Raw genomic sequence first — 109,500 nt, 5'->3', positions numbered from 1 at the left:
TACGTGCCAACATTACCCCGATTTACCGCTTGCATCCGAAGGGGCGTCCACAGATGCCGTACAGGATGACCTTGAGAATGCGGCCCTTCTTCTTCCACTCGTGGCTGGCGAGCGCGAAGGCGTCGTCGAATTCCTCGAAGACGATCTGCACCACGCGCTCCAGCTCGCGCTGCTTGGCAGGCGGAAGATGATCGACATTGCTGCGCATGGCGGAGGCTACCCTGTCGGGCTTGCCGCCCGATGGCAAGCCACCCGGCGGCAAGCGGTGTGTGTGAATGCCGGCGATCACCGGGGCCAGAGGCGGCGCCACCACGGTTCCGGCGTGTCGATGATCCGCATGAAGAGGGTGAGGGCTGCGGCAAATTCCGCCTCCACCTCCTCGGCGCTGATGCCGTGGCGTAGCGCAAGCGTCGGATAGTCGATCTCCTCGAACCGCATCGCCCAGAAGATCGCGCGCTGCCGTTCGGTCATCCGACGAAGGGCACGGAAGCCCCGCCGCCGGAAGACATGGGGCGGAAGCCGCTCGGTCATGACCGCGCCTCCCCACCGGAAAGGAGGAAGTCCGCCGCCTTGCTCGCCGCACTGGCAGCCCGGAAGATGGCCTTCTCGTCGCCGCGCAACACCGCGAGCCAAGAGCCGATATAGTCGCTGTGCCGGACGGTGGGCACAATGCCGAGCGACGCGCAGGTGAACGCCGCCGACATCTCCGCGACGAGTTCCTCCTTTGCGTACGATGCCGATCCGAAGGCGCCGGACTGGTCGCGGTCCAACCGGCTGCAATGGCCGGTGAAATGCCCAAGCTCGTGCAGCGCCGTCCGGTACCAGTTCACCGGATCATGAAAGGCCGCCTGTGGCGGCACCTGCACGACATCCTGCGCCGGTGAATAATAGGCCTCGCTCCCACCGATCCGGAAATCTGCGCCGCTGGCCGCGATCACCCGATCCGCCTCGGCAATCGCCAGCACGGGGTCCGGCAGAACCGGAATGCTGGTCACCGCCTCGGACAGGCCGTCGCATTGGTCGACATTGAAGACGGTGAACCGCTTCAGAAAGGCAATGGTCCGCGCCTCGCGGTCTTCGCCCTGCGCCTTTTCGGCCTCGTCCTTCGGGGTGAAGCGATCCGCATAGCAGACCACCGTGCCCTTCTCGCCGCGCCGAACATGCCCGCCTGCCGCTTCCGCCTGCCGATAGGTCAGCCAGCGTTGGCCAGCATAGCCGCCATCGATCGCCGCCGCCCATAGGATCAGCACGTTGATCCCCGAATAGGCTCGGGCCGATACGGCGTTTCTCGGCATCGTGCAGGGGCACCGCGCCGCATCCCAGGGCTGCACCCAGGGCAAGCGGCCTTGCTCCAGCTCCGCGATGATCCGGGCGGTTACCTCACCATAGAGGCTCTGACGCTCGTTGCTCTGCATCTCCTCTGCTCCTTCCTAAAACCGCCATCGACCGGCGCCGGGGTGGCGGGGGGCGGCAGGAGCGGACCGACAGCCCCGCCGGACGCAGGCGGGGCGCACCCGAAGGGCGGGAACGGAGTGGATGACCCGGCAGCAAGGCTGCCGGGTTGCGCCGCGCCGAGGCGGGGCTACAGGGCCGTGACGCCCCCCGCCACCATGACGCCGAAGGCACTACGCCGCCGCGCCACCGGCGCGGCGACCGCCAGAGGCATGGCGCCCATGCCGACCGGGCCGCTAAGCGGACCGGCCCACGTCATGCGATCATCACGGCGAAGCCGACGAGACGCCCCGGGGCGGCTCGGCTGGAGCGGCCACGCGGAAGTAGAGCGCGGTCAGGCTGGAACAGCCTGAGACGCCACGTCATCCGCCCGCAAAATAATTTTCCCTTACATTTGGAACGGCAGCGGACGAATAGGAACGTCTAGGGACAAACTGGCGAAAAAAAGCCAATTTTCCTGCCGTTGACGACGGCGATCGTCACCCCAACTCTGTCTCCGACAAGCACAAAAGAACTCCACAAGACACAGGAGACTGACCCATGCTGCAACAGCAACCTGACCGCTTCCTCCGCCTTAATGAGGTCCTGCGCCGCACCAGCCTCTCCCGTGCGACGCTCTACCGGAAGATCCAGAAGGGGACCTTCCCCAAGCAGGTGCGTATCGCCACCCGCTGCGCCGGCTGGCGAGAATCCGCCGTCAATGAGTGGATGCACAATCCCATCTTCTACCATGTGGACGACGTTCGCTGATCGCCTGCCATATTGCTACTCGTGGCAGAGAAGCCGATTCACAGTCCGCCGCTTCCGCGCGAGGTTGCCTGCGCTCTGCGTTCGCGCCAAAAGAACTTGCAAGCGATGATTACAGAAGCCGATACCTGCCGGAAGTTGATCGTTCCTCGGTTGCAAGCAGCCGGATGGGAGGATGCGCCTTGCGCGATTCAGGAGCAGCGCACCTTCACCGATGGGCGGGTGATGTTCGTCGGCGGCACCCCGCGACGCGGACAGAAGAAGCGCGCTGACTACATCCTGCGCTATCGTCCGGATTATCCGATCGCGGTCATCGAGGCCAAGGCAGGGTATCGATCGGCGCAGGATGGGGTTCAACAGGCGCGGGACTATGCCGAAGTGCTGGGATTGCGCTTCGCCTATGCCAGCAACGGGCATGAGATCATCGAGATCGACATGGTCGCGGGCACCGAAGCGGTGCGCGCCGACTTCCCATCGCCGGACGAACTGTGGCAGCGGCTCCGGGAGAGATTGGACCTGCCTGAACCCGTAGCCGACCGAGTGCTCGAGCCCGGCTTCCCGGATGCCGAGCGACCGCTGCGTTACTATCAGGAGATTTCGGTCAACCGCTCGCTGGAGGCGATCCATGGCGGCCAGCGACGCCTTCTGCTCAACCTGTGCACGGGCGCCGGCAAGACCGCCGTTGCGTTTCAGATCTGTTGGCGGCTCTGGTCTGCCAGCTGGAACAAGCGCGGAGACCACCGGCGGCCGAAGATCCTGTTCCTCGCCGACCGCAACATTCTGGTCGACGATCCGAAGGACAAGACTTTCATCCCGTTCGGCGATGCGCGGTGGAAGCTCGGCGCGGGCGCGGTCAGCCATGGCCGCGACATATATTTTTCCACCTACCAGGCCATCGCTGCGGACGAGCGGCGCCCCGGCCTCTATCGCGAATTCGCCCGCGACTTCTTCGACCTGATCGTCATCGACGAATGCCACCGTGGCAGCGCTCGATCCGACAGTAGCTGGCGCGAGATCCTCGAATGGTTCGAGCCAGCCTATCAGCTCGGCATGACGGCCACGCCGCTGCGCGAAGAGAGCCGCGACACCTACCGCTATTTCGGCGACGCGCTCTATACCTACAGCCTGGCGCAGGGCATCGCCGACGGCTTTCTGGCCCCATACCGCGTGCACCGGATCGTCACCGATCTCGATGCCGTTGGCTGGCGGCCCAGCGCGGGGGAGCTGGACCGGTTCGGCCGCGCGGTGCCCGACGAGGAATATCAGACCCGCGATTTCGAGCGCACCGTTGCGCTTCGTGCTCGCACCGAAGCCATCGCCCGGCACCTCTCCGATTTCCTGAAGAATACCGATCGCTACGCCAAGACGATCGTCTTCTGCGTCGATCAGGATCACGCGAGCGAGATGCGTGCCGCCCTGGTGCGGCTGAACGCGGACATGGTCGCGCGCCACCCCGATTATGTCGCCCGTGTCACCGCCGACGAAGGCGACATTGGCAAAGCCATGCTCGGCCGCTTTCAGGACGTCGAAGCGGAAACGCCAGTCATCCTGACGACCTCGCAACTGCTCACCACCGGCGTAGATGCGCCGACCTGCAAAAACGTCGTCCTGGCGCGGGTCGTCGGCTCGATGGCCGAATTCAAGCAGATCATCGGCCGCGGCACCCGGATGCGGGAGGATTACGACAAGCTGTGGTTCTCGATCCTCGACTATACCGGCACCGCCACCGAGAAGTTCGCCGACCCGTCCTTTGATGGGGAGCCGAGCGCCGAAACCACGACTGAAATCGACGAAACCGGCGAGACCGTCACGTCGGAAACCGTCGAAGACGAGGCGCCGGACAATGAGGCTTCCGATCAACAGCCGAGCGGTCCCACCGACGTGCCGCCGGACGACGAAGACGACGGCCTTCCCCGAAAATTCTATGTCGATGGCGGCGAAGTCGAAGTCGTCGCGCACATGGTATACGACCTCGACGCGGACGGCAAACGCCTGACTTGCCGCAAGCTCACCGACTGGACGGGCGAGAAGGTCCGCACCCTGTTTGCCACCCCGGCTGCGTTCCGTGCGGAATGGGCGATGCCGGACAAGCGCGGCGCCGTCATCGATGCCCTGGCCGAACGCGGCATCGATCTCCACGCCCTCGCACAGGAAGCCGAGCGTCCGGAAGACGATCCGTTCGACCTGATCTGCCACCTTGCCTGGAACGCACCGCTTACCACCCGGGCCGAGCGTGCGCGTCGGGTGCGCGACACCGACCTGTTCAGCAAATATGGCGACGATGCCCGCGCAATCCTCGACGCGCTGCTCGATCGCTATGCCGGCGGCGGTGCCGAGGAACTGGTGCTGCCGCAGGCGCTGAAGGTGCAACCCGTCTCCGATTTCGGCAATCCCAGCGAAATCGCACGCCGATTTGGCGGCCCGCAGGCGATGCGGCAGGCGGTCGACGCGCTCAATCAGGCACTCTACGCGGCTTGACTTTCGCAACCTTGTCGCCAATGTAGCAACATATCGTCAAGCGCTAGGAGGGCGTCATGGGCATCACCAGCGTTACCAGCCGAGAGTTCAATCAGGACGCCGCCCGCGCCAAGAAAGCGGCCCTGAACGGCCCCGTTTTCATTACCGATCGCGGTCGTCCCGCACATGTCCTGCTGTCGATTGAGGAATATCAACGGCTGACCGGCAAGGGCCGAACGCTGGCTGACGCGCTGGCTGATTGGAACGGAGGCGATTTCGATTTCGATCCGCCCAAGATGGATTTCGTATCGCGTCCGGCTGAATTCGACTGATGTTCCTGCTCGATACCAATGCCATTTCTGCGCTGCGCCGTCCGAACCAGGGGAATCCGAATGTCCTCGCCTGGGCGACGCGGATCAATCTGGCCGATTTCTTTCTCTCCACCATCACCGTGTTCGAAATCGAGCGCGGCATCCTGCTTCTGAATCGCCGCGATCCCGCCCAGGCCGCCATGTTGCGCGTGTGGATGGACGATCGCGTGATGGCCGATTTTGCCGACCGCATCCTGCCGGTCGACATTCCCGTTGCGCGCCGTTGCGCCGCGCTGCACGTGCCAGATCCGCGGCCCGAGCGCGACGCGATGATCGCCGCCACCGCCCTTGTTCACGGCCTCACCGTCGTAACCCGTAACACCGCCGACTTCCTTGCAACCGGCGTCCCTCTCCTCAATCCTTGGGAAGACCCCGCCTGATGGCCCGCGCGCCACGTACCACGACCCCGCAGACCACCGCCCAACGCCTCGACACCATCGTGAAATCCGCGCGCAAGATCATGCGCAAGGACAAGGGGCTGAACGGCGACCTCGATCGGCTGCCGGTGCTCACCTGGGTGATGTTCCTGAAATTTCTCGACGATCTGGAGCGCGTCCACGCCGACGAAGCCGAACTGGCGGGCGCGCCGTTCCATGCGGCCATCGAGGCGCCGTATCGCTGGCGCGACTGGGCAGCGGACAAGGAAGGCATTACCGGCCCAGACCTGCTCACCTTCATCACCGCCGAGGAAGCGACCCGGCCCGATGGCTCCACCGGCCCCGGCCTGTTCGCCTATCTGCGGTCCCTGCGCGGCACCAATGGCGGACGTGATCGGCGCGACGTGATCGCGACCGTCTTCCGCGGCGTGCAGAACCGCATGGAAAGCGGCTATCTGCTGCGCGACGTGATCAATCTGATCCACGGCATCCATTTCGACAGCTCGGAGGAGATGCACACGCTCGGCCGCCTGTACGAAACGCTGCTGCGTGAAATGCGGGACGTGGCCGGCGACAGCGGCGAATTCTACACGCCGCGCGCCGTCGTACGCTTCATGGTCGAGCGGATCGACCCGAAGATCGGCGAAACCGTGCTCGATCCCGCCTGCGGCACCGGCGGGTTCCTCACCGAATCCTATGCCCATATGGCCGCCCAGGCGAACAGCGTGGAAAAGCGCCGCCAGTTGCAGGCCGGGTCGCTGCTCGGCGGCGAAGCCAAGCCACTGCCCTATTTGCTCGCGCAGATGAACCTGCTGCTCCATGGGCTGGAGGCACCGGATATCGACCCGGGCAACGCGCTGCGCTTCCGCCTGACCGAGATTGGCGAGCGTGAGCGGGTGGACGTGATCCTCTCCAACCCGCCCTTTGGCGGCGAGGAAGAGGCGGGCATCCTCGGCAACTTCCCCGCCGATCGCCGTACCTCTGAAACGGCGTTGCTGTTCCTCCAGCTCATCATGCGGCGGCTGAAGCGCAAGGGCAAAGGCCGGGCGGCAGTCGTCGTGCCGCATGGCGTGCTGTTCGGTGACGGTGTCGCCGCGCGGATCAAGGCCGATCTGCTCGAACAGTTCAACCTGCACACCGTGGTGCGCCTGCCCGAAGGCGTGTTCGCGCCCTATACCGACATCGCCTCGAACCTGCTGTTCTTCGACACCACCGGGCCGACCAGCGATATCTGGTTCTGGGAACAGCCTGCGCCGGAGGGTCGCAAGAAATACAGCAAGACCGCGCCGCTCCAATCGGCCGACCTCGCCGACCTCACCGCCTGGTGGGACGTGCGCGGCGAAGACCCGCGCGCCTGGAAGGTCAGCGCCCCGGCGCTGATCGAGCGCGACGAGGCCGGCGTGGTGCGCGCCGTCAATCTCGACCAGAAGAACCCCAACACCAAGGTGGTGGACGACCACCGAACGCCGGCCCAGATCGTGGCGGCGGCGCTGGAGAAGGAAGCGGAGGTGTTGGCGATCCTGAAAGAGCTGCGCGGCCTGGTGGCGGAGCGCGACGCGGCATGACCTGGCCGATGATGGCGCTGGGGGAGTTGTTGCAGCCGGCAGTGGATCGCGTTCCACTCCAGCTTGACGAAACATATGCGCAAGTCACCGCACGCCTGTGGGGCAAAGGGCTAACCTTGCGCGGCCGCGTACTCGGCGCCGAAATAGCCGCATCTCACCAGAACAGGGTGCGCGCCGGCCAGTTCGTGATTTCTAAAATCGACGCCCGGCATGGCGCCTTCGGAATTGTCCCACCGGATCTTGATGGCGCGGTCGTCTCCAACGACTTCCCCGTATTCGACGTGGATAATGAAACCGTGCTGACGGAGTATGTCGCATGGGTCAGCCGGACGGACTGGTTTGTTGCGCTATGTCGCGGCGCTAGCGAAGGCAGCACCAATCGCGTGCGCCTCAAGGAGGCGCGGTTCCTTGCTCAGCAGATTCCTGTTCCGCCTCGACCAGAACAGCATCGCATCGTTGAGCAGTTGAATACCGCGGCGACCGCGATCGAGGCGCGGTCGCGCGCGGCAACCGGCGTCGATGCCGAAATCGACGCGATGCTGGCTGCCGCTTTCGCCCGCGTCATCGCCGACGCGCCGCGCCGCTCAATGGCCGAGGTGGCCCCGCTGGTCCGCCGCCCCGTGCAGATTGATCCTGATGCTGTGTATCCCGAACTTGGCGTCCGTTCCTTCGGTCGTGGCCTGTTCATCAAACCGGATGTCGTCGGTGCTGAAGTGACGTGGCAGTCCCTTTACCGCATCGAAGCTGGCGACCTCGTTTTCAGTAACATCAAAGCGTGGGAGGGGGCGTTCGCTGTCGCTGGCTCCGAACACGCAGGCAAGCATGGATCGCATCGGTATCTGACGTGTGTGCCTGACCCCTCGCTCGCGACCGCTGGCTATCTGTGGTACTATTTGCAGACTGACGCCGGGCTGCGCCAAATCGGTCAAGCGTCAGTGGGGAGCGCAGACCGAAATCGCACACTCGCTACCAAGCGACTGGCGTCTATCAACCTCCCGGTCCCATCACTCGACGCGCAGCATTGGTTTGACGGCCTTCAGGCTAAGGCTCGATCGGCGCGATTGGCCCAAACTGCGGCGGCGACCGAACTCGCGGCCTTGCTACCTGCCATGCTGCATCAGGCATTTGGCGACGGCGTAAGCACCATCTGAACCGGGGGAACGGCATTGGCGAAACTCAACCGCAAGCAGATTCATGACGAGGTCCGCCAGATACTCGATCAGCACCCCGGCGGGCTGCGCTGGGCCGAGGTGCTCAAGCTGATTGCCGCCGCGCACCCGGAAACGCCTTCGAACAGCGTGCGCGGCGCGACGCATCTGCTGTTCCAGAGCGGTGACGGAATCGTCAAGATCGCGCGCGGCACCTATCAGCTCGCTAAATATGCCGACGCCGAGGCCGCCGACGCCGTGGCGCAGGACGAGGCCGTCGCCGCCACGGTCGTACCGATCGACACCCCCGATCGCGGCACTGCATCGGTTTCCGAACAGGACTTCTACGCCAGCTTCGCCGAATGGCTGGAGGAGAATGACGAGGTCACCGTCGCGGGAGCGCTGGGCGGCAGCAGCCTGGGCGGCAAATGGGGCACGCCCGATGTGATCGGCGTGCTGAAGCCGCGTGCGCAGGACATCTTCAAGTTCGAACCGCAGATCGTCACCGCCGAGATCAAGGCGACGCCCGCCCAGCCGGTCGTCGCCTTCGGCCAGGCAGTCGCCTATCGCCTGTTCTCGCATAAAAGCTACATCGTCGTGCCGCGCACCACGAGCAGCGACGATATGAGCCGCCTGAAATCGCTGTGCAGCATCCACGGTGTCGGCCTCGTGGTCTTCACGCTCGACAAGGATCTGCCCGATTACAACGTCGTCGTTCTGCCGGCGATCGCCAGCCCGGACATGTTCTACGTCAACAACATGCTCGATCGCTTGAAGAACAGCGAACCGCACTTGCTGAACCGCCTATTCTAGGCTTGATGGACCGCTTATCGAAGACGGAAGATCTTTCGACGGGGGCGGGCATCGATGGGGAAGCGTAGCATTACCGACGAGGAGATCGCCCTAATCAAGGCGATGCTCCACCGCGGCATGCGAAACGCAACCATTCAATTCTATTTCAATCGCCCGGATCGACCGGTGAACTCGGGCAGGATCACCAATATCGGTGACGGCACCTACAGCGACTCCGCGCTGATACCGATGGCGGGCGATGCAACACTGGATGCCTTTCTCGCCGGTTTCGGGCAGGCTTCCCTTGTCGTCCCGCCGGCACCAGGCGCTCAGGTCGCGCCCGCGCGGTGCGGGCCGCTCGACCGGGAGACACTACTGGCGATGTTCCAGCAGGATGCGGACGGCACCTGGCGTTTTCGGCCTGGCGAAACCGATGCGCATGAATGCAAGGCCAGCTTTCGGCTGCGCAACGCGCATGTCTGGCTTCGTGCGGTGGCGGCGTTGGCAAACAATCGCGGCGGCTATATCCTCTTCGGGGTGCACGACAAGGACGCCGCCTGCGCAGATGGCGTCGACAAGAGCTTCGCTGTCATCGGCCTGACCGGCTCCGATTTCGCGAATCTCGATCCCGCTGACCTAACCTCGCACATCAAGGCGAAGCTCGATCCGACCCCTCGTGTCGGAGCGGCGACGATCGAACTGGACGGGAAGACCGTAGGCGTCCTGCACGTCGAGCAGCACCCGAGCAGGCCCGTGATCGCCACCCGGCAGGAGGGCGATATCCGCGAAGGCGACATCTTCTTTCGCTATCCGGGGCAGTCTTCCCGGATCAAATATGGCGATCTGCGCACGATGCTGGACGAGCGGGACGCAATTGCCCGCCAGCAGATACTTCCGATGGTCGAGAAACTGCTGCAGCGCGGTCCCGATCGCGTGCTGCTGGCCGATTTGGAGGAGGGGGTGCTTGATGACGGCAAGCGGCCGATCACGATCGACAAGTCGCTGCTCGACCAGTTGAGCTTTATCCGCGAAGGCGAGTTCAACGAGGTGGCGGGCGCGCCGGCGCTCCGCCTGATCGGAGAGGTTCGGGCGGCGGGCGAAGAACGGATCGGAAGCCGCGGCGTGGTGACCGACGTCAATCTTCTGACGAACTTCCTCAACCGGGAGACGCTATTCCGGCCGGTCGAGTATATTCGTTTCGCGGTGGAGGCATCGCACGCCGAGTGGTTGCCTATCTTCTATTTCGCGCAGGCGTCGCAACTGGATCGCGCAGATCTCGCCGCTTTTATCGGCGGGTTGGGTGGGTCCGCGAAGCGTCGGGAGATGTTCGCGAGCCGCGCCATGGGAACCAAGGCGGCGTTCAAGAAGCCGGTCGGAACGCCCGCCACAATGCTGCAGGAGATCGAACTCGGCTTGCTGCCCGAACCTGCGAACAGCAAGGATGCGAACAACGTCGCAATGGCGATTTGCGGCTTGGTATCTCCGGAAGGCTTCGAGCCAGCGACGCTGCTCGACCTGCTGTCGCGCTGCGTCGCCCTGGCCAGCACCGATTCGAAGGGTGGCATCATGAGCAACATCAGGCGAGCGGCCTGCCGCCTAGACGAACTACTATTCGCCCCCGCTGGCAAAGGATGATGGTTCACCTCGCTTGTTTCAGGCGGTTATTTGACGGCTGTGCCCATGATGCTCGGTGACCGAAGGTGTTCAGCCGAGCATCACTCCCGGAAAGGGCAAAATCGTGGCTCCGCTGCGCAGGCTATCGAGCAGGTTCGACCACCACTGCGCCATCGCTACTCGCTCCTTCCAGTGCGTGCCGCGATGGTAGGCAGCGCGTACCTTGTCGGTATCGCCATGGGCCAGCGCGCGCTCGATCGCGTCGTAGGACCACTTGCCGGATTCGTTCAGCAGGGTGCTCGCCATGGCGCGGAAGCCATGGGCTGTCATTTCATTGGTTGAATAGCCCAAGCGGCGGAGCGCGGCGTTGAGGGTGTTGTCTGACATCGGCCGCGTGCGCGATCGCATCGATGGGAAGACATAGCCGTTGGACCCGGTGATTGACCGGATCTCCAGCAGGATGGCGATCGATTGGGTCGAGAGCGGGACGTGATGCGGCTTGCGCATCTTCATCTTCTCGGCCGGGATGGTCCACACGGCCGCGTCGAGGTCGATCTCATCCCATCGCGCATGGCGCAGTTCTCCCGGGCGCACGAACACATGCGGAGCCAGTTGCAGCGCCCATTTAGTCATGCCCTGCCCCTCGTAGGCGTCAATCGCGCGCAGCAGTTTGCCGACTTCCTCGGCCTCGGTGACAGCGCCATAGTGCGTGACCGTCGGTGTCATCAGGGCGCCGCGTAGATCCCTCGTCGGGTCGGATTTCAGCCGGGCAGTGGCAACTGCGTAGCGGAACACCGCGCTGGCCAGTTGCAGGGTACGGCGGGCGCTCTCGAGCTTGCCTCGCTTCTCGATCTTCCGAATCGCGGCAAGAGCGTCGATAGGCTCGATCTCATGGATCGGCATTTTGCCGATAGAGTTGTCGAGCAGGCTGAGGAGATGTTCGCACCGCGCTGCGGTGGAGGGCGCCCAGGCCCGGTCGCCGTCGCGACGACGCTTCCGACAATATTCGTTCGCGATGCTGGTGAACGTGTTTTCTGCCAGCGCCCCGGCACGAAGCTTCTCGCGCTGCTTCTCCAAGCCGGGGTCCTTGCCCTCGGCTAACAGATCGCGGGCCTCATCCCGCTTCTTCCGGGCGTCGCGCAGGCTGACCTGGGGGTATGTGCCCAAGCCCAGTTTCTTCTCAACACCGCCCACGCGGTACTTCATCCGCCAGAGCTTGCCCCCTGAGGGTTGGACCAGAACAAACAGGCCCTGCATGTCGCAAAGCTTATAGGCCTTCTCGCGCGGCTTGGCCTTACGAATAGCTATATCTGTCAAAGGCATAGTGGAGCCCTTTCCGAGGCGTGGCCCCCACGTTGGGGGCCACGAGCGTTTTTCGGCCCGCTTTTCTCGCAAAGTGGCCCCCACCTTCGGGAGCTTTCCTGAAATCTTGCGCGATCCAGTGAGCCGGACAACGCCAAAAATACCGCAGATTTCCGCGGTTTACAAAGCTCTGTGGGATGTTGTGAGATCGAGAATTGGAGCGGGTGAAGGGAATCGAACCCTCGTCGTAAGCTTGGGAAGCTTCTGCTCTACCATTGAGCTACACCCGCAAAACAACGACTTAGCGCTGTTCCGACCGCTTTCGGCCCCCCGGTTTGTAATCCCGGTTTACAGACCCCCGTGCGATCGGACGGCCGAGTGCCACATTCCTGGCGTGGTCGTCAACGTAGATCGTGCGGTGGCACCGGACCGCACCTGGCGACCATCCCATGACATCGACGATCTCGTCGTCGATGAAATCGGGCGTGACCATCAGTCGCGTCGCGAAGGTCCACGGATACCGTGGCGGTGCTTGCTGCAAATCCGAAGAGGCTGGCGCGGGCTTGGCAGCATCGACGTGCGCGATGCCGGCCGCCGTTGCGAGGCGGGTCACCGCCGTTTCCGATTGCCTCGTTCAACACTCACGCGCGCGGGAGGACGATCTCGAACGTCGACCGCCCCTGCCCTCGTGCATATTGGGCCTCCCCGCCATGCGCCCGCGCAATTCCGCGAACGACCGCCAGCCCCAGCCCGGATCCGCCGGCATGATGCCCGGCGCGGGCGAACTGCTCGAACGCCTGCCCCTCGAAGCCGTCCGGAAGGCCCGGCCCGTCATCAACGACCTGGATCGATACCGTGCCGGCGGAAAACGCCGTCACGATCCGCACCATGCAGGGATCGGCATGGCGCCGCGCATTCTCCACCAGCGCGATCACTGCCTGGCGGATGCGGGCAGCATCCCCGCGGAACGTACCTGCCTGCAGGTCCAATGCCAGGCCGAACCCGGCCGGTGACAGCATCGACAAAAGCGTCGGCGCCATCGCCTGCAGTTCGGCAACAAGATCGATATCGGCCAGCACCAGTTCGAGACGGCCGCTATCCGCAAGACTGACGCTGCGGAGATCCTCCACCAACCGGGTCAGACCATCCACCTGTTGCAGCAATCCCGCAATCAGCTGTCCATCGAGCGAGAACACCCCATCGTTCACGCCCTGAAGCCGGCCGCGCAGGATCGTCAGCGGCGTGCGCAGTTCATGTGCGATCTGCGCGTTCCACAGCTTCACATCGTGGGACATGCGCTCGAGCCGGCTCGCCATCGCGTTGAAATCGGCGATCAGCAACGCAGTTTCGCCATGCGCCTCGGGAATGGGATCGATCCGGGTGGCAAGATCGCCCTCGGCGATGCGACGCGCTGCATCCGCCACCGCGCCCAGCGGACGGATGATCCGCCGCGCCACCCGCACCGCAATCATAAGTGCCAGGAGACCGCCGACCACGCAGGCAACCAGCGTGATGCCGACATCGAGACCCGTCGTATCCTCAATCCCTGGCGGCAGCGGCGCCACGATCCGCAGCCGCTCCAGCGCAGCATAGACGGCATAGAAAGCCGCAGTACTCACGATGATCGCCATCATCGCCAGCGCGGTCATCGCCACCGCCAGCTGCCGCGTCAGGCTGATCCGCGCCTTCATCCGCCGCGCGACCACAGCCGATAGCCAACCCCGCGCACGCCCTCGGGCATATCGGGAGCGCCGGCCCGATCGAGCTTTCGACGCAGCTTGCTGATATGGCTGTCCACCGTTCGGTCGAGCGCGTCCGATCCAGGCAGACAGGTGTCCACCAACTCGCTGCGGGTGAACACGCGGCTTGGCGTGCGCGCCATATGGGCGAGCAGGCGAAATTCGGTGAGCGTCAACGCCACGTCGCCCTGATGCGTACGGACGAGATGGGCACCGGTATCGATTTCCACCGGCCCCGCCCGCAATACGCCCGTTGCGGCCCCGCTTCCTGCCCGACGCAGTACGGCCTTTACCCGCGCCACAACCTCCACCGGATTGAACGGCTTGACGACATAGTCGTCCGCGCCGACGCGCAGCGCCTGCAATTTGTCGATATCCTGATCGAGCGCCGTGATGACCAGAACCGGCGTGGCGCCGCGCCGCCGCACTTCAGAAAGGACCTCCCAGCCATCGACCAGCGGCATGGAAAGGTCGAGCAGCAAGATGTCTGGCTTGAGCGCCAGATGCAGGTCGAGCGCCGTGCGCCCATCGCCGGCCTGGACGGTGCGATAGCCCTCGCGTTCCAGATACGCGCGAAGGATGTCGGCGATATCCTTCTCGTCTTCGGCGATTAACGCGAGCGGGTTCATGGCCCCTTCCTATCAGCCAAGGCTTGGTCACCGCCAGCACCCCTCCACACAGTCTCCACACAATCTCGATACACCCGCAACGGAGCACGCGGATAGGCGGCGCCATGCTGCATTGTCTCCGCCTTTTTCGCCCCGTGCCGGTACTGGTGCCATTGGCCGTAGCGCTAGCCGGCTGCTCGACCGAAACGCTGCCCGAACCGGTGCGCGAGGTTGAGGTACTGACGCTGCGCGTCTCGCCGATCGCGGTGACGCCAACCGAAGAGCTGCCGGGACGCGTGGTCGCGTTTCGCACCGCCGAAATCCGCGCCCAGGTGGGCGGCATCATCCAGCGGCGCCGGTTCGAACAAGGCGCGCCGGTGCGCGCGGGGCAATTGCTGTTTGAAATCAGCCCGGCACCGTTCCGGGCCGACGCCGATACCGCGCGTGCCGCGGTCGATAAGGCAGCGGCGGCCTATGCGCGGGCGCGCACCCAGACGGAGCGGCTGAAGCCGCTGGTCGATGCCGATGCGATCAGCCGGCAAAGCTATGACGATGCCCTCGCGGCCCGCAATCAGGCCGCCGCCGAGCTCACCGAAGCACGCGCAACGCTGCGCCGCCGCCAGATCGACCTGGGCTTTGCGCGGATCACCGCACCGATTTCGGGCCGTATCGGCGCCGCCAACATGACCGAGGGTGCGCTGGTTACCACCGCCGACACCGCGCCGCTGGCCACGATCCAGCAGATCGATACGGTCTATGTCGACGTGCGCCAACCGGCCGAGCGCTATGCCATGCTTCGCGAAGCCGGTGGCGCAGCAGGGCCGGTCGAGATCCTGACAGCGTCGGGCACGCTGCACCCGGTGAAGGGCCGCATCCTGTTTACCGGGATCAACGTCGATCCGGGGACGGGCGACGCGCTCGTGCGGGTGGAAGTGCCCAATCCAAGCGAGGCGCTGCTGCCGGGCATGTTCGTGCGCGCCCGCCTGCCCCGCCGGGCGCTGCCCGCCGCGATCACCGTACCGCAACAGGCCGTGACACGCGACGGCGAAGGTGCCGCACAAGTGACGGTGGTGGATGCGCAGAACCGGGTGCACCTCCGCGCCGTCCGGCTTGGTCCAATCGTGCAGGGCCGCATCGTCATTCTCTCCGGCCTGCGTGCGGGCGAGGTCGTGATCGTCGAAGGGCAGGATCGGGTGCAGCCCGAAATGCCGGTACGTCAGCGCCCCTGGCGCGGCGGTGCGGGCCGCTGAGATGCCGCAGTTCTTCATCCATCGCCCGGTCTTTGCGTGGGTGATCGCCATCGCCATCGTGCTGATGGGCGTTATCGCCATTCCACAGATGCCGGTCGCACGCTTTCCCAGCGTCGCGCCACCGACGGTGAGCATCTATGCCAGCTACCCCGGCGCCACCCCGCAGACTCTGAACGACAGTGTCGTCTCGCTGATCCAGCGCGAGCTTTCGAGCGTGAAGAACCTGCTCTATTTCGAAAGCTCCGCCGATACCTCCGGATCCGCGACGATCACCGCCACCTTCCGGCCGGGCACCAACCCCGAAATGGCGCAGGTGGACGTGCAGAACCGGTTGAAGACGATCGAGCCGCGCCTGCCCCAGGTGGTGCGCCAGACCGGTGTCAGCGTCGAATCCGCTTCGTCAGGGTTCCTGATGATCGTCAGCCTGCTATCCGATGGGCGGCAGGACGAAGTCGCGCTATCCGACTATATGACGCGCAACATCGTCGACGAGCTTAAGCGCGTGCCCGGCGTCGGCCGCGTCCAGAATTTCTCTGCCGAGCGGGCGATGCGTATCTGGATCGATCCGGCGAAACTCGCGGGCTACGGCCTTACCGCATCCGACGTGACGACTGCGATCGGTGAACAGAACGTTCAGATCGCGCCAGGCGCACTGGGCGCCGAGCCGACCGCAGACGGCCAGCGCGTGCTGGTGCAGCTCACCGCCGACGGCCAGCTCAAGACACCAGCGGACTTCGCCCAGATTATCCTGAAGGCGAACCCGGACGGGTCCAGCGTCACGCTCGACAAGGTGGCGCGGATCGAGCTCGGCCGGCAGAGCTTCGGCAACGCCACACGCGAGAACGGCAAGCTCGCCGCCTCGGCCGCGGTTCAGCTGAGCCCCGGCGCCAATGCCGTCGCGACCTCGCAGGCCGTGCGCACCCGCATGGCCGAGCTGGCCCACGCACTACCGCCAGGGATGAGCTGGTCAGCCCCTTTCGATACCGCGCCGTTCGTGCGCATCTCGATCGAGAAGGTGTTGCACACGCTGGCCGAAGCGATGCTGCTCGTCTTCCTGGTGATGTACCTGTTCCTGCAAAAGGTGCGCTATACGATCATCCCGGCGATCGTGGCGCCGATCGCGCTGCTCGGCACGATCGCGGTGATGCTGGTGGCGGGCTATTCGATCAACGTGCTGACGATGTTCGGCATGGTGCTGGCGATCGGCATCATTGTCGACGACGCCATCGTCGTGGTCGAGAATGTCGAGCGCCTGATGCACGAGGAGCGGTTATCGCCACGCGACGCGACCGCCAAGGCAATGCGCGAGATCACGCCAGCGGTGATCGGCATCACGCTGGTGCTGTCGGCAGTGTTCCTGCCGATGGCGCTCGCTTCCGGATCGGTCGGCACCATCTATCGCCAGTTCTCGATGGCGATGGCGGTATCGATCCTGTTCTCCGCCTTCCTCGCGCTGACACTCACGCCAGCGCTGTGCGCCACATTGCTCAAGCCACTGGATAAAGAACCGGGCAAGAACCGATTTTTCACCTGGTTCGACCGACAGTTCGATCGCGCCACGCAGCGCTACCAGGGCTGGGTGCGGGCCCTGCTGCGGCGAAGCGGGCGGATGCTCGCCGTGTTCGCCGGGATCGTCGGGCTGCTCGGCGTGGCCTTCCTCAACCTACCTTCCTCGTTCCTGCCCGAAGAGGACCAGGGCTATTTCATGACCAGCTTCCAGCTTCCCGCCGACGCAACCGTTACCCGTACGCTAGAGGCGGTACAGGCGTTCGAGCGGCACACCGCCGGGCGGCCGGGCATCGAAACGACCGAGTCTATCCTGGGCTTCGGCTTTTCCGGCTCCGGCCCCAATGCGGCGATGATCTATACCGTACTCAAGGATTGGCGGGCACGCGGCGACACCGATGTGCGCAAGGAAGTCGCTGCCGCTGATGCCGCGATGCAGGCCGCCATCCACGAAGGCCAGGTGATGAACCTGATGCCGCCGGCAATTGACGAGTTGGGTACCTCTTCAGGCTTCACGTTGCGCCTCGAGGATCGCGCCGGCAAGGGGCGCCACGCCCTGTTCACCGCCCGCGACCTGCTCCTCGGCTATGCGGCGCGTAACGAGAAGCTGGCGAACGTCTATGCCGAGGGGCTGCCCGCCGGCACCAGCGTGCGGCTGGACATCGACCGGGCCAAGGCCCGCGCGCTGGGCGTGTCGTTCAGCGCAATCAGCGACATGATCGGCACCTCGCTCGGCAGCAGCTATGTCAACGATTTCCCCAACCAGGGGCGGTTGCAGCAGGTGATCGTGCAGGCCGACGCAGCGCACCGCATGCACCTGGAAGACGTACTACGCCTGCGGGTGCGGGGAAGCGGCGGCGCCACGGTCGCACTGGCGGAACTGGTGACGCCGGTTTGGAGCAACAGCCCGCTTCAACTTTCCACCTATAACGGCTACCCTGCGGTAAGCATCACCGGCACCGCCGCGCCCGGCACCTCGAGCGGCGATGCGATGCGCGAGATGGAAAAGCTCGCGGCGCAGTTGCCGGCTGGCTTTGCGATCGAATGGACCGGCCAGTCGCTGCAGGAGCGCGAAGCGGGTGCGCAGGCACCGATGTTGCTTCTGCTGTCGATGCTGGTGGTGTTCCTGGTGTTGGCGGCGCTGTACGAAAGCTGGTCGATCCCGGTCGCAGTGATGCTGGTGGTACCGCTTGGCCTGATCGGCGCGGTGTCCGCCGTGGCGCTGCGGGGCATGTCGAACGACGTGTTCTTCAAGGTGGGGCTGATCACGATTATCGGGCTCAGCGCCAAGAACGCGATCCTTATCGTCGAATTCGCCAAACAGTATCGCGCGGCCGGAAGCAGCCTGGTCGAAGCTGCGATCGCGGCGGCGCGGGTGCGGCTGCGACCGATCGTGATGACCAGCCTCGCCTTCACGCTGGGCGTTGTGCCGCTGATGGTAGCCGGTGGCGCGAGCGCAGAGACGCAGCACGCAATCGGCACCGGCGTTTTCGGCGGCATGATCACCGGCACCGTGTTGGCGCTGCTGTTCGTGCCCACCTTCTTCGTGGTGGTGGTGGGCCTCGCCGAGCGCTGGCAGGCCCGCGGCGCGGCGAAGGCGGAGACCGTATGATGACGCGCGCGTTCTCCCTCGCCCTGCTCCTGGCCACCACCGCCTGTTCGATGACGCCGAATCTGGCCTTGCCCCCCGCCCCGATCCCCCCCGCCTATCCGGTGATCGCAGGGACGGGTGGCCCGGACGCCGGTGAGGCACTGCCCGATTGGCGCACCATGTTCGCCGATCCGCGCCTGGCCCGGCTCATCGAAATCGCGCTGGATTCCAATCGTGACCTCCGCATTGCCGCGCTCAACGCCGATGCAGCGCGGGCGCAGCTGCGCGTGCAGCGTGCACAATCCCTGCCCGGCCTCCAGGCGGAAGGCGGCTACACCCGCCAGCGCCAACCCGCAGCCGTGGCGGGCGCGGGCGTCGGCCTCACGCCGGGCAGCGGCCCCAGCGGGTTCGAATTTGGCCAGTTCACCGCCCAGGCGGCACTGGCCAGCTTCGAGATCGATCTGTTCGGGCGGATACGCGCGATGAACGCGGCTGCGTTCCACCGCTGGCTGGCCTCGCTCCAGAGCCGACGCGCCGTACGATTGGCGGTGATCGGCACGATCGTCGACGTCTATCTGAACGAACGGCTGGCAGCGGAACAGCTGGCACTCGCCGAAGCGACCCTGGCCGACTGGCGCAATTCACTCGACCTTACCAAGCGGCTCAAGGAAGCCGGACAGGCAAGCGGTGTCGAGACCGCCCAGGCAGAAGGGCAAGTACGCCAGGCCCAAGCGGACGTCGCCCAGCGGCAGCGCGAAAAAATGCAGGCGACGAACGCATTGGCACTGGCGATCGGTGCGCCGCTACCCGGCGATCTTCCGCCACCGATCCCGTTGCTCGACCAGCCTATGCGTACTGCACTCGCCGCAGGAACCCCCTCGATGCTGCTGACGCGGCGCCCCGATATCGCCCAGGCCGAGGAGGATCTGCGCGCCGCCAATGCCGATATCGGTGCGGCGCGGGCTGCCTTCTTCCCGCGCCTTTCTTTAACGGGCGCGTTCGGCTTTGCCAGCATCGCACTCCGTGGCGTGTTCGATAATGCGAATCGCGCTTGGTCCTTCGCCCCCCAGGTCAGCGCACCGATCTTCCGTGGCGGCGAGCTGCGCGGCACGCTCGACCTCGCCAAACTGCGCGCATCCGTCGCGGTCGCCACCTATGAGAAGGCGATACAGACCGGATTTCGCGAAGTGGCCGACGGCCTGGTCGCCCGCGCGACCTATGCGACGCAGCGCGCCGAGTTACGCGCCGCAGCTGAACAGGCCCAGCGCCGAGCCGAGCTTGCCGCCCTTTCCTACCGCGCGGGCGCGACAGGACGTCTAGAGCTGCTCGATGCCCAACGCGCCCTATATGCGGCGCAGCAGGCCGTTCTGATCGTACGTCGGGACGAACTGGCCGGGGCGGCAGCCTTGTATCGGGCACTCGGCGGCGCATTCGTGCCGCCAGCGACGAATCGATAACCGCGCCAACTCGCCTAAGCCACACAATGGGGCATGGCCAAAGCTACACATGAAACCAGCTTTTTGAAAAGCCGTATCCCGAACGCGCGGGCGGCGAGATGCCGAAAGTAACAATATGAACCGATATACATGTCTTAACACCGTGTAATGTCTACGTCAGACACGGTTAAGTTTTTACCTGGAGCCACTCCCCCCAACGGCACCCGCAGGCCCGCCTGCGCGCGGGCTGCCAAGCTCCGCAGAGTACGAAACTTTCTGCCATGCGACCGGCTACGAGGTCCCCTGCGACGAACCGATCCCGGCCGCTTGACGGCCTTCATGGGACCAATTACGGGTGCCGCCTCGCAGTCTTATAGGCGCGACATAATTACCGATACTATAGAGTGACCGGGGCAGTGCGTTGACAAAAGCAGTAATATTGGCTGGCGGACTAGGTACTCGGCTAGGCGAAGAAACGTCCGTTCGCCCAAAACCCATGGTGGATATCGGTGGAATGCCGATCATCTGGCACATTATGAAAATTTATTCACACCATGGAGTGAATGATTTTGTGATCTGTCTTGGTTACAAAGGCTACATGATTAAGGAGTATTTTGCAAATTACTTCTTGCATACAGCGGATGTAACCATCGACCTTGCGAACAACAAGATGGAAGTCCATCAAAACTGGAGTGAGCCTTGGCGGGTCACCTTGGTCGAAACCGGCGCGTCGACAATGACCGGCGGTCGGCTGAAGGCCGTCCGAAATCACCTCGACGAAGGCGAGCCGTTTTGCTTCACCTATGGCGACGGCGTCTCCGACGTGGACATCACGCGGCAGCTCGAATTTCATCGCCAACATGGCCGTAAGGTCACCATTACTGCCGTTGCACCGCCGGGACGTTTCGGTGCACTGGAATTCGACGGCGATCTCGTGCGCAGCTTCCGTGAAAAGCCCGATGGCGACGGCGCTCTCATCAATGGCGGTTTCTTCATTGCCGACCCGTCGGTAATCGATCTCATCGATGCCCCCGAGACCATCTGGGAGCGCGAGCCGCTCGAAAAGCTGGCCGCGAACGGGGATCTTGTAGCATATCGCCACGATGGCTTCTGGCAGCCGATGGATACGCTGCGCGACAAGCATCATCTTGAGGAACTGTGGGCCGCTGGTGCCCCTTGGAAAGTCTGGTGACCCCTTCATTCTGGAACAATCGCCGCGTTTTCTTGACCGGGCATACCGGGTTCAAAGGCGCGTGGCTGTCCCTTTGGCTCACGCAGATGGGCGCTAAGGTGACCGGCTTTTCGCTGCCGGCGGAGCAGGACAGCCTGTTTCGCCAGGCAGGCGTTGCCGATGCGCTGACGCACATCGAAGGGGATATCCGCGACTTCGCGGCGGTGGAAGCGGCCATGGCCGACGCCGACCCGGAGGTTGTGCTGCATCTTGCCGCCCAGCCGCTGGTACGCCTGTCCTACGAGATGCCGGTCGAAACCTATGCGACGAACGTGCAAGGCACCGTGCACGTGCTCGATGCCTGTCGCCGCGCACCCGCCCTCCGGGCGATCGTGTGCGTGACCAGCGACAAATGCTACGAGAACCGGGAATGGGTTTGGCCCTATCGCGAGAGCGATCCGATGGGCGGCTATGATCCGTATTCGAGCAGCAAGGGCGCAGCGGAACTCGCGATTGCGGCTTGGCGGCGCAGCTTTTTCCAGAACGGCCCCGCCCTGCTCGCTTCCGGGCGGGCAGGCAACGTCATCGGTGGCGGGGATTGGGCCAAGGATCGCCTGATTCCCGATATCATCCGAGCGCTGATCGCGGGCGACCGCCCCTATATCCGCTCGCCGCATGCGATCCGCCCATGGCAGCATGTTCTCGACGCACTGAGCGGCTATCTCCTTCTGGCCGAACGGCTTTATTCGGGCGATGTAACCGCTTCCACCGGTTGGAACTTCGGACCGTCGGATGACGATGTGCGGCCGGTCGACTGGATCACCGATCGCCTGACGACGGCATGGGGTGCACCCGGCTGGGATCGCGACCACGATGCGAAACTGCACGAGGCTGGCGTTCTCAAACTCGATTGCTCCAAGGCCCGGACCGAACTCGCCTGGCGGCCGGCGCTTCCGCTGAATCGCGCGCTCGAATGGATCGTCGACTGGCACCGCGCCGTCGCCGGTGGCGCGAACGTTCTACAGACGACCCTCGATCAATTGGCGGATTATCGCGCTCTTCTTGCGACCGCAGCTACACAGAAAGAATCCGATGACCGTCGACGTCTCTTCCTTTGATCTGACTAGCCTGAGCAAGGATTGCGACGAAGCCGAGCTTCGCTCGATGATCCTGGGGCTGACCGGCGAATATGCCCGTCGCTTCCATGCGACCAAGCCGTTCGAGCCTGGTGTCAGCCCTGTCCCGGTTTCCGGCAAGGTCTTCGGCGACACCGATGTCTGCAATCTCGTCGATTCCGCGCTCGATTTCTGGCTGACCACCGGACGCTTCAATGATGCGTTCGAGGCCAAGCTGGCCCAGCGTATCGGCGTGCAACATGCACTGACCACCAATTCGGGCTCATCGGCCAATCTCCTCGCGCTTTCGACGCTCACCTCGCACTATTTCCGAGGCGAAGCGCTGAAGGCAGGCGATGAGGTCATCACCGTCGCGACGGGCTTCCCGACCACCGTCAACCCGGCGCTGCAGTACGGCTTGGTGCCGGTATTCGTGGATGTGGATATCCCCACCTACAACGTGAAGCCGGATATGATCGAGGCGGCGGTGACGGACCGCACGCGGGCGATCATGATCGCGCATACGCTCGGCAATCCCTTCGACATCGGCGAAGTGATGCGCGTGGCGGAGAAGTATAACCTCTGGGTCGTCGAAGATTGCTGCGACGCGCTCGGAGCAACCTTCAACGGTCAGAATGTGGGCACGTTCGGCCATATCGGTACACTCAGCTTCTATCCGGCGCACCACATCACCATGGGCGAAGGGGGCGCCGTATTCACGGACAAGCCACGTTTGAAGCGCGTCATCGAATCGATGCGCGATTGGGGTCGCGATTGCTGGTGTGCACCGGGCAAGGACGATACCTGCGGCAAGCGCTTCGGTCGTCGCCTGGGATCGTTGCCGATGGGCTATGATCACAAGTACACGTACAGCCACGCCGGGTACAACCTGAAGATCACGGATATGCAGGCCGCCGTGGGCCTGGCCCAGCTCGATCGCCTGGATGGCTTCATCGCAGCGCGCCAGCGCAATTTCGACCTGCTTACCGAACAGCTGCGCGACCTTGAGGAAGTGCTGATCCTGCCGGAAGCGACCCCCAACAGCGTTCCTTCCTGGTTCGGTTATCCCATCACCATCCGCCCGGAATCCAATGTCGATCGTGACGAGCTGGTGAAGTATCTGAACACCAAGAAGATCGGCACCCGCCTTCTGTTCGGCGGGAACCTGCTGCGCCAGCCTTACATGAAGGGCCGCAACTACCGCGTCGTCGGCGATCTTACGAACGCTGATCTCGTCACCACCAACACCTTCTGGGTCGGCCTCTACCCGGGTCTTACCGAAGGCCATATCAGCTATACGGTTGAAATGATCCGGAATTTCATCAAGAACGCGGCCTGAACTTTAGCACATACAAACCGAACAAGCCGCATAACGCGGGAGGAAACGAATGAACATTCTGGAAAAGCGCATGTTGGCCATTCTCCGCGAAGGCCGGGCCAACTTCGGCTTCAACGCCGTCAAGGCGGAGTTTGAAGCGGAAGGCACGCGCGTCGACGAGTTTCTGCGCCTGCTCGAAATCGCGCGCCGGGCCGATCTGAAGGTTGGCCTCAAGATCGGTGGCTGCGAAGCGATCCGCGACCTGATCGAAGGCCGTCAGTTCGGTATCGACTATGTCATCGCCCCGATGGTCGAGACCCCCTATGCGCTGACCAAGTATGTTGCGGCCAAGAACAAGGTGTTCGACGCGGACGAACGTGCCGAGGTCGGCTTCCTGTTCAACGTCGAGACGATCTCGACCTATCACCAGGTCGATGCCATGGGCGAAATCGCCCGTGAGGCCGGCGTGGGCATGGTGCTGGGCCGCGTCGATTTCGCCGGCTCGCTCGGCCACACCCGCGATTTCGTGAATACCGACGAAATGCTCGGCTATGCCCGCAAGGTCGCGGAAGTCGCCAAGTCCGCCAATGTCGATCTGGTGATCGGCGGCGGCGTAAGCCCGGATTCGATCGCACAGCTGCGCAGCGTACGTGAAATCCGCCTCGATCGCTTCGAGACGCGCAAGGTCATCTTCGACGCTGCCGTTCTCGATGGCGAGCAGGCAGCACGCGGCATGGAACTCGCCATCGAGTTCGAGCTGCTCTGGCTGCAGAACAAGCGCAACTATTACAAGTCGATCGCTGCCGAAGACGAAGCACGCATCACGATGATGGAAAAGCGCCAGGCAGCCAGCATGGCTGCGGCAGCCTGACCGGTTCGGCCCAGTAGACGGTTAGGCCCCCATATAATGACCAAGATTCGCGTTGCTGATTTGATTGCAAGGCTTCTCGTTGAAAACGGGATTCAAGACGTTTTCATGCTGACGGGTGGAGGTGCGATGCATCTCAACGATGCCCTCGGCCGGGAGCGTGGTCTTCGCAAGATCTTCACCCATCATGAGCAAGCCGCAGCGATCGCCGCGGAAAGCTATTGCCGCCTGTCAGGCCGGCCGGCCGCCGTCAACGTGACGACCGGCCCGGGCGGGGTGAACGCGCTGAATGGCGTTTATGGGGCCTATACCGACTCCATCGCGATGGTGGTGGTTTCGGGTCAGGTGAAGCGCGAGACCTGCGCGCCGAACTATCCCCTGCCCCTGCGCCAGCTCGGCGATCAGGAAGTCGACATCGTCGCGATGGCGAAGCCCATCACCAAATATGCCGTCGTTCTGAACGACCCGCTCGATGCCCGGAAGGTCGTGGAAAAAGCCATCCACCTTTCGCGCCGCGGCCGGCCCGGCCCTGTGTGGATCGACGTTCCGATCGATGTGCAGGCTGCTCCGGTGGATCCGGACCAGTTGGAAGGCTATGATCCTGCCAGCGATACCGACCATGCGGACGAAGCGGACAACAACGCAGCGGAACTGGGCCTGCTCAAGGGCGATGCGCTCAACGCCGAAGTTGCAGCGCTGTTGGCTGAATTGCACGCAGCCGAGCGCCCGATCGTCATGGCCGGTGCGGGCGTTCGTATTTCGGGGGAACATGCCCGCTTCCTCGAGTTCGTGGAAAGTCGCGGCATCCCGGTAGCGACCTGCTGGAATGCGCACGACGTTCTGCCGGACGCGCATCCGCTCTATGTCGGTCGGCCCGGCACCGTCGGCGATCGCGGCGGCAATTTCTCGGTGCAAAGTGCCGATTATGTGCTCGTACTCGGCTCGCGCCTGAATATTCGCCAGATCAGCTATAACTGGGGCAGCTTCGCGCGCGGCGCCAAGATCGCGATGGTCGAGATCGATCGTACCGAGTTGGAAAAGCCAACGCTTTCGCTGCATCGTCCCGTCCATGCCGATCTGGCCGACTTTTTCGCTGCAGCAAAGGTGATTGGCGTCCCGGCCGATGATCACGCCCGCGCGCGTCGGACGTGGCTTGCGCATTGCCGCGATCGTTGCGCACGCTACCCCGTGGTCTTGCCGGAATATCGGACCAGCGAAGGCCTGATCAACCCGTACGTGTTCACCGCTGAGCTCTTTGATCTCCTCGAAGAGGGCGAAGTCATCGTTGCCGGCGATGGCACGGCCTGTGTGACGACGTTCCAGGCGGCACGGATCAAGGCCGGCCAGCGCCTTTACACGAACTCCGGCTGCGCCTCGATGGGCTATGATCTGCCGGCTGCGATCGGCGCACATTACGCCGGGGATGCCAAGCGCATCATCTGCTTGGCGGGTGACGGCAGCATCATGATGAACCTGCAGGAGTTGCAGACGATCGTCGGCAACAAGCTGCCGGTGAAGATCTTCGTACTCAACAACGATGGCTATCATTCGATACGCCAGTCGCAGCAGAACCACTTCCCGGACGGGATCGTCGGTTGTGGCCCGGATAGCGGCCTCACGTTCCCGGACTTCTGCCGTCTGGCCGAAGGCTTTGGCATCGCAGCGCGCTCGGTGGATAATCACGCCGGTCTGGCCGCGGCGATCAAGGTAACCCTGGATGCCGAAGGCCCGCAAATCTGCGAAATCCGCATCGACAAGGCGCAGGAATTCGCGCCCAAGCTGAGCTCGCGGCGCCTGGAGGACGGAACGATGGTCTCCCCTTCGCTGGAAGATCTGTCGCCCTTCCTACCGCGCGAAGAGCTCGAAATCGCCATGGCGATGCCGCGCCAAGAGACCGCCCAATGAGCGAGGCCGTGATCTTCGACCTGGATGGCACGCTGGTGGACAGCTGTGCCACCTGCGTGGATATCCTGTCAGAGATGATCGAGGATCGCGGCGTCATTCATGCGATCGACCGGTCCTATGCACGCGGCTTCATGAGCCTGGGCGGACAGACCATGGTCGCCTCGCTGCTTGGACCCGCGGCAATGGACCCTGCAGCGGACCTGATCGAATTTCGCAGCCGCTATCAGGATCGCGTAACCTGCCCATCAACGCTGTTCGCCGGCGTGCCGGAAGGCCTGCGTGCGATGCGCGAGCACGGGCTGCGTCTTGCCATCTGCTCGAACAAGCCGCAGAATCTTTGCGAGAACGTGCTGCGCGACACCCGGATCGCGGAGTATTTCGAAGTGGTTGTCGGTGGCCGGCCTACTCTGCGTCCGAAACCGGCCACCGATCTCCTCGATATGACGCTTGCTGCGCTTGGTTGCGAGGCCGAGGACTGCCTGTTCGTCGGCGACAGCGAACTCGATTACGGCGCCGCCAATGCGTTGGCGATGCCCTTTGCCTTTCTGACCTATGGTTATGCGGAAGACGGGTGGAGCCTCCCCGCCGGGCTTTCGTTCGACGCGTTTCCGGAACTGTCCGCCACCCTGCTTTCTCGGGCGCAGCCCGTCGATATCCAGCTGTCCCGTCTAGCGACGGCGTTCTAGCGCGTGCTCACACCGTCCATCCTCGCGCACCTTCGCCAGGGTGATCGCCGTATTGTGGTGACCGGCGCCAGCGGCTGGGTTGGCCTCGCAACCCTGGAATGCCTGCTCGATGCACTGGGCAGCGAGGCATTTGCGCGTCAAGTTGTCTGCTTCGGATCGGTCGCCCGCACCCTTGCGTTGCGCGGCGGAAAGAGTGTGGAGCAGCGGCCGCTGGCGGAGATTGCCTCCCTGCCCGCGCAGCCCAGCTGGCTGTTGCATTTCGCGTTCCTTACCAAGGATCGTGCGATCGACATGGACGAAGCGGCCTATCGCGCCGCGAACGATGCGATTTCGCATCGCGTTCTGGGCGCGCTGGATGCGATCGGCGTCGATGGCGTATTTCTCGCCTCGTCGGGGGCCGCCTATCGCGCCGACGACGCAGCCGCCGCCCCCGAGATGCGGCTCTATGGCGCGATGAAGCGCGAGGACGAAGATCGCTTCGCCGCATGGGCGGAACGATCAGCCAAGACGCTCGTCATCGCACGAATTTTCAACGTCACCGGACCTTATATCAACAAGCATCAGGCCTATGCCTTTGCCAGCTTCCTGCTGGATGCGCTGGCCGGCCGCACGATTGAAGTCCGCGCGCCGCGTGCCGTCGTCCGCGCCTATGTCCCCATTCGCGAGATTATCGCGCTCGGTCTTTCGCTGCTGGCCTCGGCCCAGCCGGGAATGGTCATACGCTTCGATAGCGGTGGCACCCCGATGGAACTGGCCGAGGTCGCCCAGGCTATTGCCGCTGCGCTTCCCGGTGCGGGCGTGCATCGTGCGGCGATTGGCATCGCGCAAGCCGATATCTATCACGGTGACGTTGATGCCTATGCCAACTTGTTGTCTGCGCATGGCATCCCATCCACTCCCATTTCAGAGCAAATCCTGGATACTATGACCTATCTCAAAACTTTGGCCGAGGACGCGGCATGATCTCAGAATCCACCGACTCCCGCTTTGGCCGGATTGTACGCATTCGGCATGCGGCGGCTTTGCTTTGTGGCGTGGCGCCGCTCGTTGCGCTGCAGGCTCCGGCGATGGCGCAGGTCACGGATCCCACATACCAGCAAACCCAGCAGCAGCAGGGCAACCGGTCTAATAATAACAACAACTCGCAATCCGGCTCGCAATCGGGCACCAACGATTACGGCCAAGGATCCAGCCAGGTTCAGCCGCAGTCGAGCTTCCAGCCCGGGTCGATCGCGAGCAACACGCAGGGCTCGGGCCAGACGAGTACGCTGATCCTCGGCATGGATCCGGACGGCAAGGCAACGCTGACGCCGCGCGTGAAGCCATTGGCGAAGCCGAGCGAGTTCGAAGATTTCGTGGCGCGCTCCGTCGGCCATAAGGTCAAGCGGTTTGGCAGCGATCTGCTGTTACCGAGTGATCGCGATTATGCCGTGCCTGCTACGGCGACCATTCCGCCCGATTACCCGGTCGCAATTGGCGACACCGTCCATATCAATCTGACCGGTTCGATCGATGGCAGTGCCGACTTCGAAGTCGATCGTTCGGGGCAGATATTCCTGCCGAACGTGGGCACCGTTAATGTCGCTGGCGTCCGGTTCCGCGACCTGCAGAACACGGTCTCTCGCGCCATCGGCCGCAAGTATCGCGGATACGAAGTGACGGTCAGCGTTCAGAAGCTCCAGGGGCTTCGCGTCTATGTTACCGGGTTTGCAAACAATCCCGGGGCCTACAGCCTGAACTCTCTTTCGACTCTCGTGAATGCCGTGCTCGCCGCGGGGGGGCCTGGCGCAGGCGGCAGCTTCCGCCGGGTGGAGTTGCGTCGCGGCGGCAAGCTCGTGCGCTCGTTCGACCTATACGACCTCATCCGCAAAGGCGATAAGTCGCAGGATGCCATCCTGAACAACGAGGATGTTCTCTACATTCCTGCGGTTGGCAAGCAAGTCGCCGTTGTGGGAAGTGTGAACGAAGAGGCGATCTACGAGGCGCTTCCGGGCGAAACTGTGGGTGATACGCTGGCCCAAGCCGGTGGTCCGGCGCAGCTCGCGGATGCATCGCGCATCCTGCTCTATCGGCTGAGTGACCATTCGACCGTCGGCAGCCGCGAAATTGCGCGAAGCGAGTTCGCGACGCTGCCGGTCGAAGGCGGGGACATGATCCAGGTCCTCGCCGAAGGAAACCTGGTTCAGCCGCTGGCGCATCAATCGGTACTGGTGCGGATCGAGGGCGAAGTTGAACGGCCCGGCAACTATTATGTCGAGCCAAATACACCGATGTCGCAGGTTTTGCAGATGGCGGGTGGCACAACGTCACGCGCCTATATCTACGGCACGAAGCTGCTGCGCCAATCGGTCCGGGAGCAGCAGCGACAGGGCTATTTGCAAGCACTCGATCAGTTGGACCAGATGCTGGCGGCCGCACCGCTGGACGCGGATCCGGCGCTACAGCAGAATAGCGCGGCCGAACGTTTGACTGCTTCGCAGCAGATCCTTGCCGAGCTGAGGAACAAGGAGCCAGATGGCCGGCTCGTGTTGGGTATTGCCCCCAATGCGCGCGAACTCGACGGCTCGCTGCTGCTCGAGAACAATGATCGCATCATCATTCCGCCGCGCGTAGAAACCGTTGGCGTATTCGGCGCGGTCTATCGTCCGGCGTCGTTCCTGCTGAGTTCCGATGGACCGATGAAGGTTAGCCAATATATCGAGCGCGCCGGCGGCTTGCAGCGCTATGCCGATCGGGGACGTGTTTTCGTCGTCCGAGCCAATGGGGACATTTTGAGTAAGAAGCAGGGGGCTCTGAGCGCGCGGGTTCTTCCGGGCGACGTCGTGTTCGTTCCGATCAAGTCGCGGTCCACCTCGGTGTTGTCGAAGATCCGCGACATCAGCCAGATCATCTTCCAATTCGGCTTGGCGGCTGCCGCCGTGGTGGCACTGCGATGAGCCGTCGTCCCACGAGCTTGGTAGGACGCCTCGCGATGGCACCAGTGCTCCGCATTCCCGCTGCTAGACGGACGTTGGTGTGCGTGCTGGCCGGCGCTTGCGCCGTGCTCACCTTTTTCCCGGAGCACTATCGCGCGGCGGTTAGCATGACTCCCACCGATCCCGGCAGCCTGGGCCTAAGCGGAACGCTCGGGCAACTTGGTGCAGGGTCGAGCGTGTTTGGAAGCCAAGCCGCCTTGGAGATCAGTCTCAAGGTCGCACGCAGCCCCTATGTACGGGCCAAGGTAGTCGACTCGCTGAAGCTCGATCGGGCGCTTGGCGTAACGCCGCAGCAAGCCAATCGCTGGATTGATCGCAAAGTCGACGTCCGCACGCTGCGTGGCGGCATTCTGCAAGTGGAGATGGATTATCGCGACGCAAAATTCGCGCAGACCATCGTCCGCACATATGCCGAGGCGGTCCGGGCGCAACTCGCCGAGATTGCGCGTGGGCAGACCTCGTACAAGCGCAATATCCTCGAGACACTTCTCAGCACATCCTCGAAGCGCTTCTTCGCTGCGCAGACCGCCTATGATAACTTCCGCCTGCTTAACGGCGAAGGTGATCCCCAAGGCGCAATCCAACAAACCGCACTTCGCATCAACGCGCTTCAGGAGCAAATTCTGAGCAAGCAGGGCGAAATTGCCGCCCTCAAGAAATTCGCTACAGATGACAACATTCAGGTTCGGCGCTCAGAAGCAGAACTTGGTGTGTTGCAGCAGCAGCTGGCTGCTGCGCGATCGACAGCGAACACGGGCAGCACTTCTCTTGGCGGGATCGTAAACCGGTCGATAACGCTGGAAAAGCTGCAACGCGAACTCGATCTCGCACGCAACTTGTATCAGAATTACAAGCGATTCTTGGAAGGTACTACCGTCGAAGATCTGGCATCCACTGCCAATGTTCGCATTTTAGAGCCAGCCTATATTGATCCTGATAGGCAGTATAATATCATCTTTGCCGTATTGGGCGCTCTGATTGTGGTACTGGGCTTGGTAATTGAGTTCTATCACTTGCGCCCCCCCCTCGAGGCAGTGCCATCACTCAGCCCGGCCGGCGGAGACGCAGGAGCATCGCGGCGATGACCGAGCAGTCAATCTCTTTGCCTACTCAGGCTGTTACCGGGAAAGCGAAGCTTCCACTGGTGCCAGATCTGTCGGTCGTCATTCCATGTCGAAACGAAGAAGCGAACGCCGAGGCGATCGGTGCGGCCGTGATTGCCCAGCTGGAGCCACTGGATATCACCTTCGATATCATCTTCATCGACAATGAGTCGACGGATGCCACGGTCTCCATCATCCGGGCGATGTGCGCGCGTGACCATCGCATCAAGTTAATCGTCAACACACGCAACTTCGGCCAGATGCGCTCGCCTACGCACGGCATTTTCGAAGCGACCGGGCGCGCGGTGGTAGGCATGTGCGCCGATTTCCAGGATCCCCCCGAGCTTTTGCCGCGCTTCGTCGAACGGTGGCGCGCGGGTATCGATATCGTCCTGGGCGTTCGGGAGAATGAGCGCTCGGGCGCCATCTTGCGCGCCACCCGTTCGCTATCCTATGCGCTGGCCGCTCGGTTTGGCGATCATCCGATCATCCCAAACGCAACCGGCTTCGGACTGTACAGCCGTCGCGTCGTTGACACGATCAAGGCAATCCACGAGCCCGAACCCTTCTTCCGTGGAATGCTTGTAGAAACCGGCTATCCGCTGGAGACGATTCCATATGCCCGCCCGCCGCGGGCCCGCGGAAAATCGAACAACAACTTCATGGCGTTGCTTGATTTTGCGGTAGCCGGCCTAACCGGATCGTCGAAGGGCCTGCTGCGCGTTCCGATTTACATCGGCGTGCTTGGCGGCATCTTCACGATGCTGATGTTTCTGGGTGGAATCGCCGCTTTCTTCCTCGGTAGGCCGATTGCCGGCTGGTTCATCGCGATGGTCATCCAGGCGCAGTTCGCAATGCTGTTCGGCTTCCTCGGTTTGTTGGGCGATCATGTGCGCATGATCTCTGACCGTACGCGCAAAACCCCGCTGGTGATCGAGAAGGAGCGCATCAACTTCCCGGTGCAGCCGTGATCGCACGAGCGATCACGCCATCGCAGCTGCGCGAGCTGTGGCGCTACTATCAGGCCGGTATCGTAAATACTGCTTTTGGGATCGGCCTGTATGCGGCGCTGGTCTGGCTGGGCATGGATCGCTATGCCGCGCAGCTCCTGTCCCACCTTATCGGCATGGCATTCAATTATCTGACCTATAGCCGCCATGTCTTCAAGGAAGCCGGCCCTGCCAAGCTGCGCTTCGTGATAAGTTATGCTGTGAACTACGCCCTCAGCCTCGGCACATTATGGCTCCTGTCGAAGGTGATCCAGTCGCCTTACGCAGCCGGCATTCTCGCTGCATTCCTGGTCTCGATCGTGAACTACTTCGCCCTGAAGCTACTTGTTTTTAAAGCAAGCAACGCATGAACGTAGCTGGTGAACCGTTGAAGCAGGACGAGAACCGCTCGTCTCGCGCTAGCCGCGTTGGCTTATGGGTAGAGTGGTCATTTGCGATCATTGTCCTGATCGCACTGATGCGCGTCATGTGGATACTGTATTATGATGGCTATTTTCCACAGCCATTCTTCTACGTCCCCGGCGACATTTGGATGGACTGGTTCAATACTGCATATTGGGCCCATAACCGCGGCGCCTACGACAGTTGGATGACGATTTATCCACCACTGTCATTTGTACTGCTAAGGCTCTTCGGTAAGGCGTCTTGCTACGCGGCTGCCTCCGGCCTTGAAATGCGCGACTGTGATTGGGTTGGCATCGCAAGCATTCACGCGCTTTACATATTCGACATCGTCCTGATCGGCCGCATGTTCTGGAAGATCGACCCAAAGACCAGCCTTCCCCGCAGCTTTGCCCTAAGTGCGGGAATGCCGATGTTCTACGGACTCGAGCGTGGAAATCTGATCCTCTTCTGCCTCGCCTTTGTCGCGCTTGGCATGGGTCCGTTACTGCGTTCTGCGCGCCTCCGCTGGTTCTTTCTGGCGCTGGCAGTCAATCTTAAGGTCTATACCGTCACGATCGTGGCTTCCCTGCTTCTGCGGCGTAAATGGCTTGCCTTCGAAGGCTGCGCCCTCGCGATCGCCTGCGTCTACTTGGTTACGTATGCCATACTTGGCGAAGGCACGTTGTTCGAGATTGTCCGGAACATAACGGAGTTTTCGGGGGGCTTCCAGTCCGCCAGCGTTTTGGATATTTGGTATCCGAGTACCTACATCCCCTTGGAATCGCTATTTGGAGGTGGCGGTTTTCCGATTACTGCCGTCATAGGCTCAAGAATCGCTGAAAATGGCATCATCGCAATCAAGATAGTGCGCACTTCGGCGCAGGCCATTCTCCTTCTAGCTGCTTTCGCAACGTGGCTAAGACCGGAAAAAGTCCCGCCATTCCGGGCTGCGATGTTCGCACTGTCGCTTGCCCTGATTACGTCGGAAGCAGGTGGCTACACGCAGACGCTCATCATTCTTTTGATCTTCATGGAGCGTTGGGAAGGCATCTGCAGGCCTTTCGCGATGGTCATTTGTTATATCGCTTGCATTCCAGGAGAGATCATTCTCGATTCTATTCCGACGATCATTAGCTACAGCTATCTTGCGGGCCGGCCGGTCTTTGTAGACTTCGGCATAGGGCTTGGAATGTTCGTGCGCCCGCTGCTGAACATGCTTGCGCCGGTATCCATTGCGCTCTTTACGATCCGTACAGTGTGGATCGATATACGCGATGACGGCTGGAGCCTGCGCTGGCGGCACCGTGCCGATGCGGCATTCCTGCCTTGGATCCGACGCCCCCGCCCGCTGCAACCAGCGCCGCTGGCGAAGCCTGAGCAATGACGGCCCCGTCTACGGACAGGCCGCAGGCGGCGATCGGTCGACGTGCATTCCTGCCACTCGCCGCTGGGGTGCTGGGGGCAGCGGCCTACAGGCAGCCTGGCCAAGCCCAGGCAACGACCCAGCCTGGCCGGAGCAGCACGCTGGCCAATCCCGGGAACGGCGTTGTCCTGGGCAGCGGCACCCATGTCGTCACCGCCAACACGACGCTACGCACCAGCCTTCACCTCCAGCCCGGTGCACGGATCGATATCGCCGAGGGCCGAACGCTGCGCGTCCTCGGAGACTTTCAGGCGCCCGCCGAGGCTGTCCTCACCGGGAAAGGTACGCTCGACCTCAACAGCTCGACAGCGGCGTTCGCGCGCCCGGAATGGTGGGGCGCAAGCCCCGATGGTAGCGGCGATTGCCGCGCGGCGCTGGAAGCCTGCCTGCAAGCCCATCCCGTCCTGCAACTCGGTGCTGGCGACTATGCGATCGCCGCGACCTGGCAAGTGACGCGACCCTATTGCCATATTCGCGGCACCGGCGCCCGCGGCAGTGCCCTGGGCCAAGGAACACGGATCGTTCTGGGCAATGCCGAAGACGATGTCCTCCAGGTCGGCCCGCAAAGCGCACCGGGCGCCGTCAATGATTTCATCCGATGCATCGCGGTCCAGGGATTGACGCTGGCCCGCAACCAACCGGGAGAAGGGCAAGCCGCTGGCCTGCGCGCCCAGTATTTGCTCTATGGTGAATTCAGCGACCTTGCTGCCATGGAGCACGCACGTGGATTCGTGTGTTCTGGCCTGGTCCGGACCCGCTTTCAGAATTGCGCCGCCTTTCGCTCCCTGCCCGGGCGCGGGCGGACGGTCTGGCGCGGCTTCCACCTCGACGGGACAAAGGCGATCGGCCTTGCCGGCGGCAACGCTTCGATCTTCCTGGAAGATTGCAACGCCTCGATCGGCGGCGATCCGAACGTGGATGACGGCGTAGCCCTGCTGCTCGACGCGGCGTTTGCCGACAGCTTCATCATCAACTTCGAGTCCGCCGGTGTCGCGACTGGAATCCGTGTCGACGGCCATAGCGCACAGATCGGGGGACGTGCCGCTGGAGGCCATGTCAACCTGCACGTGCGGATGCCGATACTCGATCAATGCGAGGCGGTAGCCATCGATATCCGCGATTGCTCCCCAAGCGCGATGATCGATCTTTCCGACCCCTATGTTGCGCTCGCGCCCGGTGGCAGCGCCGCTCTCCGGCTCACCGCGATGCGGGGCAGTATTACCGTCAGCGGCGGGCAGTTGCTCGGCGGCATGAACAACGCCAGTGGCGCCAACGCGATCGGGCTCGAAGCACGCGACAGCGCGGGCATTGCTCTCTATGGCACGCGCATCCAGGACATGGCTCGGCCGGCGATCTTGTCCGATTGCGCGCGCTGCGACATTCGGGTTCAGATCGGCAATGCGCTGCATCCGGCCAAGGGCCCGGCCATCACCGCCACCGCCTGCACCAACCTGCTGCTTGCCCCCCTTGTCTATGGCGCGCCGCGCGCTTTTTCGAGCGCGGTCAAGCTATCATCGCCAAAGGGACCTCACAGCCTGGACCTCGCCGGAATAGACGCCGCTACCCTGCCCTCCGGCGCTCCGATCCTGATGATAGACGGCGTATCGGTCACCCGGTCCGGGCGGGTGGGCGATGTTACCGTGAGCGGTATTTGAACCGGCTATGCCCCGAAAGACCTGGTACCCGCTCGGCCTGATCCTGCTGGCAGCCTTCGCGCTGCGCCTTTATGCTATCAATTTTGGGCTGCCCGGCCTGAATGACCCCGACGAACTGATGTTCGAATTGGGCGCGTTCCGCATGTTGCGTACGGCAACGCTCAATCCGGGCTGGTTCGGCCACCCTGCGACTGTCACCATGTATGCGCTGGCTGTACTCGACGTCGTGACCTTCATCGCAGGATGGATTGGTGGAAAATGGGCATCTGTCGGCGCTTTCTCGACGGCGGTCTATCACGATCCCGGGATCCTGATCCTGCCCGGACGAGTGATGATCGCCCTATGCGGCGTTGCCACGATCGCGATGACTGCCCGGCTCGGCCAACGCTTGGCGAATGTCCGCGTCGGGCTGCTTGCTGCCACGCTGCTGGCAGTGAACCCGGTCCACATTACCTTCTCGCAGATCGTCCGATCGGACATGATGGGCTGCGTCTTCATGCTCGGAGGCCTGCTCGCCGCGCTGCGGATCGCGCGGGAGAACCAGCGCCGCGACTATGTGGCCGCCGCGCTTTGGCTGGCGCTTGCCGTGGCCACCAAATGGCCCTTCGCCATCATTGCGCTTCCAGTTGTTGGTGCGGCGGCATGCGCATGGCGCCGGCAGCGCGCGGCTGGCACCGCGATACTGTCCCGCCTCGCCCTGTTCGGCCTGCTCGCGCCGTGTTTCGTGGTTGCCATCGCACCTTATCTCGTCATCGATTGGCAGACCGTCGTCCAGAACCTGCACGGGGAGGATCAAGCCTGGCACCTTGGCGCCAATGGCGGCTCGTTCCTACAGAACGTCGCATGGTACCTCACCACACCCCTTCGAAAGGCGATGGGCCTGTTCGGCCTGTTGTTGGCGGCTTCAGGAATGTACCTCGCTCGTAGGGACAGGGACGTGATGATGATCGTCGGGCTCACCCTTATCGGATTTTTCGCCCTCATCTCCTCCCAGAATCTGGTCTGGGAACGCTGGGCGCTTCCGCTCATGCCCCTGCTGGCGATCCTGGCTGCCATTACCCTGGACCGCACCTGGAGCGTTTTCGCGGCGCGCTTCCCCCAGGTGCCGATGGCGATCGCTGCGAGTTGCGCAATGCTGGCCCTGCTCGCACCGCTCGCCGCCACCGCGATCGCACAGGGCTATGCCCGCCTGCACGACACCCGGCAGCAGGCAACCGCATGGGTGCGGACAAACGTGCCTGCGGTCCGATCGATCTTTGCCGAGCATTTCGCGTTCGACATGCTTCAGGGCCCGTGGCGCTTCCGCTTCCCGATGGGCGACAATGGCTGCGTCGACCCCCGGACGTTCCTCGCGGAACGCAAGGGCTACGGCTCGATCCAGAGCGCTCGGGGCAGTCGCTCCAACGTCGACTTCGGGACCCTGCCGCCAGAGATGCGCCAGACCTGCCATGCCGACTATGCCGTACTGAGCCAGTATCCACGGTACCGGGATGAACGTCGCCTGTTCCCCGATGCCTATGCGGCATATCGTACGTGGATCGCTCAAGGGCGGATCGTGGCGGTTTTTCGCCCTGAACAGGGAAAACGGAGTGGCCCGGAAATCGTCATCGTGCGCTTCCCGGAAGAAGCCGCACGACCATGACGGATCAGCGCGCGATCAGGGTTTCCAGTTCTCGCTGCCAAGCCTTGCGAAATCGATCTCGCGAATAGCGTGCGGCAGTTGCCTGCCCGCGTCCAGCGATAGCCGCTGCAAGGTCAGGATATCGGAAAGCATTCACCAGGTCCTGCGCGATACCGGTCAGGTTCGGATAGGGATGAACGCGGCAGTTTGCGCCAGACCGCATATAATCCCGCCCGCCGAAACCATCGAAGCCAAGCACCATTGTGCCCATCGCCATCGCCTCCAGCGGTACCAGGCCAAATCCTTCGCAAACCGCCAGCGTAACCAGATGGCGCCGCTCCCCAAGCTTGCGCAGCAATTCCGGCTGCTTGCAATCCCCCGCCCGCAGGATCGCCCCTTCCCAGTCGACCGCGCTTGCCACCCCGGCGTCGATACTCCGGACCTCTTGCCGCAATCGCGCAAGCAGCGCGGTCTGCAACGCCTCGTCCCCCTTGAGGTAGAACCAAACCGAGTTCGGCGCCCTGTTCCACCAAAAGGGGGAAACGGCGCCATCGGGGTCGACAAACGGCCGGATGATCGGGGCCTCCAAGCCATAAACATTTGCAAGGAAATCCTGCACGAAGCCTCCGACCGCGACATGCCGATCGAACCAGCGATCGAGCACGGCAAATGTGGAGAAGCCCTGGACGTACATCAGCTTGCGGCAATGATGGGTTAGCCCCACAATGCCATTCGAAAAGGACGGATTGCAGATCAGCACATCCTGAGGCCGCACCATCTCCGGCAGCGCTTCGCGCGTCACGGTGGCAAAGCGGGTCGGGTATTCGAAGATCGACTCATCGGGGTTTTCAGCTGCGCATTGCACCGCATAACAGGTCATGCCGATCTGCTCGCTTGCCACCCGTCCGATTTCATAGGCCATGTGCGTACCCCCGGCAGGGATATACGCGCCCATTACGAACGCCCGTGGCGCGTCCGCGGCGTGCGGCCCCGGCGCACTCGACGCCTGCGGCAGTAGATTCCCTTCCCCCTTGGCCACCATCGTCCTCGCCGGCAGCTTCGCCTCCCATCGATCCCTGAAATCCGGGTAGAGATGCTCGACCATCGGCATAAGCGGCTGCAGCCGTTTCATCAATGCAGCAAAGTCCACCCCAGCATAGCGCTGCACGGGATCGAAGGCAGAGCACTCGGGATAGTCCGACGTCCCGGGACAGATCGGCGCGAGGGTCTCCCTCGGATCTGCAACGAGATCCTCGTACCGAAGAACACGCCCGTTCGGCAGCGAGAGATAGGTCCGCAGCTGGAATTCGAGAAGCTTGACTTGCCGTTCCAGCGGATCTCCGATCGCATCGAGCTGCTCTTTCCAAGCCGCAGGGGCAAAGCGCTCGAGGTTGGGCATGTGGCCGCGGTTTACCGGCATGTCGACCGTTTGCCAGGCCGCGAGCACGGTAAGCGGATCGCGAACCATCGTGTAAATCGGGAAATGCGCCACCAGCAGATCCGCCAGCGCGGTGAATTCGGCCGGATGCTTGACCGCGAGCGTGAAATCCGGGCCAAGTGGCTTATCGAACGTCAATGCGCCCCACTGTTCCAGAACACGGCGCAAGATGCCATGGTGCTGGGGCGGCTCCACCCAATTATCGGGGATCTTGCCGTCGACATGCTTGGTAGGAAGCGGCGCACCAGCGAGAGCGCTGGCACGAAATTGCGCCACGCAGGAGACGATATACGCTACCGCCGCGTGCCGATCCAACCCTTCTGGTACAACCAAAGGCTCTGCGAGCGCGATTACGTTCGGTTGGCTGTTCAACAAGGATGTGACCAAGGTCGTGCCTGACCTTGGAAACCCGGTTATGAGAATATCGACCATTTGCCCCCGTTTCGAATGCTTCCGAACCGGCCGCAACCTGCATCTTCGAAGACCCGAAGTGGCGACACATTCGCTTGTGTGCCTTCAATCGGAAACGTCTTCCACCCGCATTTGAGCGGCATTGTTCGGGGACGTGTTCTTACGCCGGGCAACAAAAGGCTGTCGAACGATTTCTGGTTTACTAAGGTCCGGAATGCGCAGCGCTGCAACGGCCTGCGCAGATCGCTTCCACGCGGGGTGAAAGAGGCGGATCCGGGAGCACCGGGCACGGGCCGATGCCCGCAAAGGACTCGGTCAGGCGTGCCGCCAGCGCCAGAGAAGCAACGGACGTGCCATCGCCAGTCCGATCAGGAACCCGCCGACATGCGCCCAGATGGCGACGTCGACACCACCTTGAAGAAAGGCGAAGCCCATCAGGAGGTTCACGCCGATCCACGCGGCTGCCAACCACGCAATATGCACCAGCTGCGCCGGGATGGGCCCGATCGCCTTGGCGCGCTGGCGCCCGAACAGCAGCGAATAGGCGCCCACCACGGCCGAGGTCGCACCGCTCGCACCGATCATCGGCGCGGTCGACGTCGGACCGCCCAGCCACTGCGCCGTTGCCGCTGCATAGGCACCGACCAGGTACAGGAGGATCAACCCCTTGCCTCCCACCGCGCGCTCCGCCTCCCGCCCAGTGAAGGCAAGCATCAGCATGTTCATGCCGAGGTGGAAAAAGCCCGCATGAATCAACGCGGACGAAAGCGGTGTCAGTGCCGCAGGTACCGCCCAGCGGCCGGGCATCGCGACCGCACCGAAGAAACGCGCCGGAATGAACCCGCCGAGATACTGAAGTTCCAGCGTATTGGGCGCGAGGCTGACAACCAGGCTAACGACGACCGTGATGGCGACGATCGCCGTCGTAGCGCTCAGCCTTCGCATTGCCGCTCTCAGATGAATTCGATCTTCGAAACCAGATAATAGCGATCGCCAGCGGGGACCGAAACCTCGACCTCCTCATCGACCTTGCGGCCGATCAGTGCACGGCCGATCGGCGAGTTGTACGAGATGCGGCCATTGCTCGCATCCGCCTCGGTCTGACCGACGATCTGGTAGGTGATCGGCTTGTCGTCCTCATCGAGCAGCGTAACGGTCGCGCCGAACACGACCTTGTCGCCCGAAAGCTCGCGCGGATCGATGATCTGGGCGCGGCTCAGCTTGTCCTCGATATCGGCAATCGAGGCCTCGACCTGACCCTGCCGCTCCTTGGCGGCATGATATTCGGCGTTTTCGGAAAGGTCGCCATGCGCGCGCGCTTCCTCGATCGCGTCCACGATCAGCGGCCGCTCGGCCTTCAGCCGCTTCAACTCTTCGTTGAGCTTCTGATAGCCTTCCGCCAGCATCGGCATCTTTTCGACGGTCGCCATAACGCCCTAGTCCTTCAATACGCCCCCGGAACCGACCGTCGCCCGAAAACGACGTCCGCACATTCACATCGGTTGGGGAAATCCATTGTGCGAATGCGAATTGTAAGGTGCGGGAGGAGAAACATCAAGGCGGGGGTCGGAAAAGCACCCAACACGAAAACCCTCCCCCCTTAGGGGCGGGGTTGGGATGGGGCTATGTCTCACCGAGACCAACCGCTGCTCTGCAATCTCTGCCCAAAGCCCCTCCTCCAAGGAGGAGGGGCTCAAGTAGATGTATCAGGCCCGCGAGGCGAAATAGGCCTGGATCGGCTGCACCTCGAGCGGATTGCTTCGCATCGCCGCGATCGCGCGCGCGGCGGCCACACTCGCCGGCGCCGTGGTGAAATACGGTACCTTCTGCGCCAGCGCCGAAGCGCGGATGCTCATCGAATCCTTGAGCGACTGCCAGCCTTCGGTGGTGTTGAAGATCAGCGCCACGTCGCCGTCCTGGATGCGATCGACGATATGGGGGCGGCCCTGCGCCACCTTGTTCACCGTCTCCACCGCGATCCCTTCGGCGGCGAGGAACTCCGCCGTGCCGCTGGTCGCGATGATCTTGAAGCCGAGATCGGCGAGGATCTTCACCCCCGGCAGCACCACCGCCTTGTCGCCCTGCTTGACGCTGACGAACACCGTGCCGCCCTGCGGCAGCACCGTGCCGGCGCCGAGCTGCGACTTTGCGAAGGCAGTGGCAAAATCCTTATCGATTCCCATCACTTCGCCGGTCGACTTCATTTCCGGTGAGAGCACCGGATCGACGCCGGGGAAGCGCGCCCAGGGGAACACCGCTTCCTTCACCGCGATATAATCAATGTCGCGGTCGATCTTCGGCAGGTTCGCCAACTTCTCGCCCGCCATCACCCGGCTGGCGATCTTGGCGATCGGCGCACCGATCGCCTTGGCGACGAACGGCACGGTGCGGCTGGCGCGCGGATTGACCTCGATGAGGTACACCTCGCCGTCCTTGACCGCGAACTGGATGTTCATCAGCCCCTTCACCTTGAGCGCACGCGCCAGCGCGACGGTCTGGCGCTCGATCTCGGCGATGATCTCGGCGGGCAGGCTGTAGGGCGGGATCGAGCAGGCGCTGTCGCCCGAATGGACGCCGGCTTCCTCGATATGCTGGAGCACGCCCGCGACGACCACATCGGTGCCGTCGGCGATCGCGTCCACGTCCACCTCGATCGCGTCGCGCAGATACTGGTCGATCAGCACCGGCGAGTCGCCCGAGACCTGCACCGCGGTCTGGATATAGTCGTCGAGCTGCTGGAGGCTGTCGACGATCTCCATCGCCCGGCCGCCCAGCACATAGCTCGGGCGCATCAGCACCGGATAGCCGATCCGCTCGGCCACCCGCACCGCCTCGTCGCGGCTGCGCGCGATGCCGTTGGCGGGCTGCTTGAGGCCGAGCTTGGCGACGAGATCGGCGAAGCGCTCGCGGTCCTCGGCCAGGTCGATCGCGTCGGGGCTCGTGCCGAGGATCGGGATGCCCGCATCCTCCAGCGCCTTGGCGAGGTTGAGCGGGGTCTGGCCGCCGAACTGGACGATCACGCCGACCAGCTCGCCCTTGGACTTCTCGACCTCGAGGATCTCGAGCACGTCCTCGGCGGTCAGCGGCTCGAAATAGAGCCGGTCCGAGGTGTCATAGTCGGTGCTGACCGTCTCCGGGTTGCAGTTGACCATGATCGTCTCATAGCCCGCATCGGCCAGCGCGAAGCAGGCGTGGCAGCAGCAATAGTCGAACTCGATGCCCTGCCCGATCCGGTTCGGGCCGCCGCCGAGGATCACCACCTTGCGGCGGTCGCTCGGCTCGGCCTCGTTCTCGGGCTCGCCGAAGCTCGGCGCCTCATAGGTCGAGTACATGTAGGGCGTCTTCGCCTCGAACTCGGCCGCGCAGGTGTCGATCCGCTTGAACACCGGGCGCACGCCCAGCCGGTGGCGCAGCTTGCGCACCTCGGCCTCGGTCACGCCGCCGGAGATGGCATTGGCCACCTCGCCGATCAGCCCCGAGCTGCGCGCCATCACTTCGCTGCCCGCGCGGAGATTGACCGACTTGAGCGCGAGATAGGCGAGGCGCTTGTCGCTGAAGCCCATCGCCTTCAGGCGGCGCATGCCGGCCGCGTCCTGCGGCAGGCCGTTGGTCGCGACGTCCTTCTCGGCGTCGAGGATCTCGGCGATCCGCTCGAGGAACCAGGGGTCGTAGCTGGTGAAGCGCTGGACCTCCTTGACGCTGAAGCCCTCGCGCATCGCCTGCGCGGCGATCAGCAGCCGGTCGGGCGAACGCACGGTCAGCGCCGCCTCGATCACGTCGCGCGGCGCGCCGACCAGCCGGTCGACATCGTTGAAGCCGCTGAGGCCGGTCTCGAGACCGCGCAGCGCCTTCTGGATCGATTCGTGGATCGAGCGGCCGATCGCCATCACTTCGCCGACCGACTTCATCGCCGTGCCCAGCACCGCCTCGGCGCCCTTGAACTTCTCGAAGGCGAAGCGCGGGATCTTGGTGACGACGTAATCGATCGTCGGCTCGAAGCTCGCCGGCGTCGCGCCGGTGATGTCGTTGTCGATCTCGTCGAGCGTATAGCCCACCGCCAGCTTGGCCGCGACCTTGGCGATCGGGAAGCCGGTCGCCTTGGAGGCCAGCGCCGAGGAGCGGCTGACGCGCGGGTTCATCTCGATCACGATCAGGCGGCCGTCCTTCGGATTGACCGCGAACTGCACGTTCGAACCGCCGGTCTCGACGCCGATCTCCCGGAGACACGCGATCGATGCGTTGCGCATGATCTGGTATTCCTTGTCGGTCAGCGTCAGCGCCGGCGCGACGGTGATCGAATCGCCGGTGTGCGTGCCCATCGGATCGATATTCTCGATCGAGCAGACGATGATGGCATTGTCGTTCCGATCCCGGACGACCTCCATCTCATATTCCTTCCAGCCGAGCAGCGATTCCTCGATCAGCACCTCGGTGGTCGGCGACAGGTCCAGGCCCGAGCGCACGATCGCGATGAATTCCTCGCGGTTGTAGGCGATGCCGCCGCCCGATCCGCCCATGGTGAAGCTGGGGCGGATGATCGCCGGCAGGCCGACATGGTCGAGCGCGGTCAGCGCCTCGGCTTCGGTATGCGCGATCGCCGAGCGGGCGCTTTCGAGCCCGATCTTGGTCATCGCGTCCTTGAACTTCAGCCGGTCCTCGGCCTTGTCGATCGCATCGGCATCGGCGCCGATCATCGTCACGCCGAACTTCTCCAGCGTGCCGTCGCGGAACAGCGCCAGCGCGGTGTTGAGCGCGGTCTGGCCGCCCATCGTCGGCAGGACGGCGTCGGGCCGCTCCTTCTCGATGATCTTGGCGACGACCGCGGGCGTGATCGGCTCGATATAGGTCGCGTCGGCCAGCTCGGGATCGGTCATGATCGTCGCCGGGTTCGAATTGACCAGGACGATGCGATAGCCCTCTTGCCGGAGGGCCTTGATCGCCTGCGTGCCCGAATAATCGAACTCGCACGCCTGACCGATGACGATCGGCCCCGCGCCGATGACGAGGATGGAGGAGATGTCGGTGCGCTTGGGCATTATCGTTCCTGAGTCACTTTGATAGGGCGCCCAAAACAGTGGCTGTTGGACGCGAACACATCGTTAGACGATGCGGTGTGAACAATTTCGAGGGAGCCATTTGCCAGCCAACGCAAACGAACCCTCGGCTGTCCGTCGAAACCTGCCGCTCTACACTCTTGAGTGAAGATGCCCGATTGCTGAACCATCACGGTTCGGGAGTACCCCGTGGTAGCTCCACAATCCGTCATCTGAACTCTTGCGAGTAAACCTTCCGATCCCTTGGCTTGCTGGTAGACGGTGGTGGAACACGACCCGCTTCCTAACGTCCTGTCTAGGAACCAAACAAAGGCAGCAATGGACAGAGCAACAACGATGCTGGCCAAGACCAAGATCTTGGCCACAAGCTTCAACGCTGCGCTCCCATCATCTCCACGAACCGCTCGAACAGATAGAGGCTGTCCTGCGGGCCCGGGCTGGCCTCGGGGTGGTATTGCACGCTGAACGCCGGGCGGTCGGTGAGCTCGATGCCGGCGTTGGAGCCGTCGAACAGCGACACATGCGTCTCGCGGGCATTGGCCGGCAGGCTCTCGCGCTCGACGGCGAAGCCATGGTTCATGGAGGTGATCTCGACCGCGCCGTCTTCCAGCCGCTTGACCGGATGGTTGGCGCCGCGATGGCCCTGGAACATCTTGGTGGTCTCAGCGCCCACCGCGAGGCCGAGCAGCTGGTGGCCGAGGCAGATGCCGAACAGCGGCTTGCCGGTCTCGAGCATCTGGCGGATCACCGGCACGGCGTACTCGCCGGTTGCCGCGGGATCGCCCGGGCCATTCGAGAGGAAGAAGCCGTCCGGGTTGAAGGACATCACCTGCTCGAAGGTCGCGGTGGCGGGCAGCACGGTCACGTCCGCGCCGGCCTGGACCAGGTTGCGGAAGATGTTGCGCTTCGAACCATAGTCGATCGCGACGACCTGCGGGCGCTTCTTTAAGCCCCCTCCCGCCTGCGGGAGGGGGTTGGGGGTGGGCCCACCCTCTCCACCAGCGGTGTCGGTCGAGGAGGCCGGGCGCCCACCCCCGGCCCCTCCCGCAAGCGGGAGGGGAGAGGTGTTTTCATACCCGACCCCAAGGCGCCACACGCCGCCTTCCCAGCCGAAATGCGTCTCGCACGAGACGGTGATGGCGAGGTCCATGCCCTCCAGCCCCGGCCAGCCGCGCGCCTTCTCCAGCAGCGCGTCGAGGTCAAAATTGCCGGACTTCGAGTGCGCGATCACGCCGTTCGGCGCGCCGCCCAGCCGGATGCGGCGGGTGAGCGCGCGCGTGTCGATGCCCGACAGGCCGATCCGCTTGTGCTTCGCCATCCAGGCATCGAGATGCTCGGTGCTGCGGAAGTTCGACGGATCGGTCACGTCCTGGCGGACGATCATGCCCAGCGCATGGGGATCATCGGCCTCGATGTCGTCGGGATTGGCGCCGACATTGCCGATATGCGGGAAGGTGAAGTTGATGATCTGGCCGGCGAAGCTCGGATCGGTCATGATCTCCTGATAGCCGGTCATCGCGGTGTGGAAGCACACCTCGCCGACGGCATCGCCTTCGGCACCGAATCCTCGACCCCACAATATCTCGCCGCTCGCCAGAACCAGAACGCCCGTGGCTCCAACGGGCATGGACAAGGGTTTGGCGTCGGCCATTTGGGGCGGGCACTCCTGCTTTGGGTTTTGCGATGTTGCTAAGGGCCGCCCGCTAGACCCCATGGGCGGGTGCGTCAATCTGTTAAGTTTTGTGCGGGTCGGCTATGTCTCCGCGCTTTCCCGGACAAGATCGAGAGACCACGAATGATTCGCGACGACATCAAGGCTGCGCTGGTGACCGCCATGAAGGGCGGGGACAAGGCGTCGACCGCCACGATCCGCCTGATCCAGAGCGCGATCAAGAACCGCGACATCGAGGCCCGCACCGGCAAGGCGCCGGAGGACGACGACGTGCTGGTCGTCGAGGTGCTGCAGAAGATGGTCAAGCAGCGCCGCGAATCGATCGAGATGTATGTGAAGGGCGGACGGCAGGAGTTGGCCGACGCCGAGGCGGCCGAGGTGGTGGTGATCGAGCGCTTCCTGCCGCAGCAGATGAGCGAGGCGGAGACGAGCGCGGCGATCGAGGCGATCAAGGCGGAACTGGGCGCGTCGGGCATGAAGGACATGGGCCGGGTGATGGCGGAGCTGAAGGGCCGCCACGCGGCGCAGCTCGACATGAGCAAGGCCAGCGCGCTGGTGAAGGCAGCGCTGAGCTGAGATGGACGACGGGGACCGCTCTGCGCTCCCCCTCCCGCAAGCGGGAGGGGGCCGGGGGGTGGGCCCCCACTTCCGGCTGGACAGGCCGACCGAGCGGGCGCGCGAACTGCGAAATGATCCCACGGCGGCGGAGGAGCTGCTGTGGTCGAAGCTGCGGAAGTCGCAGCTGGCCGGGCTGAAGTTCAGCCGGCAGATGCCGATTGCGGGGCACTTCGCCGATTTCGCATGTCGCAAGGCTAAGCTGGTGGTGGAACTTGACGGCAGCCAGCATATCGAGGTGACCGTCGCCGATGCCGAGCGCACGCGCCGGATCGAGGCTGAAGGTTACCGCGTGATCCGCTTTTGGAACAATGATTTGACGTCGAATATGGAGGGCGTGTTGCAGGCTATTCTCGCGGCTGCTTCGCCCAGCATGGAGCGGGGGCCCACCCCCCAGCCCCCTCCCGCTCGCGGGAGGGGGAGCAGCTAGCCCCATGTCCCTAACCCCCGCCTTTCTCGACGAGCTCCGCGCCCGCACCACGCTGTCCACGCTGATCGCCAAGTCGGTGAAGCTGCAGCGCGCGGGCAAGGAGTTTCGCGCCTGCTGCCCGTTCCACAACGAGAAGACCCCCAGCTTCTACGTCAACGACGACAAGGGCTTCTACCATTGCTTCGGCTGCGGCGCGCATGGCGATGCCATCCGCTGGATGACCGACCAGCGCGGCCTGCCCTTCATCGATGCGGTGAAGGAATTGGCGCAGGCCGCCGGGCTCGACATGCCCGAGCAGGACCGCCGCGCCGCCGAAAAGGCCGAGCGCGCGCGTGGCCTGCACGAGCTGATGGGCGAGGCCGCCACCTGGTTCACCGAGCGGCTGAACGGCATCGAAGGCGCCGAGGCCCGCGCCGTGCTCCAGCGCCGCGGCATCACGCCGGAGACCGCCCGGACCTTCGGCCTTGGCTTCGCCCCCGATTCGCGCGGCAAGCTCAAGGAGGCGCTGAAGGCGTACGGCGACGCGATGCTGGTCGAATCCGGTATGCTGATCGCCGTCGAGGGCAAGGAATCGTACGATCGGTTCCGCGGCCGACTGATGATCCCGATCCGCGACGTGCGCGGCCGGACGATCGCGTTCGGCGGACGAATCATCGGAGAAGGTGAGCCCAAGTACCTCAATTCGCCGGAAACCCCGCTCTTCGACAAGGGCCGGACGCTCTACAATCTCGATCGCGCCCAGGCCGCCGCGCGCAAGGCCGATCGGGTGATCGCGGTCGAAGGCTATATGGACGTGATCGCGCTCGCCCAGGCCGGCTTTGGCGAGGCGGTCGCCCCGCTCGGCACCGCGCTGACCGAACACCAGCTCGAACGGCTGTGGCGATTGTCCGAAGTCCCCCTGCTCTGCTTCGACGGCGATAGCGCCGGGCAGAAGGCAGCACTGCGTGCCGCCCACCGCGCGCTGCCGATGCTGGCACCCGGCCGCAGCCTCGCCTTCGTCACCCTGCCCCAAGGGCTGGACCCGGACGATCTCGTCCGTTCGCAGGGCCCGGCCGCCTTCGAAGCGCTCCTCGCCAAGCCCGAGCCGCTGGTCGATCGGCTGTGGGCCAGCGAAGTGTCGGCCGGTCCGCTCGACACGCCCGAGCAGCGCGCCGGCCTCAAACGCCGCCTCACCGAGCTTGCCGAGCAAATTCAAGATCCAAACGTAAAGCACGAATATATCGCGGAATTCCGAGCACGCGCCGACCAGCAGTTCGGCCGTGGCCCCCGCGAATTCCGCAAGGATCAACGCGGCCCCGCCACTGCTCGTCAACAGCCACGCGGCACCCGCAACGCCCGCGGCGGCTGGCAGCCGCCTGAGGCACCCCCGTCACATCTGATCCGCGGCGTACAGGCGAGCGGACTCGATCCCATCCTGGCCCGCGCGGTGCTTGCAGGACTGGTCCGACACCCGGGCGAGATCGCCCGGCATCTTGAAGTGCTGGGGAGCCTGCGCAGCGGATCCGGGCCGCTGGCGCGACTGTTCGAATCGGTGGTGGACATCGCGATGACAACGCCCAATCTGCGCCAACTTGATAGCGACGATTTCCGCACCATATTGTCGACGTCCGGTTTCGATTCAGCGGCAGGTGCGTTGCTCGGCGCAGATACGCTCCCCTTCTCCTTCACGCGGCCCGAGGCCGACGTGATGAAGGCGCGCGACGATCTGAGCGAGGCGATTGCGGTGATGACGGCGCAACCCGTTGTCGACGCAGCACTTGCGGAGGCGACGGCATCGCTGATGCGGGACGTGACGGAGGAAGCGTTTGCCCGCCAGGTGGCGCTTTCGCGACAGCGGCAGGAGCTTCAGGATCGGCTTGCCAATCTGATGCTTGCGGACGACGGCGTTTTTGAGGAATAGAGGCGGTGTAAAATTGCCGCCATCGTATTTTGAGGGCATTTGATGGCGAAGGCGAATGGCAGCGGCGGTGATGACACGATCGATGCAGGTGACGCGCCGCTGATCGACCTGAACGAGGGTTCGATCAAGAAGCTGGTCGCGCGCGCGAAAAAGCGCGGCTACATCACCGTCGACCAGCTCAACGAGATGCTGCCGCAGGATCAGATGACCTCGGAGCAGATCGAGGACGTCATGGCGGCGCTCAACGACATGGGCATCAACGTCGTCGAGAATGAAGACGCCGGAGAAGACTCCGAGGCGGAGGATGATTCGGCCGATGATTCGGAAAGCGCCGAATCGGGCGACGATTCCGCGCCCGCCTTCGAGGTTGCGAAAAAGAAGGAAACCGTTGATCGCACCGACGATCCGGTGCGCATGTACCTGCGCGAGATGGGCGCCGTCGAGCTGCTCAGCCGCGAGGGCGAAATCGCGATCGCCAAGCGGATCGAAGCCGGCCGCGATACGATGATCCTGGGGCTCTGCGAGTCGCCGATCACGTTCAACGCGATCATCGGCTGGTCGACCGCGCTCAACGAAGGCACGATGCAGCTGCGCGAGATCCTCGATCTCGACGCCATGCTCTCCAAGGGTCCGTCGGCCGAGCAGGTCGAGGGCGCCGAGGACGACAATGGCGAGATCAGCGAATCGAGCACCGGCCCGACTTTCAAGGAAGAGGAAGAGCCCGAGGAAGTCGCATCCGACGAGGATGACGAGCTGACCGAACGCCGCGCCCGCCGTCCCTCGGACGACGAGGAGGAGGACAACACCCTCTCGCTCGCCCAGATGGAAGAGCAGCTGAAGCCGCAGGCGCTCGAGAAGTTCGCCAACATCACCGCGATCTACAAGAAGTTCGGCAAGGTCCAACAGCAGCGGCTCGACACCATGTCGGCCGGCGAGGAGTTTCCGGCTGCCGAGGAAAAGAAGTACAACAAGCTCCGCGAGGAGCTGACTGCCGAAGTGGAGAGCGTCCAGTTCCACCAGGCGAAGATCGAATATCTCGTCGACCAGCTCTACAGCTTCAACCGGCGCCTGACGGCACTGGGTGGCCAGATGCTGCGTCTCGCCGAGCGCCACAAGGTCAGCCGCAAGGACTTCCTCGATCGCTATGTCGATCACGAGCTGGACGAGAACTGGCTGCCGACCGTGGTCGGCCTCGACAAGAAATGGAAGGCCTTTGTCGAGAACGAAGGCAGCGCCGTCGATCGCATCCGCACCGAGATGAGCGAGATCGCCCAGCAGACGGGCATGACGCTCACCGAGTTCCGCCGCATCGTCAACATGGTGCAGAAGGGCGAGCGCGAGGCGCGTATCGCGAAGAAGGAGATGGTCGAGGCCAATCTCCGCCTCGTGATCTCGATCGCCAAGAAATACACCAATCGCGGCCTGCAGTTCCTGGATCTCATCCAGGAGGGCAATATCGGCCTGATGAAGGCGGTGGATAAGTTCGAATATCGCCGCGGCTACAAGTTCAGCACCTATGCGACCTGGTGGATCCGCCAGGCGATCACCCGCTCGATCGCCGATCAGGCGCGCACCATCCGTATTCCGGTGCACATGATCGAGACGATCAACAAGCTGGTGCGCACCAGCCGCCAGTTCCTCCACGAGCAGGGCCGCGAGCCCACGCCCGAGGAAATGGCGGAGCGCCTGAGCATGCCGCTTGAGAAGGTGCGCAAGGTGATGAAGATCGCCAAGGAGCCGATCTCCCTCGAAACGCCGATCGGCGACGAGGAAGACAGCCATCTGGGCGACTTCATCGAGGACAAGAACGCGATCATTCCGGTCGATGCGGCGATCCAGGCGAACCTGAAGGAAACGGTCACCCGCGTCCTGGCGAGCCTCACCCCGCGCGAGGAGCGCGTGCTGCGCATGCGCTTCGGCATCGGCATGAACACCGATCACACGCTGGAAGAAGTCGGCCAGCAATTCTCGGTGACGCGCGAACGCATTCGTCAGATCGAGGCCAAGGCGCTTCGCAAGCTGAAGCACCCGAGCCGCAGCCGCAAGATGCGCAGCTTCCTCGACCAGTAACCTTGCAAGAAGGGCCCCCGATGATGATCGCGGGGCCCCTTTTTTGTCGAGTTCAAGTTTAATTTTCCCGTAACCATCTTTCTACGCGCTTCGGTATCCCCCGGTATGCGACGACAGGTTGCTGGCAACAGCAATGTGATGCTTGATCCATCCGAGGAACATGATGCCGGTCGATATCGTCAAATCCATATCCTTGGCCGGCGCTTGGGGAGCGATGGGGATCCTTGCGGCCAGCGATGGCAGTAGCACGCACCCGCACCTGAACGCGCTGATCCGTGGCGAAGCGCCGCTACGAGACCTGGCGGATGCCGTGCATCATATCGCTCGGCTCCATGGTCGTCATCCCGGATTGATCGATCACGCCCGCCACCACGCGGTTCGCCCGCTGGAACAAGATTGGATCGAGGCCGCGGCCGACGCATTTGTCGGAGAACGGACTCGCCTGGTGCGCCTGTCCGCCGCCGCCGGGCCGCTACCGCGAACGCCGGGACATGCGGAAAGTGAATCCGCCGCCGCTGCCCAGCGCCATGCGCTCGACATGCTCGCCCAATCCGACCGCGCCGGCTGCGCCACCGGGGCGGCAATCGCGCTTGCGATCGATTGGGTATCGATCCGGGCGATGCTCGATCTCGCGGCCGCCAACTTCGGTGTTCTCCCGTCCCCGGCCGCGCTGCCGATTGCAGCGGAGACGGTTAGCGTGGTCGATGCGCTCATCCGCGAACCTGCGCTGGAGCGGGCGATGCTGTTTGGTGCGCAGCAGCTCTTCGCACAGCATCGTGCGCTGTGGGACCTGCTCGAGGCCCGTGCAAGCGCACGCCAACGCGGCTGAGCGGACGGGTTGCGTCCGCGCGCCTTTGCGCCCACTCTTCGCACATGCGTTTCGAAGGCACCCAAAGCTATGTCGCAACCGCCGACCTGAAGGTCGCGGTCAACGCCGCCGTCACCCTCCGCCGCCCCCTGCTGGTGAAAGGCGAGCCCGGCACGGGCAAGACAGTGCTAGCCTATGAGATCGCCAAGGCGGTTGGCGCACCGTTGATCGAATGGAACGTCAAGTCGACGACAAAGGCGCAGCAGGGCCTGTACGAGTATGACGCGGTCGCCCGGCTGCGCGATGGCCAGCTCGGCGATCCGCGGGTCCATGACATCGGCAACTATATCCGCAAGGGCAAGCTGTGGGAGGCGTTCACCAGCCCTGCCCTGCCCGTGCTGCTGATCGACGAGATCGACAAGGCCGATATCGAGTTCCCGAACGATCTTCTCCAGGAGCTCGATCGCATGGAATTCCATGTGTACGAAACCGGCGAGACGGTGCGCGCAGCCGAACGCCCGATCGTCGTGATCACTTCGAACAACGAGAAGGAGCTGCCGGACGCGTTCCTGCGCCGTTGTTTCTTCCACTACATCAAATTCCCCGATCGCGAGACGATGCAAGCGATCGTCGATGTGCACTTCCCCGGCATTCAGAAGCTGGTGGTAAGCCGCGCGCTCGACCTGTTCTACGAGGTGCGCGAGGTATCCGGCATCAAGAAGAAGCCGTCCACGAGCGAGCTGCTCGACTGGTTGAAGCTGCTGCTGCACGAAGACATGCCGCTGGAAGTGCTGCAATCACGCGATCCGAGCAAGGCGATCCCGCCGCTGCACGGTGCCTTGCTCAAGAACGAGCAGGACGTGATGCTGTTCGAACGCCTCGCCTTCATGGCACGCCGCCAGAAATAGCCACCACGGCCGGCCGGGGGCCTCCGGCGGTCAACGGAGTGGACGCAGGGAGCCCCCTTCCCGTACACTGCCGGCATGTTCCTCGCCTTTCTCGATGAACTGCGTGCCGCCGGCATCGCCGCCAGCCTGAAGGAACACCTCCTCCTGCTGGAAGCACTGGATCGTGAAGTGATCGATCCGACGCCCGAAGCCTTCTACTATCTATCCCGCGCCACCTATGTGAAGGACGAGGGCCTGCTCGATCGCTTCGATCAGATCTTCGCCAAAGTGTTTCGCGGCATTGCCTCGCCGACTGGATTGGCGCCGATGGACCTGCCGGACGAATGGCTCCGCGCCGTCACGGAGAAATTCCTGACCCCAGAAGAGCGGGCCGCGATCGAATCGCTGGGATCCTGGGAAAAAATCATGGAGACGCTGCGGGAGCGGCTCGCCGAACAACATGCGCGTCATCAGGGCGGCAGCAAATGGGTCGGGACCGGTGGCACCTCGCCTTTCGGCAATGACGGCTACAACCCCGAAGGCGTGCGGATCGGCGGGGCCGGCCAGCACCAGCGCGCGGTAAAAGTCTGGGAAGCGCGCGACTTCCGCAACCTCGATTCAACCCGCGAACTGGGCACCCGCAACATCAAGGTGGCGCTGCGCCGGCTGCGCCGATTCGCCCGCGAAGGCGCCGCCGACGAACTCGATCTCGATGCGACTATCGCAGGTACCGCTCGCCAGGGCTGGTTGGACGTGCGGATGCGGCCGGAGCGCCATAATGCCGTGAAGCTGCTGCTTTTCCTGGACGTCGGCGGATCGATGGATCCGTTCGTAAAGCTGTGCGAAGAGCTGTTCTCCGCCGCGACCAGCGAGTTCAAGAACCTGGAATTCTTCTATTTCCACAATTGCTTGTACGAAGGCGTCTGGAAGGACAACCGCCGCCGCTTCAGCGAACGCACGCCGACGCTTGAGATCCTGCGGAAATTCGGCCCCGACTATAAGATCGTCTTCGTCGGGGATGCCGCGATGAGCCCCTATGAGCTTACCCAAGCGGGGGGATCGGTGGAACATCTGAACGAAGAACCCGGCGCACTATGGCTGCAGCGCGTGGTGGATACATATCCCGCGACGGTGTGGCTGAATGTATTGCCGGAGGCGCATTGGGCCTATTCGCACTCGGTTTCGATGGTCCGCACCTTGATGCGAGACCGAATGTTTCCACTCACGCTTGCCGGGATCGATGCGGCGATGCGTGCGTTGAGCGCAATGCGATGAATACACTCCGCTCGAAGCTTTCCTGGTGGCAACGACGGCTATTCGGCAGCTACCGCATCACGGACCCGCGCCCCATCGCAGAGGCGGCGCCCTATACCTTCTTCCTGCCCAACGAGAATGAAGTGCTGGCGTTGATGCCCGGCGACCTCGTAAAACTCATCTTCCAATCGGTTCCGGCCTCTGCCGAGTTCGCCGCCGAACGGATGTGGGTGAAAATCACCCATGTCGATGGCGAAAAGCTCACCGGCCGGCTCGATAACGCGCCGCTCGACATGCCGCAGTTGCGACCTGGGAGCGTGATTCGCTGTCGTCGCGGCGACGTGATCGATCTGCGCTGGGGCAACGCCCATGTGGTTCGCCCACCCTCCGCGCCGGTGCGGCGCCTGTATGACGATCGCTGCCTGGTCGATTCCTGCGTGCTGCGGGATGGGCTGGCGGTCCATTATCTCTATCGCGAGGCCGGCCTGCCCAACGAACAGGGTGAGCCCGCAGATAGCGGCTGGCGCATTCGCGGCGATTTTCGCGGCGTGGCGGACGAAAATGCGATTGATGCGCGCGCGACCGAATGGACGAGCATCGGCTCGGTCCTCAACGCCGATGACAGCTGGATCGATCTGGTCGATGCGCCGATCGGCTCCGCCTATGTCCGCAACTGGCGGAACAACCGATTCGAGCCGGAATCCGCTGCCGCAGACTGATTGTGCAGGCTAAAGGCGCTCGACTGCGCGTTCGATACGGCGCAGCAGCACGCCATCCTGCGAACTGCGGCGCACGGCTTCTTCGGCAAGCGCCATCAATTGTACGGCGCCGAAGCTGCCAGCCAGGCTCTGCAGTCGCAGCGCAGCGCCAGCCCAATCTTCGGCGCCGCGCGAAGACCGCATCATATCGACCGAACTCCGCACGCTATCCAGAAACGCGGTACGCAACTCAGCGATCAGCGCGGGCTCGTCACCCACCGCAGCCGCCAGAGTCGCATCGATCGCACCGGATTCATATGCCATGCGCAACCTGTACGGGGCACGACGTTAACGGATCGTTTCCGGCCTGCCCTTGGTACCGTGCGCAAAACTGGTAGAGTGCGATCCATGACTGGGGGCAACACCGCCGAATCCGCGCCGAACCATCCCGCGCCCGCCGAAGCGCAGGCAGCGGCAGAGACGCATTTCACCGCCATCACCGCCGAACCGGCAGAAGCGCAATGGCCGGACGAGGCCATCGTACGCGGTCTGGACCGGTGGGCGCCAGCACTGGCGATCGCCATCGGCCTTGCCGCGACGGGGGCAATGATCTGGATCGCCCTGCCCGCCCTGCAGGGCGCACTTTCGCCCGTCGAGCGGGTACAGTTGCTCGCCGCGCTCTGCGTTCCTGCTGGCATCGTCGCCCTGCTCTATCTCGTCGCGCTGCGCACCAGCAGTGCCGAGGCGCGCCGCTTCGCCGCCATGGCGGGCGCGATGCGCGCGGAGGCCCGCCATATCGGTGGGGTCACCGCCGAACTCACCGCCCGACTGACCGAGCAGCAGGCCACGCTTGCCGAGCAGGCCGCACAGCTTACCCATTTCGCCGACGCCGCGGCCGAACGAATCGCCCATGCGGCAACCGCCGCCGCGCAGCAGGCCGAAGCGATCGTCGCCAGTGCCGAACTGCTTTCCGACGCGACGGGCCAGGCCGAACAACGTGTCGCCATCGTCCTTTCCTCGCTGCCCCGCGCGCAGGACCAGATGCGCGACCTGGCCGAACGGGTAGATATGGCCGGATTGCAAGCCAGCCGGCACGCGACCGCGCTGGACGTGCAGGTTGCCGCACTCGCCGAACGCGGCCGCGAGGCCGATCGTCTTGCCGGTGGTGCGGCAGAGCGGCTTGCGGCGCATATCTCCCGCATGGAAGCGTCGACCGAAGCCGCGAGCGGCCGCCTGGAACAGGTTTCGCACCAGATGTCCCGCCAAGTCGATGATGTGCTCGATCGCGCAGCGCAGGCGGTGGACCAGTCGCGCCAGGGCATTGCGGCCCAGGGCGAAGCGATATTGGCGATGCTGGCCACCAACCAGTCCGCGCTGGAACGCGCCGGCGCAGAAAGCATCGCCGCGATGGGCGAGCGCATCGCGGCGATCGAGGACGCCATTATCCGCATCTCCGCCCGCCTCAGCGAGGAGCAGCGGCGCGGCGATGCCCTGTTCGCCCGCCTTTCCGATGGCGCCCAGCGCTTCGACCGCGAGCTAGAGGTGCTGCATGCCGCTGGATTGCAGCGGACGGAGGCACTGTCCGCATCGCTCGGTACACTCCACCAGTCGATGGATGCCATGACCGATTCGATGCGGGCCGGCGAATCCACGGCGCGGTTGGTGATCGCCACCACCGAAACGCTGATCACCGGCCTCGACGCGGCGACTCGCGAGATGGACGAAACGATGCCTGCCTCGCTGACGCGGCTGGACGCGCGGATCGAGGAAACCCGGGAGCATATCGCCCGGTCCAGCCCGGAGCTGCTCGCACTCGTCACCGCTGCGGAATCGACCCACGACACCGTCGAAGCCATTCGCAATGCGATCGGGCAGCAGGAGGACGCCCTTGCCAAGGCGCAGGCGACGTTGCTGGAAACGCTGGGCAGCGGCGGCGAGCAGGCGGAGACGCTGCACCGGCTGGTCGAACAGGCGATCGATAATGCCCGCTATTTCACCGATACCGCGGCGCCGGACCTGATCCAGACGCTGATGGGCGTGCGGGACAGCGCGAACAAGGCTGCCGATCGCGCCCGCGAAGCGATCGATGCGATCCTGCCGTCCGTGGACCGCACGCTGCGCGAAGCGAGCGCCGCCACCGTCGAGCATGCGGTGGAACGGGCCGTGCAGAACCAGCTCGAAACGCTCATGCACGCCGCTGCCGACAGCATCACCGAAGCGGAGCGCGCGGCAGCGGCCTTGCGGGAGCAACTGGCGGCGATCGAGGCGGCGAACGTCGAGGCGCAGGCCCGGATCGAGGACGCCAGCGCCGCACGCAACCATGCCGAGGCGGAGGGTTTCGCCCATCGCATGACGCTGCTGATCGACGCGCTGAACGCGACCTCGATCGATCTTGCCAAGACCTTCTCCACCGACGTCCCCGATGCCGATTGGGCGGCCTATCTCAAAGGGGATCGCGGCGTGTTCACGCGCCGCGCGGTGCGCCTCCTCGCCCCACACGAGGCCCGCGAGCTGCACCGCATCTATGGCCAGGACGAGGGCTTCCGCGAACATGTGAACCGATACGTCCATGACTTCGAAGCGATGCTGCGACAGGCGCTGGCGCTACGCGAGGGCCATCCGCTGGCGGTGACCCTGCTCTCTTCCGATGCCGGCAAGCTCTATGTCGCGCTGGCCCAGGCGATCGAACGCCTGCGGACCTGACGCTGCCGAGGCAGGGCGGCAGGCGCCGCCCCGATGCGGGCGCGTTCAGTCGCCGTGCGGAAGAGAAGGCTCCGCTACGGGCGGGAGCCGCAAATGGGGGTAGAGCGCGGCGGCCTCGGCATCGATCTGACGCCGCATGGCCGCCCGCATGATCGCGGAAGCCCGACAATAACCCTGCCAATCGGCGGCGACGCGGCGAAGCGTCCAGGTCGAGATATGCGTGCTGGACAGCCTGCGACTTGCCGGGACCAGTGCGATAAGCGCGAGCACGGCGGCATCGTTCGTCGCTTCCTCCTGCAACCGCGTGCACAGCGCCCGGACCAGCTTGCTACGCGCCCTGCTGAGCCGCATCAGGCGGTATCGCAACGCGGCCATCGCCGCCTGGGGGCAGTGCTGTTGCGCGGTCAGGCCTTCGAGTTCGTCGATTGCGGCGCGCAGTTCGCAGTGCACGGACGGAAGATCGAGCATTTCCCCACTATAGCAGAAAAATTTTGCTTTCCCGCTAGTTATACGATGCCAGCGAGGCAGTGCGGCCTGCCCCCAACAGGCGCTAATGCACCCAATCGAGCATATCGGCCGTCACCCAGCCATAGATGTAATTGAGGTAGAACGCCCCGAAGAGCACCGTCGCGACGATCGTCGTGCGCACCAAGATGCGCATCGGCCGGAAGTCGTGCGGCGCACTCGGCGACTGCCCAGGGACGAGCGGCACGCCCGCCTCCTCGCTGGTCCGGACCCCGAAGGGCAGCACGAAGAACACCGACATCGCCCAGAAGAGCGTATAGATCGCGAGCGCCGACTGCCACTTCATGGGGGAAGGTTACGCCTCGATCAGCAGCACGTCCACTACCGGCTTCTTGCCGGTGAAGCGCACCGCGACACGCCGCACCGCAAGGCGCAGCGTCTCGCGCAGCTTCTCGCGATCGCGCCAGTCCTTCTTCACCGCCTCGGCGGCGGCATCGGCGGCGGCGTCGATCAGGTCCTCGCGGTCCTCTTCCACCGGCACGCCCTGGATGCGGATCTGCGGCTGGCCGAGCAGCTTGCCCTTGCGGTCGATCGCCACCGCGACCGACATCTGGCCGTAGAGCGCGATCCGGCGGCGCTCGCCCATCGTCGCGCCGTCGGCCGGCAGGATCACGTCACCGTCGAGAACGAGACGACCGACCGGCGCATGGCCGATCTTGGCCGGGCCGTTCGGCGCCAAGCGGATGATCTCGCCATTCTGCTGCTGCACCGCCTTGGGCACGCCCTGCTCCAGCGCGAAGCGGGCCTGTTCGTGCATGTGGCGGATCTCGCCGTGGACCGGCACGATGATCTCCGGGCGGATCCACTTGTACATCTCGGCCAGCTCGGGGCGACCCGGATGGCCCGAGACGTGCACAAAGGCCTGGCGGTCGGTGATGATGTCGACGCCCTTGTCGGCGAGCGTGTTCATGATCTTGCCGATCGCGATCTCGTTGCCCGGGATCTGGCGGGAGGAGAACACCACCAGGTCGCCCTGATGGAGCTTGAGCACATGGCTGCCCTCGGCAATGCGGTTGAGCGCGGCGCGCGGCTCGCCCTGGCCGCCGGTGGCGACGATCAGCACGCGCGAGGCGGGCAGCGTCATCGCCTTGTCGAAGTCGATCAGCTCGGGGAAGTCGCGCAGATAGCCGGTCGCCTTGGCGACGCGGATGATGCGGTCGAGCGAGCGCCCGGCGACGCACAGCTCGCGGCCGGTATCGCGGGCGACTTCGCCCAGCGTCTGCAGCCGCGCGGCGTTCGAGGCGAAGGTGGTGACGAGCACGCGACCCTTGGCGCCGGCGACCACCTCGTCCAGGCCCTTGCGCACGTCCGCTTCCGAACCCGAGGCTTCGGGGTTGAACACGTTGGTCGAGTCGCACACCAGCGCGAGCACGCCCTTGTCGCCGATCGCGGTCAGTTCCTCGGCCGTCGCCGAACCGCCCAGCGAGGGCGCCTCATCCAGCTTCCAGTCGCCGGTGTGGAACACCTTGCCGTAGGGCGTCTCGATCAGCACCGCATTGCCCTCGGGGATCGAGTGGGCGAGCGGCGTATAGGTGATCGTGAACGGGCCGATGTCGAACGGCCCCTCTTCCTTGACGACGTTGAGCTCGACGCGGTCTTCAATGCCTTCCTCGGCCAGCTTGCCGTGGATCAGGCCCGCGGTGAACGGCGTCGCGTAGAGCGGCACGCCCAGATCGGCGGCGAGATAGGGAAGCGCACCGATATGGTCTTCATGCCCGTGCGTCAGCACGATGCCGAGCAGATCGTCCACCCGGTCCTCGATGAACTGGAGGTCGGGCAGGATCACGTCGATGCCCGGATAGCTGGCATCGCCGAAGGTGATGCCGCAATCGACCATCAGCCATTTGCCGTCGCAGCCATAGAGATTGACGTTCATGCCAATCTCGCCCGAGCCGCCAAGGGCGAGGAAGAGCAGTTCGTTTCTTGGGGTCACTTAATTTCCTTGCTGGCTGCGTTCCCACAGCATCGCCAAGCCCTGGATGGTGAGATCGGGCTCGATCGTATCGAACACCGATGTATGCGTTTCGAAGAGAATCGCCAGCCCACCCGTCGCAATAACCTTGAGCGGCCTGCCCACTTCGGCCTTCAGCCGCGCGACCAGCCCCTCGATCATCGCGACATAGCCCCAGTAGATGCCGATATGCATCTGATCGACGGTGTTGCGGCCGACCACGCTTGCCGTCTCGGGCGCGGAGATGGCGATGCGCGGCAGCTTGGCGGCGGCGGTGACCAGGGCGTCCAGGGAGAGGTTGATGCCCGGCGCGATGATCCCGCCCTTATAGGCGCCGCGATAATCGACCACGTCGAAGGTGGTCGCGGTGCCGAAGTCGATGATGATCAGGTCGCCGGCGTGGCGGGCATGGCCGGCGAGCACGTTGAGCGCGCGATCGGCGCCGAGGTTCTGCGGCTCGTCGACGTCCAGCGCAAAGCCCCATTCGGCGCTGCCCTTGCCGGCGATCACCGCCTCGGTCTTGAAGTATTTGCTGGCGAGCACCTGCAGATTGTGGAGCGCGCGCGGCACCACCGTGCCGACGATCACCCCGGTCACCGCGGCGCGATCATAGCCTTCCAAGGCCAGCAACTGGCTGAGCCATACGGCATATTCGTCGGCGGTGCGGCGCGGATCGGTGGCGATGCGCCAGCGGGCGCGGATCTCGCCGCCGTCCACCAGCGCGAACACGACATTGGTATTGCCGGCGTCGATCGCGAGCAGCATCGCCCTCTCCTCTCCTTAGTTACAGCAGGAACACGTCGCCCGCGTGAATGACACGGGTCGTGCCGTCGGCCAAGCGCAGGATCATCGCCCCGCTCGAATCCAGCCCGCCGAACAGGCCGTCGAAGCTGCTTCCGTCCGAGAGGCGCGCGGTGAGCGCGGTGCCCTCAGGATGCGCCCTGGCGAGCCAGCGCTCACGCACCGGATACATGCCCTCGCCCCGCCAGCGCTCCAGCCAGCGGCCGAAGCTCTCGGCGAGCACCTCGGCGAAGATGTCAGGCGCGACGGTCACGCCCTGCGCGGCCAGGCTGGTCGCGGCACGGTCGAGGCCGTCGGGCGCTGCCGCCAGATTGACGCCGATGCCGACCGCGATGGCGTCGCCTGCCCGCTCGAGCAGGATGCCGGAGAGCTTGGCGCCGCCTACCAGCAGGTCGTTGGGCCATTTGAGCATCGGCGAAACACCGAACGCCCGCACCGCTTCTTCCAGCGCAACGGCCGAGAGCAGCGCCAGCGTCGCCGGTGACGGATCGGTCGGGCGCACCCGGACCAGCGTGGAAATGTAGAGATTGCCCGCAGGCGAGACCCAGGCGCGCCCCTGACGGCCCTTGCCGGCGGTCTGGCGTTCGGCCCGAAGCCAAAGCCCTTCCCCGGCGCCCGTGAGCGCCAGGGAAAGGATGTCCGCATTGGTCGATCCCGTCTCGGCGACGGTCCGGATCACAGGGGTCAGAACAGCGCCTTCGCAGCGACCAGCGACCAGGTGCCGAGGGCGCCGAACACCAGCCAGCCGATCGGCGAGATGATGACCGCGCTGATCGCGATCAGGCCACCCTCGACCAGATCGGTCTTGCCTGCGAACGCCGGGGCCGGTTCGTCGAAGTACATCGTCTTGACGATCTTGAGGTAGTAATAGGCGCCGATCGTCGAGGCCGCAGCACCCACCGCCGCGAAGATCCAGAGGCCCGAATGGACCGCCGCCATGAACACGCCCAGCTTGGCGAAGAAGCCGAGCAGCGGCGGGATGCCGGCAAGGCTGAACATGAAGATCGCCAGCGCCGCCGCCAGACCCGGACGGGTGCGCGACATGCCCGAAAGGCTGGCGATGCTCTCGACCTGCTCACCATCCTGCCCGCGCATCTGCAGCACCACGAGGAAGCTGCCGATCGTCATGATGACGTAGATCGCCATGTAGACGAGCACGCTGGCCACGCCTTCCTCGCCGCCGGCGGCAAGGCCGATCAGCGCGAAGCCGACATTGTTGATCGACGAATAGGCGAGCAGCCGCTTGATGTTCGTCTGGCCGATCGCCGCCACCGCACCGAAGATGATCGAGGCGAGCGAGGCGAAGATCACGATCTGGCGCCATTCGAAGATCGCCGGGCCCATCGCGTCGATCGCGACACGGACCGCCATCGCCACCGCCGCCACCTTGGGCGCCGAGGCGAAATAGGCGGTGACCGGGGTCGGCGCGCCTTCGTACACGTCCGGCGTCCACATGTGGAACGGCACGGCCGAGATCTTGAAGGCGAGACCGGCGAACACGAACACCAGGCCAAACAGCAGGCCGGTATGCTGGCTGCCGCTGGTACCCGCGCTGTACGCCTCGGCAATGCCGTCGAACAGCGTCGTGTCGGCGAAGCCGTACACCAGGCTGATGCCGTAGAGCAGGATGCCGGAGGCCAGCGCGCCCAGCACGAAATACTTCAGGCCCGCTTCCGCCGAACGCGTGTCCCGCCGCATGAAGCTGGCGAGGATATAGGCCGAAAGGCTCTGCAGCTCGAGACCGACATAAAGGCTCAGCAGGTCGCCCGCCGAGACCATCATGCCCATGCCGATGGTCGCAAGCAGGATCAGCACCGGATATTCCGGACGCAGATCGTCGCCGGAGGTGCGCTGGAAGAAGCCCGGCGCAACCAGGATCGACACCGCCGCGGCGACATAGATCGCAACCTTGGCGAAGGCCGAGAAGGCATCGGCATGGTAGAGACCACCGAACGCCGCGCCCCCGGTCGAGGACGGACCGGCCAGCGCGATGCCGGCGCCGGCGAGCAGCGCCACCGAGGCCCAGCTCACCAGCTTGGTCGATGCCTGGCCACCCCAGGCGGCGACCAGCATCAGGACGATCGATCCCGCCGCAAGCACCAGCTCGGGCAGGGTCATGAGGAGTTGCGTGGAATAAGACATCAGTGCGCCCCCTCGTGCGCGGAGGCTTCATGGGCGGGCGCCGCCTTGGGCGAACCCGGCGTGGGCTTGGAGTCGCTGATCGACAGGGTGTGCGCGGCGCTGTCGAGGCGCTGCGTCAGCCGCGCGACATCGGCGTGCATCGGGGCGGTGAAGCTGGTCGGGTAGACACCCATCCAAAGCACCACGGCAGCCAATGCGACCAGCATCGCTACTTCGCGACCGTCGAGATCGGGCATCGCCTTCACATCGTCCTTGGTCAGGTCGCCCCACACCACCCGACGGAACAGGTAGAGCATATAGGCGGCACCGAGGATGATGCCGGTGGTGCCGATCAGCGCGGTCCAGGTCGAGACCTGGTACACGCCGGCGAGGCTGAAGAATTCGCCGACGAAGTTGCTGGTGCCCGGCAGGCCGATCGAGGCCATGGTGAACAGCAGGAACAGCACGGCATAGCGCGGCATGTTGATCGCCAGGCCGCCGTACCGGTCGATCTCGCGAGTGTGCAGACGGTCATAGATGATGCCGACGCACAGGAAGAGCGCGCCCGAGACCACGCCGTGGCCCAGCATCACCATCATCGCACCGTCGATGCCATTCGCGTTGAAGGCGAACAGACCCATGGTGACGATCGCCATGTGGGCGACCGACGAATAGGCGATCAGCTTCTTCATGTCGCTCTGCACCAGCGCCACGAGCGAGGTGTAGACCACCGCCACGCAGGACAGCGCGAACACCAGCCACATGAACTGCACCGAGGCGACCGGGAACATCGGCAGCGAGAAGCGCAGGAAGCCATAGCCGCCGAGCTTCAGCAGCACGCCCGCCAGGATGACCGAGCCTGCGGTCGGCGCCTGGACGTGCGCGTCGGGAAGCCAGGTGTGGACCGGCCACATCGGCATCTTCACCGCGAACGAGGCGAAGAAGGCCAGCCACAGCCAGGTCTGCCAGTTGGCCGGGAAGTCATGCGCCATCAGCACCGGGATCGAAGTGGTGCCGGTGTTCAGCACCATGAAGATCATGGCGATGAGCATCAGCAGTGAGCCCAGCAGCGTGTACAGGAAGAACTTGTACGACGCGTAGATGCGGTTCACGCCGCCCCAGATGCCGATGATCAGGTACATCGGGATCAGGCCGCCTTCGAAGAAGACGTAGAACAGGAACAGGTCCTGCGCGGCGAAGGTGCCGATCATCAGCACTTCGGTCGCGAGGAACGCCGCCATATACTCCGGCACGCGCTTGGTGACCGAGAGCCAGCTGGCGCCGATGCAGATCGGCATCAGGAACAGCGAGAGCTCGATCAGCAGGAAGGCGAAGCCGTCGATGCCGAGCGCCCAGGAGAACTCCACGCCGCCCATCTTGAACAGCGTGACATGCTCGACGAACTGCCATTGCGGGGCGCCGTCGCCATGCTGGAACTGGGTCCAGAGCCAGGCACCCAGCGCGAGATTGACGAGGGTCGCGAGGAGCGCGCTCCACCGCGCCCCCTGTGCACCGACGAACAGGCAGAGCACCGCGGCAATCGCGGGGACGGCGAGCAGGACGGAAAGGATCGGAAAGCCGGTCATTTGTCCATCACCTCGCAATGACCCAGGTGAGCGCGGCCGTGAGCCCGATCAGCATGACGAAAGCATAGGTGTAGAGATACCCCGATTGCAGCTTGACGGCCCCGAAGCTTCCGAACTGCACCAGGCGCGCCGCGCCGTTGGGGCCGAACCGGTCGATCGTCTGCTCGTCGCCGCGCTTCCAGAACAGCCGCCCGATGGCGAATGCGGGACGCACGAAGAGCAGGTTGTAGAGCTCGTCGAAATACCACTTGTTGAGCAGGAACAGATACAGCGGACGCACCTGCTCGGCGAAGGCCGCCGGGAAGCCCGGCGAAACGATATAGGCGAACACCGCGGTGCCCAGACCCAGCAGCATCGCCACGGTGGCCGAGAGCTTCACCCACACCGGCACTTCATGCATCGCGTGCATCAAATGCTCGTTGAAGGCTAGCGCGCCGTGCCAATAGGTCTCGCCCGCGCTCGGTTCGATGAACGCGCCGTGGAAGACGAAGCCGGCGGCAACCGCACCGATCGACAGCAGGATCAGCGGGATCAGCATGACCAGCGGGCTCTCGTGCGGGTGGTAGCCCGCCGTGCCGTCGCCGTGATCGTGCGCGTGGTGATCGTCATGGCTATTCGCGGCGTGCGCATGAGCGTGGTCGTCGTGCGCATGATCGTCATGGCCGTGGCCGTGCGCGTCGTGGACCGCGTGCTGGATGTGCTCGGACGCGGCCCAGCGCGGCTTGCCGTGGAAGGTCAGGAACACCACGCGCCACGAGTAGAAGCTCGTCAGCAGCGCGACGACCACGCCGACCCAAAACACGCCCGTGTTGCCCGAAGCGAAGGCCGCTTCGATGATCGCGTCCTTCGAGTGGAAGCCGGCAAAGCCGAACGCCACCGGATTGCCGAACAGCGCGGGGATGCCGACACCGGTGATCGCGAGCGTGCCCGCCATCATCGCCGCGTAGGTCAGCGGAATCTTCTTCCACAGGCCGCCATAATAGCGCATGTCCTGCTCGTGGTGCATCGCATGGATCACCGAGCCGGCGCCGAGGAACAGCAGCGCCTTGAAGAAGGCGTGCGTGAACAGGTGGAACATCGCCGCGCCGTACGCGCCGACGCCCGCTGCGAAGAACATGTAGCCGAGCTGCGAACAGGTCGAATAGGCGATCACGCGCTTGATATCGGTCTGCGTCGTGCCGACGGTGGCGGCGAAGAAGCAGGTGGCCGCGCCGATCACCATCACCACGTGCATCGCGACCGCGCTCTGCTCGAACAGCGGCGACATGCGGCAGACCATGAACACGCCTGCGGTCACCATGGTCGCGGCGTGGATCAGCGCCGACACCGGGGTCGGACCTTCCATCGCGTCCGGCAACCAGGTGTGCAGGCCGAGCTGGGCCGATTTGCCCATCGCGCCGACGAACAGCAGCAGGCAGAGCACGGTGATCGTGTCGAAACGGTGGCCTAGGAAGCCGATCGTCGAACCGGCATGGTTCGGCGCCGCCGCCAGGATCGTCGGGATGTCGACGGTGCCGAACACCAGGAACACCCCGAAGATGCCGAGCATGAAGCCGAGGTCGCCGACGCGGTTGACCACGAAGGCCTTGATCGCGGCGGCATTGGCGCTGGGCTTGCGGAACCAGAAGCCGATCAGCAGGTAGGACGCGAGACCCACGCCTTCCCAGCCGAAGAACATCTGCACCAGGTTGTTCGCGGTCACGAGCATCAGCATCGCGAAGGTGAACAGGCTCAGGTACGCGAAGAAGCGCGGCTGGTCCGGCTCCTCGCTCATATAGCCCCAGCTATAGAGGTGGACGAGCGCCGAGACGCTGGTGACCACCACGAGCATCACCGCGGTGAGCGCGTCGACGCGCAGTTCCCAGGCGAAGCTCATCGTGCCCGACGTCATCCAGTGCAGCACCGGGGTGACCGTCGGCGCGGCCAAGCCGCTGAGGTAGGAGAGGAAGATCGGCCAGGACAGGCCGCACGCCACGAACAGCGAGCCCGTGGTGACGATCTTGGGCAGCGCGGCGCCGAACGACTTGTTCACGAGCCCCGCAACGGCTGCCGCGAGGAGCGGCAGGAATACGATGATCAGGATAGGCGACATCAGCCCTTCATCCGATTGACGTCGTCGACCGAAATCGTGCCGCGACCGCGGAAATAGATGACCAGGATGGCAAGGCCGATCGCGGCCTCACCGGCAGCGACGGTCAGCACGAACATCGCGAACACCTGGCCCACCAGGTCGTGCAGGAACGACGAGAAGGCGACGAAATTGAGGTTCACGCTGAGCAGGATGAGCTCGATCGCCATCAGGATGACGATCAGGTTCTTCCGGTTCATGAAGATGCCGAGCACCCCCATGGTGAACAGGATGGCCGAGACGACCAGATAATGGGTGAGCGTGATCACAGATCCATCCCCTGCCCGACCGCCGGGTTCATGTTACGGGTGGCATCCTTGGCGCGGCGGGCGTTCTGGCGCGCAATGTTCTGCGGCCGCACGTCGCTGCGCTTGCGGTAGGTCAGCACGATCGCACCGATCATCGCGACGAGCAGCACCAAACCGGCGCCTTCGAACACGAACAGATAGCGCGTGTAGAGCAGCTGGCCGATCGCTTCGATGTTCGGCACGCCGTCCTGCACCGGGGCGACGCGGCGGCCGAGCGCCAGCGTGCCGGCGCTCCAGGCGCCCACCGCGACGATGATCTCGGCGACCAGCGCCAGCGCGAGCAGTGCGCCGACCGCGGCGTACTTCATCACGCCCGCGCGGAGCTCGGTGAAGTCGATGTCGAGCATCATGACGACGAACAGGAAGAGCACCGCGACCGCGCCGACATAGACGATCACCAGCAGCATGGCGATGAATTCGGCGCCCACGAGCACCATCAGGCCCGCGGCGTTGAAGAACGCCAGGATGAGCCACAGGACGGAATGTACCGGGTTACGCGACAGGATCGTGCAGGCGCCGGAGACGCACACGATGATCGCGAACAGGTAAAAGGCGAGAAGCTGGATCACGGAATCGGATGGCCCCTTTGAATGGTGCGGCGCTTAACGGTACGGCGCGTCGGCGGCAAGGTTCGCCGCAATCGCGCGTTCCCAGCGATCGCCGTTCGCGAGCAGCTTATCCTTTTGATAAATCAGCTCTTCACGCGTTTCGGTGGAAAATTCGAAATTCGGCCCCTCGACGATCGCATCGACCGGGCATGCTTCCTGGCACAGGCCGCAGTAAATGCACTTGGTCATGTCGATGTCGTAGCGCGTCGTGCGGCGGCTGCCGTCGTCGCGCGGTTCGGCCTCGATCGTGATCGCCAGCGCCGGGCACACCGCCTCGCACAGCTTGCACGCGATGCAGCGCTCTTCGCCATTGGGATAGCGGCGCAGCGCATGCTCGCCGCGGAAGCGGGGCGAGAGCGGGTTCTTCTCGTACGGATAGTTGATCGTCGCCTTGGGCTTGAAAAAATACTTCAAGGTCAGGGCATGCGCCTTCACGAACTCCCACAGAGTCCAGGTGCGGACGAAACTTGCGACGCTCATGCGGGCACTCCAACCCGGGTCAGCATGAGGTACCCGGAAACGAGGAAGACGAAGAGAAGCGACAGCGGCAGGAAGATCTTCCAGCCCAGGCGCATCAGCTGGTCATAGCGATAGCGCGGGACGGTGGCCTTCACCCAGCTGAAGCAGAAGAAGAAGAACAGCATCTTGGCGAACAGCCAGAGAATGCCCGGCACGGCATAGAGCGGCGCCCAGTCGAACGGCGGGAGATAGCCGCCCCAGAACAGCGTCGCATTGAGCGCGCACATCAGGATGACGTTGGCATACTCGCCGAGCCAGTAGAGCGCGAAGGCCATCGACGAATATTCGGTCTGATAGCCCGCGACCAGTTCCGACTCCGCTTCGGTCAGGTCGAACGGCGCGCGCTGCGTCTCGGCGAGCGACGAGATGAAGAACACGATCGCCATCGGGAACAGCAGCGGGTTGACGAAGTTGCCGTTGACGAAGCCGTAATAGCCCTTCTGCATCTCGACGATCGCGCCGAGATTGAACGAGCCGGCCCAGAGCACGACCGAGATCAGCACGAAGCCGATCGAAACTTCGTAGCTCACCATCTGCGCCGCCGCGCGGATCGCCGAGTAGAAGGGGTACTTCGAGTTGGACGACCAGCCGGCGAGGATGATGCCGTACACGCCCAGCGACGAGGCCGCGAGCACATAGAGCAGGCCGACATTGATGTTCGACAGCGCGACGCCCGCCTGGAACGGCACCACCGCCCACACGATCAGCGCGACCGTGAAGGTGATGATCGGCGCAAGCAGGAACAGGCCCTTGTTCGCGCCCGACGGCACGATGGTTTCCTGCAGGAACACCTTCAGGCCGTCGGCGAAGGACTGAATCAGGCCGAGCGGACCGACGACGTTCGGGCCGCGGCGCAGCGCCATCGCCGCCCAGATCTTGCGATCCGCATAGATGAGCATGGCGACGGCCAGCATCACCGGCAGCGCGATGACGAGGATGTCGATGACCGTGGCGACGGTCCAGGCCAGCTCGTACGGCAGGCCGAGATAGGTGAACCAGGAGGTCATTCTGCGGCCTCTGCGAAGTCTTCGCCATGGAGCAGTTCGGCCGAGCAGCGCTGCATCGTCGGCGACGCACGGCAGATGGCGTTGGTGAGATAGAAGTCGGCGACCGGATAGGTCACCGGACCCGAAGCCTGGCTAGCCAGCGACGGCGGGTTCCACGCGAACGCGGCCAGACCTTCCTGGCCGAGCGCCGGAACCTCGCTCGCCATCGCGGCGCGCAGTTCGTCGAAGCTGTCGAACGGCAGCGTGCGGCCGAGCTTTTCGGAGAGCGCGCGCAGGATCGTCCAGTCCTCGCGCGCCTCGCCCGGTGCGAACACCGCGCGATCGGCGCGCTGCACGCGGCCTTCCAGGTTCACATAGGTGCCCGGCTTCTCGGCATAGGTGGCGCCCGGCAGGATCACATCGGCATGATGCGCGCCCTGGTCGCCATGGTGGCCGATATAGACCTTGAAGCTGCCGGCGAACTTCGAGAAGTCCACCTCGTCGGCGCCCAGGAAGAAGGCGAGCTTCGGCGCGGCCGCGACGATGTCGGCAATGCCGCCCTTCTGCGCATAGCCGAGCATCAGGCCGGCCATCCGCGCCGCCGCGGTGTGGACGACGTTGAAGCCGTTCCACGCCGCCTCGGTCTCGGTCGCGGCGCGCTGGAAGGCACCGGCGATCGCGAGCGCGGCGCCATGGCCGTTCTTCAGCGCGCCCGGGCCGAGGATCAGCGCCGGCTTCTTGGCATTGTCGATCGCCTGGGCGAGGTTTTCCGGCAGGCTGCCCAGCAGCCCCAGATCGTCGCCCAGCCACTCGACCTTGTAGGTCAGGTCGACCTGCGGGCCGATCGCGAACACCTTGGCGCCGCGCTTGATCGCCTTGCGCACGCGGGTGTTCACCAGCGGCGCTTCCCAGCGCAGGTTGGTGCCGACCAGCAGGATCGCATCGGCCTCTTCGAGCGCCGCGATGGTGGTGTTGAACGCCACCGCCGACAGGCTCGACGTGTCATAGGCCATGCCGGTCTGGCGGCCTTCGAGCAGGTCCGAACCGAACGCCTTCACCAGCGCCTTGGCGGCATACATGGTCTCGGCATCGAGCAGGTCGCCGGCAATCGCCGCGACGCTGGAGCCCGCAGTCGCGGCCACGCCCGCAATCGCGTCGAACGCTTCTTCCCAGGTCGCCGGGACCAGCTTGCCGTCCTTGCGGACGAACGGGCGGTCGAGACGGCGACGGACCAGCGCGTCGACATGGTAGCGGGTCTTGTCGTGCGCCCACTCCTCGTTCACGTCCTCGTTGATGCGCGGCAGGACACGCATCACCTGACGGCCGCGGCTGTCGAGGCGGATGTTGGTGCCGACCGCGTCCATCACGTCGATCGACAGGTTCCGCTTGAGCTCCCAGGGGCGATATTCGAACGCGACCGGCTTGTGGGTCAGCGCGCCGACCGGGCACAGGTCCGCGACATTGCCCGAAAGCTCGCTCTTGAACGCCTTTTCGAGATAGGTCGTGATCTGCATGTTCTCGCCGCGATAGATCGCGCCGATATCCTCCACGCCGGCCACTTCCTCGCCGAAGCGAACGCAGCGCGTGCACTGGATGCAGCGGGTCATCACCGTCTTGATGATGGGGCCCATGTACTTTTCGGTGACCGCGCGCTTGTTCTCGGTGTAGCGCGAGCTGCCGCGACCATAGGCGACCGACTGGTCCTGAAGATCGCACTCGCCGCCCTGATCGCAGATCGGGCAATCGAGCGGGTGGTTGATCAGCAGGAATTCCATCACGCCTTCGCGCGCGGCCTTCACCATCGGGCTGTCGGTGCGGACTTCCTGGTTGTCGGCGGCCGGCAGCGCGCACGAAGCCTGGGGCTTGGGCGGTCCGGGCTTCACCTCGACCAGGCACATGCGGCAATTGCCGGCGATGCTCAGCCGTTCATGATAGCAGAAACGCGGAATCTCCTTGCCCGCGGCCTCGCAGGCCTGGAGCACGGTGGCGCCCTGCGGCACCTCGACTTCGATTCCGTCAACCTTGAGCTTGGGCATTACTCTGCCGCCTCTTGCATGGTTTCGATGCCGCCCGACTTGCGCTCGGTGATCCGGCGCTCGATCTCGGGGCGGAAATGGCGGATCAGGCCCTGGATCGGCCAGGCGGCCGCGTCACCCAGGGCGCAGATGGTGTGGCCTTCGACCTGCTTGGTCACCTGCTGCAGCGTGTCGATCTCGCTGATGTCGGCGTCGCCGGTGCGCAGCCGCTCCATCACGCGCCACATCCAGCCGGTGCCTTCGCGGCACGGGGTGCACTGGCCGCAGCTCTCATGCTTGTAGAAGTAGGAGAGCCGGCTGATCGCGCGGACGATGTCGGTCGACTTGTCCATCACGATCACCGCGGCGGTGCCGAGGCCCGAACCGAGCGCGCGCAAACCGTCGAAATCCATCGGGCAGTCCATGATCTGGGCTGCTGGCACCAGCGGCACCGACGAACCGCCCGGGATCACCGCGAGCAGATTGTCCCAGCCGCCGCGGATACCGCCGCAATGCTTTTCGATCAGCTCGCGGAACGGGATCGACATGGCCTCTTCGACCACGCACGGCTTGTTCACATGGCCCGAGATCTGGAAGAGCTTGGTGCCCTTGTTGTTCTCGGCGCCGAAGCTGGCGAACCACTCCGGCCCGCGACGCAGAATCGTCGGCGCAACCGCGATCGACTCGACGTTGTTGACCGTCGTCGGGCAGCCATAGAGGCCCGCACCCGCCGGGAACGGCGGCTTGAGGCGCGGCTGGCCCTTCTTGCCTTCCAGGCTCTCGATCATCGCGGTCTCTTCGCCGCAGATGTACGCGCCGGCGCCGCGATGGACGAAGACGTCGAAGTCATAGCCCGAACCGCAGGCATTCTTGCCCAGCAGGCCGGCAGCATAGGCCTCGGCGACCGCCGCGAACAGCGTCTCGGCCTCGCGGATATATTCGCCGCGGATGTAGATGTACGCCGCACGCGCGCGCATCGCGAAGCCCGCGACCAGCGCGCCTTCGATCAGCAGATGCGGATCGTGGCGGATGATCTCGCGGTCCTTGCACGAGCCGGGCTCGGACTCGTCGGCGTTGATGACGAGGAAGCTCGGACGTTCGGGCGTCGGGTTCTTCGGCATGAAGCTCCACTTCATGCCCGTCGGGAAGCCGGCGCCGCCACGCCCGCGCAGGCCCGAAGCCTTGATGCGGTCGATGATGGTGTCCGGCCCCAGATCCAGCAGCGCCTTCGTGTTGTCCCACGCCCCACGCGCCCGCGCGGCGTCGAGGTGCCACGACTGGTAGCCGTAGAGATTGGTGAAGATGCGGTCCTTGTCCTGAAGCACCTTAGCGTCCCTTCCCGACCAGCTTCTGTACGAACAGATAGAAGACTACGGCCAGACCGATCAGGACCACTGTCCCGATCAAGTTAAATGCAAGCTTGAGCACCCAGCCGAGCACGACGATGCCGCCGATGATGGCCAGGATGGTGACGATGAGGCTGTTGCCCCGCATCACCATTCGCCCCGATAGTCATGGTTCTCGCCCACCATCGCGGTGAGCGTCGTCGGACCACCGAGCGGCTCGACGGTGTGGCGGCCCGGCTCCTGCGTGCCGGTCTTGGGGCTCTCGCCCTTGGCCAGCGCGTCGAGGATCGCGAGGGTGCGATCGTAATCGAGATCTTCGAAATTGTCGTCGTTGATCTGCACCATCGGCGCCGACGCGCAATTGCCCATGCACTCGACCTCGGTGAGCGTGAACAGCCCGTCCGCGGTGGTGTGGCCCTTCTTCAGGCCGCGCGACTTGCACGCGGCCATCACGTCGTCCGACCCGCGCAGCATGCACGGCGTCGTGCCGCAGACCTGCACATGGTAGCGGCCGACCGGCACCAGGTTGAACATGGTGTAGAAGGTCGCGACCTCGAACACGCGGATATAGGGCATGTCGAGTTCGCGGGCGACGAACTCGATCACCGGAACCGGCAGCCACCCTTGCGTGTTCGTCTCGGCACCCACCTGGCGCTGCGCCAGGTCGAGGAACGGGATGGTGCACGACATCTGGCGACCCGCCGGATAGCGCGACATGATCTCGCGCGCCTTCTCGGCATTGGCCGGCGTCCAGGCGAAATTGCCCCAGCGCGCGCGGACTTCCGCTTCGTCGGGGAGTTGGGGTGCGTCAGCCATCAGCGGATAAACTCCACCCGATCGACCTTGTCGTCGGAGAACGTATAAATGGACATCACCTCGAAGGGCTCGGCCTCGGGCGAGCGCGACACCTTCTCGTGCAGCACGACGGTCTCGCCGAGCGCATAGGAGGAGAGGATGTCGGCGCGGTTGTGCGGGAACTCGGCGAAAATCGCCTTCAACCCCGACCGCACGCCTTCGCGGCCCTCACGCAGCACGGCGCCGCGATAGGTCGCCTCGCAGGCGCCGTCGGTCATCAGTTCGACATAGCCGTCGGCATCCTGCGCGTTGTAGCGCGCGATCATTGCATGGGTCGTCGCGATACGGTCCGCGCTCAACGGTCGCACTCCCCGAACACGATGTCCATCGCGCCGAGAATGGCGGTGATGTCGGCGAGCATGTGGCCCTTGGACATGAAGTCCATCGCCTGCAGGTGGCTGAACGCGGTCGGGCGCACCTTGCAGCGATACGGCTTGTTGGTGCCGTCCGAGACAAGGTAAACGCCGAACTCGCCCTTGGGGCTTTCGGTCGCGACATACACTTCGCCCGCCGGCACGTGATAGCCTTCGGTGAAGAGCTTGAAGTGATGGATCAGCGCTTCCATCGACTGCTTCATCTCGCCGCGCTTGGGCGCACCGACCTTTCGGTCGAGCGTCAGGACCGGGCCTTCCGGCATGTCCTGGATGCACTGCTTGATGATGCGGGCCGACTGGTAGACTTCCTCGACGCGGACCATGAAGCGATCATAGCAGTCGCCGCGGGTGCCCACCGGGATCTCGAAGTCGACGCGGTCGTACACGTCGTACGGCTGCGCGCGGCGGATGTCCCAGGGGATGCCGGCAGCGCGGATCATCGGGCCGGAGAAGCCCCACTTGATCGCGTCCTCGCGGCTCACCGTCGCGATATCGACGTTGCGCTGCTTGAAGATGCGGTTCTCGGCGACTAGGCTAATCGCGTCGCCGAACAGCTGCGGCAGGCGCGTGTCGAGCCATTCCGCGATGTCGTTCAGCAACTTGACCGGCACGTCCTGGCGAACCCCGCCGACGCGGTAATAGTTCGAGTGCATGCGCGCGCCCGAAGCCCGCTCGAAGAAGTTCAGGCAGTCCTCGCGGATCTCGAACATCCACAGGTTCGGCGTCATCGCGCCGACGTCCATGACGTGCGAACCGAGGTTCAGCATGTGGTTGCAGATGCGGGTCAGCTCGGCGAACAGCACGCGGAGATACTGGCCGCGCAGCGGCACCTCGAGATCGAGCAGCTTCTCGACCGCGAGCACATAGCTGTGCTCCATCGCCAGCGGCGAGCAGTAATCGAAGCGATCGAAATACGGCAGCGCCTGGGTGTAGGTCTTGTACTCGATCAGCTTCTCGGTGCCGCGGTGGAGCAGGCCGACATGCGGATCGATGCGCTCGATGATCTCGCCGTCCAGTTCGGTGACGAGACGGAGCACGCCGTGCGCCGCGGGATGCTGCGGGCCGAAGTTGATCGTGTAGTTCGCGATCGAGGTATCGCCCGTCGCCGGGTCGATATCGCGCTCCATGATCTTGTCGACGGTATCGCTCATTTGTTCTGCCCTTCGCCCTTGGTCGGGACGACGTCCGGATCCTTGGGCTTCTCGCCGGGCTGGTTGCCCGGGTGCGGCTGACCGGCGCCGGTCTGGGCCGGGCTTTCGGTGGTCTTGGTGTCCTTGCCCTGCGCCGGCTCGCTCTTGGCGGCAGCGGTGTCGGCCTTGACGACCGCGTCGGCCTTGGCCGGGGTCGGTGCGCCCTTGGCCTCCGGCTGCGCGGCCTTCTCGTCGCCGGGGAGGACGTATTTGGCGCCTTCCCACGGGCTCATGAAGTCGAAGTTGCGGAAATCTTGGGCCAGGCTGACCGGCTCATAGACCACGCGCTTCGCCTCTTCCGAATAGCGCACTTCGACATACCCGGTCATCGGGAAGTCCTTGCGCAGCGGATGGCCCCGGAAACCATAGTCGGTCAGGATGCGACGGAGGTCGTCATTGCCCGAAAACAGCACGCCGTACATGTCGTATGTCTCGCGCTCGAGCCAGCCGGCGACCGGCCAGATGTCGGTCACGCTCGGCACCGGCTTTTCCTCGTCGGTGGTGACGCGGACGCGGATACGGTGGTTCCGGGTGAACGACAGGAGCTGGTATACGACGTCGAAACGCTCCGCGCGCTGCGGATAGTCGACACCGGCGATCTCGCTGAGCTGCTGGTACTCCAGGCCCGGCGTATCGCGCAGCGCGAGCATCGCGTCGCACAGCTTCTCGCGGACGACGGTGAGCGACACTTCGCCCACGGCATCCTTCGCCTCGACCAGCATGTCGCCGAGCGCGACCTTGGCCGCCTCGATCACACCGTCGTTCGCGGCATAGCGGGGAGCCGGCGCCCTCACCGGTCCAGGCTCCCGATGCGGCGGATCTTCCGCTGCAGCTGCATCACGCCGTAGAGCAGCGCCTCGGCGGTCGGCGGGCAGCCGGGGACGTAGATGTCCACGGGCACCACGCGATCGCAGCCGCGCACGACGCTGTAGCTATAGTGGTAATAGCCGCCGCCATTGGCGCAGCTGCCCATCGAAATCACGTATTTCGGTTCCGACATCTGGTCATAGACCCGGCGCAGCGCCGGGGCCATCTTGTTGCACAGCGTGCCCGCGACGATCATCACGTCCGACTGGCGCGGGGACGCGCGCGGGGCGGCGCCGAACCGCTCCATGTCGTAGCGCGGCATGTTGACGTGGATCATCTCCACCGCGCAGCACGCCAGACCGAAGGTCATCCACCAGAGCGAGCCGGTACGGGCCCACTGGAACAGCTCCTCGGTGGAGGTGACCAGGAACCCCTTGTCCGAAATCTCGGCATTGATGTCGTTCAGGAAGCCGACGTCCGGGAGCGTACCGGCCGGGGGCGGCGCCGAAAGCTCTACTCCCATTCCAGGGCTCCCTTCTTCCAGGCATAAATCAGGCCGAGCGCCAGCTCGGCGACAAAGATCATCATCGAAAACCACGCGGTCCAACCGAGTTTGAACACGCTCACCGCCCACGGATACAGGAAGGCGGCTTCCAGATCGAACACGATGAACAGGATCGCGACGAGGTAGAAGCGCACGTCGAACTGGCTGCGCGAATCCTCGAAGGCCGGGAAGCCGCACTCATATTCGGTGAGCTTTTCCGGCGTCGGCTTGTTCGTGCCGGTGAGGCGCGACACGAGCATCGGCAGGAACACGAACGTGCCCGAGAGCAACAGGGCGATCCCAAGGAATATCAGGATCGGCAGATATTGTGACAGGTCGACCAATGGCCTTCTCTTCTCGCGAATGCGGAATCTTGGGGGCGCTTCTAGGACCATGATCCCAGTGCGGCAAGGCCTGGAACCGGTGAGAATCATTCGCAATTGTTAAGGCGCGCTGAACGCGTCGCGCACACCTTCACCCAAGCGTATGAATCCGGATGGAATGCGCCCTGCCGTCGATCGTTGCGGGGACGAACTGCGCGTCCAGGCTGCCCCCCGGGACAGGGCAAGGTGCGGCGTTGACGATCGTCGCCAGGCGATACGCCAGGAAGCCGCGCGCCGACTCTCCGCTATTGCCACGCGCGATGATCAGCAGCTTCGCGTCTGCGGCATCGCTGCCAGGCTCGATCGTGTAGATCGAAACGGGCGTGCCGCGGTGATCACCGATCCCGCAAAGCCCGCCGCCGTCCTCGACGCGGGACGAGAGCCCGGTGAATGGCACCACCTCGCGAATGCCGTCAAGGGGCGCTGCGAGCAGCCGCGCGCCGGTATCGAACACCAGGAAGGCGTGGCCGCTGCGCCCCTCGCGCACCAGCGATCCGGTGCCGGTCGCCTCGGCCGGTGGCCGGCACAGTGCCGCCATCGCGACGATCGCGGCATCGGCACGCACCGCGTCGCTGTCGAGCACCAGGTTCTGGCCCTTGTCGGCATCGGTGACGATGCCCGAGAACAGCCGCGCCCGATCTGCAAGTGCCGCCGGGATCGGCCCCAGCCGGTCGATCGCGATCCGCGCGACGCTGCGAACGGACTCGACGTGCCAGCCGACGAACTGGTTCGGCGCGATCCGCAGCAGCACCACCGGTCCTTGCGAATCCTCGGGCGTCACGCCGTCGAGGCCCAGTGTCGCCAGATTGTTGAACACCCGCACATCGCGCCCGAGATAGCCGACCGAGCGCGCCCAGCCCGGCGCGGGCACGCGGCAGCGGCGCAGGCTGGAGGTGGGCGCCGTGCTTTCCACGAACTGGCTGTCGATCGCGATTTGTACGCCGGCTACCGTGACCAGCACGAAGGCGCGCACCCGCCCGAGCGCGGCAGGATCCTCGGCCGTCGCCGCGCTCCGCACCAGCGGCAGACCCGGCATGCCGAACAGCGCGCCCGGATCGAGGATGCCGACCAGCTGCTGCTCGCGCACAAAGGCACGATCGATCAGCCGCGTCGCCCCGCCGGAATCGAACAACTCGCGCACCGCCGAGCATGCGACTCGCTGCAAGCCCAGCACCGAATCGACCCGCAGGCCCAGCAGCGCCCCCTGGTGGCGCAAGACCACCACCGTGCCCCCTGCCCCAGGCCGGTCGCCAAAGCCGAGCATCGCAGCGATGTCGACCACGGGGATCACGTCGCCGCGCACGCCGATCGATCCGATCAGCGCCGGGTGATTGCCAAAGCAGGGCCCCAGTTCCAGCGGGCACGGCACCACCTCGCGCACCCCGTCGACCGGCACCGCCAGGTCGACGCCGCTCAGGCGCAGCAGCCCGAGGTCGAGATGACGCTGCGCACTCGCGCCCTGCCCTTCGCCCGTCGGCGGCGCCATGGTCAGATTCCCCGATGGGTGGAAGCCGCGAGTTCCCCGATCATCGCCACCACCCGGCCCGAGGTTTCGTGCTGCTCGGCAACCGACCGGGCGATGCCGCCGATCGCCTGGGTGGTCTTCTCCACGCAGCCGGCGATTTCCTCGAACGCGGCACGGGCCGAGCGCGAGCGATCGGTACCCTGGAGCACGCGTTCGCCCGACTCGCCGATCAGCCGGGTGATTTCCTCGGCGGCCGAGGCACTGCGCTCGGCCAGCTTGCGCACTTCCTCGGCGACGATCGAGAAGCCCACCCCGTGTTCGCCGGCGCGTGCCGCCTCGATCGCGGCATTGAACGCCAGCAGGTTGGTCTGGCCGGCAAGGTCGCCGATCACGTCGACGATGCTGGCGATCTTCTTCGACGATGCCGCCATCAGTTCCATCGACTCGATCGTGCTCTCGATCGCGCTGGTGCCCTGATCCGCTGCCGTCTGCGTATCGGTCGCCAGGCCGGTGGCACTGCACGCCCCCTCGCCGATCGCCCGGATCGCGTCGGAGAGCTTGCCGATCACCGCCTGCATCTCCTGCGTCTTGGCCGCGATCTTGCGCTCCAGCATCACCTGGTCGGTAACGTCATAGGCATATTTGATGACGCGGCAGGGATTGCCCTGCAGATCGAAGACCGGCGAGTAGCTCGCCTGGATGAACACGTCGCGATCATATTTGCCGATCCGGTGGAAGCGACCGGTCTGCCCTTCGCCCTTGTTCAGCGCGCGCCAGAAATCGCCATATTCCTTGGATTTCAGATAGGCGGGATCGCAGAACATCGAATGGTGGCGCCCCTGGATCTCGCGCAGCGAATAGCCCATGGTCGAAAGGAAGTTCTCGTTCGCGGTCAGGATTTCGCCGTCGAGGCTGAACTCGATCGTAGCGAGGCTGCGGTCCACTGCCTGTGCCCGGCTCGCGCCTTCCAGCGCCTCCTTCTTGCGTTCGGTGATGTCGGTGGCGAACTTGACCACCTTGATAACGTTGCCCAGCGCATCGAAGATCGGGTTGTAGGTCGCCTGCACCCAGATCTCGTCGCCCAGATGGTTGCGGCGGCGGAAATCGCCCGCGACGAACTCGCCATGCGCCAGATCCGCCCATAGCCGCGCATAATCGGTGGAGGCGACCAGTTCGGCGTCGCAGAACATCCGGTGATGCTTGCCCACCACATCTTCGCGGCGATAGCCGGTGACGCGCAGGAAGTTATCGTTCGCATCGAGCACCAGTCCCTCGGGCGAGAACTCGATCACGGCCTGGGCGCGATGGATCGCGTTTACCTTGCCTTCGAAATCGGCGTTGCGCAGCTTCTGTACCGTGACGTCATAGGCATATTTGACCACCTTGATCAGCTTGCCGTCGGCATCGACGATGGGATTGTAGGTCGCCTGGATCCAAACGCGGCGACCGCCCTTGCCCACGCGCGCAAATTCGCCCGCCTGGTATTCACCGGCGGCCAGCGATCGCCAGAAATCGGCATAGGCGGGCGATTTCACAAAGTCGGGATCGCAGAAGATGCGGTGATGCTTGCCGATCACCTCGCTGCGCTCATAGCCCATCGCCGCCAGGAACAGGTCGTTGGCCGCCACCACATGGCCGCTGGTGTCGAACTCGATCACCGCCGTGGAACGATCGATCGCCCCCAGCTTGCCGGCCGCCTCGGCGCTTTCGATCTGCTGCTTGGTCACGTCCATCGCGAACTTGACGATCTTCACCGGCAGTCCCTGATGGTCGAGGATCGGGTTGTAGGTCGCCTGGATCCAGCGATCGCTGCCGTCCTTGGCGATGCGCTTGTACAGCCCGCCGTCGAACTCGCCGCGCCCCAGCCGCTCCCAGAAACGGCGATAGGCAGGCGAGCGGGCATAGACCGGATCGCAGAAGATGCGGTGATGCTGGCCGATCACGTCCTCCGCCCGGTAGCCGAGCAGGTCGCAGAAATTCTCGTTGGCGCTCAGCACGCGACCGGAAAGATCGAATTCGATCATCGCCGTCGCGCGGCTGAAGGCACTGAGCACGCTGCGGTGCATCGCCGCCTCGGCCTGGGCGCCACGCACGTCGCGCGCAATCAGGACGACGCGCTGCACCTTGCCCTTGCCGTCGGTGACCGGCGCATAATGGCCCGCGATCCATGCGTCGCGGCCCTCGCAGCCGTTGCGGCGCGCGGTTTCCTCGATCGTCTCGCCGGCGCGGAGCCGATCCCAGAAGGCGGCATAGGTGGCGCTCGCCGCATAGTCGGCGTCACAGAAATAGCGATGGTGCTCGCCGATCACGGTCTCGAGCACGCATCCCATGGCATCGAGGAACAGCTGGTTGGCGCGGGTGAGGATGCCGTCCGGAGTGAATTCGGCCACCGCATAGAGCCGATCGAGCACTGCGCCGACATCGCGGCGATAGTCCTCGTCGGACCCGGCCGGCCCGTTTCCCAGCCCCGTCACTTCCATGTTCATCGCGCCGCTCATCCTGACTCGACCGGCCGGAAGCCGGTACAGTTTTCAGGACTTTATAGTGCCGGCGGACCATCGCCCGCCGGCAAAACGACGTTAACGAACGACCGTACGTAACCGTACGGAGCAGCGGATCAGCGCAGGGCCCCGGCAACCAGCTTGTGGAGCTTGGAATGCAGCACGTCATTCGCGGCAAGAAACTGGTTGCGCTGGATCGCCATGTCCTGGCCGCGATAGTCGGTGACATAGCCGCCTGCTTCCTTGACGAGCAACATGCCGGCAGCGACGTCCCAAAGCTTCAGATCGGATTCCCAGTAGCCATCGAACCGGCCGGCTGCCACCCAGGCAAGATCGAGCGCCGCCGAACCGAGGCGGCGGATACCGGCGACTTCGGGAGCAACCGCACCGAAGATCCGGCTCCATTCCGCGAAGTTGCCATGGCCCATGAACGGTATCCCGGTGGCGATCAGTGCCTCGAAAAGGTCTCGGCGCGCGGAGACACGCAGGCGCTGGTCCTGCAACCAGGCGCCGCGGCCTTTTTCGGCCCAGAAGCTCTCGTCCGTCAACGGCTGATAGACGAGACCGTGGGTGATCTCTGGCTTGCCCTGCGCGCCGTTCGGATCTTCCACCGCGATCGCGATGGAGAAGTGCGGGATACCGTGGAGGAAGTTGGTCGTGCCATCGAGCGGATCGACGATGAAGCGGGGCTTGTCCGGATCGCCCGGCAGTTCGCCGCCCTCCTCCGCCAGGATGCGCCAGTCAGGGCGCGCCTTGCGCAGTTCCTCGATCAGCGTCTGCTCGGCGCGCTTGTCGGCCATGCTCACGAAATCGGCCGGGCCCTTGCGGCTGACCTGCAGGTGCTGGACCTCGTTGAAGTCGCGACGCAGCCGCGGGGCCGCCTTGCGTGCGGCACGGTCCATGACGGTGAGAAGGCCGGAATGCGCTACCATATCAATCTCTCTCCCTGCCGCTGTTGCGGGGGACTAAGGAAGGCCTGACCCGAAAACGGGAAAAGGGGACGCAGGCCTGCCGTCCCCTTCCCTAACATAGGTTCGGCCGAAGCCGGCAGATCAGTCCGCCCGGCGGACGTAGGTCTGCTCGTACACATCGACGACGATGCGCGTGCCCGACGCGATGTGCGGCGGCACCATGATGCGCACGCCGTTGTCGAGCACGGCCGGCTTGTACGAGGACGAAGCCGTCTGGCCCTTCACCACCGCGTCGGCCTCGACGATCGTCGCTTCGATCGTGTCGGGCAGCTGCACGCTGATCGGCTCTTCGTCATAGAGCTCCATCAGCACGTCCATGCCGTCCTGCAGGAAGGCCGCGGCCTCGCCGAGCAGGTCGCGCGGCAGCGTCGTCTGGTCGTAGGTTTCCTTGTCCATGAACACGAGCATGTCGCCTTCCGGATACAGGAACTGGAAATCCTTGGTGTCGAGGCGCACGCGCTCCACGGTCTCGGCCGAGCGGAAGCGGACATTGTTCTTGCGGCCGTCGCGCAGGTTCTTCAGTTCGACCTGCATATAGGCACCGCCCTTGCCGGGCTGGGTGTGCTGGATCTTGACGGCGCGCCAGATGCCGCCTTCATATTCGATGATGTTGCCGGGACGGATGTCCACGCCGCTGATCTTCATGGATCGTGCCTGTTGTTGAGAAAGAGCTGAACGCGCCCCTTAGCTCCGGCCGGGCTTCGCCGCAAGCAGGGGATAGGGATCGCCGTTGCCGACACTATCACCTGCCGCTAGCAATAGCGCGCCACAGAGACACAGAAGGGATGGACAGGCGCTACCAGCCGTGCCCTACTGCCTGCATGCAGCCGATCATATCGGAATCGAAACAATATACGGCACAGCAAGGAGCACGCCGTTGCGGCGGGCGCATTGCTGCGCGCCGCGTCGATCCGGCCACCTCGCGGCGTATGTCCATTCCCGCGACCGGGCATCAGCGCCCGCGATGATGCCACACCACAACTCCGCCGCCCGAAATCCTCGCGTCGGCTGGAAGGCCTGGATGGCCGCACTGCTGGCGGCTGCGGCGCTGGCATGCCTGGGTATCTACTGGAGCGCGGGCTTCCTCGATCGTGATCCGGTGCATCTCTTCGCCATGCCGGCGACGCCGGGAACTCACAGCCCAACCGTGGCCGCCGTCTTCTTCTCCGGCGACATGGGGTTACGCTACGGCATGGGTTCCTATGTCGTCGACGCGCTGGCCGGTTCGGGCGTGCCGGTCTATGCCATCGCCAGTTCCACTGCCTTTGCCAGGCGTCGGACCCATATGGACGTTACTGCGATGGTGGCCGATGCGGTGCGGCAGGCGATGCGCCGTTCCGGTGCCGACAAGGTCGTGGTGGTCGGCCAATCCTTTGGCGCGGACATGGTGCGCGTGGGCCTAGCCGAGCTGCCCCTCGAGCTTCGCTCCCACGTGGCGGCGCTGGTGCTCATCGTGCCGGGCACGAACGCCTATTTCCGCGCCGATCCGCTGGGCCTGGCCTATATCGGCACGCCCGATGCGGACGCTGCCGAGGCCCGCGCACTGGATTGGCTGCCGGTTGCCTGCATTCGCGGCGCCGACGAGGCGGACAGTCTGTGCCCCACCCTGCTTTTGCCCAACGTACGGCGCATCACCCTGCCCGGCGGTCATTTTCTGCGCATGGACCATGACCTGCTGGTGCGCAGCGTATTCAGTGCGCTCGCTCCCGTTCTAGGCGCCCATATGGACTCCCCTTCCCTCTGAGAGACGCCATCGATCGCTTTCCGCCGGCCGATTGCGCCCATGCAAGCCCGGCGATAAGGACACGCCCAGCGTCCCCGGGGGAATGAGATGCAGACTATGCGAACGGACGCATCGGAGGAACCGGGGGCAGCATCGCCGGGCCTGGTCGCTTGGCTTTCGCGGCATCGCCGCGCCTTGCTGATCGTCCTGGCACTGACCGTGACGCTGCTGGGCTTCGAAGCGGTTCGGAGCATCCTCGTGGAAGTGCATCTCCGCGATGTTCGCCAAGCCCTGCACCGGGTCGACGCATCGCGGCTTGCCATTGCGCTGGGCCTGACCATTGCTTCCTACTTGGCGCTTACCTTGTACGATTGGTTCGCGGTCCGCACGATCGGCTATGCGCTGCCGTGGCGGACGGCGGCACTCGCCTCCTTCACCAGCTACACGATCAGCCATAATCTCGGCCTGTCGCTATTGACCGGCGGCAGCGCCCGGTTGCGCGCCTATCAGGCGGCCGGGCTCGACTTTGCCGACGTCGCACGGGTGACGCTGATCGCTTCCGGCACCTTCTGGGGCGGCGTAACGGCCGTAACGGCCGTCGCGCTGCTTTCGATCCAGCACCCCTTGGCAGTGGCAGGCCAGCTACTTCCGCTCGGGCTGCTGCACGGCCTCGGCGCGGTGCTCGGTCTCGCCATCCTCTTGATCTTCTTGCTGCGCACGCGGGGTATGGCCTCGCTTCGGCTGGGCACTGTCACGCTGCCCCTGCCCCGCCCGCGGCTGATGGCAGGCCAGATCGGAATCGCCGCACTCGACCTCGCCTGCGCCTCCGCTGCGCTGTTCGTCCTGGTGCCCAATGCCGATCCTGCGCTGATCGGCAGCTTCTTCCTGGCCTATGTGATTGCCATCGTCCTCGCCCTCGTCACGCACGTACCCGGCGGGATAGGCGTATTCGAAGCGGCGATGCTCGCGCTGGTCCCGATCGGCCGTAGCGACCTGTTCGCCGCATTGCTGCTCTACCGGGTGATCTATTACCTACTTCCGCTGCTCGCGGCCGGCGCCCTGCTCGTCGCGATCGAGGGCCGGCGGCTGCGACATCCGATCGCCGCGGGCCTTGGGATTGCGCACCGCATCGGACAGACGCTTGCGCCACCCTTATTGGCACTGCTGGTGTTCGGCGGTGGGCTGGTACTGCTGATTTCCGGCGCGCTGCCGCCGGCCCATGGCCGGATGCATCCGCTGCACGCGCTGCTCCCGCTGCCTTTCGTCGAGGCTTCGCATTTCGCCGCCAGCCTTGTCGGCACAGCCTTGCTGCTGACGGCACCGGCGGTGCAGGCGCGGCTCAAGAGCGGTTTCCACGCGGCAAGGCTGCTGCTGGTCGCGGGCGCGGCCTTCTCGCTGCTGAAAGGCGTGGATTACGAGGAGGCCACCGTACTTCTGATGGTGGCAGGCTTGCTGCAATATGCCCGCCCGGGCTTTTATCGCAACGCCGGCATCGGCGCCGCACCGGTAGCGCGATGGTGGTGGGCAGCCGCGCTGATCGCTCTGCTGCTCAGCGCCTGGGCGGGCTTCTTCGCCTATAAGCGCGTGCCATACAGCGAAGATCTATGGTGGGATTTTGCCTGGCGTGGCAACGCCCCGCGCTTCCTGCGCGCCACGCTGGGAGCGACGATGCTGCTGCTCGGCTGGGCATTCTGGCGGTTGATGTCGGCATCCCCCCGTATCGGCGGACAGCAAACCCTCGACACCGAGGTCGCGGCACGTGCAATGGCCTCGATCAGCCGGGCAGACGCAATGCTCGCATTTACCGGCGACAAGGACTTCCTCGTCTCCACCTCGCGCGACGCCTTTCTGATGTACCGCGTACAAGGCCGCACCTGGGTGGTAATGGGCGACCCGGTCGGCCCCGAAGAGGCATGGTCCGAACTCATCTGGGAAATCCGCCGCCGCTGCGATGCAGCGCGGGGGCGGCTGTGCCTGTTCCAGGTCAGTGCAGCGATGCTGCCGCTGGTGGTCGAACTCGGCCTCCAGCCACTGAAATATGGCGAGGAAGCGGTGGTCGACCTTCACCAAGGCTATGATCTGAAAGGCGGCCAGTTCAAGTCGCTTCGCTATTCGGTGAAGCGCGCCACCAGCGAAGGGCTGGTGTTCGAAGTGGTCCCCGCCACGCAGGTCTCCGCGCTGCTTCCCGCGCTGCAGCGCGTGTCCGACGCTTGGCTCCACGACAAGCCCGGCGCGGAGAAGCGATTCAGCCTAGGCCGCTTCGATCCGGATTATCTCTCGCGCTTCGATTGCGCCGTGCTGCGACTGGAAGGTGAGATCGTCGCCTTCGCCAATATCTGGGAGACGCCCAATCGCGAGGAAATATCGGTCGACCTGATGCGCCACCTGCCGGACACGCCCTATGGCGCGATGGACCTGTTGTTCGTGCGGCTGCTGCAATATGGCGCGGCGCAAGGGTTCGCGCGGTTCAACCTCGGCATGGCGCCGCTATCGGGCCTGAAGCCGGGACCCCTTGCTCCGATCTGGTCGCGGCTGGGGGCGGCGGTCTATGGCCATGGCGAGCGGATTTATGGTTTTTCCGGCCTGCGATCGTTCAAGCAGAAGTTCGGCCCCAGTTGGGTGCCTCGCTATATCGGTACGACCCCGGGCGTGTCGGTGCCGCGGGCGTTGATCGACGCAGCGGTGCTGATTGGCGGATAGCCCCTTGGGTTCCCCGAGCGGCACCCCACATGCTGCAACGCAACCAAGGAGAAACGCATGGACCTCGCATTCCTCGGGCTCGGACAGATGGGAATCGGCATGGCGAGCGCGCTGCTCGACGCCGGGCATACACTCACCGTCTGGAACCGCTCGCCCGACAAGGCCGCACCGCTGACTGAACGTGGCGCCCGCCTCGCCCGCACGCCCCGCGAAGCCGCCGATGGCGCACAGGCGGTGTTGACCATGGTAGCGGACGATGCCGCGCTCGCCGCGATCCTCGATGGCGAAGACGGTGTGCTGGCCGGAATGGCGCCGGGCGCGCTGCACCTTTCCCACAGCACCATCGCGGTCGCCACCGCCGACGCGCTGGCCACGCGCCATGCCGAAGCCGAGCAGCACTTCGTTTCCGCACCCGTTTTCGGGCGCCCGCCGGTCGCCGCGCAGGGCAAGCTCGCCATCGTCGCCGCCGGTGCGCCCGAGGCGATGGATGCCGCGGCGCCGATCCTCGAAGCACTTGGCCGCGTGACCTTCCCGATGGGCGACAAGCCCTCGGCTGCCAACCTGGTGAAGCTGGCCGGCAATTTCATGATCATGGCTACCGTCGAAGCCTATGGCGAGGCGATGTCACTCGGCGAGAAGGGCGGCGTGGCGCGCGAGAAGATGCTGGAGGTGTTCGCCGGCACGATCTTCGACGGTGCGATCCACAAGGTCTATGGCCCGCCCATCGCCGAGCGCCGCCACCGCCCGGCGGGCTTCACCGTGCCGTTGGGGCTGAAGGACATGCGCCTCGCCGGCGAAGCGGCGAAGGCCGTTGGGGCGAAACTGCCGTTGCTCGACCTCGTCAGCACACACCTCGCCGAAACCATGGCCGTGGAAGGCGAGGATGTCGACGTGACTGCGCTGGCAGAGACGATCGCCAAACTCTGACGATCCCAAGGGCGGCGCGCTTCAGCCACGCCCGCCCTTTCCAAGCAGCGGAAAGCCGCGTACAATTCCTATATGATCGATAGGCTTTTTATCGCCCATCCCCGCAGTGTCGGCGAAAGCTATGGCGAACATGCGGCTACTGCCGCGCGGTTCGGCGTTACGATGATGGTGGGCGGAGCGGCCTGCCTCGTCCATGCGGTGCTGCCGTTCCTGTTCGTGCGGACTGCCAGCGATTCGGTGAAGCGGCTCTATGCGCAGATGAAGGCGCGCCAGCCCGCCTTCGCCGAGCAGAAGCCCGCCTTCCAGCAACCCGAATGGCAGCTCGACTACGAAATCTGACAAGGGCTTGGGGGGCCACACCATGATCGAACACGTCGCCATCATCGGCGCGGGCTTTTCCGGCACACTCCAGGCGATCAACCTGATCCGCCACGAAGGGCCGCGTGCTACGCTGATCGAGCGCGCACCGGTGGCGGGCACCGGCCTCGCTTATGGTGCCGCCCATCCCTCGCATCTGCTCAACGTTCGCGCCGCGAACATGAGCGCATTCCCGGACGATCCCAGCCATTTCGTGCGCTGGCTGGAGGCGCGCGGCATGGAGAACGCCACCGCCAGTTTCGTTCCCCGCCGCGTATACGGTGCGTATCTTCGGGAAATGCTGGAGCAGGCCCTCGCCCGCTATCCCGATCGGTTGCGGCTTGTACATGGCGAAGTGGAGGATGTGACCCTCGACCCGGACGGCGCGACACTCCGGCTTTCGGACGGTACGTTGCACGCCGATGCCGCGGTGCTCGCGGTTGGCAACCTGCCGCCCCACGATCCGCCGGGCCTAGACGCCACGACACTATCAGAGACCCGATACAATGGAGACCCCTGGGACCCGCGCGTTCCCGATGGATTGGCCGACGACGATACGGTGCTGGTGATCGGCACGGGCCTAACCATGGTCGATGTCGCACTGCTGCTGGAGGCGCGCGGGTTCGGTGGCAGGATCATCGCCGTTTCCCGCCGAGGCCTGCTTCCCCGCCCCCATGCGGCCGGGCAGGACTGGGAGAGGATCCGCGAGCGGCCGCAGACCCAGGCCTCCGCGCTTGTCCGCACCGTTCGCGCGCGCACTGCGCAGATCGGCTGGCGCAACGCGGTCGACGAACTCCGTCCCTTCACCCAGCCGATGTGGGCCAACGCAAGCGAGGAGGAGCGCGCCCGCTTCCTGCGACACCTGCGCCCTTGGTGGGACGTCCATCGCCACCGCCTCGCGCCGGAGGTCCATGCCCGGCTGCAGGCGCTGATCGATCGCGGCCAGTTGAAAGTCGTCGCCGCAAAGACGCTCGGCTTTGCCGAAGGGCCGGACGGTATCGCCGTCACGCTACGCCCGCGTGGGCAGAATACAGCAGAGACGATCCTCGCCCAGCGCATCGTCAACTGCACCGGCCCGCTCGGCGACCTTGCGCGCACGCGCGAGCCGCTGCTCCAGCGCCTTGCCGAGCGCGGGGTGATCCGCCCCGATCCCGCGCATATCGGCATCGATGTCGACAATCAGGGCCAGACGATCGCCGCCGACGGCCGCGCCAATGCCAACCTCTATGCCCTTGGCCCGATGACCCGCGGTGCCTTCTGGGAAATCGTCGCGGTACCCGATATCCGTACCCAGACCTGGGCCGTCGCCCGCCGCCTGTCCAATGCACACTGGGTCGGCGGCGAGGGTTTATGACGAACTGGTAACATTTGACACTAAATCGGGAGTTGGGGTATCAGGTCGTTCATGACCGATACCGCCAATCCGCTCGGCCTTAACGGCTTCGAGTTCGTGGAGTTCACCTCGCCCGATCCGGACGCGATGGCGCGCCAGTTCGAGCAGTTGGGCTTCGTTGCCAGTCACCGCCACCCGCGCAAGAACATCACGCGCTACAAGCAGGGCCGCATCAACCTGATGCTCAACCGCGACGATGCCGGCCGCGTCGCCGCCTTCCGCGGCGAGCATGGCCCCTCGGCCAGCGCGATGGCGTTCCGCGTGGCAGACCCCAAAAAGGCGATGGAATGGGCGCTCGCCCACGGCGCCAAGCCGACGGACGAGGACGATACGGTCATCCAGGGCATCGGCGGTTCCTATCTCTACTTCATCCAGGACGAGACCGACCTCTATGCCGACTGGGCCGAGTTCCCGGGCTGGCGCGAGGCGGAGGCGGAGAACAGCGTCGGGCTCGACCTGCTCGACCACCTCACCCACAATGTCCGCCGCGGCCAGATGCGCGTGTGGAGCGAATTCTACCGCACGCTCTTCGGCTTCGAGGAGCAGAAGTATTTCGACATCAAGGGCAAGGCGACAGGGCTGTTCAGCCAGGCGATGATCGCGCCCGACAAGGCGATCCGCATCCCGCTCAACGAGAGCCAGGACGACAACAGTCAGATCGAGGAATTCCTCCGCGAGTATAATGGCGAGGGCATCCAGCACCTCGCGCTGACGACGGACGACATCTACGACACGGTGGAGCGCCTGCGCGCCCGCGGCGTAAAGCTGCAGGACACGATCGAGACCTATTACGAGCTGGTCGACAAGCGCGTCCCCGGTCACGGCGAGGACCTCGAGCGGCTGCGCAAGAACCGCATCCTGATCGACGGTTCGGTGGCGAACGAAGAGGGCATCCTGCTCCAGATCTTCACCGAGACCATGTTCGGACCGATCTTCTTCGAGATCATCCAGCGCAAGGGCAACGAGGGCTTCGGCAACGGCAATTTCCAGGCGCTGTTCGAGAGCATCGAGCTCGACCAGATCCGCCGCGGCGTCATCAAGGTCGACGCCTGACACGTTCGGAGAGGGAGAGAGCCGGGGGTGCCGCCGCAGGAACAGCATGGCATACCCGGCCCCATTCCTTGCCCGTTGGGACCGGCCAGCCGCAGCCCCATACCCACCGTCATCCCCGCGAAGGCGGGGATCCATTGGCGCAGGTGGCGCGGTTCCTGCCCCAATCGTCCTGGCAAATGGATTCCCGCCTTCGCGGGAATGACGAAATTGGGCCAATAAGCCCCCAAGAGGCGGTAGCCTCCCGAGGAGGAGGAGGAGGAGCAGGATGACCCACTATTTCCCCGGCTTCGGCAATCATGTCTCCACCGAGGCAGTCCCCGGCGCGCTGCCGATCGGGCGCAACAGTCCCCAGCGCCCGCCCTATGGCCTCTATGCCGAGCAGCTTTCCGGTACCGCCTTCACCGCGCCGCGCGCCGAAAACCGCCGATCCTGGCTCTACCGCCTGCGCCCCAGCGCCGAGCATCCGCCCTATCGACCGTATGACGGGGCGCCGCGCTTTTCGCCGCCCACCCCGGTCAGACCGCTCGCGCCCAATCGCCTACGCTGGGACCCGATCCCCGCCCCCGCCGCGCCGGTCGACTGGATCGACGGCATGGAGACGATGCTCGCCACGCGCGACCCCGCCGACCTCGAAGGCGTTGTCGTCCACCGCTATGCCGCCAATCGCGACATGGACACGCGTGCCTTCGTCAACGCCGACGGCGAACTGCTCTTCATCCCCCAGGCCGGCGCGCTTACGCTGCTGACCGAGCTCGGCCGGATCGACATCGCCCCCGGCCACATCGCGGTGATCCCCCGCGGCATCCGCTTCCGCGTGCTGCTGCCCGAGGGCAGCGCCGCCGGCTATGTCGCCGAGAATTTCGGTGCGCCCTTCCGCCTGCCCGACCTGGGGCCGATCGGCGCCAACGGCCTCGCCAATCCGCGCGATTTCGAAACGCCCGCCGCCTGGTTCGAGGATCGCGACGCGCCGATCGCGCTTGTGCAAAAGGCCTTGGCAAGTCTGTGGATAACCACCCTGCCCCACAGCCCGCTCGACGTGGTGGCGTGGCACGGCAATCTCGCCCCCTATCGCTACGATCTCGCCCGGTTCAACACGATCAACACGGTGAGCTTCGACCATCCCGACCCATCGATCTTCACCGTACTCACCTCGCCCAGCACCGTCGCGGGCCGGGCGAACGCCGATTTCGTGATCTTCCCGCCGCGCTGGATGGTCGCCGAGGACACGTTCCGCCCGCCCTGGTTCCACCGCAACGTGATGAGCGAGGCGATGGGCCTGATCCACGGCGCCTATGACGCGAAGGCAGAGGGCTTCGCGCCCGGCGGCCTGTCATTGCACAACATCATGGCCGGCCATGGCCCTGATGTGGCGAGCTGGCGCGGGGCGACCGAGGCGGTGCTGCAACCGCACAAGATCGATGGCACCATGGCGTTCATGGTCGAGACTTGCTGGCCCTATCGTCCGACCGAACACGCGCTCGCCCATGCGCAGCCGGATTATGACGCGGTTTGGGATGGGTTTCCGAAGGCGAAGCTGCCTTGAGGATCTGCCCGGAAACGGGGAGGATCTAAGGTGGAGCGCCTCACCGCCACCCCCGCCGGCATTACCCTCGGCCCGCTGGCGCTTATCGCCGACGGCACCGCCCGCAACTTCGTGCTGGAGATGCGGGCCGGGCGCTTCCACGGCTTCATCGTTCGGCAGGGCGATGCCGTCTTCGGCTATGTCGACCGCTGCGCCCACATGCCCGTGCCCCTCAGCCAGCAACTCGATGCCTACCTCACCCCGGATGGCACGCATATCCAGTGCAGCTGGCACGGCGCCCTGTACCGGATCGACGATGGCCGTTGCGTCGGCGGGCCCTGTACCGGCGCGCAGTTGCTCCTCTGGCCGGTCGGCGTGCAGGATGGAATGCTGATCACCCGTTAACTGTACCAGGCTTGGTCATGTCAGCCCAGGACAAGGCTTGCGTTGCTGCCTGCGCGCCCGGATAGGAAAGGCGTGGCGATCGATCGTGCCACCAAGGTGAAGGACGAAGCAGGGCCTATGTCGATACCCACCGGGCGGCCGGCTTGATAATCCGGGACGCCATGGCAGCAGATCTGCCAGCGCTGATTGCCTTGCTCGACGACGATACGCTCAGTCGCGGGCGTGAGGATCCTTCGCTGCCGCTCGCCGCTTCGTATCGCGCTGCCTTCGCTGCGATCGAGCGGGATCCAAACCAGCGACTGATCGTCGCGGAAGCCAACGGCGAGATCGTGGGGACCATGCAGCTCAGTTTCCTGCCGGGCATCGCCTTTCGCGGCGCCTGGCGCGGCCAGATCGAAGCGGTGCGGATTGCGACGCCTCTGCGCGGCAGCGGGCTGGGCACGCAAATGATTGAATGGGCGGTGGAACGCTGCCGCGAACGCGGATGCCGCATGGTGCAGTTGATGTCGATGCGCGAGCGCACCGATGCCCATCGCTTCTATGAACGCCTCGGCTGGTCGAAAAGCCATTACGGCTTCAAGCGCAAGCTCGAACAGGAGGGGTAATTGGCGGGAATCACCGTCCCGGCATTGCCGCTCGGCACCGCTGAGCACGCCGGATCGCACCAGCAAGCGGCGCGATGCCGCAGGAGGCGCAATTGAGCGGGATGCGCGATGTGGACATCGTGGTGATCGGTGGCGGCGCCGCCGGGATCGGCGCGGCACGCACGCTGGCCGACGCCGGGATCGACGTGCTGCTGATCGAAGCCGGAACCCGGTTGGGAGGGCGAGCCCGTACGGAGCATGTCGCGGGCATGGCGCTCGACCTTGGCGCCGGCTGGCTGCATTCGGCGGAGCATAATCCCTGGGTCGAACTGGCCGCGTTGCATGGCTTCGCGCTCGACCGTACGCTGCCGCGCTGGCGGGAACAATGGCGTCAGCTTGGCTTTTCCAAGGCCGAGCAGGAGGCTGCGGCCAAGGCCCAGGCGGACTTCGAGGCGCGGTTGCGTGCCGCTCCGCCGGCGGACGACCGCGCCGGCGCCGCGTTACCGCCGGGTTCGCCCTGGGCCAACTGGATCGATACGATCAGCGGGTTCGTCACCGGTACGGCGACGACCAAGCTCTCGGCCGCCGATTACCTCGCCTATGCGAACGCGGCCACCGACACCGACTGGCGGGTTCCGGAAGGCTATGGCACGCTCGTCACCACCGTGGCGGCCGGGTTGCGCACGGCGCTGGCGACGCCGGTAATCGGAATCGATCGCTCCGGCGTTCGACTGACCATCGAAACGCCACGCGGCGCCGTCAGCGCGGCCAAGGCCATCCTTACCGTATCGACGGACGTGCTGGCGCGCGGAGCCATCTCCATCAGCGGCCACGACGAGATTTTGCACGCAGCCGCCGCCCTCCCGCTTGGTCTGGCCGACAAGCTGTTCCTCGCAATCGGTCAACGCGAAGAGGATCTGGAGGCGAACGCACACTTGCTCGGCGACATCCGCAGCACGATCACCGGTGCGTATACGTTACGTCCCTTCCGCAGGCCGGTGATCGAATGCATGTTCGGTGGCGAAGGCGCGCGCGAGATGGCCGATCGCGGCCTTCAGGGCGCGGCGGACTTCGCGGTGGAGGAACTATGCGGGCTGCTCGGCGGCCAATGGCGTCGGCGCCTGACCCTGCTGGCGGGATCGGCCTGGAGTCGTGAAACGCACATCCAGGGCGGCTATAGCCACGCCCTGCCCGGCCGCGCTGCCGCACGAAAGGTCCTGGCAACGCCGATCGATCCGCGGATCCGCTTCGCAGGCGAGGCGTGCTCGCCGAACGAGTTCTCAACCGTCCATGGCGCCTACAAAACGGGCGTCGACGCAGCCCGCGCGCTGATCGATTAGGCCGCTCGCCGCCGGGCCGGCTCCGGGTTCGAAAACACCAGTTCGTCATCGATCCGACCGAAACGCAGCGCCAGCAGATCCCGCGTATAGCTCTGATGTACGCGCCACGGGGCTCTATGCCCCTGGCGCGGCAGGATTTCCGCCACGCGCTGGATATAACCCGACGTGAAGTCGACGAACGGCGTTGGCGTCACCGGCGCCTGGGGCTCTGGCGTGACCTGTCGCATCCCACGCCGCGCCATGCGATTTAGCAGCCGAACCACATGGCTGGCGGTCAGATCCGCCTTCAAGGTCCAGCTGGCGTTGGTATAGCCGAAGGCGATCGCGAAATTGGGCACACCCGAAAACATCATGCCCTTGTAGGCGATCCGATCGGGCCAGTGGATCGCCGCGCCGTCCACCGTCACCGGGATGCCGCCCATTAATTGCACTTCCAGCCCCGTCGCGGCGACGATCAGATCGGCCGGCAATGTCTTTCCCGATTTCAGAGCGATCCCGTCGGCGGTGAAGCGGGCCACGTGATCGGTCACCACATCTGCGCGCCCCTCGCGGATCGCGACGAATAGATCCCCATCAGGAATCAGGCATAGCCGCTGGTCCCAAGGGTCGTAGCGCGGTGTGAAATGCGTAGCGACGTCATAACCGTGCTGCAATTCGCAGCGCACCATATCCACCAGACGCGCTTTCGCCTTTTCCGGGTGCCTGCGGGCCAGCCGAAAGAAATACTGGTTCAGCAGCACATTCTTCCACCGGGTGACCGCGTAGGCCGTACTTTCGGGCAAGTGCCGCCGCAGCCAGTTCGCGATGCCGTCAAGCGATGGCCGTGCGACGATGTAGGTGGGCGATCGCTGTAGCATGGTAACATGCGCCGCCTGCTTCGCGAGCTCCGGTACCAGCGTGACCGCGGTCGCACCGCTGCCGATCACCACGACCTGCTTGTCCGCATAGTCGATATCCGGCGTCCAGAATTGCGGATGCACGATGCGTCCGCGAAAATCCGCCTGTCCGGCAAAGTCCGGCATGTGGCCGCGCGCGTAATCATAATAGCCTGCGCACAGGAACAGGAAGCTGCAGCTGAATTGCCGCGTCCGCCCCTCGGCTTCCACCGTTACCGTCCACAAGGCCTCTTCGCTGGACCAGGCAGCCGCAGTCACGCGGTGTCGATAACGGATATGCCGATCGATGCCGAACTCGCGCGCCGTATCCTCCAGATAGCGCAGGATCGCGTCTCCGTCCGCGATCGCCTTTTCGCCGGTCCAGGGCCGAAAGGAAAAGCCCAGCGTGAACATATCGGAATCCGAACGGATACCGGGATAGCGGAACAGATCCCAGGTGCCACCCAGCCGCTCCCGACTTTCCAGGATCGCATAGGTCCGTCCCGGACAATGGGTTTGCAGATGATACCCCGCCCCGATCCCGGAAATTCCCGCGCCTACGACAAGTACGTCGAAATGTTCGCGCATCTACCGCCTCTCCTGACGGCATCGTTGCACGCTTGCCTTACGGGCGCTACTTAATAATCACGCGAATAGCGAAGGCTTGCTCCCGAACCGCCGAACGAGCTGGTCTGCGACAACACGCTGAGTGCGCGCGATAGCGAGACCTCCAGCTGCGTCGCCGTGAAGCCGCGGGCATCGGTGATGATTTCGATATAGATGTTATTGGTGATGTACTTGCCCGCCGCCAGCGAGGTGCCGCGCCCGGTGGTGTCGTCCGCGCCCAGTACGCGCAGCCGGTCGATGCCCGTCGCGGACTTGAGTTGGCCAAGCGGATTGAGCCCACCCCCGCTGCCGCGCAGCGAATTGAGCGCGGCCGCGAGCTGGATCGCCTCCGTTGCCGAAAGGTTGGTGACGTTGGTGCCAAAGAACAGGCGCGAGAGCACCTCGTCCTGCGGCAAGGCCGGGTTCGAGGTGAAGGCGATCTGCGGCTTCTGGGCGGTGCCGGTGATGTTCAGGATCGCCGTCACGCCCTCGGCCGTGGTGCTGGCCGAAAGGTCGATGGTCGGGTTGGTCAGTTCCGCACCCTGGAACCGGATGACCCCCTTGGTCAGTTCGAACCGCCGGCTGGCGAAGCTGTAGGTGCCGCGCACCACTTCCATGGTGCCGCGAACCTGCGGGTTGATCGTGGTGCCGCCGATGTTGATTCGCGCCTGCCACTCCGATTCCAGGCCCATGCCGCTCACCATCAGCCGGTTGTCGGCCCGCACCCGGACGTCGAGATCGAAATTTGCGAACGCCCGCGCTGGCTTCGCCGCCTGGGCCTGCTGGGCAGGATCAAGGTCGCCCTTGCGCCGTACGCCGGTCAGTTCCGAGATCTCCGAAGCACCCTGACGGATGATCTGGTAGTTCGCCTGGGGAATGGAGATATCGCCTTCGATCTTCTGCACGCCCTTATTCTTGGTGACCGTCAACGTACCGCTGGCGGTGGCCCCCAGCGACTCGCTGCGGGCGAGCCGCGCGTCGTTGAGCTTCACGTTGATCGCCATCGGAAAGCCGTCGGCGGAAGAAAGCCCCACCCGGCCGCTGGCGCTGACGCTGCCATCCCCGGCGCGGGCAGTCAGTTGGTTGAGCACAAAGGCATCATTCGAGAACTGGCCGTCGATCTTCAGGTTTACGAGACGGGTGCCTGTTCCCTCATTGTCATAGGTCAGATTGTCCGCACGCACGACGCCGTTCAGCTGCGGCCGATCGACAAGGCCGGAGAAGTCGGCAGCGATGGCGATCGGTCCGGTAAGCTGCTGGTTCGGCAGACCTGCAAAGGCGAAAGGCAATGCAGAAGGCCCATTGTACCGCACCCCGCCAGAAAGCGGTGCCGCCATCAATCGCTCCGTCCAGCTGCCAGCACCGGGGCCGAGCGGCCGCAACGAAGCGACCACGCGGCCGATCGTGGCATCGCCCTTGCGGATCAGGGCGCGTGCATCGCCCCCATCCGGCAATAGCCTTGCAAGCAGACTGACATGGACCGGCGTCGAGACCCGAACCAGGCTGGACCGGGTAAGATCGTCAATCTCAAGCCGGACATCCGCGCTGGGGAACGCATCGGGGCTCGCCTGTGCAAAATCGAGGCTGCCCGTGGCTTTGCCACCCATGCCGAGATCGGGCATGAACGCATTCAGGATCGCCATATCCAGCCGATCGAGCCGGGCTTGCACCGTCAACTCGTCGCCATATTGGCCGGCGATACGAATGCTGCCCTGATCGAAATCGATGCGGGTCGGCAACAGCCGATATCGACCATCGGCAATGGCGATGCGCATTGCATCGGGAGTACGGAAACGAACCCCGCTCGCCCGGCCTTGCAGGGCAACAAGCCACTGCTCCGGGGTCATTCGGCCGTTGAGGGCGACGTCGAACGGCACACCCGACGATCCCGTCGCGACCGCCTTCACCGTGCCGTTGCCGCCGCGATATGCGATCTTGGCGCGGGCAGTCTTGAGCACGAACTGCCCATGCTTCAAACTGGCGACCTGCACATCGGCGAGAATTTGCGGCTGGTCGGCCAGCACGATGCTGGCGGTGGCGATCGCCTGTCCGATGGTGAATTCCGCCACGCCGGGGATAGTGGCATTGGCTGCGGTCGCGCGCAGGTCCGCGCGCTGGAACTTGCCTTCAGCCGCAAGCGTCGCGACACCATCGATACCCGATCCGCGGAAACTGAGCTGGCCGGCGAAAGGGCCGGTAGGGGTAGCCTGGACCCGACCAGCGATGTCCATGCCGGCAAAGCGGGCCGCACGCACGTCAATCGCAAGCGCACGTCCGGTGCGCACCAGCACGTCGGCGTTGAACGGCCCGTAATTGCTATCTCCGGTGGCGGTGACGGCATAGGCATCGCCGCGCCCGTTCACCCGAGCCTCCACCTTGGCCAGGCCAACGCCCAGCCCGGGCTTCTCCGCGCGCAACAGCAACTGCGGCGCGCCGAGCGTACCGGTGACGCGTGCGTTCAGCGGCCCATAACGTGTGGAGACGGCATCGGCGGTGAGCCGGATCGGGCCAGCCGGATCATAGCTACCCGAGCCGCGCAACACTCTGAATTCGGGCGCGCGCATCCGTAGGTCGCTCACCCCTATCACGCCACGGGGATCAAGGTTCAGCCGCGCGGAAGCTACCGTGTTTCCGCCAAGGAAGTTGCGCACGCCTTCGTTGAAAAGCTGTCGACTGCGGCCCGCGACACGCCCGCGGATGCCCCAGCCACCACCTGGCGCGGAGTATAGTTCGGCATCGGTGTTGAGATCGACCACGCCGACCCCATCGATGCGGTATTGGTTGATACGGCCTTTCAGCGCGCCAGCATAGCGCCCCCGCGCCATATCGGCGGCGATGATCGCGGTAGCATCTACCTTGTCCGACCGCAGGCGGAGATTGTCCGACAGGATCCGCCCGCCGGAAATGGCGAGATCACCATTGATCGACACGTTGGTGACGAGACCGCCGGCCGCGGCGTTCAGACCGGCGATGCGAGCGGCACGCGCGCGCACGGGAACGAGAATTCGATCTGAATCCACCCGGGCTCGCCCCTCTGCCGTGAGGCGCTCGACCACGGTTTCGCCGAAGCCAATTGCCCCGGCGGAAAGCTTATAGTCCACCATCGGTGTGGCGAAGGCACCATCGAGTGCCAGCGACGCACGCACCGACCGTCCGTTGAGCTTGGGCGCGATCGATGCTGGGTTTCGCAGCAGAGCGTCGAGACGAACATTGCGAAAATGGTTGTTACCCAGATCGACAAGCCCGCTGGCCTCGGCCGAAAGCGCCGCCGACCGCAGCTTCACGACCCCGTTGGCCGTGCGGTCCGCCCAGCGGAAATCGCTGTCCAGCTGCAGCCCGGGGGCCGTCAATCGTGCGACCGGCCCGTCCAGATACAAGCCCGGATGCGTCATCCCGCGGATCTGGAACCGCCCGTCATCCGCCACGACCGTCAGATCCGCCAGATCCGCGGTACCCAGTGTGGCAAGGGCCCGCCCCTGCCAGTGTTTCCAGTCGCCGCGCCCCTGCACATTTGCGCGCAGCGGTGCCTTGAACCCGGCAAGACCCGCGACCAGCCCCGAGCCCGGCGCATCGAGCCGCAGATCGATGTCCAGCCGGTTCGCCGCGGGCACCGCATCGAGGCGCAGGTTCAGCCGATCGCCGCCCGCAAGCCCCCGCGCCGCGACCGTCCCCCCCTCCGCGCGGATCTGCGCGCGGCCGTTGGAAAGGTGAGCCGCCCCTCGCAACATCGCGAGATGCCGTTGCCCGCTGACGGCCGGACCAATGTCGATCCGGGCGACGCGCAACCGAGCGATATCGATGTTCAGATCGGGCAGCAGCGGGGCGTTCGGATCGCCTGAAGCTTTGAGTTCCGGCAGTCGAGCGAGGCGGACCTCCGGGCTTTCCAGGCTACGGATATCGATATGGTTGTCGATATAGGCGAAGGGCCGCCAATCGAGACGGATTTCCTGTGCGGTGGCAAAGACCCCCTTGGTATCGCGCACCCGCACGTCGCGGAGCACCATGGCGCCATAGATCGATCCGTCGATGCGACCGATGCGAAAGCCCAGCCCGGAATCGAGCCGCAAACGGCTGAGTTGATCTGCGATCAGGCGGCGACCAGGCTGGGTATCGAGCCCCAGCACCGCCAATCCCAACAACGCGGCGATCGAAACCACCCCGATGGCAATCCACTGCGCGATCCGCAACCATAACGGCTTTCCCTTGCGGACCGCAGGCGCCGGCGCCTGCGCCTCGGGCATCTCTTCCACCATCAAAAAGCCTGCCCGATCGAGATGTAGAGCGCGATCTTGGATTCGTTCTTCTTGCGGGCGATCGGCGTTGCAACATCGATCCGGAGCGGGCCGAAATTGGTGTAAAGCCGCCCGCCGATACCGGCACCGAAGCGCAGGTTGCGACCCGTCGGCATCACCCCTTCATAGACCTGGCCGGCATCGAGGAAAGGAACGATCCCGTAGTTACCGAAGCGATAGCGCGCTTCGATCCCGAACTCGTTGAACGAACGGCCGCCCACCGCACGGCCATCCGGGGAGCGCGGCCCGAGTTCCTGATAGCCGAAACCACGTACCGATCCGCCGCCGCCGCTGTAATAGCGCCGCGAAGGCGGAAGTTCATCGCGCGAAACGCCGTTGATCGATCCGAACCGCGCCCGCCCGGCAAGCACGATGTTGCTGGCCACCGGATAATAGCCATCAACCTCGACCATGGTGCGCGCATAGGGACGCACCGACCCGCGCACAGACGTTTCCGCACTGGCGTTCGCCTTGATGCGGTAGCCGCGCGTAGGGTTCAGAAGGTCGTCCGAGGTATCATAACCGAGGAACGTGGGAATGGCAGCGATCAGCCATGTACCGCGATCGCGCTTGCCCAGATTGAAGTTGTAGCGATCCTCGTTCGAGCCCACCAGTTCGGCGCCATAATAATAGGTCCAGCGCTTTTGCCAGATCGGCGTCGAGTCGCGTGAAATCCGGGCAGACAGCGTCGTTGTGTAGGATTCGAAAGCGTCATAATCCGCGTGATTAAGCGACGCTATCACCAACAAGGTACGATCGCGCATCCCGGCGTTGGATCGCCGGAAGGTCGTGGTAAGTGCCTGTTCCTGCGTGCCGAGGATGCTGCTCACGGTCAGCGCACCTTCGGGTGGAAACAGGTTGCGGTGGGTCCAACTGGCCTGAAGCTTGATGCCCTGGCCGGTGCTGTAGCCCAGTTCGCCTGCCAGCGTGCGCGGCTTGCCGGCCAATTGGGTAACCAGCAGATCCACCTTCTCGGTGCCATCCGGCCCCGCTTCGCCGGTCCGCTTCGGTTCGACCGCAACGGTCGAGAACAGGCCCGTCGCGATCAGCGCCTGGCGCAGATCGTCCACCTTGCGGCTGTCGTAGATCGCGCCTTCACGGTAGCGACGGAAAATGTTGATATGATCGACATCGAACACCTGGCGTGCGCCGGCCGTCTGCACGCTGCCGAAGCTGGCGCGAGGACCCAGCGTCACCGGCAGGGTGTAGTCGCCGGTGTGGGTGGCATCGTCGAGCAGGATATCGCGCTGACCGACTTCCACGAAAGGATAGCCTTGTTGCGGCAATCGCAACGAAACATTGGCCTCTGCCCCCAACACGCGATCAGCCTGGATGGGATCGCCCGGATTGAGGTTCAATTCGCGATCCAGCAAGCCGGGCGGTACCGTCGCGCCGCTTTCGATCCGGACCGTGCCGAGGCGATAGAGCGTACCTGGGGTTACCGCGATCGTCGCCCGCACCGAGCCGGAATTGGGCGGAGTCTGCTCGATCAACGACGTTGCGGTGCCATCATAATAGCCAAGCGACCGCATCAGCCGGAGCGCCAGTTTCTCATCTTCCCGCGCCCGCGCGGCGACCATCGCCGCATTCGCCGCCTTGCCCTTGCCCTGGAACAGCGCCGACAGATCCTCGAAACGATCTTCCAGCCGCAATTTGTCCAACCCCGTCACCGCCGTCGTGTAGCGAATGGCCGGTGCATTCTCCGAATCGTCGTCAACGGGTGCTGCGGCAGGATCGACCTTGAACTCGGCCAGGGACGGCAACGGCGCCTCCATCTCTGCGGGAACCGAGCCAAGCGGCGCAAATGCCTGTCCTTCGGCGGCTGAGGGGGCCGCAGGTTCCGGTTTGGCGGCTGTGGCTGTCGTTGCGGCTGGCGTTTTCGGCTTGTCGAAGCTTTGCAACGGCTCGAGCGGCGCGTTGATATCCTCGCTCAGTTTCGGAAGCGATTGATCGAAAATGGCATCCGGCACGATAGGGGTTTGCGGATCGACGACCGGCGGGCGTACAATGCTCCCGGTCGGCGCGGGCTGCGGCAGGGGCTGGGCTGGAGCCCCCTGACCGGGCTTGGCATCGCCCATTTGCGCGTGCGCGATTGCTGGCACGAAACCCGCCCCCGCGAGCGCGAAGACCCAAACCGCCCGAACCCCGTTTCTCACGCGCCTCCTTCGAGAGCCGCGATCGATCCGGCCCACTCGCTTTCGTAACGGTCTGTTGCCGATTTTGCTCCCAAAAGCCATGCGCCCGAACATCGCATTCGGTCAAAAGGTTCCGGCGCGCGTCCGCCTCCTTTCAGGTCAGTCCGCAGCGAATGCCGCTACCGCGCCCTCGATCCGTTCCAGCATCGCAGCAAGCTGGGTCCGCTCGTCCTCGGAGAAGCAGGAAAATAGCTGGCGCTCCATTTCCAGTGCCTTGGGTGCAATCTGCTCGTACAGCTGCCAGCCATCCGCCGTCAGGTTCAGCAGATGGGAGCGCTGATCGCTCGGGTTGCTGTCCCGTGCTACAAGACCGCGCTCGACAAGCCCGATCGCCGCGCGGCTGACCGTCACCTTGTCCATCCGCGTGCGCCCGCACAACGCCTGCTGGCTCATCGCACCGCCCTCTGCCAGCACCGCCACCAGTCGCCATTCCGGGATGCGCAGGCCGAACAGGTTGCGATAGGCACCGGCAACCGCATCGGACACGGCATTCGATGCGATGGATAGCCGATACGGCAAAAACGCGTTTAATTTCAATCCACTCATACCGAAACGCAGCTCCCGGTTTCGCTTTGCGCATGTGACAACGCCATCATGTTGCAAATTTTGCAATGGTATCGATAACATTTCGCACTTGCAGCACTAGCCCGTGCGGTGCAGAAAGATCGGGCCTTTCAGGCATCCTCTCCTAAGACTTTCATAGGCCGCCCTCCGGGGCGGCCTTTTTTTTGGCCTGACCGCGCCTGGGGATCAATGGTCGATCGGTATCACGCGCACCGTCACCGGGTCGCTCGGCACGGGCGAAGGCGTGAACCAGTGCGACCCGAGCCACACCGCAAAGGCACCAGCGGCGAGCATGATGCCGAACGGCAACCGGTCGGTGGCGCGCACCTGCCGGCCCGCACCAACCCGGACCAGCACGACGGCAAGACCGATCATGCTTGCCACGAGCAGCACAACGGGCAGATCCTGCCAACCCAGCCAGCAGCCGATCGCGCCAAACAACTTTGGGTCACCGCCACCCAATCCGTGCCGTCCCCGCAATGCCTTGTAGCCACGCGCCACCAGCCAGAGGGCGCCGAAACCCGCCATCCCACCGATCACGCGCTCTACCAGCGGCACGCCTAAGCCGAGAGTGCCTGCCGCAAGCCCAGAGAGTGCAAGCGCCACGTTCAACCCATTGGGCAGCCAAAATGCGGCAAGGTCGAGTGCGGCCAGTGCCAGCAGCAGCCAGCCGAACACCGCGCCAGCCGCGCCTTCCCATCCCGGCGCAGCGAGGCCCGCAACGACGCCGATCGCCAGTCCCAGGACCTCCACCACCCAATGGCCAGGCGCGATCGCCGCTCGGCAATGACGACAGCGTCCGCGTTGAAGTACGAAGCTGACAACCGGCACCAATTCCCCTGCCTTCAGCAGCTGACCACAGGAATCGCAGGAAGACCGGCCGATCGCGACACTTCGCCCTTCCGGCCAGCGGATCGCCATCGTCGCGATGAAGCTGCCGAACACCGCTCCCAGCACGCCGAGAAGAAGCGGCACGCCCCATATCTCACCCGGCGTCACGCGGGCGCCGCTTGCGGATCAGATAGCGGTACACGCCGAACAGGTTGATGCAGAACAGCACCAGATTTTGGGTCCAGAGCGGCTCGTCGCCGGTCATGAGCGCGCCGCCGATCCAGCAGATGCTCGAGCCCACGAACAGCACAAAGCCCCAACCGGTCGCCCGCCGGCCGAGATCGAGCGCGACAAGGAACGCCGCGATCATTCCACTGATCGAAGCGCCCCATTTGAGAATGTCGACAAGGTTCATGCACGGTTCCCTTCCTGCGGGAGCGCGCCGGCTTTTGCAAACCCGCCACCAACCCCCTAGATCGGCCGCAAACACCCGAGAGGAGCCGTTATGTCCGCCGACCCCATCGTGATTCTTTCCTATGCCCGCACGCCGATGGGGAGTTTCCAGGGTAGCCTGGCCGATGCTGCCGCTACCGATCTGGGCGCCACCGCCGTCGGCGCCGCGGTCGAGCGCGCCGGGCTGAAGGGGGACGCGATCGAGCGCATCTATATGGGCTGCGTGCTGCCCGCCGGGCTGGGGCAGGCCCCTGCCCGCCAGGCCGCACTCAAGGCCGGTCTGCCGCAGCACATCGAGGCGACGACGATCAACAAGATGTGCGGATCGGGGATGCAGGCGACGATAATGGCCGCCGAGGCGCTGGCCGCGGGGTCGGTCGATCTGCTGATCGCCGGCGGCATGGAGAGCATGACCAACGCGCCCTATCTCTCGATGCGGCACCGCAGCGGCGCGCGGATCGGACATGACGTGCTGAAGGACCATATGTTCCTCGATGGTCTCGAGGACGCCTATGAGCCCGGCCGGCTGATGGGCAGCTTCGCCGAGGAGACCGCCAAGGAATATCAGTTCACCCGCGAGGCGCAGGACGCCTTCGCCATCGCCAGCCTGGAGCGCGCCAAGGCCGCCCAGGGCAACGGCGCGTTCGATCGCGAGATCGTGCCTGTCGAGCTGCAGGGCCGCAAGGGCGTGGTGACCGTGGCCCTCGACGAACAGCCGACCAAGGCCGACCCGTCCAAGATCCCGACGCTGAAGCCCGCCTTCGCCAAGGACGGCACGATCACCGCCGCCAATGCCTCGTCGATCTCGGACGGCGCGGCAGCACTGGTGCTGGCACGCGCCTCGGTGGCTGAGAAGCTGGGCCTGACGCCGATCGCGCGGATCCTTTCCCACGCGGCCCACGCCCATGCACCGGCGCGCTTCACGACTGCGCCGGTGTTCGCGATGCGCAAGGCCCTGGAAAAGGCCGGCTGGTCGACCGGCGACGTCGATCTGTTCGAAGTCAACGAAGCCTTTGCCTGCGTGACGATGATCGCGATGCGCGAACTCGGCCTCAGCCACGAGGCGGTCAACATCCATGGCGGCGCTTGCGCACTGGGGCATCCCATCGGCGCGAGCGGCGCGCGGGTACTGGCGACCTTGCTATCGGCGCTCGAGACCAACGGGCAGAAGCGCGGACTGGCGTCGCTCTGCATCGGCGGCGGCGAAGCGACCGCGATGGCCGTGGAACTGATGGATTAAGCGCCGCACCCGCGGCTCGACAGGGAGAAGGGATATTGCCATTCCTTCCCCATGATCCGGTATCTCAGCGCGTGGCGTGCGCTTCCCCGGCGCCAATCCGCCTCGCTTATCCTGCTTGCCCTTGCGGCAGCGCCGCTGCGAATGGCTGCTGACGATCCTGGTCGCGCCCGGCATGGCAGACGAATATAACGGGCAACAGGGCGATCTATGGGATCCCCAGAAGGACATGGCGATCGCCATGCTCGGGGCGGCCCTCGCCGCGCCTTGGCAATGGCCGCGCGCCCAAGGCGATCGCCGGCCGCCCGGGATGAACGGCCATCGCCCCTGACGATGGCTGTCGCTTCGCCTATCGCACCGTTTCGCCCGGATCCGTTCCCCAAATCCGCGTCTGCTCCACATAGCCCGCGCGCCCGCCGACATCGAACCAGCACCAGCCGCCGCTGCACGCGCTGATCCGTCCGACCACACCCGGCGCCGCACGCCAGCTGATATGCGAATCGTTCGCCGGCGTGCTGTGCAGCTCCGCAATGCCCCCGATAACGATCGCGGTCCGCTTGTCGTCGAGCAGATTTCCCTGCATCCAGCCCTCTGCGCCATCGGGATCGCGCACCTTCAGCCAGGCACCATAGCTGGCGACCACCTTCAGCGGCAGCCCGCGCCGCTGATAGAACCAGTTGGTAGGATAGTTTCGCCCGGGCCCGGTCCGCATCCGCGCTTTGCTCGCCTTCAGCGAAGCATAATAAGGCGGCTTCCGCTCCGCATAGGCAGGGGTAGCCAGGGCGACGAGCGCCAGGGCCGCGATACCGATCGAGAAACGCCGCTGCTGCATGACAACGTCTATCGACCACTGCGCCGCGCGCTTCAACCGTTGACTGTATTCGCGGCACCGGCCAAGCCCTGTGCCATGGCCGATACCAAGCGACCGTCCCGCCCCCGGGTAATCGTTACCCGCGCGCTGCCCCAGGCCAGCGAAGCGCGGATGGAAGCCCTGTTCGATTCGGTGCGCAATCCAGGCGATACGCCGATGGACGCGGCGGCGCTCGCTGCGGCCATGGCCGACGCCGACGTTCTCGTCCCCACCGTCACCGATCGCATCACTGCCGATCTGATCGCCGCCGCGCCCGATCGCCTGCGGCTGATCGCAAATTACGGCGCCGGCGTCGGCCATATCGACCTGAAGGCTGCACGCGCGCGCGGCATCGTCGTCACCAACACGCCCGGCGTGCTTACCGACGACACCGCCGACATGGCGATGGCGCTGATCCTCGCCGTGCCGCGGAGGCTGGTGGAGGGCGACAAGCTGGTCCGCGCTGGTGCATGGACCGGGTGGAGTCCGACCAGCATGCGCGGCCACCGCATTGGTGGGCGCAAGCTGGGCATTCTCGGCATGGGCCGGATCGGCCAGGCCGTGGCGCAGCGCGCCCGGGCCTTCGGGCTGCAGATCCATTATCATGGGCGGCACCGGGTACATGAAGTGCTCGAGCATCAGCTGGGCGCGACCTATCACGACGATCTCGACGCGATGCTGGAAGCGATCGACATCCTGACGATTCACACGCCGCACACCGCCGCCACCAATGGACTGATCGACGCACGACGACTCGATCTCCTGGGACCGGATGGCTGGCTGATCAACACCGCGCGCGGTGAAATCGTCGATCCGGAAGCGCTGGTCGCGGCGTTGCAGGCCCGCCGCATCGCGGGTGCGGGCCTGGACGTCTATGTCGACGAGCCGAACGTCGATCCGAGGCTGATCGGACTGGAGAATGTGGTGCTGCTGCCGCACCTCGGCTCGGCGACGTTCGAAGCGCGCGAAGCGATGGGGATGAAGGTCATCGCCAATATCCGCAGCTGGGCCGATGGCCACCGCCCGCCGGATCAGGTGTTCGAGGGGTGGCTGTAACCTTCTAAGCCCCTCCCCTGAAAGGGAGGGGCGTAGAAGTTTTCCTCAATCCCCGGTCAGGATCCGATCGACCAGCTGCTTCACCGTCGGCACGAACCCGTTCGAATAGAAGGGATCGCGCTTGAAGTTGTACGCGGCATGGCCGGCAAACATCAGGTTCTGATCGGTATCGCCGCCATGGGCGATGTCCTGCAGCGTCTTCTGGATGCAGAAGCTGCGCGGATCGGCCAGACGGCCGGTCGAGTTGGTCTCGGTATCCGCCCAGGACGAGAACTGGCACTGGCTGAGGCAGCCCATGCAGTCGGCCTGGTCCTTGCGGATGATCTGCTGGTCCTCGGCCGTCACGAACACCAAGGTGTTGTCCGGCGTCTTCAGCGCGCTGGTGAAGCCCAGGCCGAACCATTCGCGCGCGCGCAGCAGGTCGTTGCGGGTCACCCAGAAATTCTTGCCCTTCACGCCGACGTCGAGCTGGAAGGTGTGATCCCCCGCCGCCTCGGTGGAGTACGGGATCTGGCGCTCCGAACGCGCCTCCAGGTGCCGCAGGAACGGATTGCGGACCGCGCTGGAATAGAAGCCCGTGGGCGAGAAGCGGTGCAGCAGCACATCGCCTTCCTCGATCTCCATCAGCTTGGCCTTCCAGCCCTCCGGGATCGGGCTTTCCTTGGTGAGCAACGGACGGGTGCCGAACTGGAAGGCGATCGCGCCCAGCTCGGGATTGTCGATCCAGTCGTTCCAGTCGCGCAGGTACCAGACGCCGCCGGCCATCACGATCGGCACGCTATCCGGCAGGCCGCCCTCGCGCATCACGTCGCGCAGCGCCTTGACGCGCGGATAGGGATCCTGCGGCGCGCGCGGATCCTCGGCGTTGGACAGGCCGTTATGCCCGCCGGCGAGCCAGGGATCTTCATAGACCACCGCCGCCAACCATTCCTGCGCCTTCGAATAGGCCCGCTTCCACAGCGCGCGGAAGGCGCGGCCGGAGCTGACGATCGGCAGGTAGCTCACCTCATGGTGCGCCGCGATCTCGCTGAGCTTGTAGGGCATGCCCGCGCCGCAGGTGACGCCCGCCACCATGCCCTTGGTCCGCTCCAGCACGCCCTGGAGGACGCGCTGGGCGCCGCCCATTTCCCAGAGCACGTTGATGTTGATCGCGCCCTTGCCGCCGGCGATCTCGAAGGCGCGCTTGACCTGCTGGACGGCGCCTTCGATCGCGTACTGGATCAGCTCTTCGTGGCGCTCGCGGCGCGTGAGGGCACGGTAGATCTGGGGGATGATCTTGCCATCCGCGTCATAGCTGTCGGCGTTGACCGCGCTGACCGTGCCGATGCCGCCGGCGGCCGCCCAGGCCCCCGCGCTCGCATGGTTGGTTGCTGCGACGCCCTTCCCGCCCTCGACCAGCGGCCAGACCTCACGGCCGTTGTAGTTGATGGGCGAAAGACCCTTGAACACATTGCCTCCACAAAAATTGCCGCGCGACGCTAGCCGGAACGGTCGCAACAAGCGAGTAACATTTGCTCCCGGCGGCCTTAACCCAGCACCCCCGGCCGCCCCATCGCCTGCCCATAGAGCCGGGCATGGGCTTCTACCATGGCCTCCGCACTGAACAACGCCGCGACCCGGCTCCGGTTCGCTTCCCCCACCCGCCTGCGCTCATCGGGATATTGCGCCAACGGATCGAGCCGGTCCCGCATCGTTACTTCGGTACGCTCCGGCAAAAGGTAGCGCTGGTTAGGTTCGGAGACCATCGCCGGAATATCCCCTAGCCTCGGCGCCACGATGGTCAGCCCGGCCGCCATCGCCTGCAGCACCGATACCGGCGCCTCGACCGTCTTTCCGGACAACGCGAGCATGTCGAACAAGCCCAGATAGCGATGCGGATGCGGCAACGCTCCCGGCAGGAATATCTGGTCGTCCACCGCCATCGCTTCGGCCTGATCCAGGATCGCCTGACGTTCCGGACCCTCGCCCAGGATCACCAGCTTGAACCGGGAGGTCATGCCGCCCACGGCGCGGACCAGCAGCGGCAGATCCTCCTCCGGTCGCAGCCCGGCGATGCAGGCGATGAACACCTCCCCTTTGCGGCGCTTGGCCAGCATCGGCAGCAGCGTCGGATCGGGCGCCTGGGCGAAGCGCGCCACCGAAACGCCACCGGGAATGTGAACGATCCGTTCCGCCGGCTGCTTCCAGAAGCGGACCGCCACCTGCTCCAGCCGCGCCGAAGGAACGACAAGCGCGTTTGCGGCCGGCAGCGCCATGCGACGATACATGTTGCGCATCGTGCTGAGCTTGCCGGTTTCGCCGCCATCCAGCCCATCTTCGTGATGGACGATCGGTGGCAGCCCCTTGCCGAACACGCGTGCCGCCATCACCCCGTCGATCGCGCCCCACCCATGCGTCAACACCAGGTCGAAGCGCCGCATGAACCGGGCGATCGCCTCGTAGCGCTTGACCGAAGGCTTGCCCACAAGTGGAGGCGGATCAAGCGCAATCTCATATTTGATCTCGCCCTCGATTGCGTCCCGTGCGGAGAGCTGATCGGGCAGCGCGGAGACGATGGTGTGTCGAGCACGGTCGCCAAAGGCGTTCATCAGTTGCACCGAGCGCGGTTCGCCACCATCCATCGCGAAGCTGGAATGAAGATGAAGGATATGGATCGACATGGGGGCCGGGGTTTAGCGGGGGTTTGCCGCGCCGTCACCCGCTAGGCTGTAGACGGATAAAGTTTGGAAGGACCGAAAGCGCCCCGCTAGCGGACGCAGCAAGTCGGACTATGCTCCCGGTTCGACCGGCTCGCCAATGTTTGCAGCTGCATAAACCAGACACCCGGCGAGGAACCAAGGCGCACCATAGAACATGGCGAAAAGGGCGAAGGCATCCCAGTCATCAAACATCCAGAGCGGACTCAGAAAGAACTGGATGGTGATAGGGAAGAGAAGCAACATTGGTGTCATCACAAGCACGACGGCGAGATTGACCATCCACTTGTTTTGCGGCCGATCTCGGGAAGCATCCCAGAAAAGAGACCGCAGGAAGCTTTTGCGTGACATGCTTTCATAATACACTGATCGCCGAAGCAATCAACGGCATCTGTGGACGCCCCTTCGGATGCAAGCGGTAAATCGGGGTAATGTTGGCACGTAGTCGGATGCTGTCATCGCCAGTCGGCCAAGGATGCCGAAGTCAGCGGCGTCGCGGTGAACAAGGCGGTCGGCGCGATGCAGACGATCGCCGAGAAGATCGGCATCGTCCAGGAAATCGCCCGCCAGACCGATCTGCTCGCCCTGAATGCCGCCGTCGAGGCAGCCCGCGCCGGCGAACATGGCCGCGGCTTCGCGGTGGTCGCCTCCGAAGTGCGCAAGCTCGCCGAGCGCAGCCAGGGTGCCGCCGCCGAAATCAGCTCGGTCTCCTCGGAAACGGTGAAGGC

The 109,500-nt window shown here is 64.6% G+C and carries 93 protein-coding genes, 1 tRNA gene and 3 pseudogenes; 48 read left to right on the top strand and 49 right to left on the bottom strand.

All coding sequences use genetic code 11. The features are described from left to right. Positions 1 to 43: 43 nt before the first annotated feature. The 3 genes and pseudogenes from DD559_RS13230 to DD559_RS13220 all read right to left on the bottom strand — a co-directional run. Positions 44 to 208: pseudogene (locus tag DD559_RS13230) on the bottom strand (nucleotidyltransferase); the annotation flags it as partial. A 77-nt stretch (positions 209 to 285) separates the two neighbouring features. Then, entirely contained in the window at positions 286 to 531 is a 246-nt protein-coding gene (locus tag DD559_RS13225) for a hypothetical protein (RefSeq protein WP_116469589.1), read from the bottom strand. Beyond that, positions 528 to 1,415 (bottom strand): ArdC family protein, encoded by an 888-nt coding sequence (locus tag DD559_RS13220; protein WP_116469588.1) that lies wholly within the window; start codon positions 1,413 to 1,415, stop codon positions 528 to 530. Before DD559_RS13220 ends, DD559_RS13225 begins: the two co-directional genes overlap by 4 nt. Before the next feature lie 577 nt (positions 1,416 to 1,992). On the opposite strand from DD559_RS13220, the gene DD559_RS13215 reads away from it, so the two are divergent. The 8 genes from DD559_RS13215 to DD559_RS13180 all read left to right on the top strand — a co-directional run bounded on the left by DD559_RS13215 (position 1,993) and on the right by DD559_RS13180 (position 10,544). Further along, positions 1,993 to 2,202 (top strand): helix-turn-helix transcriptional regulator, encoded by a 210-nt coding sequence (locus DD559_RS13215; protein WP_116469587.1) that lies wholly within the window; start codon positions 1,993 to 1,995, stop codon positions 2,200 to 2,202. Between the two features lie 105 nt (positions 2,203 to 2,307). Beyond that, a complete protein-coding gene (hsdR, locus tag DD559_RS13210; protein ID WP_116469586.1) occupies positions 2,308 to 4,677 on the top strand; it encodes an EcoAI/FtnUII family type I restriction enzme subunit R in 2,370 nt (789 codons plus the stop codon). A gap of 56 nt (positions 4,678 to 4,733) precedes the next feature. Beyond that, positions 4,734 to 4,988 carry a type II toxin-antitoxin system Phd/YefM family antitoxin gene (locus DD559_RS13205; RefSeq protein WP_116469585.1) on the top strand — a complete coding sequence of 85 codons (255 nt, stop codon included), beginning with the start codon at positions 4,734 to 4,736 and terminating at the stop codon, positions 4,986 to 4,988. Further along, on the top strand, positions 4,988 to 5,407 hold the full coding sequence (locus DD559_RS13200) for a type II toxin-antitoxin system VapC family toxin (protein ID WP_116469584.1): 420 nt from the start codon (positions 4,988 to 4,990) through the stop codon (positions 5,405 to 5,407). The genes DD559_RS13205 and DD559_RS13200 overlap by 1 nt, the downstream gene beginning before the upstream one ends. Further along, complete coding sequence (locus DD559_RS13195; RefSeq protein WP_116469583.1) at positions 5,407 to 6,969, top strand: class I SAM-dependent DNA methyltransferase; 1,563 nt, start codon at positions 5,407 to 5,409, stop codon at positions 6,967 to 6,969. The genes DD559_RS13200 and DD559_RS13195 overlap by 1 nt, the downstream gene beginning before the upstream one ends. After that, positions 6,966 to 8,120 carry a restriction endonuclease subunit S domain-containing protein gene (locus DD559_RS13190; protein ID WP_116469582.1) on the top strand — a complete coding sequence of 385 codons (1,155 nt, stop codon included), beginning with the start codon at positions 6,966 to 6,968 and terminating at the stop codon, positions 8,118 to 8,120. Before DD559_RS13195 ends, DD559_RS13190 begins: the two co-directional genes overlap by 4 nt. Before the next feature lie 15 nt (positions 8,121 to 8,135). Then, entirely contained in the window at positions 8,136 to 8,930 is a 795-nt protein-coding gene (locus tag DD559_RS13185) for a hypothetical protein (protein WP_116469581.1), read from the top strand. 102 nt (positions 8,931 to 9,032) lie between these two features. Continuing rightward, entirely contained in the window at positions 9,033 to 10,544 is a 1,512-nt protein-coding gene (locus DD559_RS13180; RefSeq protein ID WP_165831091.1) for an AlbA family DNA-binding domain-containing protein, read from the top strand. A 69-nt stretch (positions 10,545 to 10,613) separates the two neighbouring features. On the opposite strand, the gene DD559_RS13175 is transcribed toward DD559_RS13180, so the two are convergent. The 5 genes from DD559_RS13175 to DD559_RS13155 all read right to left on the bottom strand — a co-directional run bounded on the left by DD559_RS13175 (position 10,614) and on the right by DD559_RS13155 (position 14,193). Next, positions 10,614 to 11,846, bottom strand: a complete 1,233-nt coding sequence (locus tag DD559_RS13175; protein WP_116469579.1) for a tyrosine-type recombinase/integrase — start codon at positions 11,844 to 11,846, stop codon at positions 10,614 to 10,616. A gap of 195 nt (positions 11,847 to 12,041) precedes the next feature. After that, positions 12,042 to 12,115, bottom strand: a tRNA-Gly gene (locus DD559_RS13170). A gap of 11 nt (positions 12,116 to 12,126) precedes the next feature. Then, positions 12,127 to 12,438 (bottom strand): hypothetical protein, encoded by a 312-nt coding sequence (locus tag DD559_RS19650; RefSeq protein ID WP_133243823.1) that lies wholly within the window; start codon positions 12,436 to 12,438, stop codon positions 12,127 to 12,129. A gap of 28 nt (positions 12,439 to 12,466) precedes the next feature. Continuing rightward, positions 12,467 to 13,516 carry an ATP-binding protein gene (locus tag DD559_RS13160; protein WP_133243822.1) on the bottom strand — a complete coding sequence of 350 codons (1,050 nt, stop codon included), beginning with the start codon at positions 13,514 to 13,516 and terminating at the stop codon, positions 12,467 to 12,469. Beyond that, on the bottom strand, positions 13,513 to 14,193 hold the full coding sequence (locus DD559_RS13155; protein ID WP_116469576.1) for a response regulator: 681 nt from the start codon (positions 14,191 to 14,193) through the stop codon (positions 13,513 to 13,515). The genes DD559_RS13160 and DD559_RS13155 overlap by 4 nt, the downstream gene beginning before the upstream one ends. 104 nt (positions 14,194 to 14,297) lie before the next feature. On the opposite strand from DD559_RS13155, the gene DD559_RS13150 reads away from it, so the two are divergent. The 17 genes from DD559_RS13150 to DD559_RS13070 all read left to right on the top strand — a co-directional run bounded on the left by DD559_RS13150 (position 14,298) and on the right by DD559_RS13070 (position 37,210). Further along, entirely contained in the window at positions 14,298 to 15,422 is a 1,125-nt protein-coding gene (locus DD559_RS13150) for an efflux RND transporter periplasmic adaptor subunit (protein WP_116469575.1), read from the top strand. Beyond that, a complete protein-coding gene (locus DD559_RS13145) occupies positions 15,409 to 18,540 on the top strand; it encodes a multidrug efflux RND transporter permease subunit (protein ID WP_276308185.1) in 3,132 nt (1,043 codons plus the stop codon). Before DD559_RS13150 ends, DD559_RS13145 begins: the two co-directional genes overlap by 14 nt. Beyond that, positions 18,537 to 19,976, top strand: a complete 1,440-nt coding sequence (locus DD559_RS13140; protein ID WP_240610251.1) for an efflux transporter outer membrane subunit — start codon at positions 18,537 to 18,539, stop codon at positions 19,974 to 19,976. Before DD559_RS13145 ends, DD559_RS13140 begins: the two co-directional genes overlap by 4 nt. Positions 19,977 to 20,376: 400 nt before the next feature. Further along, positions 20,377 to 21,147, top strand: a complete 771-nt coding sequence (rfbF, locus tag DD559_RS13135; protein WP_116469574.1) for a glucose-1-phosphate cytidylyltransferase — start codon at positions 20,377 to 20,379, stop codon at positions 21,145 to 21,147. Next, on the top strand, positions 21,114 to 22,244 hold the full coding sequence (gene rfbG / locus DD559_RS13130) for a CDP-glucose 4,6-dehydratase (RefSeq protein WP_368389688.1): 1,131 nt from the start codon (positions 21,114 to 21,116) through the stop codon (positions 22,242 to 22,244). Before rfbF ends, rfbG begins: the two co-directional genes overlap by 34 nt. Beyond that, on the top strand, positions 22,219 to 23,580 hold the full coding sequence (rfbH, locus tag DD559_RS13125; protein ID WP_116469572.1) for a lipopolysaccharide biosynthesis protein RfbH: 1,362 nt from the start codon (positions 22,219 to 22,221) through the stop codon (positions 23,578 to 23,580). The genes rfbG and rfbH overlap by 26 nt, the downstream gene beginning before the upstream one ends. A 49-nt stretch (positions 23,581 to 23,629) precedes the next feature. After that, positions 23,630 to 24,430: an aldolase/citrate lyase family protein gene (locus DD559_RS13120; protein WP_116469571.1), complete on the top strand. Its 801-nt coding sequence runs from the start codon at positions 23,630 to 23,632 to the stop codon at positions 24,428 to 24,430. A 36-nt stretch (positions 24,431 to 24,466) separates the two neighbouring features. Next, complete coding sequence (locus DD559_RS13115) at positions 24,467 to 26,332, top strand: thiamine pyrophosphate-binding protein (protein WP_116469570.1); 1,866 nt, start codon at positions 24,467 to 24,469, stop codon at positions 26,330 to 26,332. Further along, positions 26,329 to 27,018 carry an HAD family hydrolase gene (locus DD559_RS13110; RefSeq protein ID WP_116469569.1) on the top strand — a complete coding sequence of 230 codons (690 nt, stop codon included), beginning with the start codon at positions 26,329 to 26,331 and terminating at the stop codon, positions 27,016 to 27,018. Before DD559_RS13115 ends, DD559_RS13110 begins: the two co-directional genes overlap by 4 nt. 3 nt (positions 27,019 to 27,021) lie before the next feature. Continuing rightward, complete coding sequence (locus DD559_RS13105) at positions 27,022 to 27,981, top strand: NAD-dependent epimerase/dehydratase family protein (protein ID WP_116469568.1); 960 nt, start codon at positions 27,022 to 27,024, stop codon at positions 27,979 to 27,981. Next, positions 27,978 to 29,954, top strand: coding sequence for an SLBB domain-containing protein (locus tag DD559_RS13100; RefSeq protein ID WP_116469567.1), 1,977 nt, complete (start codon positions 27,978 to 27,980; stop codon positions 29,952 to 29,954). Before DD559_RS13105 ends, DD559_RS13100 begins: the two co-directional genes overlap by 4 nt. A 35-nt stretch (positions 29,955 to 29,989) precedes the next feature. Continuing rightward, positions 29,990 to 31,078: a GumC domain-containing protein gene (locus tag DD559_RS13095; protein ID WP_165831090.1), complete on the top strand. Its 1,089-nt coding sequence runs from the start codon at positions 29,990 to 29,992 to the stop codon at positions 31,076 to 31,078. Next, complete coding sequence (locus tag DD559_RS13090) at positions 31,075 to 32,067, top strand: glycosyltransferase family 2 protein (protein WP_116469565.1); 993 nt, start codon at positions 31,075 to 31,077, stop codon at positions 32,065 to 32,067. The genes DD559_RS13095 and DD559_RS13090 overlap by 4 nt, the downstream gene beginning before the upstream one ends. Continuing rightward, positions 32,064 to 32,456 carry a GtrA family protein gene (locus DD559_RS13085; RefSeq protein ID WP_116469564.1) on the top strand — a complete coding sequence of 131 codons (393 nt, stop codon included), beginning with the start codon at positions 32,064 to 32,066 and terminating at the stop codon, positions 32,454 to 32,456. The genes DD559_RS13090 and DD559_RS13085 overlap by 4 nt, the downstream gene beginning before the upstream one ends. Then, entirely contained in the window at positions 32,453 to 33,874 is a 1,422-nt protein-coding gene (locus tag DD559_RS13080) for a hypothetical protein (protein WP_116469563.1), read from the top strand. The genes DD559_RS13085 and DD559_RS13080 overlap by 4 nt, the downstream gene beginning before the upstream one ends. Further along, positions 33,871 to 35,568 (top strand): hypothetical protein, encoded by a 1,698-nt coding sequence (locus DD559_RS13075; protein WP_133243821.1) that lies wholly within the window; start codon positions 33,871 to 33,873, stop codon positions 35,566 to 35,568. The genes DD559_RS13080 and DD559_RS13075 overlap by 4 nt, the downstream gene beginning before the upstream one ends. Before the next feature lie 7 nt (positions 35,569 to 35,575). Then, positions 35,576 to 37,210, top strand: coding sequence for an ArnT family glycosyltransferase (locus DD559_RS13070; RefSeq protein WP_116469561.1), 1,635 nt, complete (start codon positions 35,576 to 35,578; stop codon positions 37,208 to 37,210). Between the two features lie 4 nt (positions 37,211 to 37,214). Here the strand turns inward: DD559_RS13070 and DD559_RS13065 are convergent, their stop codons facing one another. The 5 genes from DD559_RS13065 to carA form a co-directional block, all read right to left on the bottom strand. After that, complete coding sequence (locus DD559_RS13065; protein WP_116469560.1) at positions 37,215 to 39,059, bottom strand: sulfotransferase; 1,845 nt, start codon at positions 39,057 to 39,059, stop codon at positions 37,215 to 37,217. 294 nt (positions 39,060 to 39,353) lie between these two features. Beyond that, on the bottom strand, positions 39,354 to 39,983 hold the full coding sequence (locus DD559_RS13060) for a rhomboid family intramembrane serine protease (RefSeq protein WP_116469559.1): 630 nt from the start codon (positions 39,981 to 39,983) through the stop codon (positions 39,354 to 39,356). Between the two features lie 8 nt (positions 39,984 to 39,991). Further along, positions 39,992 to 40,468 carry a transcription elongation factor GreA gene (greA, locus tag DD559_RS13055; RefSeq protein WP_116469558.1) on the bottom strand — a complete coding sequence of 159 codons (477 nt, stop codon included), beginning with the start codon at positions 40,466 to 40,468 and terminating at the stop codon, positions 39,992 to 39,994. A 276-nt stretch (positions 40,469 to 40,744) separates the two neighbouring features. After that, positions 40,745 to 44,074: a carbamoyl-phosphate synthase large subunit gene (gene carB / locus DD559_RS13050; RefSeq protein ID WP_116469557.1), complete on the bottom strand. Its 3,330-nt coding sequence runs from the start codon at positions 44,072 to 44,074 to the stop codon at positions 40,745 to 40,747. Between the two features lie 388 nt (positions 44,075 to 44,462). Next, complete coding sequence (gene carA, locus DD559_RS13045) at positions 44,463 to 45,743, bottom strand: glutamine-hydrolyzing carbamoyl-phosphate synthase small subunit (RefSeq protein WP_116469556.1); 1,281 nt, start codon at positions 45,741 to 45,743, stop codon at positions 44,463 to 44,465. Positions 45,744 to 45,887: 144 nt separating this feature from the next. Here carA and DD559_RS13040 point away from each other — a divergent pair, with 144 nt between their 5' ends. The 8 genes from DD559_RS13040 to DD559_RS13005 all read left to right on the top strand — a co-directional run bounded on the left by DD559_RS13040 (position 45,888) and on the right by DD559_RS13005 (position 54,447). Continuing rightward, entirely contained in the window at positions 45,888 to 46,340 is a 453-nt protein-coding gene (locus DD559_RS13040; protein ID WP_116469555.1) for a GatB/YqeY domain-containing protein, read from the top strand. Positions 46,341 to 46,398: 58 nt separating this feature from the next. Next, complete coding sequence (locus DD559_RS13035; protein ID WP_240610249.1) at positions 46,399 to 46,809, top strand: endonuclease domain-containing protein; 411 nt, start codon at positions 46,399 to 46,401, stop codon at positions 46,807 to 46,809. Between the two features lie 4 nt (positions 46,810 to 46,813). Next, on the top strand, positions 46,814 to 48,709 hold the full coding sequence (gene dnaG, locus DD559_RS13030) for a DNA primase (RefSeq protein ID WP_116469553.1): 1,896 nt from the start codon (positions 46,814 to 46,816) through the stop codon (positions 48,707 to 48,709). 42 nt (positions 48,710 to 48,751) lie between these two features. Continuing rightward, complete coding sequence (rpoD, locus tag DD559_RS13025; protein WP_116469552.1) at positions 48,752 to 50,779, top strand: RNA polymerase sigma factor RpoD; 2,028 nt, start codon at positions 48,752 to 48,754, stop codon at positions 50,777 to 50,779. A gap of 214 nt (positions 50,780 to 50,993) precedes the next feature. Beyond that, on the top strand, positions 50,994 to 51,608 hold the full coding sequence (locus tag DD559_RS13020; RefSeq protein WP_240610248.1) for a DUF6975 family protein: 615 nt from the start codon (positions 50,994 to 50,996) through the stop codon (positions 51,606 to 51,608). A gap of 44 nt (positions 51,609 to 51,652) precedes the next feature. Further along, a complete protein-coding gene (locus tag DD559_RS13015) occupies positions 51,653 to 52,495 on the top strand; it encodes an AAA family ATPase (protein WP_116469551.1) in 843 nt (280 codons plus the stop codon). A gap of 75 nt (positions 52,496 to 52,570) precedes the next feature. Then, positions 52,571 to 53,749 carry a vWA domain-containing protein gene (locus tag DD559_RS13010; RefSeq protein WP_116469550.1) on the top strand — a complete coding sequence of 393 codons (1,179 nt, stop codon included), beginning with the start codon at positions 52,571 to 52,573 and terminating at the stop codon, positions 53,747 to 53,749. Further along, positions 53,746 to 54,447, top strand: a complete 702-nt coding sequence (locus DD559_RS13005; RefSeq protein WP_116469549.1) for an immunity protein Imm33 domain-containing protein — start codon at positions 53,746 to 53,748, stop codon at positions 54,445 to 54,447. The genes DD559_RS13010 and DD559_RS13005 overlap by 4 nt, the downstream gene beginning before the upstream one ends. A 9-nt stretch (positions 54,448 to 54,456) precedes the next feature. Here the strand turns inward: DD559_RS13005 and DD559_RS13000 are convergent, their stop codons facing one another. Then, positions 54,457 to 54,750, bottom strand: a complete 294-nt coding sequence (locus DD559_RS13000) for an Hpt domain-containing protein (RefSeq protein WP_116469548.1) — start codon at positions 54,748 to 54,750, stop codon at positions 54,457 to 54,459. A gap of 84 nt (positions 54,751 to 54,834) precedes the next feature. On the opposite strand from DD559_RS13000, the gene DD559_RS12995 reads away from it, so the two are divergent. Continuing rightward, a complete protein-coding gene (locus DD559_RS12995) occupies positions 54,835 to 57,129 on the top strand; it encodes a hypothetical protein (RefSeq protein WP_116469547.1) in 2,295 nt (764 codons plus the stop codon). A 45-nt stretch (positions 57,130 to 57,174) separates the two neighbouring features. Here DD559_RS12995 and DD559_RS12990 read toward each other — a convergent pair whose 3' ends face one another. From DD559_RS12990 to efp, 25 genes are all read right to left on the bottom strand, one after another. Further along, on the bottom strand, positions 57,175 to 57,597 hold the full coding sequence (locus DD559_RS12990; RefSeq protein WP_116469546.1) for a hypothetical protein: 423 nt from the start codon (positions 57,595 to 57,597) through the stop codon (positions 57,175 to 57,177). Between the two features lie 82 nt (positions 57,598 to 57,679). Further along, entirely contained in the window at positions 57,680 to 57,940 is a 261-nt protein-coding gene (locus DD559_RS12985) for a DUF1467 family protein (RefSeq protein ID WP_116469545.1), read from the bottom strand. A gap of 9 nt (positions 57,941 to 57,949) precedes the next feature. Beyond that, entirely contained in the window at positions 57,950 to 59,587 is a 1,638-nt protein-coding gene (locus DD559_RS12980) for a ribonuclease J (protein ID WP_116469544.1), read from the bottom strand. Beyond that, positions 59,588 to 60,370: a type III pantothenate kinase gene (locus tag DD559_RS12975; protein ID WP_116469543.1), complete on the bottom strand. Its 783-nt coding sequence runs from the start codon at positions 60,368 to 60,370 to the stop codon at positions 59,588 to 59,590. It abuts the gene before it with no gap. A 19-nt stretch (positions 60,371 to 60,389) separates the two neighbouring features. Then, on the bottom strand, positions 60,390 to 61,085 hold the full coding sequence (locus tag DD559_RS12970) for a biotin--[acetyl-CoA-carboxylase] ligase (protein ID WP_116469542.1): 696 nt from the start codon (positions 61,083 to 61,085) through the stop codon (positions 60,390 to 60,392). Between the two features lie 5 nt (positions 61,086 to 61,090). Then, positions 61,091 to 62,548 (bottom strand): NADH-quinone oxidoreductase subunit NuoN, encoded by a 1,458-nt coding sequence (nuoN, locus tag DD559_RS12965; protein WP_116469541.1) that lies wholly within the window; start codon positions 62,546 to 62,548, stop codon positions 61,091 to 61,093. Next, the gene (locus tag DD559_RS12960; RefSeq protein ID WP_116469540.1) at positions 62,548 to 64,113 is read right to left on the bottom strand and encodes an NADH-quinone oxidoreductase subunit M; all 1,566 of its coding nucleotides are present in this window, start codon (positions 64,111 to 64,113) and stop codon (positions 62,548 to 62,550) included. The genes nuoN and DD559_RS12960 overlap by 1 nt, the downstream gene beginning before the upstream one ends. Before the next feature lie 7 nt (positions 64,114 to 64,120). Next, on the bottom strand, positions 64,121 to 66,205 hold the full coding sequence (nuoL, locus tag DD559_RS12955) for an NADH-quinone oxidoreductase subunit L (RefSeq protein WP_116469539.1): 2,085 nt from the start codon (positions 66,203 to 66,205) through the stop codon (positions 64,121 to 64,123). Beyond that, complete coding sequence (gene nuoK / locus DD559_RS12950; RefSeq protein WP_116469538.1) at positions 66,205 to 66,510, bottom strand: NADH-quinone oxidoreductase subunit NuoK; 306 nt, start codon at positions 66,508 to 66,510, stop codon at positions 66,205 to 66,207. Before nuoK ends, nuoL begins: the two co-directional genes overlap by 1 nt. Continuing rightward, complete coding sequence (locus DD559_RS12945; protein ID WP_116469537.1) at positions 66,507 to 67,118, bottom strand: NADH-quinone oxidoreductase subunit J; 612 nt, start codon at positions 67,116 to 67,118, stop codon at positions 66,507 to 66,509. Before DD559_RS12945 ends, nuoK begins: the two co-directional genes overlap by 4 nt. 33 nt (positions 67,119 to 67,151) lie before the next feature. Then, complete coding sequence (gene nuoI, locus DD559_RS12940) at positions 67,152 to 67,637, bottom strand: NADH-quinone oxidoreductase subunit NuoI (protein ID WP_010545143.1); 486 nt, start codon at positions 67,635 to 67,637, stop codon at positions 67,152 to 67,154. Next, entirely contained in the window at positions 67,634 to 68,683 is a 1,050-nt protein-coding gene (gene nuoH / locus DD559_RS12935; RefSeq protein ID WP_116469536.1) for an NADH-quinone oxidoreductase subunit NuoH, read from the bottom strand. The genes nuoI and nuoH overlap by 4 nt, the downstream gene beginning before the upstream one ends. Then, positions 68,680 to 70,698, bottom strand: coding sequence for an NADH-quinone oxidoreductase subunit NuoG (gene nuoG / locus DD559_RS12930; RefSeq protein WP_116469535.1), 2,019 nt, complete (start codon positions 70,696 to 70,698; stop codon positions 68,680 to 68,682). The genes nuoH and nuoG overlap by 4 nt, the downstream gene beginning before the upstream one ends. Beyond that, complete coding sequence (nuoF, locus tag DD559_RS12925; protein ID WP_116469534.1) at positions 70,698 to 72,002, bottom strand: NADH-quinone oxidoreductase subunit NuoF; 1,305 nt, start codon at positions 72,000 to 72,002, stop codon at positions 70,698 to 70,700. Before nuoF ends, nuoG begins: the two co-directional genes overlap by 1 nt. A 1-nt stretch (position 72,003) precedes the next feature. After that, positions 72,004 to 72,171: a hypothetical protein gene (locus DD559_RS19840; protein WP_157105594.1), complete on the bottom strand. Its 168-nt coding sequence runs from the start codon at positions 72,169 to 72,171 to the stop codon at positions 72,004 to 72,006. After that, positions 72,171 to 72,839: a complex I 24 kDa subunit family protein gene (locus tag DD559_RS12920; RefSeq protein WP_116469533.1), complete on the bottom strand. Its 669-nt coding sequence runs from the start codon at positions 72,837 to 72,839 to the stop codon at positions 72,171 to 72,173. The genes DD559_RS19840 and DD559_RS12920 overlap by 1 nt, the downstream gene beginning before the upstream one ends. Continuing rightward, positions 72,839 to 73,177, bottom strand: a complete 339-nt coding sequence (locus DD559_RS12915; RefSeq protein ID WP_116469532.1) for a nuclear transport factor 2 family protein — start codon at positions 73,175 to 73,177, stop codon at positions 72,839 to 72,841. Before DD559_RS12915 ends, DD559_RS12920 begins: the two co-directional genes overlap by 1 nt. Then, positions 73,174 to 74,403: an NADH-quinone oxidoreductase subunit D gene (locus DD559_RS12910; protein ID WP_116469531.1), complete on the bottom strand. Its 1,230-nt coding sequence runs from the start codon at positions 74,401 to 74,403 to the stop codon at positions 73,174 to 73,176. Before DD559_RS12910 ends, DD559_RS12915 begins: the two co-directional genes overlap by 4 nt. Continuing rightward, the gene (locus DD559_RS12905) at positions 74,400 to 75,236 is read right to left on the bottom strand and encodes an NADH-quinone oxidoreductase subunit C (RefSeq protein WP_116469530.1); all 837 of its coding nucleotides are present in this window, start codon (positions 75,234 to 75,236) and stop codon (positions 74,400 to 74,402) included. The genes DD559_RS12910 and DD559_RS12905 overlap by 4 nt, the downstream gene beginning before the upstream one ends. Further along, on the bottom strand, positions 75,233 to 75,772 hold the full coding sequence (locus tag DD559_RS12900; protein ID WP_066718245.1) for a NuoB/complex I 20 kDa subunit family protein: 540 nt from the start codon (positions 75,770 to 75,772) through the stop codon (positions 75,233 to 75,235). Before DD559_RS12900 ends, DD559_RS12905 begins: the two co-directional genes overlap by 4 nt. Further along, positions 75,763 to 76,137 (bottom strand): NADH-quinone oxidoreductase subunit A, encoded by a 375-nt coding sequence (locus DD559_RS12895; protein ID WP_084580718.1) that lies wholly within the window; start codon positions 76,135 to 76,137, stop codon positions 75,763 to 75,765. Before DD559_RS12895 ends, DD559_RS12900 begins: the two co-directional genes overlap by 10 nt. Positions 76,138 to 76,267: 130 nt before the next feature. Further along, complete coding sequence (locus DD559_RS12890; protein ID WP_116469529.1) at positions 76,268 to 77,662, bottom strand: chemotaxis protein CheW; 1,395 nt, start codon at positions 77,660 to 77,662, stop codon at positions 76,268 to 76,270. Positions 77,663 to 77,664: 2 nt separating this feature from the next. Then, on the bottom strand, positions 77,665 to 80,139 hold the full coding sequence (locus DD559_RS12885; protein ID WP_240610247.1) for a methyl-accepting chemotaxis protein: 2,475 nt from the start codon (positions 80,137 to 80,139) through the stop codon (positions 77,665 to 77,667). Positions 80,140 to 80,258: 119 nt separating this feature from the next. Beyond that, entirely contained in the window at positions 80,259 to 81,074 is an 816-nt protein-coding gene (locus DD559_RS12880; RefSeq protein ID WP_116469528.1) for an inositol monophosphatase family protein, read from the bottom strand. A gap of 120 nt (positions 81,075 to 81,194) precedes the next feature. Then, on the bottom strand, positions 81,195 to 81,758 hold the full coding sequence (efp, locus tag DD559_RS12875) for an elongation factor P (RefSeq protein ID WP_010545156.1): 564 nt from the start codon (positions 81,756 to 81,758) through the stop codon (positions 81,195 to 81,197). Between the two features lie 376 nt (positions 81,759 to 82,134). Here efp and DD559_RS12870 point away from each other — a divergent pair, with 376 nt between their 5' ends. The 10 genes from DD559_RS12870 (at position 82,135) to DD559_RS12825 (ending at position 93,117) form a co-directional block, all read left to right on the top strand. Beyond that, entirely contained in the window at positions 82,135 to 82,857 is a 723-nt protein-coding gene (locus DD559_RS12870) for an AcvB/VirJ family lysyl-phosphatidylglycerol hydrolase (protein WP_240610246.1), read from the top strand. 87 nt (positions 82,858 to 82,944) lie between these two features. Beyond that, entirely contained in the window at positions 82,945 to 85,536 is a 2,592-nt protein-coding gene (gene mprF, locus DD559_RS12865) for a bifunctional lysylphosphatidylglycerol flippase/synthetase MprF (protein WP_116469526.1), read from the top strand. A 57-nt stretch (positions 85,537 to 85,593) separates the two neighbouring features. Next, the gene (locus tag DD559_RS12860; RefSeq protein WP_116469525.1) at positions 85,594 to 86,463 is read left to right on the top strand and encodes an NAD(P)-dependent oxidoreductase; all 870 of its coding nucleotides are present in this window, start codon (positions 85,594 to 85,596) and stop codon (positions 86,461 to 86,463) included. Positions 86,464 to 86,535: 72 nt separating this feature from the next. Further along, positions 86,536 to 86,802, top strand: a complete 267-nt coding sequence (locus DD559_RS12855; protein WP_116469524.1) for a DUF6356 family protein — start codon at positions 86,536 to 86,538, stop codon at positions 86,800 to 86,802. 22 nt (positions 86,803 to 86,824) lie between these two features. Continuing rightward, complete coding sequence (locus DD559_RS12850) at positions 86,825 to 88,174, top strand: FAD/NAD(P)-binding protein (protein WP_116469523.1); 1,350 nt, start codon at positions 86,825 to 86,827, stop codon at positions 88,172 to 88,174. Positions 88,175 to 88,225: 51 nt separating this feature from the next. After that, a complete protein-coding gene (gene hppD, locus DD559_RS12845; RefSeq protein ID WP_116469522.1) occupies positions 88,226 to 89,266 on the top strand; it encodes a 4-hydroxyphenylpyruvate dioxygenase in 1,041 nt (346 codons plus the stop codon). A 265-nt stretch (positions 89,267 to 89,531) separates the two neighbouring features. Next, a complete protein-coding gene (gene hmgA, locus DD559_RS12840; protein ID WP_116469521.1) occupies positions 89,532 to 90,809 on the top strand; it encodes a homogentisate 1,2-dioxygenase in 1,278 nt (425 codons plus the stop codon). Between the two features lie 30 nt (positions 90,810 to 90,839). Further along, a complete protein-coding gene (locus tag DD559_RS12835) occupies positions 90,840 to 91,193 on the top strand; it encodes a Rieske (2Fe-2S) protein (protein WP_116469520.1) in 354 nt (117 codons plus the stop codon). Positions 91,194 to 91,354: 161 nt separating this feature from the next. Next, positions 91,355 to 91,798, top strand: a complete 444-nt coding sequence (locus DD559_RS12830; RefSeq protein WP_116469519.1) for a GNAT family N-acetyltransferase — start codon at positions 91,355 to 91,357, stop codon at positions 91,796 to 91,798. Positions 91,799 to 91,899: 101 nt separating this feature from the next. After that, on the top strand, positions 91,900 to 93,117 hold the full coding sequence (locus DD559_RS12825) for a flavin monoamine oxidase family protein (RefSeq protein WP_116470899.1): 1,218 nt from the start codon (positions 91,900 to 91,902) through the stop codon (positions 93,115 to 93,117). Here DD559_RS12825 and DD559_RS12820 read toward each other — a convergent pair. The 6 genes from DD559_RS12820 to DD559_RS12795 all read right to left on the bottom strand — a co-directional run bounded on the left by DD559_RS12820 (position 93,114) and on the right by DD559_RS12795 (position 102,895). Next, positions 93,114 to 94,580, bottom strand: coding sequence for a flavin-containing monooxygenase (locus tag DD559_RS12820; RefSeq protein WP_116469518.1), 1,467 nt, complete (start codon positions 94,578 to 94,580; stop codon positions 93,114 to 93,116). The genes DD559_RS12825 and DD559_RS12820 overlap by 4 nt on opposite strands. 50 nt (positions 94,581 to 94,630) lie before the next feature. Then, positions 94,631 to 98,851 (bottom strand): translocation/assembly module TamB domain-containing protein, encoded by a 4,221-nt coding sequence (locus tag DD559_RS12815; protein WP_116469517.1) that lies wholly within the window; start codon positions 98,849 to 98,851, stop codon positions 94,631 to 94,633. Next, a complete protein-coding gene (locus tag DD559_RS12810) occupies positions 98,851 to 100,968 on the bottom strand; it encodes an autotransporter assembly complex protein TamA (protein WP_240610393.1) in 2,118 nt (705 codons plus the stop codon). The genes DD559_RS12815 and DD559_RS12810 overlap by 1 nt, the downstream gene beginning before the upstream one ends. A 216-nt stretch (positions 100,969 to 101,184) precedes the next feature. Continuing rightward, entirely contained in the window at positions 101,185 to 101,631 is a 447-nt protein-coding gene (locus DD559_RS12805) for a MarR family winged helix-turn-helix transcriptional regulator (RefSeq protein WP_116469516.1), read from the bottom strand. A 204-nt stretch (positions 101,632 to 101,835) separates the two neighbouring features. Further along, on the bottom strand, positions 101,836 to 102,624 hold the full coding sequence (locus DD559_RS12800) for a prepilin peptidase (protein WP_438270408.1): 789 nt from the start codon (positions 102,622 to 102,624) through the stop codon (positions 101,836 to 101,838). Between the two features lie 10 nt (positions 102,625 to 102,634). Next, entirely contained in the window at positions 102,635 to 102,895 is a 261-nt protein-coding gene (locus DD559_RS12795; protein ID WP_240610244.1) for a hypothetical protein, read from the bottom strand. 90 nt (positions 102,896 to 102,985) lie between these two features. Between DD559_RS12795 and DD559_RS12790 the strand changes: the two genes are divergently transcribed. Together DD559_RS12790 and DD559_RS12785 are read left to right on the top strand one after the other, a co-directional pair. Further along, a complete protein-coding gene (locus tag DD559_RS12790) occupies positions 102,986 to 104,173 on the top strand; it encodes an acetyl-CoA C-acyltransferase (RefSeq protein WP_116469514.1) in 1,188 nt (395 codons plus the stop codon). Between the two features lie 139 nt (positions 104,174 to 104,312). Continuing rightward, positions 104,313 to 104,501, top strand: a pseudogene (locus tag DD559_RS12785) (DUF2238 domain-containing protein); the annotation flags it as partial. Positions 104,502 to 104,519: 18 nt separating this feature from the next. Here DD559_RS12785 and DD559_RS12780 read toward each other — a convergent pair. Then, a complete protein-coding gene (locus DD559_RS12780) occupies positions 104,520 to 105,002 on the bottom strand; it encodes an SH3 domain-containing protein (RefSeq protein WP_116469513.1) in 483 nt (160 codons plus the stop codon). Between the two features lie 75 nt (positions 105,003 to 105,077). Between DD559_RS12780 and DD559_RS12775 the strand changes: the two genes are divergently transcribed. Beyond that, on the top strand, positions 105,078 to 106,076 hold the full coding sequence (locus tag DD559_RS12775) for a 2-hydroxyacid dehydrogenase (protein ID WP_116469512.1): 999 nt from the start codon (positions 105,078 to 105,080) through the stop codon (positions 106,074 to 106,076). Positions 106,077 to 106,121: 45 nt separating this feature from the next. Here the strand turns inward: DD559_RS12775 and DD559_RS12770 are convergent, their stop codons facing one another. The 3 genes from DD559_RS12770 to DD559_RS12760 all read right to left on the bottom strand — a co-directional run bounded on the left by DD559_RS12770 (position 106,122) and on the right by DD559_RS12760 (position 109,123). Further along, positions 106,122 to 107,525, bottom strand: a complete 1,404-nt coding sequence (locus DD559_RS12770; RefSeq protein WP_116469511.1) for an NAD(P)H-dependent flavin oxidoreductase — start codon at positions 107,523 to 107,525, stop codon at positions 106,122 to 106,124. 77 nt (positions 107,526 to 107,602) lie between these two features. After that, positions 107,603 to 108,736, bottom strand: coding sequence for a glycosyltransferase family 4 protein (locus DD559_RS12765; RefSeq protein WP_116469510.1), 1,134 nt, complete (start codon positions 108,734 to 108,736; stop codon positions 107,603 to 107,605). A gap of 108 nt (positions 108,737 to 108,844) precedes the next feature. Then, positions 108,845 to 109,123: a hypothetical protein gene (locus DD559_RS12760; protein WP_165831089.1), complete on the bottom strand. Its 279-nt coding sequence runs from the start codon at positions 109,121 to 109,123 to the stop codon at positions 108,845 to 108,847. A 108-nt stretch (positions 109,124 to 109,231) separates the two neighbouring features. On the opposite strand from DD559_RS12760, the pseudogene DD559_RS12755 reads away from it, so the two are divergent. After that, positions 109,232 to 109,500: pseudogene (locus DD559_RS12755) on the top strand (methyl-accepting chemotaxis protein); the annotation flags it as partial.

Source organism: Sphingomonas pokkalii (genome assembly GCF_003096275.1).
GTDB lineage: Bacteria > Pseudomonadota > Alphaproteobacteria > Sphingomonadales > Sphingomonadaceae > Sphingomonas > Sphingomonas pokkalii.
Note: the sequence above shows the minus strand (reverse complement) of the source record. Positions and strands in the feature narration are given on the sequence as shown.

Bases quoted from the DNA above. Each gene is read 5' to 3' on its own strand.
- DD559_RS13225 (WP_116469589.1), bottom strand. From the start codon at position 531: ATGACCGAGCGGCTTCCGCCCCATGTCTTCCGGCGGCGGGGCTTCCGT.
- DD559_RS13220 (WP_116469588.1), bottom strand. From the start codon at position 1,415: ATGCAGAGCAACGAGCGTCAGAGCCTCTATGGTGAGGTAACCGCCCGG.
- DD559_RS13215 (WP_116469587.1), top strand. From the start codon at position 1,993: ATGCTGCAACAGCAACCTGACCGCTTCCTCCGCCTTAATGAGGTCCTG.
- hsdR (WP_116469586.1), top strand. From the start codon at position 2,308: ATGATTACAGAAGCCGATACCTGCCGGAAGTTGATCGTTCCTCGGTTG.
- DD559_RS13205 (WP_116469585.1), top strand. From the start codon at position 4,734: ATGGGCATCACCAGCGTTACCAGCCGAGAGTTCAATCAGGACGCCGCC.
- DD559_RS13200 (WP_116469584.1), top strand. From the start codon at position 4,988: ATGTTCCTGCTCGATACCAATGCCATTTCTGCGCTGCGCCGTCCGAAC.
- DD559_RS13195 (WP_116469583.1), top strand. From the start codon at position 5,407: ATGGCCCGCGCGCCACGTACCACGACCCCGCAGACCACCGCCCAACGC.
- DD559_RS13190 (WP_116469582.1), top strand. From the start codon at position 6,966: ATGACCTGGCCGATGATGGCGCTGGGGGAGTTGTTGCAGCCGGCAGTG.
- DD559_RS13180 (WP_165831091.1), top strand. From the start codon at position 9,033: ATGCTCCACCGCGGCATGCGAAACGCAACCATTCAATTCTATTTCAAT.
- DD559_RS13175 (WP_116469579.1), bottom strand. From the start codon at position 11,846: ATGCCTTTGACAGATATAGCTATTCGTAAGGCCAAGCCGCGCGAGAAG.
- DD559_RS13160 (WP_133243822.1), bottom strand. From the start codon at position 13,516: ATGAAGGCGCGGATCAGCCTGACGCGGCAGCTGGCGGTGGCGATGACC.
- DD559_RS13155 (WP_116469576.1), bottom strand. From the start codon at position 14,193: ATGAACCCGCTCGCGTTAATCGCCGAAGACGAGAAGGATATCGCCGAC.
- DD559_RS13150 (WP_116469575.1), top strand. From the start codon at position 14,298: ATGCTGCATTGTCTCCGCCTTTTTCGCCCCGTGCCGGTACTGGTGCCA.
- DD559_RS13140 (WP_240610251.1), top strand. From the start codon at position 18,537: ATGATGACGCGCGCGTTCTCCCTCGCCCTGCTCCTGGCCACCACCGCC.
- rfbH (WP_116469572.1), top strand. From the start codon at position 22,219: ATGACCGTCGACGTCTCTTCCTTTGATCTGACTAGCCTGAGCAAGGAT.
- DD559_RS13120 (WP_116469571.1), top strand. From the start codon at position 23,630: ATGAACATTCTGGAAAAGCGCATGTTGGCCATTCTCCGCGAAGGCCGG.
- DD559_RS13115 (WP_116469570.1), top strand. From the start codon at position 24,467: ATGACCAAGATTCGCGTTGCTGATTTGATTGCAAGGCTTCTCGTTGAA.
- DD559_RS13110 (WP_116469569.1), top strand. From the start codon at position 26,329: ATGAGCGAGGCCGTGATCTTCGACCTGGATGGCACGCTGGTGGACAGC.
- DD559_RS13100 (WP_116469567.1), top strand. From the start codon at position 27,978: ATGATCTCAGAATCCACCGACTCCCGCTTTGGCCGGATTGTACGCATT.
- DD559_RS13095 (WP_165831090.1), top strand. From the start codon at position 29,990: ATGGCACCAGTGCTCCGCATTCCCGCTGCTAGACGGACGTTGGTGTGC.
- DD559_RS13090 (WP_116469565.1), top strand. From the start codon at position 31,075: ATGACCGAGCAGTCAATCTCTTTGCCTACTCAGGCTGTTACCGGGAAA.
- DD559_RS13080 (WP_116469563.1), top strand. From the start codon at position 32,453: ATGAACGTAGCTGGTGAACCGTTGAAGCAGGACGAGAACCGCTCGTCT.
- DD559_RS13075 (WP_133243821.1), top strand. From the start codon at position 33,871: ATGACGGCCCCGTCTACGGACAGGCCGCAGGCGGCGATCGGTCGACGT.
- DD559_RS13070 (WP_116469561.1), top strand. From the start codon at position 35,576: ATGCCCCGAAAGACCTGGTACCCGCTCGGCCTGATCCTGCTGGCAGCC.
- DD559_RS13065 (WP_116469560.1), bottom strand. From the start codon at position 39,059: ATGGTCGATATTCTCATAACCGGGTTTCCAAGGTCAGGCACGACCTTG.
- DD559_RS13060 (WP_116469559.1), bottom strand. From the start codon at position 39,983: ATGCGAAGGCTGAGCGCTACGACGGCGATCGTCGCCATCACGGTCGTC.
- greA (WP_116469558.1), bottom strand. From the start codon at position 40,468: ATGGCGACCGTCGAAAAGATGCCGATGCTGGCGGAAGGCTATCAGAAG.
- carB (WP_116469557.1), bottom strand. From the start codon at position 44,074: ATGCCCAAGCGCACCGACATCTCCTCCATCCTCGTCATCGGCGCGGGG.
- carA (WP_116469556.1), bottom strand. From the start codon at position 45,743: ATGGCCGACGCCAAACCCTTGTCCATGCCCGTTGGAGCCACGGGCGTT.
- DD559_RS13040 (WP_116469555.1), top strand. From the start codon at position 45,888: ATGATTCGCGACGACATCAAGGCTGCGCTGGTGACCGCCATGAAGGGC.
- dnaG (WP_116469553.1), top strand. From the start codon at position 46,814: ATGTCCCTAACCCCCGCCTTTCTCGACGAGCTCCGCGCCCGCACCACG.
- rpoD (WP_116469552.1), top strand. From the start codon at position 48,752: ATGGCGAAGGCGAATGGCAGCGGCGGTGATGACACGATCGATGCAGGT.
- DD559_RS13020 (WP_240610248.1), top strand. From the start codon at position 50,994: ATGGGGATCCTTGCGGCCAGCGATGGCAGTAGCACGCACCCGCACCTG.
- DD559_RS13015 (WP_116469551.1), top strand. From the start codon at position 51,653: ATGCGTTTCGAAGGCACCCAAAGCTATGTCGCAACCGCCGACCTGAAG.
- DD559_RS13010 (WP_116469550.1), top strand. From the start codon at position 52,571: ATGTTCCTCGCCTTTCTCGATGAACTGCGTGCCGCCGGCATCGCCGCC.
- DD559_RS13005 (WP_116469549.1), top strand. From the start codon at position 53,746: ATGAATACACTCCGCTCGAAGCTTTCCTGGTGGCAACGACGGCTATTC.
- DD559_RS13000 (WP_116469548.1), bottom strand. From the start codon at position 54,750: ATGGCATATGAATCCGGTGCGATCGATGCGACTCTGGCGGCTGCGGTG.
- DD559_RS12995 (WP_116469547.1), top strand. From the start codon at position 54,835: ATGACTGGGGGCAACACCGCCGAATCCGCGCCGAACCATCCCGCGCCC.
- DD559_RS12990 (WP_116469546.1), bottom strand. From the start codon at position 57,597: ATGCTCGATCTTCCGTCCGTGCACTGCGAACTGCGCGCCGCAATCGAC.
- DD559_RS12985 (WP_116469545.1), bottom strand. From the start codon at position 57,940: ATGAAGTGGCAGTCGGCGCTCGCGATCTATACGCTCTTCTGGGCGATG.
- DD559_RS12975 (WP_116469543.1), bottom strand. From the start codon at position 60,370: ATGCTGCTCGCGATCGACGCCGGCAATACCAATGTCGTGTTCGCGCTG.
- nuoN (WP_116469541.1), bottom strand. From the start codon at position 62,548: ATGTCTTATTCCACGCAACTCCTCATGACCCTGCCCGAGCTGGTGCTT.
- DD559_RS12960 (WP_116469540.1), bottom strand. From the start codon at position 64,113: ATGACCGGCTTTCCGATCCTTTCCGTCCTGCTCGCCGTCCCCGCGATT.
- nuoL (WP_116469539.1), bottom strand. From the start codon at position 66,205: ATGTCGCCTATCCTGATCATCGTATTCCTGCCGCTCCTCGCGGCAGCC.
- nuoI (WP_010545143.1), bottom strand. From the start codon at position 67,637: ATGAGCGTCGCAAGTTTCGTCCGCACCTGGACTCTGTGGGAGTTCGTG.
- nuoH (WP_116469536.1), bottom strand. From the start codon at position 68,683: ATGACCTCCTGGTTCACCTATCTCGGCCTGCCGTACGAGCTGGCCTGG.
- nuoG (WP_116469535.1), bottom strand. From the start codon at position 70,698: ATGCCCAAGCTCAAGGTTGACGGAATCGAAGTCGAGGTGCCGCAGGGC.
- DD559_RS19840 (WP_157105594.1), bottom strand. From the start codon at position 72,171: ATGCGGGGCAACAGCCTCATCGTCACCATCCTGGCCATCATCGGCGGC.
- DD559_RS12920 (WP_116469533.1), bottom strand. From the start codon at position 72,839: ATGGCTGACGCACCCCAACTCCCCGACGAAGCGGAAGTCCGCGCGCGC.
- DD559_RS12910 (WP_116469531.1), bottom strand. From the start codon at position 74,403: ATGAGCGATACCGTCGACAAGATCATGGAGCGCGATATCGACCCGGCG.
- DD559_RS12900 (WP_066718245.1), bottom strand. From the start codon at position 75,772: ATGGGAGTAGAGCTTTCGGCGCCGCCCCCGGCCGGTACGCTCCCGGAC.
- DD559_RS12890 (WP_116469529.1), bottom strand. From the start codon at position 77,662: ATGGCGCCGCCGACGGGCGAAGGGCAGGGCGCGAGTGCGCAGCGTCAT.
- DD559_RS12885 (WP_240610247.1), bottom strand. From the start codon at position 80,139: ATGAGCGGCGCGATGAACATGGAAGTGACGGGGCTGGGAAACGGGCCG.
- DD559_RS12880 (WP_116469528.1), bottom strand. From the start codon at position 81,074: ATGGTAGCGCATTCCGGCCTTCTCACCGTCATGGACCGTGCCGCACGC.
- efp (WP_010545156.1), bottom strand. From the start codon at position 81,758: ATGAAGATCAGCGGCGTGGACATCCGTCCCGGCAACATCATCGAATAT.
- DD559_RS12870 (WP_240610246.1), top strand. From the start codon at position 82,135: ATGGCCGCACTGCTGGCGGCTGCGGCGCTGGCATGCCTGGGTATCTAC.
- mprF (WP_116469526.1), top strand. From the start codon at position 82,945: ATGCAGACTATGCGAACGGACGCATCGGAGGAACCGGGGGCAGCATCG.
- DD559_RS12860 (WP_116469525.1), top strand. From the start codon at position 85,594: ATGGACCTCGCATTCCTCGGGCTCGGACAGATGGGAATCGGCATGGCG.
- DD559_RS12855 (WP_116469524.1), top strand. From the start codon at position 86,536: ATGATCGATAGGCTTTTTATCGCCCATCCCCGCAGTGTCGGCGAAAGC.
- DD559_RS12850 (WP_116469523.1), top strand. From the start codon at position 86,825: ATGATCGAACACGTCGCCATCATCGGCGCGGGCTTTTCCGGCACACTC.
- hppD (WP_116469522.1), top strand. From the start codon at position 88,226: ATGACCGATACCGCCAATCCGCTCGGCCTTAACGGCTTCGAGTTCGTG.
- hmgA (WP_116469521.1), top strand. From the start codon at position 89,532: ATGACCCACTATTTCCCCGGCTTCGGCAATCATGTCTCCACCGAGGCA.
- DD559_RS12830 (WP_116469519.1), top strand. From the start codon at position 91,355: ATGGCAGCAGATCTGCCAGCGCTGATTGCCTTGCTCGACGACGATACG.
- DD559_RS12825 (WP_116470899.1), top strand. From the start codon at position 91,900: ATGCGCGATGTGGACATCGTGGTGATCGGTGGCGGCGCCGCCGGGATC.
- DD559_RS12820 (WP_116469518.1), bottom strand. From the start codon at position 94,580: ATGCGCGAACATTTCGACGTACTTGTCGTAGGCGCGGGAATTTCCGGG.
- DD559_RS12815 (WP_116469517.1), bottom strand. From the start codon at position 98,851: ATGGTGGAAGAGATGCCCGAGGCGCAGGCGCCGGCGCCTGCGGTCCGC.
- DD559_RS12810 (WP_240610393.1), bottom strand. From the start codon at position 100,968: ATGGGCGATGCCAAGCCCGGTCAGGGGGCTCCAGCCCAGCCCCTGCCG.
- DD559_RS12805 (WP_116469516.1), bottom strand. From the start codon at position 101,631: ATGAGTGGATTGAAATTAAACGCGTTTTTGCCGTATCGGCTATCCATC.
- DD559_RS12795 (WP_240610244.1), bottom strand. From the start codon at position 102,895: ATGAACCTTGTCGACATTCTCAAATGGGGCGCTTCGATCAGTGGAATG.
- DD559_RS12790 (WP_116469514.1), top strand. From the start codon at position 102,986: ATGTCCGCCGACCCCATCGTGATTCTTTCCTATGCCCGCACGCCGATG.
- DD559_RS12780 (WP_116469513.1), bottom strand. From the start codon at position 105,002: ATGCAGCAGCGGCGTTTCTCGATCGGTATCGCGGCCCTGGCGCTCGTC.
- DD559_RS12775 (WP_116469512.1), top strand. From the start codon at position 105,078: ATGGCCGATACCAAGCGACCGTCCCGCCCCCGGGTAATCGTTACCCGC.
- DD559_RS12765 (WP_116469510.1), bottom strand. From the start codon at position 108,736: ATGTCGATCCATATCCTTCATCTTCATTCCAGCTTCGCGATGGATGGT.
- DD559_RS12760 (WP_165831089.1), bottom strand. From the start codon at position 109,123: ATGTCACGCAAAAGCTTCCTGCGGTCTCTTTTCTGGGATGCTTCCCGA.